This window comes from Dysgonomonas hofstadii (assembly GCF_014196915.1).
GTDB lineage: Bacteria > Bacteroidota > Bacteroidia > Bacteroidales > Dysgonomonadaceae > Dysgonomonas > Dysgonomonas hofstadii.
This window is the reverse complement of the sequence record NZ_JACIEP010000009.1, coordinates 57,672-173,014: the sequence shown is the minus strand read 5'-3', so window position 1 is coordinate 173,014 and position 115,343 is coordinate 57,672. Positions and strand designations below refer to the sequence as shown.

Annotated in this window: 87 protein-coding genes and 1 pseudogene (2 of these 88 cut by a window edge); 58 read left to right on the top strand and 30 right to left on the bottom strand. The window is 38.9% G+C overall.

Annotated elements, in window-relative coordinates; all coding sequences use genetic code 11:
* Window positions 1-343, top strand: the 3' portion of a protein-coding gene (locus GGR21_RS13460; protein ID WP_183307751.1) for a hypothetical protein. Its footprint begins 77 nt before the window's first position; only the last 343 of its 420 coding nucleotides appear in the window; its start codon lies off the left edge, out of view; it ends in the stop codon at window positions 341-343.
* Between the two features lies 1 nt (window position 344).
* A complete protein-coding gene (locus GGR21_RS13455; protein ID WP_183307750.1) occupies window positions 345-860 on the top strand; it encodes an ORF6N domain-containing protein in 516 nt (171 codons plus the stop codon).
* A 370-nt stretch (window positions 861-1,230) separates the two neighbouring features.
* On the opposite strand, the gene GGR21_RS13450 is transcribed toward GGR21_RS13455, so the two are convergent.
* From GGR21_RS13450 to GGR21_RS13435, 4 genes are all read right to left on the bottom strand, one after another.
* A complete protein-coding gene (locus GGR21_RS13450; protein WP_183307749.1) occupies window positions 1,231-2,022 on the bottom strand; it encodes a DUF2971 domain-containing protein in 792 nt (263 codons plus the stop codon).
* Between the two features lie 175 nt (window positions 2,023-2,197).
* A complete protein-coding gene (locus GGR21_RS13445) occupies window positions 2,198-2,602 on the bottom strand; it encodes an NUDIX hydrolase (RefSeq protein ID WP_183307748.1) in 405 nt (134 codons plus the stop codon).
* A 92-nt stretch (window positions 2,603-2,694) separates the two neighbouring features.
* Window positions 2,695-3,294: an HD domain-containing protein gene (locus tag GGR21_RS13440; protein WP_183307747.1), complete on the bottom strand. Its 600-nt coding sequence runs from the start codon at window positions 3,292-3,294 to the stop codon at window positions 2,695-2,697.
* 8 nt (window positions 3,295-3,302) lie between these two features.
* Entirely contained in the window at window positions 3,303-3,590 is a 288-nt protein-coding gene (locus GGR21_RS13435; protein WP_183307746.1) for a putative quinol monooxygenase, read from the bottom strand.
* 203 nt (window positions 3,591-3,793) lie between these two features.
* Here GGR21_RS13435 and GGR21_RS13430 point away from each other — a divergent pair, with 203 nt between their 5' ends.
* The 4 genes from GGR21_RS13430 to hxsC are packed head-to-tail and all read left to right on the top strand — an operon-like array spanning window position 3,794 to window position 7,125.
* A complete protein-coding gene (locus tag GGR21_RS13430; RefSeq protein WP_183307745.1) occupies window positions 3,794-4,498 on the top strand; it encodes a peptidoglycan-binding protein in 705 nt (234 codons plus the stop codon).
* Window positions 4,499-4,502: 4 nt separating this feature from the next.
* On the top strand, window positions 4,503-4,850 hold the full coding sequence (hxsD, locus tag GGR21_RS13425; protein WP_183307744.1) for a His-Xaa-Ser system protein HxsD: 348 nt from the start codon (window positions 4,503-4,505) through the stop codon (window positions 4,848-4,850).
* Window positions 4,850-6,259 carry a His-Xaa-Ser system radical SAM maturase HxsB gene (hxsB, locus tag GGR21_RS13420; RefSeq protein ID WP_183307743.1) on the top strand — a complete coding sequence of 470 codons (1,410 nt, stop codon included), beginning with the start codon at window positions 4,850-4,852 and terminating at the stop codon, window positions 6,257-6,259. The genes hxsD and hxsB overlap by 1 nt, the downstream gene beginning before the upstream one ends.
* Window positions 6,256-7,125: a His-Xaa-Ser system radical SAM maturase HxsC gene (gene hxsC, locus GGR21_RS13415; RefSeq protein ID WP_183307742.1), complete on the top strand. Its 870-nt coding sequence runs from the start codon at window positions 6,256-6,258 to the stop codon at window positions 7,123-7,125. Before hxsB ends, hxsC begins: the two co-directional genes overlap by 4 nt.
* Window positions 7,126-7,454: 329 nt before the next feature.
* Here the strand turns inward: hxsC and GGR21_RS13410 are convergent.
* The 5 genes and pseudogenes from GGR21_RS13410 to GGR21_RS13390 form a co-directional block, all read right to left on the bottom strand.
* Window positions 7,455-7,730 (bottom strand): annotated as a pseudogene (locus GGR21_RS13410) (DNA translocase FtsK); the annotation flags it as partial.
* An 84-nt stretch (window positions 7,731-7,814) separates the two neighbouring features.
* Window positions 7,815-8,585, bottom strand: coding sequence for an IS21-like element helper ATPase IstB (istB, locus tag GGR21_RS13405; protein ID WP_183307741.1), 771 nt, complete (start codon window positions 8,583-8,585; stop codon window positions 7,815-7,817).
* A gap of 16 nt (window positions 8,586-8,601) precedes the next feature.
* Window positions 8,602-10,173 (bottom strand): IS21 family transposase, encoded by a 1,572-nt coding sequence (istA, locus tag GGR21_RS13400; protein WP_246348078.1) that lies wholly within the window; start codon window positions 10,171-10,173, stop codon window positions 8,602-8,604.
* A gap of 431 nt (window positions 10,174-10,604) precedes the next feature.
* Window positions 10,605-11,300 (bottom strand): TetR/AcrR family transcriptional regulator, encoded by a 696-nt coding sequence (locus GGR21_RS13395; protein WP_246348077.1) that lies wholly within the window; start codon window positions 11,298-11,300, stop codon window positions 10,605-10,607.
* A gap of 36 nt (window positions 11,301-11,336) precedes the next feature.
* Entirely contained in the window at window positions 11,337-11,561 is a 225-nt protein-coding gene (locus tag GGR21_RS13390) for a winged helix-turn-helix domain-containing protein (RefSeq protein ID WP_183307738.1), read from the bottom strand.
* 198 nt (window positions 11,562-11,759) lie between these two features.
* Between GGR21_RS13390 and GGR21_RS13385 the strand changes: the two genes are divergently transcribed.
* From GGR21_RS13385 to GGR21_RS13365, 5 genes are all read left to right on the top strand, one after another.
* Window positions 11,760-12,665 carry a helix-turn-helix domain-containing protein gene (locus GGR21_RS13385; RefSeq protein ID WP_183307737.1) on the top strand — a complete coding sequence of 302 codons (906 nt, stop codon included), beginning with the start codon at window positions 11,760-11,762 and terminating at the stop codon, window positions 12,663-12,665.
* Between the two features lie 852 nt (window positions 12,666-13,517).
* Window positions 13,518-14,258 (top strand): hypothetical protein, encoded by a 741-nt coding sequence (locus GGR21_RS13380; protein ID WP_183307736.1) that lies wholly within the window; start codon window positions 13,518-13,520, stop codon window positions 14,256-14,258.
* A gap of 35 nt (window positions 14,259-14,293) precedes the next feature.
* Window positions 14,294-15,652: a TolC family protein gene (locus GGR21_RS13375; RefSeq protein WP_068187284.1), complete on the top strand. Its 1,359-nt coding sequence runs from the start codon at window positions 14,294-14,296 to the stop codon at window positions 15,650-15,652.
* Between the two features lie 27 nt (window positions 15,653-15,679).
* Window positions 15,680-16,759, top strand: a complete 1,080-nt coding sequence (locus GGR21_RS13370; protein ID WP_179398792.1) for an HlyD family secretion protein — start codon at window positions 15,680-15,682, stop codon at window positions 16,757-16,759.
* Window positions 16,756-18,411 carry an MFS transporter gene (locus GGR21_RS13365; RefSeq protein ID WP_179398793.1) on the top strand — a complete coding sequence of 552 codons (1,656 nt, stop codon included), beginning with the start codon at window positions 16,756-16,758 and terminating at the stop codon, window positions 18,409-18,411. The genes GGR21_RS13370 and GGR21_RS13365 overlap by 4 nt, the downstream gene beginning before the upstream one ends.
* On the opposite strand, the gene GGR21_RS13360 is transcribed toward GGR21_RS13365, so the two are convergent.
* The 6 genes from GGR21_RS13360 to GGR21_RS13335 all read right to left on the bottom strand — a co-directional run bounded on the left by GGR21_RS13360 (window position 18,404) and on the right by GGR21_RS13335 (window position 28,316).
* Entirely contained in the window at window positions 18,404-19,270 is an 867-nt protein-coding gene (locus GGR21_RS13360; RefSeq protein WP_183307735.1) for a helix-turn-helix domain-containing protein, read from the bottom strand. The two genes, GGR21_RS13365 and GGR21_RS13360, sit on opposite strands and share 8 nt — an antisense overlap.
* Before the next feature lie 203 nt (window positions 19,271-19,473).
* Window positions 19,474-21,231, bottom strand: coding sequence for a DUF7149 domain-containing protein (locus GGR21_RS13355; protein ID WP_183307734.1), 1,758 nt, complete (start codon window positions 21,229-21,231; stop codon window positions 19,474-19,476).
* Between the two features lie 998 nt (window positions 21,232-22,229).
* A complete protein-coding gene (locus GGR21_RS13350) occupies window positions 22,230-25,259 on the bottom strand; it encodes a hypothetical protein (protein WP_183307733.1) in 3,030 nt (1,009 codons plus the stop codon).
* A 12-nt stretch (window positions 25,260-25,271) separates the two neighbouring features.
* Window positions 25,272-25,775, bottom strand: a complete 504-nt coding sequence (locus tag GGR21_RS13345) for a hypothetical protein (protein ID WP_183307732.1) — start codon at window positions 25,773-25,775, stop codon at window positions 25,272-25,274.
* Between the two features lie 33 nt (window positions 25,776-25,808).
* On the bottom strand, window positions 25,809-26,492 hold the full coding sequence (locus GGR21_RS13340; RefSeq protein WP_221233001.1) for a hypothetical protein: 684 nt from the start codon (window positions 26,490-26,492) through the stop codon (window positions 25,809-25,811).
* A 618-nt stretch (window positions 26,493-27,110) separates the two neighbouring features.
* A complete protein-coding gene (locus GGR21_RS13335; RefSeq protein WP_183307731.1) occupies window positions 27,111-28,316 on the bottom strand; it encodes a tyrosine-type recombinase/integrase in 1,206 nt (401 codons plus the stop codon).
* Window positions 28,317-28,942: 626 nt separating this feature from the next.
* Here GGR21_RS13335 and GGR21_RS13330 point away from each other — a divergent pair.
* The 14 genes from GGR21_RS13330 (at window position 28,943) to GGR21_RS13265 (ending at window position 49,836) form a co-directional block, all read left to right on the top strand.
* On the top strand, window positions 28,943-30,100 hold the full coding sequence (locus GGR21_RS13330; protein WP_183307730.1) for an iron-containing alcohol dehydrogenase: 1,158 nt from the start codon (window positions 28,943-28,945) through the stop codon (window positions 30,098-30,100).
* Between the two features lie 478 nt (window positions 30,101-30,578).
* The gene (locus GGR21_RS13325) at window positions 30,579-31,343 is read left to right on the top strand and encodes a glucosamine-6-phosphate deaminase (protein ID WP_183307729.1); all 765 of its coding nucleotides are present in this window, start codon (window positions 30,579-30,581) and stop codon (window positions 31,341-31,343) included.
* Window positions 31,344-31,386: 43 nt separating this feature from the next.
* Entirely contained in the window at window positions 31,387-32,364 is a 978-nt protein-coding gene (locus tag GGR21_RS13320; protein ID WP_183307728.1) for a DUF5123 domain-containing protein, read from the top strand.
* A 17-nt stretch (window positions 32,365-32,381) separates the two neighbouring features.
* On the top strand, window positions 32,382-33,845 hold the full coding sequence (locus GGR21_RS13315; RefSeq protein WP_183307727.1) for an MFS transporter: 1,464 nt from the start codon (window positions 32,382-32,384) through the stop codon (window positions 33,843-33,845).
* A 25-nt stretch (window positions 33,846-33,870) separates the two neighbouring features.
* Window positions 33,871-35,109, top strand: a complete 1,239-nt coding sequence (nagA, locus tag GGR21_RS13310; protein ID WP_183307778.1) for an N-acetylglucosamine-6-phosphate deacetylase — start codon at window positions 33,871-33,873, stop codon at window positions 35,107-35,109.
* Between the two features lie 24 nt (window positions 35,110-35,133).
* Window positions 35,134-35,913, top strand: coding sequence for a rhamnogalacturonan acetylesterase (locus GGR21_RS13305; RefSeq protein ID WP_183307726.1), 780 nt, complete (start codon window positions 35,134-35,136; stop codon window positions 35,911-35,913).
* Window positions 35,914-35,930: 17 nt separating this feature from the next.
* On the top strand, window positions 35,931-37,400 hold the full coding sequence (locus GGR21_RS13300) for a pectate lyase (RefSeq protein WP_221233000.1): 1,470 nt from the start codon (window positions 35,931-35,933) through the stop codon (window positions 37,398-37,400).
* 146 nt (window positions 37,401-37,546) lie between these two features.
* On the top strand, window positions 37,547-39,130 hold the full coding sequence (locus tag GGR21_RS13295; protein ID WP_183307724.1) for a pectate lyase: 1,584 nt from the start codon (window positions 37,547-37,549) through the stop codon (window positions 39,128-39,130).
* Window positions 39,131-39,190: 60 nt separating this feature from the next.
* Window positions 39,191-42,385 carry a SusC/RagA family TonB-linked outer membrane protein gene (locus GGR21_RS13290; RefSeq protein ID WP_183307723.1) on the top strand — a complete coding sequence of 1,065 codons (3,195 nt, stop codon included), beginning with the start codon at window positions 39,191-39,193 and terminating at the stop codon, window positions 42,383-42,385.
* Between the two features lie 13 nt (window positions 42,386-42,398).
* The gene (locus GGR21_RS13285; protein WP_183307722.1) at window positions 42,399-44,336 is read left to right on the top strand and encodes a RagB/SusD family nutrient uptake outer membrane protein; all 1,938 of its coding nucleotides are present in this window, start codon (window positions 42,399-42,401) and stop codon (window positions 44,334-44,336) included.
* 17 nt (window positions 44,337-44,353) lie between these two features.
* Window positions 44,354-46,309, top strand: a complete 1,956-nt coding sequence (locus GGR21_RS13280) for a fibronectin type III domain-containing protein (protein ID WP_183307721.1) — start codon at window positions 44,354-44,356, stop codon at window positions 46,307-46,309.
* A 57-nt stretch (window positions 46,310-46,366) separates the two neighbouring features.
* A complete protein-coding gene (locus tag GGR21_RS13275) occupies window positions 46,367-48,127 on the top strand; it encodes a pectate lyase family protein (protein ID WP_183307720.1) in 1,761 nt (586 codons plus the stop codon).
* 107 nt (window positions 48,128-48,234) lie between these two features.
* Entirely contained in the window at window positions 48,235-49,350 is a 1,116-nt protein-coding gene (locus GGR21_RS13270; protein ID WP_183307719.1) for a LacI family DNA-binding transcriptional regulator, read from the top strand.
* A 126-nt stretch (window positions 49,351-49,476) separates the two neighbouring features.
* Window positions 49,477-49,836 (top strand): cupin domain-containing protein, encoded by a 360-nt coding sequence (locus tag GGR21_RS13265; protein ID WP_183307718.1) that lies wholly within the window; start codon window positions 49,477-49,479, stop codon window positions 49,834-49,836.
* A gap of 58 nt (window positions 49,837-49,894) precedes the next feature.
* Here GGR21_RS13265 and GGR21_RS13260 read toward each other — a convergent pair whose 3' ends face one another.
* The 4 genes from GGR21_RS13260 to GGR21_RS13245 all read right to left on the bottom strand — a co-directional run bounded on the left by GGR21_RS13260 (window position 49,895) and on the right by GGR21_RS13245 (window position 54,175).
* Window positions 49,895-50,515 carry an NAD(P)H-dependent oxidoreductase gene (locus GGR21_RS13260; RefSeq protein ID WP_183307717.1) on the bottom strand — a complete coding sequence of 207 codons (621 nt, stop codon included), beginning with the start codon at window positions 50,513-50,515 and terminating at the stop codon, window positions 49,895-49,897.
* Window positions 50,516-50,657: 142 nt separating this feature from the next.
* On the bottom strand, window positions 50,658-52,277 hold the full coding sequence (locus GGR21_RS13255; protein WP_183307716.1) for a hypothetical protein: 1,620 nt from the start codon (window positions 52,275-52,277) through the stop codon (window positions 50,658-50,660).
* Window positions 52,278-52,279: 2 nt separating this feature from the next.
* Complete coding sequence (locus GGR21_RS13250) at window positions 52,280-52,966, bottom strand: hypothetical protein (RefSeq protein WP_183307715.1); 687 nt, start codon at window positions 52,964-52,966, stop codon at window positions 52,280-52,282.
* A gap of 654 nt (window positions 52,967-53,620) precedes the next feature.
* Entirely contained in the window at window positions 53,621-54,175 is a 555-nt protein-coding gene (locus GGR21_RS13245; protein WP_183307714.1) for a bacteriophage terminase small subunit, read from the bottom strand.
* 193 nt (window positions 54,176-54,368) lie between these two features.
* Between GGR21_RS13245 and GGR21_RS13240 the strand changes: the two genes are divergently transcribed.
* The gene (locus GGR21_RS13240; RefSeq protein WP_183307713.1) at window positions 54,369-55,361 is read left to right on the top strand and encodes a helix-turn-helix domain-containing protein; all 993 of its coding nucleotides are present in this window, start codon (window positions 54,369-54,371) and stop codon (window positions 55,359-55,361) included.
* A gap of 433 nt (window positions 55,362-55,794) precedes the next feature.
* Window positions 55,795-56,775, top strand: a complete 981-nt coding sequence (locus tag GGR21_RS13235) for a hypothetical protein (RefSeq protein WP_183307712.1) — start codon at window positions 55,795-55,797, stop codon at window positions 56,773-56,775.
* 44 nt (window positions 56,776-56,819) lie between these two features.
* Here GGR21_RS13235 and GGR21_RS13230 read toward each other — a convergent pair whose 3' ends face one another.
* From GGR21_RS13230 to GGR21_RS13220, 3 genes are all read right to left on the bottom strand, one after another.
* On the bottom strand, window positions 56,820-57,062 hold the full coding sequence (locus GGR21_RS13230; protein ID WP_183307711.1) for a hypothetical protein: 243 nt from the start codon (window positions 57,060-57,062) through the stop codon (window positions 56,820-56,822).
* A 309-nt stretch (window positions 57,063-57,371) separates the two neighbouring features.
* Entirely contained in the window at window positions 57,372-59,327 is a 1,956-nt protein-coding gene (locus tag GGR21_RS13225; RefSeq protein ID WP_246348076.1) for a hypothetical protein, read from the bottom strand.
* Window positions 59,328-59,804: 477 nt separating this feature from the next.
* A complete protein-coding gene (locus tag GGR21_RS13220) occupies window positions 59,805-60,119 on the bottom strand; it encodes a hypothetical protein (RefSeq protein ID WP_183307710.1) in 315 nt (104 codons plus the stop codon).
* A gap of 373 nt (window positions 60,120-60,492) precedes the next feature.
* Here GGR21_RS13220 and GGR21_RS13215 point away from each other — a divergent pair, with 373 nt between their 5' ends.
* The 4 genes from GGR21_RS13215 to GGR21_RS13200 all read left to right on the top strand — a co-directional run bounded on the left by GGR21_RS13215 (window position 60,493) and on the right by GGR21_RS13200 (window position 63,086).
* Window positions 60,493-60,897, top strand: a complete 405-nt coding sequence (locus GGR21_RS13215; protein WP_183307709.1) for a VOC family protein — start codon at window positions 60,493-60,495, stop codon at window positions 60,895-60,897.
* A 9-nt stretch (window positions 60,898-60,906) separates the two neighbouring features.
* On the top strand, window positions 60,907-61,848 hold the full coding sequence (locus tag GGR21_RS21050) for a helix-turn-helix transcriptional regulator (protein WP_183307708.1): 942 nt from the start codon (window positions 60,907-60,909) through the stop codon (window positions 61,846-61,848).
* On the top strand, window positions 61,845-62,318 hold the full coding sequence (locus GGR21_RS13205) for an AraC family transcriptional regulator (protein WP_183307707.1): 474 nt from the start codon (window positions 61,845-61,847) through the stop codon (window positions 62,316-62,318). Before GGR21_RS21050 ends, GGR21_RS13205 begins: the two co-directional genes overlap by 4 nt.
* Window positions 62,319-62,420: 102 nt before the next feature.
* A complete protein-coding gene (locus tag GGR21_RS13200) occupies window positions 62,421-63,086 on the top strand; it encodes a 4Fe-4S binding protein (protein ID WP_246348075.1) in 666 nt (221 codons plus the stop codon).
* Window positions 63,087-63,109: 23 nt separating this feature from the next.
* Here GGR21_RS13200 and GGR21_RS13195 read toward each other — a convergent pair whose 3' ends face one another.
* Complete coding sequence (locus GGR21_RS13195) at window positions 63,110-64,630, bottom strand: hypothetical protein (RefSeq protein WP_183307706.1); 1,521 nt, start codon at window positions 64,628-64,630, stop codon at window positions 63,110-63,112.
* A 189-nt stretch (window positions 64,631-64,819) separates the two neighbouring features.
* Here GGR21_RS13195 and GGR21_RS13190 point away from each other — a divergent pair, with 189 nt between their 5' ends.
* From GGR21_RS13190 to GGR21_RS13155, 8 genes are all read left to right on the top strand, one after another.
* Window positions 64,820-66,640 carry a leucine-rich repeat domain-containing protein gene (locus GGR21_RS13190; protein WP_183307705.1) on the top strand — a complete coding sequence of 607 codons (1,821 nt, stop codon included), beginning with the start codon at window positions 64,820-64,822 and terminating at the stop codon, window positions 66,638-66,640.
* Between the two features lie 17 nt (window positions 66,641-66,657).
* Window positions 66,658-68,028, top strand: a complete 1,371-nt coding sequence (dcuC, locus tag GGR21_RS13185) for a C4-dicarboxylate transporter DcuC (protein WP_183307704.1) — start codon at window positions 66,658-66,660, stop codon at window positions 68,026-68,028.
* A 13-nt stretch (window positions 68,029-68,041) separates the two neighbouring features.
* A complete protein-coding gene (gene iadA, locus GGR21_RS13180) occupies window positions 68,042-69,187 on the top strand; it encodes a beta-aspartyl-peptidase (RefSeq protein WP_183307703.1) in 1,146 nt (381 codons plus the stop codon).
* Window positions 69,177-70,502, top strand: coding sequence for a porin (locus GGR21_RS13175; RefSeq protein ID WP_183307702.1), 1,326 nt, complete (start codon window positions 69,177-69,179; stop codon window positions 70,500-70,502). Before iadA ends, GGR21_RS13175 begins: the two co-directional genes overlap by 11 nt.
* A gap of 11 nt (window positions 70,503-70,513) precedes the next feature.
* Window positions 70,514-72,031 carry a M14 family zinc carboxypeptidase gene (locus GGR21_RS13170; protein ID WP_183307701.1) on the top strand — a complete coding sequence of 506 codons (1,518 nt, stop codon included), beginning with the start codon at window positions 70,514-70,516 and terminating at the stop codon, window positions 72,029-72,031.
* 25 nt (window positions 72,032-72,056) lie between these two features.
* On the top strand, window positions 72,057-73,280 hold the full coding sequence (locus GGR21_RS13165) for a porin family protein (protein WP_183307700.1): 1,224 nt from the start codon (window positions 72,057-72,059) through the stop codon (window positions 73,278-73,280).
* Between the two features lie 49 nt (window positions 73,281-73,329).
* Window positions 73,330-74,226 carry a hypothetical protein gene (locus tag GGR21_RS13160; RefSeq protein WP_183307699.1) on the top strand — a complete coding sequence of 299 codons (897 nt, stop codon included), beginning with the start codon at window positions 73,330-73,332 and terminating at the stop codon, window positions 74,224-74,226.
* A gap of 109 nt (window positions 74,227-74,335) precedes the next feature.
* The gene (locus tag GGR21_RS13155) at window positions 74,336-76,618 is read left to right on the top strand and encodes an NADP-dependent malic enzyme (protein WP_183307698.1); all 2,283 of its coding nucleotides are present in this window, start codon (window positions 74,336-74,338) and stop codon (window positions 76,616-76,618) included.
* An 84-nt stretch (window positions 76,619-76,702) separates the two neighbouring features.
* Here GGR21_RS13155 and GGR21_RS13150 read toward each other — a convergent pair whose 3' ends face one another.
* On the bottom strand, window positions 76,703-77,935 hold the full coding sequence (locus tag GGR21_RS13150; RefSeq protein WP_183307697.1) for a DUF438 domain-containing protein: 1,233 nt from the start codon (window positions 77,933-77,935) through the stop codon (window positions 76,703-76,705).
* A gap of 232 nt (window positions 77,936-78,167) precedes the next feature.
* On the opposite strand from GGR21_RS13150, the gene GGR21_RS13145 reads away from it, so the two are divergent.
* The 10 genes from GGR21_RS13145 to GGR21_RS13100 all read left to right on the top strand — a co-directional run bounded on the left by GGR21_RS13145 (window position 78,168) and on the right by GGR21_RS13100 (window position 93,927).
* Window positions 78,168-80,177: a glycoside hydrolase family 97 protein gene (locus GGR21_RS13145; protein ID WP_183307696.1), complete on the top strand. Its 2,010-nt coding sequence runs from the start codon at window positions 78,168-78,170 to the stop codon at window positions 80,175-80,177.
* 450 nt (window positions 80,178-80,627) lie between these two features.
* Window positions 80,628-81,215 carry an RNA polymerase sigma-70 factor gene (locus GGR21_RS13140; RefSeq protein ID WP_183307695.1) on the top strand — a complete coding sequence of 196 codons (588 nt, stop codon included), beginning with the start codon at window positions 80,628-80,630 and terminating at the stop codon, window positions 81,213-81,215.
* Between the two features lie 64 nt (window positions 81,216-81,279).
* Window positions 81,280-82,326: a FecR family protein gene (locus tag GGR21_RS13135; protein WP_183307694.1), complete on the top strand. Its 1,047-nt coding sequence runs from the start codon at window positions 81,280-81,282 to the stop codon at window positions 82,324-82,326.
* 170 nt (window positions 82,327-82,496) lie between these two features.
* The gene (locus GGR21_RS13130; RefSeq protein ID WP_183307693.1) at window positions 82,497-85,868 is read left to right on the top strand and encodes a TonB-dependent receptor; all 3,372 of its coding nucleotides are present in this window, start codon (window positions 82,497-82,499) and stop codon (window positions 85,866-85,868) included.
* 11 nt (window positions 85,869-85,879) lie between these two features.
* Entirely contained in the window at window positions 85,880-87,646 is a 1,767-nt protein-coding gene (locus GGR21_RS13125) for a RagB/SusD family nutrient uptake outer membrane protein (protein ID WP_183307692.1), read from the top strand.
* A 46-nt stretch (window positions 87,647-87,692) separates the two neighbouring features.
* On the top strand, window positions 87,693-88,454 hold the full coding sequence (locus GGR21_RS13120; protein ID WP_246348074.1) for an endonuclease/exonuclease/phosphatase family protein: 762 nt from the start codon (window positions 87,693-87,695) through the stop codon (window positions 88,452-88,454).
* A 9-nt stretch (window positions 88,455-88,463) separates the two neighbouring features.
* Window positions 88,464-89,258 carry a hypothetical protein gene (locus GGR21_RS13115; RefSeq protein WP_183307690.1) on the top strand — a complete coding sequence of 265 codons (795 nt, stop codon included), beginning with the start codon at window positions 88,464-88,466 and terminating at the stop codon, window positions 89,256-89,258.
* A 7-nt stretch (window positions 89,259-89,265) separates the two neighbouring features.
* The gene (locus tag GGR21_RS13110) at window positions 89,266-90,048 is read left to right on the top strand and encodes an endonuclease/exonuclease/phosphatase family protein (RefSeq protein WP_183307775.1); all 783 of its coding nucleotides are present in this window, start codon (window positions 89,266-89,268) and stop codon (window positions 90,046-90,048) included.
* Between the two features lie 30 nt (window positions 90,049-90,078).
* Entirely contained in the window at window positions 90,079-91,590 is a 1,512-nt protein-coding gene (locus tag GGR21_RS13105; protein WP_183307689.1) for a hypothetical protein, read from the top strand.
* A 129-nt stretch (window positions 91,591-91,719) separates the two neighbouring features.
* On the top strand, window positions 91,720-93,927 hold the full coding sequence (locus GGR21_RS13100) for an alpha-N-acetylglucosaminidase (protein WP_183307688.1): 2,208 nt from the start codon (window positions 91,720-91,722) through the stop codon (window positions 93,925-93,927).
* A gap of 119 nt (window positions 93,928-94,046) precedes the next feature.
* Here GGR21_RS13100 and GGR21_RS13095 read toward each other — a convergent pair whose 3' ends face one another.
* Window positions 94,047-95,195 carry a glycerate kinase family protein gene (locus tag GGR21_RS13095; protein ID WP_183307687.1) on the bottom strand — a complete coding sequence of 383 codons (1,149 nt, stop codon included), beginning with the start codon at window positions 95,193-95,195 and terminating at the stop codon, window positions 94,047-94,049.
* 574 nt (window positions 95,196-95,769) lie between these two features.
* Window positions 95,770-95,967 (bottom strand): hypothetical protein, encoded by a 198-nt coding sequence (locus tag GGR21_RS13090; RefSeq protein WP_183307686.1) that lies wholly within the window; start codon window positions 95,965-95,967, stop codon window positions 95,770-95,772.
* A 227-nt stretch (window positions 95,968-96,194) separates the two neighbouring features.
* On the opposite strand from GGR21_RS13090, the gene GGR21_RS13085 reads away from it, so the two are divergent.
* The 3 genes from GGR21_RS13085 to GGR21_RS13075 are packed head-to-tail and all read left to right on the top strand — an operon-like array spanning window position 96,195 to window position 98,916.
* Entirely contained in the window at window positions 96,195-97,310 is a 1,116-nt protein-coding gene (locus tag GGR21_RS13085) for an SPFH domain-containing protein (protein ID WP_183307685.1), read from the top strand.
* A gap of 3 nt (window positions 97,311-97,313) precedes the next feature.
* Window positions 97,314-98,405, top strand: coding sequence for a hypothetical protein (locus GGR21_RS13080; protein ID WP_183307684.1), 1,092 nt, complete (start codon window positions 97,314-97,316; stop codon window positions 98,403-98,405).
* 4 nt (window positions 98,406-98,409) lie between these two features.
* Entirely contained in the window at window positions 98,410-98,916 is a 507-nt protein-coding gene (locus GGR21_RS13075; RefSeq protein ID WP_183307683.1) for a DUF2867 domain-containing protein, read from the top strand.
* 59 nt (window positions 98,917-98,975) lie between these two features.
* On the opposite strand, the gene GGR21_RS13070 is transcribed toward GGR21_RS13075, so the two are convergent.
* A complete protein-coding gene (locus GGR21_RS13070; protein ID WP_183307682.1) occupies window positions 98,976-100,511 on the bottom strand; it encodes a RagB/SusD family nutrient uptake outer membrane protein in 1,536 nt (511 codons plus the stop codon).
* 20 nt (window positions 100,512-100,531) lie between these two features.
* The gene (locus GGR21_RS13065) at window positions 100,532-103,648 is read right to left on the bottom strand and encodes a SusC/RagA family TonB-linked outer membrane protein (RefSeq protein WP_183307681.1); all 3,117 of its coding nucleotides are present in this window, start codon (window positions 103,646-103,648) and stop codon (window positions 100,532-100,534) included.
* 579 nt (window positions 103,649-104,227) lie between these two features.
* On the opposite strand from GGR21_RS13065, the gene GGR21_RS13060 reads away from it, so the two are divergent.
* The 3 genes from GGR21_RS13060 (at window position 104,228) to GGR21_RS13050 (ending at window position 110,108) form a co-directional block, all read left to right on the top strand.
* Window positions 104,228-105,958, top strand: coding sequence for a phosphoenolpyruvate carboxykinase (ATP) (locus GGR21_RS13060; RefSeq protein WP_183307680.1), 1,731 nt, complete (start codon window positions 104,228-104,230; stop codon window positions 105,956-105,958).
* A 144-nt stretch (window positions 105,959-106,102) separates the two neighbouring features.
* Window positions 106,103-108,742 carry a phosphoenolpyruvate carboxylase gene (ppc, locus tag GGR21_RS13055; protein ID WP_183307679.1) on the top strand — a complete coding sequence of 880 codons (2,640 nt, stop codon included), beginning with the start codon at window positions 106,103-106,105 and terminating at the stop codon, window positions 108,740-108,742.
* Window positions 108,743-108,881: 139 nt separating this feature from the next.
* On the top strand, window positions 108,882-110,108 hold the full coding sequence (locus GGR21_RS13050; RefSeq protein WP_183307678.1) for a 3-phosphoshikimate 1-carboxyvinyltransferase: 1,227 nt from the start codon (window positions 108,882-108,884) through the stop codon (window positions 110,106-110,108).
* 2 nt (window positions 110,109-110,110) lie between these two features.
* On the opposite strand, the gene era is transcribed toward GGR21_RS13050, so the two are convergent.
* On the bottom strand, window positions 110,111-110,992 hold the full coding sequence (gene era / locus GGR21_RS13045; protein ID WP_183307677.1) for a GTPase Era: 882 nt from the start codon (window positions 110,990-110,992) through the stop codon (window positions 110,111-110,113).
* Between the two features lie 830 nt (window positions 110,993-111,822).
* Here era and GGR21_RS13040 point away from each other — a divergent pair.
* The 3 genes from GGR21_RS13040 to uxuA are packed head-to-tail and all read left to right on the top strand — an operon-like array spanning window position 111,823 to window position 114,954.
* Window positions 111,823-112,899, top strand: a complete 1,077-nt coding sequence (locus tag GGR21_RS13040) for a LacI family DNA-binding transcriptional regulator (protein ID WP_183307676.1) — start codon at window positions 111,823-111,825, stop codon at window positions 112,897-112,899.
* 15 nt (window positions 112,900-112,914) lie between these two features.
* Window positions 112,915-113,730 (top strand): SDR family oxidoreductase, encoded by an 816-nt coding sequence (locus GGR21_RS13035; RefSeq protein WP_183307675.1) that lies wholly within the window; start codon window positions 112,915-112,917, stop codon window positions 113,728-113,730.
* A 51-nt stretch (window positions 113,731-113,781) separates the two neighbouring features.
* Window positions 113,782-114,954, top strand: a complete 1,173-nt coding sequence (gene uxuA, locus GGR21_RS13030; protein ID WP_183307674.1) for a mannonate dehydratase — start codon at window positions 113,782-113,784, stop codon at window positions 114,952-114,954.
* A gap of 224 nt (window positions 114,955-115,178) precedes the next feature.
* Here the strand turns inward: uxuA and GGR21_RS13025 are convergent, their stop codons facing one another.
* Window positions 115,179-115,343, bottom strand: partial view of a DNA repair ATPase gene (locus tag GGR21_RS13025; RefSeq protein WP_183307673.1) — the final stretch only. 4,677 nt of this gene lie beyond the right edge of the window; the window shows 165 of its 4,842 coding nt (coding positions 4,678-4,842); its start codon lies beyond the right edge, outside the window; it ends in the stop codon at window positions 115,179-115,181.

The following is a 115,343-nucleotide window of genomic DNA, read 5'->3' as shown; positions in this document are numbered from 1 at the left end:
AGTCTGGATGACAGTAAATGAAATTGCTGATCTGTTGGGAGTATATGCCGCGACAGTTAACAAGCACCTCAAAGTTATATTTAAAGAAGATTTATTGAAAGAACCGAATGTAACAAAAGAATACAGGTATAGCCGAAATGAAAAAGAAGAATATATTCGCACCTATTATAATTTAGAGGTTGTCATTTTCTTGAGTTTCCGTATTCAATCTTTATACACTAAAACTTTTCGGGAATGGGTATTGAATGCTTTTCGGGAATATAGCAAAGAGAAAAAGCAACATGAAATAATCGTGGTATTTGAGACCAACACAGGAAAGACTTCACTTAAAACTTTGAATTGAGATGGAACTACAGATTATTCAGAATAAGATATTCGAAATAAGAGGCATGCGTATCATGCTTGATTTTGATCTGGCAGAACTGTATCAGGTAGAAAACAAAAATCTGAAAAGAGCGGTCAAACGGAATATTGAAAGATTCCCTGACGATTTTATGTTTGAACTGACAGCGGATGAATGGGAAATCTTGAGGTGCAATTTTGGCACCTCAAATTGGGGAGGAACACGCTATCTACCTTTTGCTTTTACAGAACAAGGTATAGCGCAATTATCCAGTGTATTGAACAGCCCTTTGGCTATTCAGGTAAATATCTCAATAATTAGAGCTTTTGTTACGTTAAGAAAGTTTGCTTTAGGCTATGCAGAACTTAATCAAAAGTTAGAAACATTTATGCTCGAAACCAATATGCAGTTTAATGAGATATATCAGGCTCTGACAGAATTAGCCACTACTAGAGAACAGGAAAGTAAACCACGAAAACGTGTCGGATATATACAAAATGAAGAAGAGGAGCAATAGCTCCTTCCTCCGTAATAAATTAAACAGTTACGAATAGTAACTGTTTTTTTATGTCTGTACTTTTGGGTGTAAAAACCATTATTATTAATAGCTAACGTTACCTTATCTACTACCCTTTTCAACTCAATATTCCAATTTGTTAATTAATAATCAATAGGTTGTGAAATATTTCACTATTGGTGTTTTTTGCCAAAAAGAGAAAGTAAATTAACAATTTTGATAAACGTATAGATATTCCACCGTGAAATTGTTATAGATTAATGCAAAAGTGGAAGTAATTCTGTGATAATGGAAGAATTGGAAAAATACGGATCTTTTCCGATGGAATTATTTCTTCTTTTGCTAAAGAATGACATTAGCTATGATTGACTCAGATCAGTTCAAAATCCAACTTGAATACATTCGGATTTATCGACATTTGATAAACCCGAATATCTGAGTTTAATTTTCTGGCTAACAAAGTTATCTCTTCTCTATCTTCTCGACTGATATTTACACCCAAATAGAGAGCAGCAAAACACTCAGTACCAATTGTCGGATAAGCGCGAACTTCTTTCCAATCAATCACTTCGTTCTCGTCTTTGGGTTCATAAGGCAGATGCATATCCATACATATCATATTAGGACCAAAAATAAACATTCTGACCTCTTGTTCGTGTGCCCATTCTTTGCCTTTCGTTAATATCTGATAAAGAAAAAAATCTTTCTTCCCTGCAAAAAAATCTGGTTTCTCGATAATATCCTTATATTCTACCTCATAAGGTGGAAAAACCATTGTTCCAAGCATATAGTTAATGTATAGTTCGATATTTTGAACATCCACTCCGATGCAAACGCCCTCATGTTTATTGTAGTAACTCCACATCAATATTGAATCAAATACTTTTGAAAGACAACAAATCCATGCTTCATCTCTATTTCTTTCGTATGGATTAATTTTTAACGAAATAGTGTTTTCTTTTCCCCAAGGATAAGCTTGTTCGGTAGTAATTTTAGAAAAATCTATAAGCGCCGGATGACAATCAAACGGATCATTAAATTTCGTAGCATTGGTAAACTGCAAATTACTGTTTAAAAGCATTGCTTTTGCACCATTTATGTCGAGATATTTATACAACAACCTCTGTTCATTTTCTTTTGAATTGGTTTTAGCATCTATCATGTGGTATCTCTTATATTATCAAAAGTAAATGGAAAATAGCAGGATTTCCCCATTGTACTCCTTCTTCTTTTATTATTTGTTAATTACGGTAGCGGCTTCGAAAACCAATTTTATCAAAATTGACATAAATGCCGATCCCCTCGAATGCTTTTTTAATTAATTAGTACATTCCATTTTATAAAATTATGTCATCTTCTTTCAATAGTGCAAAAACCTTTAATACACCGGGGACCTGAGCTGGTTCCTGCTTATACATCTCTAAGTCGAAAAATTTCACTGCTGCAATTTCATGGCTTGGCTGTATCTTCTCTGTTAAATCATATCGAAAAGTGTCCTGTTCCATTATCAATTCAGGACTTTCTCCGTATGCCGGAGCTGAAATATGTTTGTAACTTTCAATTTTGTCGGGTTGTAAATCAATGTTTAATTCCTCCCTAATTTCTCTAATAAGCGCTTCTTTAGGTGTTTCCCCTTTATCTACTTTTCCTCCAGGCAGATACCATGCATTCTTATTATTACTGTATGCTAAAAGCAATTGATTGTTCTTTGTAACAACCAGTCCTGCTGTTAATAATATCATTCTTATCCTTTTTTTATTATAGTCTAATGATTGAAAAATTGCTTTGTCTTTAAATTATATTAAGTCAAAGTAAGATGGACTTAATTACATTCTTATTGAACTTCTCTGTAAAATTCAGCGATATATTCTTCCATAAATGAATGACGCTTTGCTGCTATCAGCTTAGCCGATTCAGTATTCATCAGATCCTTTAGTTTAAACAACTTATCATAAAAGTGGTGAATACTTGAATTCTCTTTCTCTTTTTCATCAGGACTATATAGAATTCGATTCTTACTACCACCATATGCGAAACAGCGTGCAATACCAATTGCTCCGATAGCATCCAAACGATCTGCATCTTGTACAATTTCTGCTTCTATGGACGAAGGTTTATTTCCTTTACTGAAAGAAACCTGAGAAACAATCTCGACAACTCTGTCTATAATTGATTGTTCAATAGCCAAGGATTTAAGAAATATGCTGATTAACTCCTCTGACTTATCCACCCCATTATGGAGTTTATGATCGCCAAGATCATGCAACCAAGCTGCCAGTTCAACCAGAAAGCTATCTGCATGTTCTGTTTGCAAAATCTTTCGGGTATTAATAACTACACGTTCTATATGATAATAATCGTGTCCCGTTCCTTCTTTGAGAAAAATATCTTTTATATATTCCTGCGCTTTTATTAGAATATCTTTATTATCCATCCTTTTACCTATTGAAAAATATCCATAATCGTAAATTCGCACTCTTTGGATTGGTGTTTATTAATCTGGGGAACAAGCTGTCTGAAATGCTCTGTCTGACAATGTCTGTCCAATGCATCATGATCCGGCCACTCTTCAATGAAGATAAAGTGTGTTTTATCGTCCTGATCTATATAAAGGTTATAATCTATACAATCTTTTTCCAGTTTAGTCTTAGCAACTAATTCAGCATAAAGAGGTTTTACGATTTCCAGATACTCTTCTTTAATAAAATCTTCGGCTATAACTTTTATCATTGTTTGAATTATTATTTACAGATACTTATTTCTCCCTACAAATATACAGAATGAGGCAGATAAAAGAGTAAGTATATTCTCCCCTTTTCTATATAATCAAGCTGTTAGAAAAATTATATTGATTATTTTTTAGCATTTATTCACTATAATAAAAGAGTATTCTATATCTTTATACTTGGAATCAGCTAATTAAGTAATTATCTATGAAATCACGCTTTAATAAAATTCTGAAAGGCATCTTTCTGACTTCTTTAACATCTATTGTTGCTGCTACAAATACCGAAGCCTCTAACTATGATATCAGTAAACTGAGTCTGGATAATGGGAAAAAAGAACCGGAAATAAGTCCTAAAAAAGATAATTCTCAGAAATTTGTATTGAAATTTCAAGATGATAATTCTTATCTCATTGCAGGACATAGAAGCCACAGATCACATTCTTCACATAGGTCGCATTCTTCACACCGATCGAGCAGTTCTACTTATTCGGGTAGCTCCAGCAGGTCTTCTTCGTCATCATCTTCTTCCTATTACTCTTCGCCTTCTACAGGTTCGTCTACGGGAACATCCAATGCAAAACCTTCAAGTAGTAAATCTACAGGCAGCAGTAGTTCGTCTACCACAAATGGAACATCATCAACTTCAACTAAAAAGACGATCTCAACAACAGCTGTCGGTGAGAAACTCAATTTGGGCGATAGAATCTTAAAAAAAGGAATGACAGGAACGGATGTTACACAACTAAAGAATATCTTAATTGATAAAAAATACTTATCAGGATCTTTTGCAAAAGGAACTACTTTATTCGATAATGAAATAGAGAAAGCTGTTATTGCTTTTCAAAATAAGATAGGTATAGATGCAGACGGCATTGTAGATACACAAACTGTTTATTTTCTGAAAAAATAATTAGATGACTGATTTTATACAAATAACAGAGAATACAGTTCATTTTTCAGTTGATACTCTGATTTATAATGATACAGTTATATCAAAGGTACTATATTGGCTGACTGACTTATACCTGATAAATCGAAATACTTCAACCGATACAATCCAATCTATTGAGCTCAAGAAGACAGACGGTATTTTTACTCAAGAAGAGGTTGATCAGTTAGAAAGAAAAATCAATCAGGACTTTATCGATTACAAAGTTCGGGATATTGTCGGACAAGAAACAAGGAATATTCGAGATATTCTTTATGTCAAGGCCTTTGCTAATAATGATGAGTTTGAAGATTACATGCTAACCGAAGAATAATGTATTACTTATTACCTTTTCGATTTGACCGCATCGACAATAATGAGATTCTAGTTAATGAAGTTGGGGATTTTCTGATTACTCCTGTTGGCACGGCTAAAAGAATTGCACACAAAGAAATTCGAACGAACGAAGAACTGTATAAAGATATGATTTCTTCATTTTTTATCACTGAAACACCGATCCCGTATTTAATAGATAATCTTGCAGCCCGACTAAGAACAAAGAAATCCTTTTTAGATCATTTTACATCCTTACATATATTTGTGTTGACCTTGCGATGTAATCAAAATTGCATTTATTGTCACGCATCCAGTAAAGAGTGCTACGGCTCATTATATGACATGAGCAAAGGCACAATGCTAAAATCCATTGATCTGATGTTTAAATCGCCTTCGCCTTCAATAACAATGGAGTTTCAAGGCGGAGAACCTTCTTTGATGGCTGATTTATTATTTTTCGCAATATCAGCTACACAAGAAAAGAATATCATTTGCCAGAAAGAGATTACTTATGTTTTGTGTACTAACAGCGTAAATCTGACCGATGAGGTTTTATCTATCTGTGCAACATACAAAGTCCTGATATCGACATCTCTTGATGGTCCCGAGGAACTGCATAATCACAATAGAGGAAAGATTGATAGTTACTCCCGTGTCGTAAAAGGAATTGAAAAAGCCCGAAATATTTTAGGTATAGATAGAGTATCAGCTCTAATGACAGCTTCTGAAGAATCAGTTAATCATCCCGAAGAAATTATTGATGCATATATAGACAACGGTTTTCATAGTATATTCTTAAGAGCCTTAAATCCTTATGGTATGGCTTCCCAATACGCAGATTGGAATGAATATTATGATCGGTTCATTGTTTTTTACAAGAAGGCATTGGATTACATTATAGACTTAAATAAAAACGGTACTTACTTTATAGAAGAATTCACGTCCTTAATTTTGAGAAAGATATTGACTCCTTTTTCTATCGGTTTTGTAGATCTTCAATCTCCGGCAGGAATTATCAATAGCGTGATTGTATATAACTATGATGGTTATGTGTATGCTTCAGATGAATCCCGAATGCTAACCGAGCATGGAGACAATACTTTTCGTCTTGGACATGTCAATGACACCTACGAAAATATATTCTATGGAAGAAAAGCTCAGGAGATAGCATTGATCTGGGCAAACGAAGCTATTGCAGGCTGCTCGGAATGTGCTTATCAATCTTATTGCGGAGCCGATCCTGTAAGAAATCACTCTACGCAAGGGGATATGTATGGCTTTAGACCAACATCTTCCTTCTGTAAGAAACATAAACAAATAATACAACATATCTTTTCATTATTGATAAACAGAGAAGAAGAGGTATTGCCTATATTCAAACGGTGGATTAATAATAGTGTCGGATGATTAAAACTGAATTAAATATTAACTCTAATGATAACTCCCTGTTTGTTACAGCACAATGTAATAATAGGTGTCTGATGTGTTCACAGCCTCCTCTGAATAGAGATGATATAGACTTATTGTTTGAACGTAATTTAGTTATTATAGAGTCTGCTCCTTCTGAATTAACTGACATTGGAATAACAGGAGGAGAACCTACTTTATTAGGAGACAAACTCTTTTTGTTAATAGAAAAAGTGAAGGAAAAACTACCCAAAGCCCAAATACATATACTATCCAATGGACGTGCTTTTGCAAACCGTGCCTATGCAAAGAAACTTGCTAATATTCGATCTGATAGATTATTATTGGGAATTCCTCTACATTCCGACTACTCGCATGATCATGATCATATTGCACAGGCAGCAGGATCATATAATGAGACGGTAAAAGGATTATATAATCTGGCTGAATTTAATATTCGAATAGAACTCCGTATCGTTATCAATAAAATAAATTACCAGCGTCTACCGCAGTTATCGAATTTTATATACAAGAATCTACCGTTTGTCACTCACATCTCTTTTATGGGATTAGAGGATACTGGCTACAGCATAAAGAATCACGAACGAGTTTGGATAGCTCCAATTGATTTTCAAGTCCAACTAGAGAAAGCTGTAATTAACCTTGCAACATGGGGATTGGATGTCTCTGTTTTTAATCTGCCTCTTTGCTCTTTACCTTTGTCGTTGCATGAGTTTGCCCGTAAATCAATCTCGGATTGGAAAGTAAAATATCTGGAGGAATGTAGCTTTTGTTCAATGAAGGATATATGTTGCGGATTATTTGCTACATCTAAAGGGGAATACAAAATAAAACCAATTATTTAATAAAATAGGTCTCTATGGAAAAAGTGTCCTTGTATATTCAGGACACTTTTATACGTTTTTGGAATTATAACTTTTCAATTAATTACTATTTAAGTCAAAAATGTTATTTAGTTCCTTTAGGTTTTAGTTTCGGATTATTACCCGGAGTCTCCTTGTTGTCACGTCGACGTTTATCTACTTCCCCTGTTGATTTAGCGATTGGTTTTGGTCCTGGCTTTAAATTTCCCATGATAAATAATTTTTAATGAATTAACTCCTTAAATTTAATTCTTTTTTTTAGAATATCATTGTATAATGAGTGAAGATTCAGTCTGTTCTTTAATAGTTTATTATTTTAATAAACTTAATTTTCGTTCTAAATTATACTCATTAGTAATAAGGACATCACGAGCGCTTGATCCTTGAGTTGGGCCTACAATACCAGCAGCCTCCAACTGATCCATTAATCTTCCTGCCCTATTATACCCAATACTAAATTTACGCTGGATAAGCGAAGTTGAACCTTGCTGATGTATAACGATTAACCTGGCTGCTTCATCAAATAAAGGGTCTCTGTCATTTAGGTCAATATTGCCAATATTATAATCTGAGTAACCGATATATTCAGTGTATATAATAATTGAAAAAGGGTCCAGTTTCTACTTGAAAAGTATACCATTTAGGAAGGATTTTCAAAGAACGTAAAAGCGTTATTTAGTTAGCTCTTTTGATAACATTTTTTCAGTTTCTTTAACACGATAGGATTGTCCGTTCATGTTTATTAAATGTGCTTTGTGTGTCAGCCGATCTACCATTGCAGCCACCAAAACCTTGTCTTTTACGATTTCTCCCCACCTATCAAAAGCCAGATTTGTTGTGATGATTGTTGCTTTCTTTCCAGCCCTGAGTGACAAGTGGTTAAATAATAACTCCCCACCTTCTTTATCGCAACTTACATACCCAAACTCGTCACAAATCACTAAATCGTAGCGTTGAAAACGTAGTTCCAACTGCCTCAGACTCTTCTGCGAACGACATTCTCTAATCTGAGTTAGCAGGTGTGGGACAGAGGTGAAAAACACTGTACAGCCCTCCAAACAAGCTTTTATTCCTAGTCCGATGGATAAATGTGTCTTGCCAGTCCCAGGATTTCCACAAAAGACGATGTTGCGCCCTTCCTTGATAAAATCTAAGGTTTCTAGCTCAGGTAGAACAAGTTGCCCTTCTTTAGGGAGTTCTTCTCTAACCAACTCCTGAAGATATTTAAGCTCTGGAAAACCAGCTCTTCGGATGCGTTGCTTGCGCTTATTTTCAGTTCTAAGGGCAACTTCTTTGCTTAGAAGCTGGCACAGAAGCGTTCTGTAAGTCCAGTTCTGCTCTGTTCCAAGTGTAATAAAATCGTCTAATTCGTCTTTTATTACACTGATATTTAATTCTTTGGCATAGTCTTCTATGCGCTCTTTTTCTGATAATTCTTCCATGCTTTTAGTCTTTAAATTAATGTTTGTAATTGTCCATCATTCGTGATAGTGTAGATAATATTTGAAGCGAACCATCCTCTATATCAGCCGATTGTTCCTTGTTTACTTTGGGATGTAAAAGATTTAGAACCTCGTCTTTAGGCTCTTTTAGGGCGTGCATCATGGTCTTTATTTGATCGGCTGATACTTGGTTGATGCCTCTAAATTTTAAGTCCTGATAAGCTGTTACAATATCTAAATCCGTAAAGCCTTGTTCCATTGCGTATTGAAGCAATAAAACAAAGTCCTTTGGCTTGTCAACAAACTGTTTATTAAATAGTTGTTGTATCGCCTCAGGCATCTTTTGGAGAGCCAAGGAGCTATGCACAGCTCCTGGTTTACGCAACAAAGTGTTTAGATAATGTTCTAATTTTATGCTCCAACCTGCTGGATAGTAGATGCGTTCGTGAACTGCTATCTTTTGATTTTGATAGAGCATGACGAGTTTTTCGGAGTAGATTTTCACGTCCACCAACTTGCCCACCAAGGTATCTGGAACGGAGTAATGGGAAGCTTTCATACAAATAGTTGACCACTTATCTACCTTGTAAGTCTCTAACTCAAAGCACCCCATCTCATTATGGCAAGCTCTAAGCGCAGCCAACTCAGCCTCCAGTTTAGATTTTTTGCCCACAGTAGAAGAGCTACCTTCTTCTGTATTGATGCGCTCACAAGTTGTTGAGAGCTGATCTTGCGCCTCTTCCAAACTCTCGAAGCGTAGAAGAACGCTAAAAGCTTTGCGACGAACATACTCCACGCTACGTTCCACATGTCCTTTTTCCCAGCCTGCACGCGCATTACAGAAACGATAATGACATTGATAAAAGTTGCTTAAGCGAAGTAAAGCTTCGGTAGGCTTCTTTTCTGCGCCTACAAACTCCTTGATAGCCACACGCATATTGTCGTAAACCATCACGCTAGGAGCACCACCAACTTCTTTAAAAAAGTTGCGATGAGACTCCATGAAAGCCAGCGTATTTTGATGACGAAAGAGCCAAGCATAACGCCCATTGCTATGGCTGAAGGTAAAAACAGCCATATAAAACCTCTGTTGCTTGCCTCTAATGTAAAGCTTGACCTCGCCCCAATCGAACTCACAACTCTCACCAGGAGGATGGTAGCCACGAATAAAGGCTTCTTTTGAGGAAGGAAGAGTCTTGCTCTTAACCTCTTTGATATATTTACAAACTCCGGAATAACTGACCTTAAATCCTTTGGAAAGAGCTAGGTCATAAATATCTGTACCTACCATACATTGCTTCCTGAGACCATTAGCTCGTTTACGAGCATTATCCTTAAGGCAACTGTCAATCAGTTCTTGCAAGGCTCCTGTAATCACTTTACGCTTACGAGACGAACTATCATAAGCAGGTTTACGAGTCAAAAGAGTCTCCAGAGAAGCTTCTGGATCAGCTGAAGAAAGAGATGCTTCATATTCACTAATAACCTTAGCTACAGTCTTACGATTAATCTCTAAAGTTCTGCCTATAGCTCGTTTACTATAGCCCAGAGTGCGATACATGTGTATTATTTGTTGTCTATCCACCATTGTAATCATTTTATCCTTTGTGTGTTTATAATCAAAGACACAAAGGAGTTTATAATGTTAGTAATTGTTAATAAGATAGACTGGTTTTAACTTACAGTGAAAAGAAAAACAAGTCAATCTTACTCCCTTAGGTGGTATACTTTTCGAGTAGATTAGTGGGGTACTTTTGGATTATTATTTACACCGTTTACACATAGAATAAATAAAATATCCCGGGAAATTGTAATTATCTTTTTTTCTATATTTTCTTTATGATTTATATTTATAACTGCACTTTTTTTTATATTCGGAAAATCCAATATCCGAAAAATTTCGGATACAGGGTAGACACTTGCTCCTGTATTGGTTATAAACCCGGATTGAAGTTGTATTTGTGATGTTGTATTCGCCATATTCAAATAAGTTGAATTTTATTAATAGTCACACTCTGTTTAATTATTAAAAAATGATGATTTGTTTATTCCCAGCATCTTTTTTATCCAATGGCTATTCATTTCGGCGCGGCTTTCCATAAAAAGGTCGAAAACAAATATTTCTTTGATAGTTGCACTTTGCAAAGAAAGACTGCCCAATAAATAAGGGAAGACGCATAAACAAATGATATGGACAAATAAATCATAAGGAGATTGCTCGTTTCGTAGATTTCTTAATACATCGTCCTCCATCATTTTAAAATATTGATTCAGTAATGATTCTCTGGAATTCGTATATTTCTGATATTGTACAAAAAAGACAGAGGAAGGTAACTCACCTCCTAAATGCTTAAGATAAAATTGATTCACTTTTTCCGGATTATTCTCTATGTCATTAAGTATATACAGAGGTAGGTTACGGTTACCTGAGAGCATCTTATCAGAAAAAGCGCATATAAGGTCTATTTTTTGTTCGAAATTTGTATTCGGGTTATTGATTATATCCTTGACGCCTTCCAGAAGTTTTACTGTTGAATCTTTCATGACCACCTCGAAAAGAGATTCTTTACTCTCAAAATATATGTTTATTACGGATGTGTCGATATTAACGGCATCCGCAAGATCTTCAATTCTTGTCATTTTCAGTCCTTTTTGGTGAAAGACTTCACGTGCAATATCTATTATTTTATTTTTTATGCTATCGTTATATTCCATGAGCTGATTTTTTATATACATGAAATTTCCATATAATTAGTAGTACCTTTCATTGAATGAATTTACAAGTTCGACATAGGTTATGTCTTCCCGGATCAGAAACCTAATTTTATGTTCCCTTGCCAACCATCCCAATGCATAGAAAATCATTACATCTTTGTAATTTGTTAACTCACCAATCTCTCTAAGGGAAAGTTGTTCCTGCTCTGATAATATCTGCCAGATTACTCCGGCATTGATTCCAATATCATTTTTCAACATACGCTTGTAAATTTAAATGTCTCTTAAACCTGTTTGTTTTATAATTGATATCGATTATATATTTGTTGATTTCATATCTGACACAAAGGTCGGATATTTAGATAAATAACTAATATTCATTTTTTGTGTATATATGTTCAAAATCTTGTTTTATTTAATATCTTCGTATTTTTTATTAAGAAATATATTCTGATTTTGATGAATGAGAATGAAAAGAAATACGCAAAAATATCTTTGGAGGATATTGTAAGCCAGAACTCGATACCGGGTATACAGAATTTCATTATCTCGGAAGAAAAGATGTATGTAAAGAATTCCTCCGTCAATTTTCAGAATTCGTTCTTCGATCTGAAATATCCGCATGTTTGCGAAGGGATTGGTTTTGCCATTTGTACAAAAGGAAAAGCAAGGGTCAGGATTAACCTTCGCGAATACCAGTTAGAATCCAGTTCAATTATTGCATTGCTGCCAAATTACATTATCCAGATTTTAGAGCAGGATGAGAATTTGGAAATTGAGTTTCTATTTTTCTCTTTTGATTTTGTTTCCGATATCAAAATGATTACCGAAGTTGAGTTTATTGAGAAAGTGCAACGGGCTACTTATTTGAGAATTGATGAAGAAACAGCTCTGGATCTTCTGGAATTTCATGCTTTCATTGTAAGGCAGTATAAAAAAACAAATTATGATGAAGCAATTATGAAGAACCTGCTGGTTGCCTTGATGAATAAAGTTTTGCTTATTCATCATGAATCAGGAAAGGGAGAAAAAATGGAGTCTTTGACACATAAAGAGGAGATATTTCAACGCTTTTTGGGACTATTATTCAGATGTTATAAAAAAGAACGTACAATTAAATTCTATGCCGGGGAGTTATTCCTTACACCCAGTCATCTAACAAAAGTGATTAAAGAAGCGAGCCGGAAATCTGTTTCCCAGTGGATTGACGAGATGGTTATTATGTCTGCTAAAGCCATGCTCAAAAGTTCGGACATGACTGTATCGCAAATATCAGAAGATTTAAATTTTTCAAATCCCTCTTTTTTCGGTACATATTTTGAAAAGAGAACAGGATATACTCCTTTACAATATAAAGAAAGCTAATGTTATAATATTTAGTCTATACTATAAAATATATTAATGGTTGGGTGCAGAAAGACGAAGATATAGATACTGCTCTAAGGATATTGAAAGGACGAACAGGGTTAGGCAGTGTATACCTTATGCAATTTAACGGCTTCGGAAAAGGAAACCAAACTAATAAGGAAGGAAATAAAATGATACCTGAAACTTTAGGTAAACATACAGATAAAATATTTCAGCTATTTGTCACCCGTTTTATTTCTACTTTACACTTGTAAGATATAAAGATATCATTATTGAAGATCATAAAAGTGATATTTACCCCTGAGTGATTTAGATCGTATTCCAAAACTTTACACCGGCCATAATGGTATGATAGAAAAGTCGATAAGTATTATTCAATCACTTATCGACTACTAGCTATTATCTAAAAAAATTATTCTTCCCGATTTGAGAGCAATTTATGGAGGCATACTTGGAGAACCAATAAATAAAGGCAACTTTTATAAAAAAAATGCTTTCTTTCAGTCTGATAAAAAACTTGATGAATGGAAAGTTCTGAACACGTATCCAAATCCTTATTTTCAATATGGAACTTATCTATTATAAGGATAAGTAAGATTGTCAATGCTTATATCAATAAATACTTTTCTTACAATTTAAAATTTACCTTAAGTCTAGGCTATGAACACACTACAATATTAGAAGACAATAAAGACTATTCAATAAACATTAAACATTGTCGATTTTCTATTATTCTCTATGTCAATCCCTATTGTATTTTGATGAGAATTGGAATAGTTTTAAGGAAAAATAGATCAGTAGTTTAACTCTGAATCATTATTTCTTTGCATTTAGAAAAATGATTTGCAGATGTATATAAATGCTATCGGATATTACAGAAGAGAAGATTGCTTGAAAAACAATATCAAGCACGAAATGCAGACTCGGGAAGAAGACATCCGATCTTACCACAATGCGATAATCCATTCGTTGCCACACCTTCCATATGATCTGACAGCAATAGATCTGATCATATTCATGTCGGATACAGGAGCCGATGAGATCCTCTGTTTTATAAAAAAAGAGTTTAAATCATTGAATATAAATATATTAACAGCACTTTCAGACTCCACCATAATCAATTCTATTGAATTGATTAATTCATATTTTTTATCGAAGTTGTCAAACAAAGCATTACTGATTTACGTAGCAGAAGAGGTTGTCACTTGTTTCTTCTCGAATGAAAAGGTTGCAGCGAAAGAAGGTCGGGTGATCAGTATTTCTCATGCCCCTATCGAGCACAAACGATCAAGATCTTTATACATGAGTTATGCCAAGTCGATGTTGGAAATGAATGGATACTTTCTTTCCGATTTATCTTACTTAATATTTAATGATTCGACGGATAAAGTAATCAGAAATGCCATTAATTCTTTAAATATTCCGGAAGATAAGGTTTTAGTAAATACAGATAAACCAATAAGTAAACCCATTGACTCATTTTTAGCTTTAGCCCAAAACTATAAAAACTTTAAAACAAATGATCTTATTTATATCCTCGTTTTCAGGGAGCGTATCCTCATGGGTTCGTTCCTGTTGGAAATAGAATAAACATTATATTTTGAAATATGCATAGAATAAAAAATATGAAAAGATTATCACTATTTATTGTTACCACACTATTCTTCAATACATTTATTATGGCACAAGATAATATACTAACGCTGGATGAATGTATTAGGATAGGAATAGAGAATAACTTGTTGCTTAAAAGCCAATCGGAAGAAATCCGAAAAGCCGGCTACGAACACTCCGCAAGCCGGACCAAATTATTACCTGTAATCAACGGCTTTGGAAATTTTACAAATAATGTAGATGTAGGTACCAGTGTTACTGATGGATCCCGGATGGGAACCATGTTAGGGATAGATATGCCCTATATGACAACACAAGGCTTGAGATACAATACCTCGGTAGGGGCACAACTCTCAATGCCTTTATATAACCAAACCCTCTATACCAGTATCTCTATAGCTGAAAAGATGAAAGAACTGACACACTATTCATACGAAAAGGCGAAAGAAGATATTACCATCGAAATATGCAAAATATATTATTTGGCACAAACAACTGTTGAGCAAATCCGGCTGACGGATGAAAATATAGATCGCCTGAAAGCATTGGCCGATATAACCCGTGCCTTCTTTGACAACGGTATGGCGATGGATGTGGATCTGAAACGTGTTAATATCAATATAGAGAACCTAACCGTACAGCGCGAAAATGCAAAAGCAATGTACCAACAGCAACTGAATTTACTGAAATATATATTGGATCTGCCTTTAGAGTCTGATTTTGGACTCGTATATGTCAGTGCTGACGAAATGACTGTGCCTGAATTGTCCGGTTTATCGAAAGATCTGAACGAGTTTAAAATACTCTACTCACAAAAAAATATAGTCGAAAAACAAAAGAAAGCTATTAATCAGGGCTACATTCCCACATTATCATTAGTGGGGCAGTTATCCTATACGAACTATACCGATCATTTTGATAATTATTTCCATTCCAATAGCTCTAACAGCCTGAATAAATGGTACAATTCTTTTTATTGGGGCGTATCTCTCAATATCCCGATTTTTGACGGATTCAGCAAACGGATGAATCGAAAAAAAGCAAATTCGGACTATATAAAAATAAGATTTCAGATTGAAGATACGGAGAAAAAAATGCAAACACAATATGATAATACAATTAATGACTGGCTGAATAATTATAGGAATTACACCAAACAAAAAGACAATTATTCGTTGGCCGGGGATGTATATAAAGTTACAGCCGACAGATATAAAGAAGGAATAGTATCGATGACTGAACTATTGCAGGATGAGATGAGGCTGACCGATGCGCAGAATAACTTTATCAATGCACATTATAGTTGTAGGATTACCGAGTTGCAGCTGTTGAAGTTGACAGGCAAGCTGGACGAGCTTTCAATCAAATAAATTCCGTTTAATATAAAAAAAAATCATATGTCAGAATCAAGCAATCATAAAAAAGAATTGAGGAAATTAAGGATATTACGTACCACCCGTTGGTTTCTGAGTGCAATAGGATTAGTTATTATAGCCGTGGGAATCTATTTTGCAATTGATTTATTTCTCAATTTTAAAAGTAATGAGGTAACAAATGATGCTCAGGTAGAGCAATATGTTTCTCCCATCAATGTAAAAGTTCCCGGATATATCCATAAAATTTATTTTACCGAACATCAGTTTGTAAAAAAAGGAGATACGCTGCTTGTCATAGACGATCGCGAATACCAAATAAGGCTAAAAGAAGCCGAAGCATCTTTGCAAGATGCAATGGCAGGTTCACAAGTTATAGATGCCAGTGTAAATACATCGAAAAGTAATATTATTGTTTTCGATTCTAACATCGAAGAAACGGAAGCAAGGTTGAGAAAATTAGAAACCGATTATACGAGGTATCAGAATCTATTGTCTCGGAATGCAACTACACCGATACAAGTAGAACAAATAAAAACAGATTTAGATGCTACAACTGCCCGTTTGAATGCACTCAAACAACAGAAAAGGACAGCAGAATCGTCGTCCGACGAAGTGCAGAAACGCAGAGGAAACTCAGAGGCTTCCATTCTGCGCGCTTCGGCGGCATTGGACATGGCTAAGCTCAACCTGTCATATACCGTTATAACTGCTCCCTGTGACGGATTTTTAGGACGCAGGGCATTGAAGGAAGGACAATTAGTCAATGCAGGACAAAACATGACATACATCATTCCCAATACCCAAAAGTGGATAGTGGCAAACTTTAAAGAAACACAAGTTAAGAATCTGTATATAGGACAAGAGGTGATTATTATGATTGATGCATTTGACAAGAAAGAGTTCAAAGGAAAAGTTACAGAAATATCCAATGCCACCGGAGCAAAATATTCGCTGGTGCCGGCTGATAATTCAACGGGTAATTTCGTAAAAATACAACAGCGGATTCCGATACGTATCGAATTTGAGAATCTGTCGTCCGAAGATAATATGAAGTTAGCCGCCGGAATGATGGCCGTAGTAAATGCAAAAGTGAAAAAATGAAAAGATCGAATTTCCCTTTTCATAGCTGGGTTCCTAAACCGCTGGGCATATTTATTTATATTCTCATGTTTGTCCCCGCTTTATTTATCAGTGGAGCTTACACAAGTAATGTAGGCGAAATGGTAGGCAGCCTGGGCATCATGACCGAACATATACAGTATGCCAATTTTGCCACAGCCGTGGGGATGGTTGTTTTTACGCCGTTCACAATTCTGTTTCTGGAAATAAGGCGCTCCAAAATGACTTATCTGTTGGGACTGACGGTTTTGGTTATAATAAGTTATATCTGTGCCCAAACAACTTCGATACCAATGCTTATGATATGTAGTTTTTTTACAGGATTCATCCGTATAATACTTATATTCAATACATTGTTCGGTCTGCTGGGCTATATAGCGGGAAGAGACATCGTACCATTACTGAAACCTTCGACAGAGCAGAGACCTGAAGAAATGGAAGAGAAATTCGAAAAAATAAAGGCGATGGCATTGCCTTTTTTATACTTGTTCTTTTTGACGGTAGGCCAGCTCGGCTCATTTGTTACTGCATGGTTAGCCTTTAGCTTTCAGTGGCAGTATGTGTACTATTTCATGATTGCAATAGCTCTTATTTGCCTCTTACTGGTAGAAGTCACCATGGTCTATCAGAAAAGAATAAAGCCCATACGCCTGACTCTGATTAAATTTGGAGATACCGTATGTGCCTCATTGTTATTATTATCATTTAGTTTCATTTTTATATATGGTAAAACACTGGATTGGTTCGATAGCCCGCTGATAAATTACTCTTTAATTATATTGTTTATATCTACCGGTGTATTTCTCATTTTAGAAATATATAGCAAGCGACCTTATTTAGACTTAAAGATATTCTCTTTCCGGAATGTCGTCATAGCATTGTCAGTGTTTATTATGCTCATGGTATTGAATTCCAGCTCGATGCTAGTGAGCACATTTGTCGGTATATCAATGAAAATCGATAATTGGCAAAATGCAGTATTAAGCAATTACAGTTTGGTGGGGTATGTGATTGGAGCCATAATTGCTTTTTTGATGGCAAAGTGGAATATGCACTTCAAATACATCTTTAGCATAGGTTTCCTGTGTATAACAATCGCTGCGGCATACATGTATTTTCAGGTACAAAGTATGGGATTATACGAAAATATGATTTTCCCTGTTATCATTCGTTCAGCAGGTATGCTTATTCTTTATGCTATGGCGGGTATATGGGGGATGCGCAAATTAAATATGGCGTACCTCACTACCTGGATATTTGTAATGCTGGCCTTTCGTTCGGTTATAGGACCGGTCTTAGGCACATCTTTATACACAAATACACTGAATGAAAAGCAGTTGTATTATGTCAGCCGATTGTCGCAAAATGTAGATATGCTTAATCCTGAAATTGCAGGAACGTTTACGCAAACCCAAATGGGCAGTATGCAACAAGGCAAAAGTGTAGAAGATGCTCAGATAATGGCGACACAATCGGTAAAAGGGCGGATACAGATCCAAGCCACTTTGGCGGCATTGAAAGAGATATCGGGTTGGACTATTTACGGTGGAGTTGCCTGTATCGTTGTCGTTCTTCTGATACCTTATTCACATCATAGGCAGGATAAGAAAAAGAAGAAGACAGAAATTAACTGATACGGTATTCTTTAGGTGTCATACCTGTATGTTTCTTGAAATATTTGGCAAAGAAAGACGGATTGGTGAAATTAAGTGTATCTGAGATTTGTAATATCGTTAAATCCGAATTCTTCAGTTGTGCTTTCGCATCTAAGATTACCGCTTCATTTATCAGATCCAGAGCAGACTTTCCTCTAACTTCTTTTATTGCAACACTTAGGTATTTGGCTGATATACATAATTTATCGGCATAGAAGGAGATTATTCTTTCTTCTCTGTAGTTCTTCAAGAGACATTGTATAAATTGATGGTATATCGTTTCCTTTCGGTTTCGTATTCCTTTGTCGTCACCGTGTTTACTGCTTTTTTTTAGTTTGATTTCCCATATCCGTAATAGTCCGTAAATGAGAGTTGACATCAGGCCTTGGATGACTTCTGTTGCAGGATTAGATTGCTGTCTTTCATATATCCTCTGAAATATCTTACAATAATCCAAGAATAAATCTCGGTCTGCTTTCGATTCGATATTTAATACGGGATTATCCATAATAGTAGATAAATGAGGCATTATCGACTGGATCAGGCCTATATTATTCATATATCCCGGTATCATGACCAGATAGTATGCATCGAATTCATCACTATAATTATTCATCTGAATGATGCTATTCGGGAAAACGGTGACTATCGATTCTTCAGTAATTGTGTAATTCTCCAAATTAATAGACATATCACATCTTCCTTTAAGGATAATCATAAATAGTCCGGCGTTTAATCTGGCGGGGTATTTATATTTCTCTATTTGCTCTTTATTCAGATTGGAATAAAAAGAAAACTCTTTGGGTAATACCACAGAGCGTATATTCTGAATTTTCATTATTAGAAATTTGAATTAATCATCAAAGATATATTTTCTTCTCATAATAATTTACATCAATTATGTAAAGAACCTTTGCATATACAAAATATATCCAGCAAAGAATAGAAACATCTAAATCAAAAATCGGTAATTAACTGCAAAATCAATAATAAGTAAAAGACAAAATTTAATGTCGTATTTTAAAATTATAACTAACAGAGCTATATTTGGATGGACCATAAATAGTTCTGCAGACCTAATTCAGATTTAATATATATTAGCTCATTTAAGCTAGATACTAAAAAATGTCCTGAACCTACAGATGGATCACAAATTGTTATTGAATTCACAATATCGTTGGCCTCTTCGATACTATCTATTTTATTATATAATTCTATAATATTTTTACAATCCCAACCTTTCCTGTCTTTGAATTTCTGTAATACCGCTTTTGTTATTGTATCCCTACACATGTACATGGTAATAAAACTCGGAGTAAAGAAAGAACCATCTTTGTAGCCGTTTATTTTCTCAAATATCAGTCCTAAGACTGATGCAGAGATTAAGGCTCTGTTTTCTTCTTGAATATCTTCGCCCCCTTCACTACTAAAATCATAAGCATCGAGGAAATTCAAAAGATATTTTAGAGGGTATAAGGTTGTATCCTCTACATTCTTGTCTTTCTTCTTTTTTAGAATAGAGCGAGTATATAACTTTATTTTGGCTTTATCGGGTAATGCACTTATCGTAAATGTGTTCAGTTCCAGTTCTGTATACTCAAACAAGGAACTATTTAAATAAGGTACATGTGCAAATTTTTCAGTAATATAACTCTCTCTTCTATTTTCTTCTTTTATTGCCAGAATATGAAAAAATAAACTATTTAAATCATCATATCCATCTATTTTATCTAGGCTCAAAAAAGAATAGTTCTTATCATTTTTATAGTTAATGATTTGAGCTTCTAACAATTTTAAAAATAAGATTCTGTTTATCCATGTAATAGATAAATCAAGTGCAATATTAAATAACTGTTCATCTTTGTTTGTCCCGTATTGTTGAATATTGGAAACTTTGGAGATACCCCTTGATTCGAGCTCAAAGATTGTATTTTCGATTAAAGATCCATTATCCCTATTACTTTTTCGAACAATAATTTTTTGTGCACCTTTGCTTGTTTCTTCAAGACCTAAAATATGAAGCAGTTCATTATAAAAGTCTTTATCTAGCTCATTATAATCTTTAGAGAACGGTAGTTTCAATAAATGTGTCGGTGATAAAAATTTATATAGAGTAATTAATTTTTTATCATCTTTTTTATTATCGTTTCTAATATTTTTTTCATAATCCTTAATGTCAAAATAAGTATATGAAAGTTCATGTTCTACTTCTTTAATATATTGTGGAGCAATAGTATTATAAAAGAAATTAGTAGATGTTCCTGTTAGTATCTTTTCCTCAAATTTTTCAAAATCTTTTCTAAGTCTCGTATTATTATAGAATAATCTTTCAAAATCCTGAGCATCAAAAATGTACCATTCGTTTATATTCGTAATTATGAGATGACGTAGTTCATAATTTTTTTTAGTTTTTCTTTCTCTGAAATAGTAAAGAATAAGCTCCTGAAAGGATTTAACATTGAAATTTCCTTCTTTCAACATTTCATCCTTATTGGATGGCCTTTTCACTTCTATTAGAACCCCTACAGACGAACTGGATTTATCTCCATTATGGATAACGAGATCGTTATGCCCGAGAGTATTTATATAAAACTTGTTTCTATAATAGGTGGCATTAAGAAATTCAATAATCAGGTTTTTGTGAAATTCCTCCGTTTCTTTAGGATTATTCTTTATTCTGTCCAGAAGTTGTATAAATTCTTCCTTAAAAAGTTCAATTTGGCTTCTTTCAGGCCGAATTTTTAGATATGCAGGCTTTATAACCTGTTTTATTTTTTTTTGTTGGGATTTATTTTTCATAATTTAATATGCTACTTTTGGAGCAGTTTATCGTATATCAAAGATAAAATAAACTATTAGGAAAATACAATAGTTTATTATAATTTGATGTTCAAACTAATACGGAAATGTGATATTTTGTAATATATTAAAATAAATACCTAAGTGGGGTACTCGAACAAATAGTTTATATATAAAGTCTTAACTGAAAAAATAAAAAGTTCCGTCCATATTATCATGTTGTTATAAGATTTGACTAATAAAGATTAAAATAAAGGTGGATAAATAATTATTTCCCACTATCTTTGTTATTAGAGATAGGGCAGGCAATTCATAGACAATAACTGCTTAAAATGCTGTAAAAAAGCGTTGCTAATTCATAACCAGCAGCTTCTTTGAAATTATAATACACTGAATAGTACGACATAAGGAGAAAGGTTCACAAGCCTCTCTCTCCGCTGGAAGGCTAAGCCAAAAAACAGACAAGTCCTACAAATCAATGATTTGTGGGACTTTTTCTTTGTATATATGTCTGGTGTTAAAGTCAAGAAAAAGCCATTTTCGGACATAGTTGCGTAAGCAATTCGTAATCTATTCCCAAAAATCCTAAATAGGTTACGAATTGTCCTTGGCACTGTATTGTCCAGATTTGACAATCTGTATTTATCTCATTATTTGAATATTGAATGTGTTTTTAATAATTAAATCTTGAGTTGTCAGAAAGACGACATTCAGTATTCTTTTTTATTAAAAATGAATGGATTAAAAGCAAACGGTAAAGTATTAATTGTGAAAAGATATAATGATTCTTCTTTTTGGTTGATAATAAGTGATTTACTGGGGTGTTTTTGGGGGTGAATAACAGTTTAGATACAAATGAAGATAAGGTAAAGCCAACCGTAGGTTTCTTAGTATACGGTTGGCTTTTGAACAATTTTTACACTACTGATATTAACAGCCTTTTTGTAGCAAGTTTTTCCTTTTGTTCATTGGCATGAGAATGTTATATAACATTAGTCCTATTTTTTTGATTTTTTCATCGGATTCCCGGTACCCAAGTTCATCAAATCGGGATTTACTGGAATGTAGCATGGGATGACGTTCAGTTGATAGTTCTCAACAAACTCACCACAAGCAGCATCCGTTACAGTTCTTTTGATATATTGGTAACTGAAAGATGCGGTTGTGTTATTTGGTCCTGTCACACTAAATGTAGGTGTTGTAGCAGAGGATGTACTCCAGGACGTGCCATTACTACTATATTGCCATTTATATGTATAATTTCCACTACCGCCGGTTACGGTCTCTCCCAAAGTCAAACTTGCCCTTGGACATATCTGTAATGTCTGATTTGCCAGCCCCGGATCAGTTATATTAATAGGATTGTAAACCGAAATGTAAATACTGTCTTCTACCGGCGCCCCACAAAACTCAGCCTCAACGGATACTTTGTACCAACCTGATTTTGAGCTGTCAGCGCCTGTGATCACCTGGATCTGACCAGGATGAGTTGTTCCGTCAGGATATGTCCAATCATAGTCCGTTATCCCTAAAGTGAGGCATCTAAGCTTGATATCTTCACCATAGCAAACCGGGTTAGATTCGGCAAATACAAGCTTTGCAGTTTCCAGGTTGGCCACAGTCACCTGCTGAGTAAATGAATTTCCGCAATTGTCAGCTATCCGCACAGTATAAGTTGAGCCGGGATTACCATAAGTATATACCACCCGGTCGGAAGATGTCTGAGGGCCTTGCAACTGGGTTGTATTATTTTCGTCCCACAATTCGTAAGTATATGGTGCTACCCCGTTTATAGCTTGAAGCGCTATGTTGCCCACGCTACTGCCGACGCAGGCATAAGCTGACGTTCTGGTATTATCCAATTCCATTGGCGGAGCGGTATAGACGATGGTATCGCTTACTAAGGCACATCGGTTGGCATCATTGGTTGTAACTACAGATAAGATATAAGTACCCGCGGCGGAAAAAGTAAAACTACCACCACTGCTGATAACACTCCTATCGTAACCGGCTGGCCCGCTTGTTAACCGGAAGTAAGTTGTTGCTGTATTTCCATAGTAAGTCAGAGTAGCAGAAGGTGTGACTTTCATTCCCGAACAGGTGTTCTCGGTTGTATATGTAAAATCTTCCACATCATATACACCCGGAAGATAAGTTGTTGATGAGACCGTACCGCAACCATAATCCGCAGTAACGGTATAATCTCCCGGAGGAATAACAAGATTATATATATAATAATAGTAACTGGATGAAGTCACCGTATATGTTTTTGTTCCGAACGAGGCCGGCCCTGTTATAGTAAACACTGTACCAGCGGGCCATACACGGGAAGTTGTTCCTGTATATATTCGTAGCGAACCATTATTTATAATACATCCTTCATACGAAGAGGAATTATATATGGACAGAGTCAGGGCATTAGGCATTCCATTAGCCGTAGTTTTTGTATAACTGCTCGTATAAGGATTTCCATTTATTATTATATTATACGTAAAATTGAATGTATATGCCTTATCATACTCGAGAGGGGGTGAATAACTATCGGCGGATGCCGATGAATATATAGTGTCTAAAGCAACAGTAACTCCTCCGGAATCTTTTATATCGACATATACCGGATAGCAATTCAGATAGGATCTGGAATAGTAATTTTCCCATGTGTCACAATATTTGTGGTCGCTCGTTGAACTATAAGAGACATCAGGAGTGTGATTTTCGTTAACTGAAAATATTGTTTCACCATTACTGATAACAGAAACAGTATATCGGGTTTTATAAGCAAAAGCAAGGGAGTCTACTATCTGGTTGGGATTTGTAATATTTGTTTGTTCTCTTATTACTTCGTTGGTATCTGTTTTTACAACTTTAAATGTTATCGGATAGCAGAGAACTCCGTCATAATCGGTCCAAGGCCTGATCATGGCTTTGACGCTATCACAGTTATATCTATACCCGGTCGTAAAATAATAGGGTTTTCTTATATACAAATCATACTTACTTTGCACAGAGGGACAATTCTTAACCCTGAAATAAATCGACATTTTATTAGGAGAACCGTAAAAGTCGGATAGCTGATTGGAACCCAAGTCTACTGTGGGTGTTGAATTTCCATATTCCCATGTAGTCCAGCTGGTTGGAGTCTGATTTAATGCAGCTGCACCTACTTCATATAAACCGTCCCTGTAATACTGGTAGAAATCGACATTTGATGTTGTTGGCGCTGTTAAAGATAAGTTTATCAATGAACAACCTGGATTATCTCCCAAATAGGGACGGATATGGTTATAAGTCAGAGACGTATAAGAAGATGTTGAGTACGGAATAGGCATATCGGTCAATTCTTCGAGCGTGAAACTTTTAGAAGAGACGTAACAACCGTCATTAATTTCTACTGTATAATCACCAGAAGGGTATAATCCGTCGAGCGTGTATATATAACCGGCTGACAGAGATCCGCTCGAATATCTTGAAACGGATACTATTTGTGGAACAGTTACTCCCGCAGGGGCAGAAGTCATGGTAAACACAGGCGTAGCTGTTTGGTTGCCATTCTTCAACAACATCACAATTTGTCCGGTTGCACACCCCGCATACGGTTTACGAGAGGTCGGCGACACAGTGCTGGCAGTAGATGATCGTCCCGGTGCGACAAATGAAAGTTCAGGCACCTGGTAACTACCGCCTACCACTACGTTCGTCTTGGTTTTTACCACGCTGTATTGTCCCTGGGAATCGCAAAATGCACTTACCGTAACCGTATAGGTACCAGCCGGTATACCGGTCAATACGTTATTAGCTGTAGGTAGCAGGGAAAATCCTCCGCTAACGGCCGATTCCAGCGAATACTGGACATTAAAAAGTCCTGCGGCGTCGGCTCCCGTAAGCGTTACGGTTACCGTACCATTACTCTGGCAGGTAGAAGGTGTTACAACTGTGTTTACCGTAAAGTTATCACATGTTGTTTGAGCCTGCAGAACCACACCAAAAAACGATATTATAAACAATATCGGATATATTAGTTTCCTCATTTGTTTTTCTCTTTATTGTTTGACCAGTATCATTTCATATACCCCTTCCAGTGTCTGGTCAGGATAATTTGAAGAGCCGTAAATGATTTTATCAAAAGCTATCGTTATAGAATTCCCTTGTTCCAGAATAGTATACCTGGGGAAATAATAGTCGTTGGAGAATTCGTCATTTTCATCCCCGGATCTATTATCCCTCTTATCTCTCTTCTCCAGCAAATTCTCCCTGTTAATCACATAGGTATACCCATTATTTAATAAGGTAAATTCAGCGATATTCCCACTGGCTATGGTGACTTTGGAAAACACCGGTTGCAAGGGAAAATCCCAGTCTTGAGTCATTATCTGGACCGAGTCTGTGAAAACTTTTGTGAAAACCGGAGCCTTACTACGGAAGTCCTTAGCTGTTATCACCACCTGTGAAAATTTGTATTCTCCGAATATATTTTGCGAATTCTGGGAAAAAACATTGACACAAGCGATCATATATATCATGAATATGACGATTTTTTTCTTCATCTTTTGAGATATTTGATTTTAGTAGTACAACTCTTATTTTTCACAGAATAAAATATTCATAAAAGTTTTTTCGGAGATGGTATATCCCGAAGCAAGCTGATAGGTTAATACTCCTGCTATACTTATCTGTACATTTGAGAAAACTGCATTATCGAAATACGTAATATAATAATACAATTGATTAGCATCAAAGACCTTCAGAGCCGGGGCTCCGCTACTCTTCTGTGATGTAGCCGAAGAAGATAGTTCGTATTGTTCTTTATACAGGTTATATAAATTTACAGAAAAAGTTGTTCCACTATATGTATAATTACTGTTAGGCAGTGTCGAAGGATCTGTAGGCAGGATAATTGAAGGCATATAAAATTGATTTTTATCACCACTTCTTATCCATCTTGTTCCATCATTGAAATAGTAACCGGGAGTTACATCACCTGCCGTGGCAATATTGTATACTGCCATTCCGGCGATATGAGCCGATAAGGGAGAGAATGATGTTGTAGCTTCAAGTGACACACGGGGTAGTAAAAGACCTTTGGTTGATATACCTGTATTGTTCTCTTTTAAATCTAGTAACGCATCATTGTGCGGAGACTCTCCCGAACCAATAGTTACTTGGGCATGCATAGTCAGGCTTATGCCCGAAATTGCAACTAGTAACAATATTGCTTTGAATGGCATCAATATCTGTTTTCGTTTTAAGTTAGTTTTTTTCATGTAGTTTACTGTTTAGTTTATAAAATCATTCATTAATGGCTTATCCATACAATTATATTTTGTGATCACATATAAATTTCAATACCCCTTTCCCAGAGGATACTTTCTCAAGCTATGGCCGGAAATAAAGGGGGTAAGACAAACATTGAAGACAAACAAAAATTCCCCCGTTGGGGTATTGAAACTTTTGTGCGGAATATATATAGTAATTTGTGAAAATGTCCGAAATAGAAAGGAATCATTATCTTGCTGTTCCTTTTTTGTTTAAAGTTTGTTTTCATATTGATTCTTTAAATTAACCAATAAGGTATCCAATGAAAATGTAACTGTATGTATTATAGTAAAAACTATTTTAATTCTACAATGCCCAAAACATACCACTTAAAGCATATCTCCTGTTAAGAGATATGCTTTAGTGATTATAATATTGATTATTATATGTTTAATTTGTTTTGAGACCCATTTTCTCAAACAGTTTGCATACAATTCTTCCAAATATTAGTTTGATGGGCGTTTTTTTTGTGTCTTTTATGCCTTAGTTTCAATTTATTTCCTAATTTTGTGCGTCAGAGCATATCTCTTAACAGGAGATTCTTCTTTTCTAAACAATTCTACCATTTACAAACCTTTTAAAATCAGACTGTTTGCCTTATCTACGACAGCAGTGTCGAATGAAGCCAAATAAATTTGTGTTGTCATTTCCGAATCATGACCCATACCCTCGCTGATTACCGATAGGGGGATATTTTTACTTTTGGCTATACTTGCCCAGGAATGGCGCGCTACATAGGTTGTAAGCACGGTGGAGAGCCCCATCATTTTGGACAGACTTTTTAGGTTTTTGTTGACGGACAGTATGGCGTTCCGGTATTGCTTTCTCGGATTATCTCCGAACTTCTTTATAATAGGAAGTAAATAAGGAGAAGTGGATATATACGGATATTTGTCAACAATATCTTGCATACATTGTTCCCATCGAATGAACAACTGCTGTCCTGTCTTCGTCCTGCGGTAAGATAAAATACCGTTGTTTAAATTCGCTTTTTTCAAATATGCCATGTCTACAAAGGACATTCCGCGAGTATAGAAGCTCAGCATGAACATGTCCCTTGCATAGTCCAGCGCAGGGAATAACTGGAGGTTCGCATGTTTGACTTGTTTGATGGTTTTGAGTGTAACAGCCCGTTTCATAGTCTTTTCGATTCCCGTATAGACGTGTTTGAAAGGATGTCGTTGTGGGGTAATTCCTTTTTCTACTCCACGATTATACACCGCCCTGAGTATGCGCATATAGAAGGATACGGTATTCATAGATACCTCCTGTTCTTTTAACCAGGCTTCATATGCCAGCATCAAATCCGAATCTACCTCATCCAGAGATATATCCATGTCTTTTCGAAAGCGCATAAAACTATTCAGAGTACAGGTGTAGGTTTCCGATGTACGGGTTTTTCCAAGTTGTCTGATATATTCAATTGTCTGTTGCATGAAAGAAAAAAGGCATCTGGTCGTATAGGTATGATAAGCCAGCAGAATATCATTGGTTGTGTATGGCAATCCCTTGTCTTTTAAATAGTGGACGGATGAATGTATCTGGCCGGTCATTTGTATGAGGGCTACTTCTACCACTTGCAGATATTCTTTTCTTTCTCCGGATGCTTGATCAATGCGGATTCGGCAATTCTTCTCGTCCCATTCGTGGAGATGGATTCTGTAATTTGTTTTAATCTGGCGTACCTGACGTCTATAAATAACCTGTATGAATAGTGCTCCTTCATAGTCTTTGGTTGTGGAAATCCTGAATTTTACTTTTATAGATACCATATTTATTGTATTTTTAGTTGATGAATTTGTTACAAATTTTGCTGTTATATTTTTATAGTTGAACCGTTTCACAGCACTTGTCCTTTAATCGACTCTTTCGTGGATTCCACAAACAAGATGTACAGGATAGCTTACCACTAAACTGTGCATCATGGAATGGTCGATATCGATTCTTTCCATAATAAGAGCTTTACCCGACTTGTACTGACTGCTTTTTTCAGGTAGAGCACAACTTTGCTTTTTTTTGCTTTCATGCACTTATTTTTTTACTTGTAAAATTAAGTGTTATATAAGCGTTCTTTGTTGTGTGAAATATTAGGAATAAGTACAAAATAGTCCGGTTTTAAATTATTTTATCTGCCATGGGTTTGAACGCTTCCGGCAACAAATAGGATAACAGATTGGTGGCTTAAAAGATGTTAATGCGAATTCTAATTGCAAATCTTCATTTTCTCTGTATGGGGGAGTTAATTAAAAGATGATGGGTGGGGACTTTAAAAGCATTAAAGGATTATGCAGAAAATAGCTTTTCATGTTTTTCTTTTTTCTCTGGAATCATTATTACTTGCATCTAATAACAAATAGAAAAATTAACTTTGTCTCAAATCATAAAAACATACAATAGAATGAGAAATTTTAGTTTTGCCAATCCTGTAAAGATTATTTTCGGAAAAGATACTATTAAAGATATTGCGAATGAGATACCAATAGGAGCAAAAGTCCTCATGATATATGGTGGCGGCAGTATAAAGAAAAATGGGGTTTACGAACAGGTTATAAACGCACTGACCCCATTCGAATGGTTCGAATTTCCTAAAATTGAACCGAACCCTCATTACGAGACCTGTATGAAGGCTGTAGCTCTGATCAAAGAAAAGAAAGTTGATTTTGTTCTGGCCGTAGGTGGTGGCTCAGTTATAGATGCTACTAAGTTTATTGTCGCAGCAGTATGCTTCGAGGATGGCGATCCTTGGAAAATTATATCAGAAGGTATGTCAATTGAACAAGCTATGCCTTTTGGTACTATATTAACTTTGCCAGCCACAGGATCGGAAATGAATAATGGGGCTGTAATAACCCGGGCTGAAACAGAAGATAAACGGGCATTTTTCTCACCTTATACATACCCTAAATTTTCGATTCTCGATCCGACTACCACTATCACCCTTCCTTCTCGTCAGGTAGGTAATGGGGTTGTGGATACTTTTGTTCATATAGCTGAACAATACCTGGCATATAGAGAAAACAATACTTTATTGCAAGACAACTTTGCAGAGGCAATATTGAAGACCTTGATAGTTGAAGGCCCGAAAGCATTGAATATTCCAACAGACTATGGTGTGAGAGCTAACTTGATGTGGGCATCTACATGGGCTCTGAATGGCTGGGTCGGTTGTGGGATTATTCAGGACTGGGCTACACATAGGATAGGACATGAGGTTACTGCATTTTTCGGATTAGATCATGCTCAAACACTTGCCATAATTCTACCCGGAGTGTTGACTGTTTTGAAAGAGCAAAAAGCCAAAAGAATACAATTGTTAGGTAAAGAGGTATTCGGATTAAGTGCGACTTCTGATGATATATTGATAGATATGACTATACAGGCAGTAGAAGATTTTTTTGAAAAAATGGGAGTAAAAACTCACTTGTCTGATTATAATCTTGGCGATGAAGCTATTGAAAAAGTTTGTGAACGCCTGAAAGAACGCGATTGGAAACTAGGTGAGTGTCAGAACGTAGACTACAAAATGGCAAAAAGAATCTTGGAATTGAGAAAATAAAGTATATCCTTGTATGAAGAATATGCCGTTAGCTTATTGTTATCGGCATTTTTTTGATATACATCAACTACTCTTTATATCATCAGATATGTATATACCTTTGCATGCCTGTTTCAATATATTTTAATTGACAATGTTTTTTTTTTCGTTATCGAGCACGATTTGGCTAATTGTCATATTTATAGTTGTTTATGCCGGTTTTTCCAAGCAATTATCAAAGATTATGTTATCGATAATATAAAAAACGACAAATAAAAAGGTATTTTTAAGTAAAATTTCTATTGTTTTTCAAAATAAAAAAATATATTTGTAAACGATAACGAATATTATTTTATATATTTTATGTATATTTTTATTATTAAATATATTGTAATGAGTTATTTATTTAGTATTTATTGAATTTATTTTCTGTTTGAACTATATCGTGATCGATAACGATAATATGTGAATAATAATATTAAACCTAAAAAACATTACCATGACAAAAGAAATAATGAAAGGGCGTATGAAGGTTAAAGTTTCCGATAGCCGTGCGGAGTTGGGGGAATTAGCGGCTAAAGAAATAGCAGAATATATCATGAAATTACAGGAGGAGAAAGACGAAATAAATATTATATTTGCTTCTGCACCTTCACAAAATGAATTTTTAGCTAATCTGTTTAAATACGATATTAATTGGGGAAAAGTAAATGCATTTCATATGGATGAATACATCGGTATAAATCCGGAAGCACCTCAGGCATTTGGCAAGTTTCTGAAAAACAGAGTCTTTTCGAAGGTAAAATGTAAGTCAGTGCATTACATGGATCCTTTGGCTACTGATCCACAGGCTGAGTGTGACAGATATGCAGCTTTATTGAAACAAATGCCTGCTGATATGGTGTTTCTTGGTATTGGAGAGAATGGTCATTTGGCTTTTAACGATCCGCATATGGCTTTTTTCGATGATCCGCTGGCTGTAAAGATTGTAGATCTTGCTCCTGAGTGTCGCGAGCAACAGATAAATGACGGATGCTTTGAGGCACTGGATCAGGTACCTACTCAAGCAATAACTATCACTATACCAGAATTATTACATGTGGATAAATTGTATGCGATTGTTCCATCCAAAGCAAAGGCTAATGCTATAAAAGGTGCTTGTGATGGACCTATTTTGCCATCATGTCCGGCTTCTATATTAAGGACGCATAAAGATGTAACCCTGTATGTAGATGTAGATAGTGCTTCACTTGTGGATATGTAATGTAAGTGGATGAATAAATAAATAAACTTAAATTCTATATATCATGAAGTATTATAAAGTACTATTATTATTTATTACAATTTCAGCTATTTGTGATGCAAATGCAACCATAAGGAAAGTTAAGCCTGGCGATAATTTATATTCGATAATAAGAAAATCCACGGCTGCAGATACTATAATGATCGATGGCGGTGAATATGTGATTGATAAAACAATTGTACTGACGAATGACCTTGTAATTATAGGTATGCCAGGATCGAAGCCTGTTATTAATTGGGGAGTCGTAGCTATTGGTTCAAAAACAAAGAATGTAGTGTTCGATAATCTTAAGATTGTTCTGGATAGAAAATATTTTCTTCAAATAGACGGTGAAAAGGATATTGATATTGATAATATCATTTTTCGCAATTGTATAGTCGACCTGAATGCAGTAGGATCTACTCTGTTGGCAAATAATGCAACTGGTACAAAGAACAGGCTAGGCAATTATACTATTGAAAACTCTATAGTATATAATGTAACAGTTCCTTCGCATGCTATATTGAACTTTTCGGTGGAAAATCAACCTCAATTAGAGCATATATCTTTAACAAACAGTACCTTTTCGAATTTTAGCCGGGGTTTAATGATAAGTAAGCAACTGGCAGGAAAGTTGAGTATAGATGTGTCTAATTGTACTTTTTATAATATGAACACATCAAATAATAATAGTGGCATTTTCCGGTGTAGCCAGGGTGAGGTGGATATTAATATTGCAAAATCGATATTCAATTTTGCCGGAAATAGTACAAAATTTATTGTTACGAGTACAGAAAGCAGGGCTGGAGTTACAGATAGTTACAGAACTTCAGAATTGGCAACTATCATTAATTCACGTGGATTGAAGAGCGTAGGAATTACTGCCGTCGATCTGTTCGAAGCTCCGAATGATAACCCGACAGCAACAGGTTGCTCTTTTACTATAAAGGATAAGTCTCTGTCGGAAATAAGAATTGGTGACCCGCGATGGTTTAAGAAATAATCGAAAAATCAACAAATATGAAAATCAAAGGATTAAGATGGGTTGTATTAGGTCTTATTGCTCTTGTGGCGATAATCAATTATCTAGATAGGGGTACTCTCAATTATATGTGGGTAGCCAATCAGAAAATAGAGTATAATGCCGATAAGGTAGTGCACAATTTAAATGGAGATACTTATACTTTAACAGCGGAAGATGGTTCGACGGTAATTGTTGCTGCCGATAAGGTGACTAAAAATGATAATAGAACTTTTACTTATACTAATATCGGTGGGATAGCCCGTGATTTAGGTATTGTGGATGCAAGTATGTCTGATGCCGATTTTAAAGCCGAGGCAAAAAGAATACTGGCTAATATCACAATCTTCTTTATGATTGCCTATGGTATAAGTCAGTTAGTATCAGGAAAGTTGTATGACAAAATAGGTACGCGTAAGGGGTTTGTTTTCTCAGCTTTATTATGGGGAGCTGCAGATGCCTTTACTTCGCTGGCTGGTGGACTGAAATCGTTAATGGGTTTCCGGTTCGCCCTTGGGTTGGGGGAAGCCGGACCGTGGCCGGGTAATACAAAATCGAATGCGGAATGGTTCCCGACAAAAGAACGTGCTTTAGCTCAGGGTATTTTTAATGCAGCGACATCGGTTGGCTCTATTTTGGCTCCTATTGTTATATCATTCCTTTTCTTGGCTTTTGGATGGAGATTGACATTTGTTGTGGTTGGTTCGTTAGCTATTGTGTGGATAATTCCATGGTTAATAATAAATAAGAAGTCTCCCAAAGAACACCCTTGGATAACAGATAAGGAGAAAGAATATATTCTGTCTGGTCAACCAGAGAGTAAACAAGATGTAAATGTAAAACCTAAGACTTGGAAAGAATTACTAAGTAAACGTAAAAATTATGCATTAATAGTTGGCCGTTTCTTTCTCGATCCTGTTTGGTGGATTTTTGTGACTTTCATACCGATGTATCTTATCGAGGTATTTAATCTTGATATTAAGGAAGTTGCTCTTTCTGCTTGGGTGCCATATGTTGGTGCAGCTATCGGAGCATTTACAGGTGGATGGTTTTCCGGTTTGCTTATGCGAAAAGGAAAGAGCCTGAACTTTGCCCGTAAAATTGGTCTTATACTTGGAGCATGTATAGCTGTTCCTGGAATTATAGGAGCGACAATGGCATCTACGCCATATCTGGCAGTGAGTATGATGGCTGTAATACTGGCAGGTTATCAGTTTTCAGCAACTAATCTGATGACGTTAGCATCCGATTTTCATAATGGGAAAACAGTAGGTTCGCTGGCTGGAATCGGTGGTGCTTCGGCTGTGCTGGGCACTATTACAGCGATGGTAATAATACCGTTGATAACAAAAGTGGGTTGGTTGCCATTCTTTATATTCGCGGGTTTGTTATTTCCATTGGCTATAATAGCTGTTTTTGTGTTGGGAGGAAGGATTGAACCTATTAAGGATGATGAAAAATAAGATGTATATGAAAAAAATTATTATTATGACATTAATCGGTATATTCTCATTGAATGCATCTAATGCTCAGATAAACAGTGGAAAACTAAAGATATTCAATGGCAGGGTAATAACACCCTATTCGATTATAGAGAATGCTTGTGTATTGATTGACAATGGTAAGATAGTGGATGTATGTGCAGGGGATGTTGAATTTAAGGGCGCAAAAGTGATTGATGCTAACGGAAAATACATTTCTCCCGGCTTTATAGATACACATTGCCATGGCGGTGGTGGATACGATTTTATGGATGGAACCCCCGAAGCTATGATTAAAGCGGCTGAACTACATGCAAAGCATGGTACAACGCTTATCTATCCCACTTCAGCATCCTGCTCGGATAAAACACTATTCGAGATGTTCGATAATTATCGCAAAGCTGATAAAATGAATACGGCCGGAGCTGCATTCGGTGGTATTCATATCGAAGGAGGTTACCTGAATAAGACTATGAGTGGGGGGCAGGACCCTCGTTATGTAATCGACCCCAAACCGGAGCATTATAATGAAATTCTTGAAAAAGGAGACGATATAATTGTCCGCTGGAGTATGGCTCCTGAACTTCCCGGAGCATTAGATTTGGCACGTGAACTGAAAAAACGTAATATTCAGGTATCGATGGCGCATACAGCGGCTTTATATGATGAAGCGATAGACGCTTTTAATGCTGGTTTTTCGAGTATAACACATTTCTATTCACTGACATCTACTGTTACTAGGAGAGATGCTTTGCGCTATGCCGGAGTGATAGAGGCTGGTTATAATCTGGATAATCTCTATGTGGAGGCTATTGCTGATGGTGTACACCTTCCTGCGCCATTATTGAAACTTATTTATAAAGTGAAGGGGGCGGATAGAGTAGTGCTGGTTACTGATGCTATGCGTGGAGCCGGGATGCCTGATGGAAAGTCAATATTGGGAAGTCTGGAAGATGGAGTTCCCGTAATTATAGAGGATGGTGTGGCAAAACTTCCCGATAGAAGTTCGTTTGCCGGCAGTGTCGCTACAACAGACAGGCTTGTTAGGACTTATATGCAAAAGGGTGGAGTCAATCTGTTGGATGCAGTACAAATGCTAACTTTATCACCGGCCAAACTGATGAGTATAGACAAGGCAAAAGGCTCTATAACAAAAGATAAAGATGCTGATATTATTATATTTGATGAAAATATAAACGTACAGACAACTATCATTGGTGGTAAAATTGTGTATGAAGCCAAATAATAAATTAACCTTGGAAAAATTAACATGAAAAAAAATATATTACTCATACTATTTGCCCTTACAATATTAGGTTGCATAACAGTAGATAAAGCAAAAGTGACACTGTTTACTATTGGAGACTCTACTATGTCGGACAACAGGGTGATCCTTGACGATCCGGGTGATCCTGGGCGTGGCTGGGCGCAAGAATTGGGAAAATTCTTCGATCCCGATAAGCTTACTGTCAAAAATTATGCTGTGTCAGGGCGGAGTTCTAAAAGCTATATTGATGAAGGACGGTGGGATAAAGTGAAAGAGCAGATTAAACCGGGAGATTATGTCTTAATTCAATTTGGAGCTAATGATCAGAAAAAGCAAGACTCTAAGCGCTATACAGACCCGGAAACGACATTTAAAGATAACTTTCGCAAGTTCATAACTGAAACTCGCGAGAAAAAAGGAATTCCGGTTTTAGCTACTTCTGTTGTAAGAAGGCGCTGGGACAAGGATGGTGTTTTAGTTGATACATATGGACGGTATGTAGAAGCGGTAAGGGAACTGGCAAAGGAAATGAATGTACCGATTGTAGATATGCAGGTTTCAACACGCAAAGTCGTAGAACAATATGGTCCTGAAGACTCAAAAAAACTGTTTTTATGGGTAGAACCCGGTGTGGCAGAGCGTTTTCCTGATGGAAATAAGGATGATTCGCATCTGAATATACTTGGTGCAACAGAGTTCTCTCGCTTGTTTGTAAAAGAGTTGAAGGATATAAAACATCCGCTAGCTAAATATTTGCGAAGCGATATAGACACTATAAAATAATTCATAAGACAATGACTATGTCCCCATTCAAAACTTTTACTAATCTTGTTCTTTTAGCTCTGTTTTTAATAAGTGTAGAAGCTAAGTGCCAGATTTCTGTTAGTAAACCGATACCTGCTTTTCCTGGTGCCGAAGGTGGAGGTATGTATACAACTGGAGGACGGGGAGGAAAGGTTTTGTATGTAACAAAGTTGGATGATGATGGTTCGCAAGGAACATTACGCTGGGCTTTGAAGCAGAAATATCCACGTATCGTAATGTTTAAAGTTTCGGGAGTGATCGAACTCAAATCCCGCATCAATCTCACATCGGGCAATGTGACGATAGCCGGGCAAACAGCTCCGGGAGAAGGGATATGTATTCGAAACTACTCACTAATGGTTAAAGCGAGCAATGTAATTATCCGCTATATCCGTTTTAGGATGGGAGATGAAACAAAAATAAATGATGATGCTGTAGGTGGTATCAGACAGCATAACATTATAATCGACCATTGTTCCATGAGTTGGAGTACAGATGAATGTGCGTCTTTTTATGCAAACACAGATTTCACAATGCAATGGTGCTTAATCACTGAGAGTCTACGCCATTCGGTGCATGAGAAAGGATCTCATGGTTATGGTGGTATTTGGGGCGGACGAAATGCATCATTTCATCACAATTTGCTCTCATGTCACGATAGCCGTAATCCCCGGTTTGATCATCCGTTTTTGTATAACGACCAGTATCCTGAAAGTGAATATCGCGGAGTTGTAGATTTCCGGAATAACGTAGTGTATAATTGGGGTGCTAATAATTGTTACGGTGGCGAAGGTGGGCAATTCAATATGGTAAATAATTATTATAAACCCGGTCCGGCTAGCAAGGCTAAAACTAATTATTTTATAAATACTTATGGTTTATGTAAAGATCTGAAAGGTGATGGACAAATACATGATTTCGGGCATCCGGCTCTTTATATAAGTGGAAATTATTTTGAAGGCAATCCTAACAATATCAATCGGGATAATCGTAAAGGAATTTATCCAGCCAAAGGGGGTACCGCAGGAAAAGAGCTGATCAAACCATTGTTAATTAATGGAAAAGAAGCGGGACATACAACCACACATAGTGCAGAAAAAGCATTTGAGAAAGTATTGAATTATGCTGGCGCTAACTTGTTCCGTGACGATGTTGATTTTAGGGCTGTAAAAGATGCGAAAAACGGTACTGCAACAATACAGGACGGAGGGAATGGTAGCCGCAATGGTTTTCTTGATACACAAAGTGCAGTAGGTGGATGGCAGGTTTACAAAGCATTACCGGCACCTCTTGACAGCGATGGGGATGGTATTCCTGATGAATGGGAAGATATTCATAAACTGGATAAATACAATGCGGAAGATGGAACATTGGTTCCAAAGGGTGGTATTGGATATACCAATGTGGAGATATATCTTAATAGCTTAGTAGAGCATATTACGGAGAAACAAAACAAACTTAAATAGGAAGAGAGTGTAAGTCTCTTTGATAAGGTGTGTTGTAGGTGATTTGATGCAAGCATAATGAATAATTTTGACAGATATTATTTCTGGCAGATTAGGGGTGGGTTGTGTATTGCTGTTAGCTTAAATTATTGAAAATCTAAATATTGATGAAGAAACATTTACTACTGATATTACTTGCAATGTTCTCTCTCTTGTCTTTTGCACAAAAGGACAAAATGGAGCAAAACACAAAAGACGCGATGAAACGTGCTACTGTTTTCATGATGGATGAGGTTAGCCGTCAAGGTGGTTTCTTGTGGAATTATTTACCGGATTTTTCACGTGCATGGGGTGAATTGGAAGCTTATCCTACATCGGTATGGGTACAGTCACCAGGGACTCCGGCCGTCGGGAATATATTGCTCGACGCCTATCATGCGACAGGTGATGAATATTACTATCAGATGGCAGAAAAAGTTGCCAATGTTTTAGTATTTGGACAACTGGATTGCGGAGGATGGAACTATCTATTCGATCTGGCAGGCGAAGCCTCATTGAAAAAATGGTATGCTACAATAGGTAAAAATGCCTGGGGGTGTGGCGAATTTAATCATTATTACGGGAATGCTACATTTGATGATAGTGTTACTTCCGATGCAGCCAATTTCATTATGCGTATGTATATGGAAAAGCTTGACCCACGCTATAAATCATCACTTGATAAAGCTGTTGATTTCATTCTCGAAAGCCAGTTTGCAATAGGTGGATGGCCGCAACGCTATCCGTTGATGTATGATTATCCGGGTAAGAATGGTGAACCGGATTATACAAGTTGTATAACATTAAATGATGATGTAATTGACGACAATATTGAATTTTTACTACGTTGTTATCATGTATTAGGAGACGCCCGTGCATACGATGCTTTGGTAAGGGCTATGAATTGTGTGAAAAATCTTCAGCAAGGTTATCCTACCGCTGGCTGGGCAGACCAGTATACATTGGATATGAAACCCACATCGGCACGTGAATTTGAGCCTGCTGCTATAACAACATCGGGAACGGTTAGTTGTATCAGGAATTTGATACAATATTATGAAATGACAGGCGATTCTAAGTTCTTATCAGGAATACCAGATGCATTAGATTTTCTGCAATCAGTCGCTTTAAGTCAAGCAGATATAGACAAATCTGGGAAAAGAATAAGTAAAGGACAAATTCTGTGCCCTCGTTTTCTAAAACCGGGTACACATACACCTTTATATTTACATAGAAAAGGTTCTCATGTAAACAATGGTTCATATTATTTCGACCAAAGTCTGGAGAATGTGATAGAGCATTATGCATCAGTCGTAGTGATTAACATTGATAAATTGCGAAAAGAATACGAAATAATTAAATTGACTCCGGTTGAAGATATACTTAAAAAGTCATCATTTATGAATCCTCAGGATAATAAGTTGCCCATATATTATTCTGGTGATTTATCGAAAGTAGATAAACAAAAAGCAGAGGAGCTTGTAGCATCACTCAATAATACCGGATATTGGCCTGCACCTCTGACGTATATTTCCAACCCATATATAGGGGAGGGGAGAAGCGATGATACGGCACCGGCTTTGTATCGGGAAACTTTGTACGGGAAATTCAATACAGCAATTTTTCAGCCCGAAGAACCTGTTATTGGGATATCCTGTAAAGCATATATTAAAAACATGTTCGACCTTATTTGTTTTCTGAAAACGGACTAGTTGAAGAACAGACATATACACAATCTGATTAAATAAAGTAACACTTAAATCAATAAAACTATGATCAAAATTGAACGATTAATTCTATTTCTGGTCTTCTTGTTTTCTGCATCTCTGCTATCGGCGCAGGAGGTTACCGGAACAGTAACAGATACTGAAGGGGCTCCTCTTCCGGGAGTAACGGTTGTAATTCAGGGAACGCAGACTGGAACAATAACGGATGACAATGGAACATATAGTATAAAAGTATCTGATATTAAAAAGGCGGTTTTAGTCTTCTCTTTTATCGGAATGAAGACAGAAACAATCCCCCTTGATGGCAAAACACGCTTGAATTTGGCTATGCAGGATAATCATATCATGATGAATCCTACTGTCGTTATCGGTTACGGTACGGTAAAGCGCCGCGATTTGACAGGATCGGTTGCGTCTATCAACTCTGAAGCGTTAGAGAAGATTCCGGTATCGACAATCGGTGAAGCTTTAACCGGGCGGTTGGCCGGAGTGCAGGTTGTGACAACAGACGGTGCTCCTGATGCTGAAATAAAGATCAATGTGAGAGGAGGAGGTTCAATAACACAAGATAATACCCCACTATATGTAGTCGATGGTTTTCCTGTATCGTCTATCACCGATCTGACTCCATCCAATATTGCTTCTATTGATGTGTTGAAGGATGCTTCTTCTACAGCTATATATGGTTCGAGAGGTGCAAATGGAGTTGTGATGATTACAACAAAAAGTGCACAATCAGGCCGATTTAACGTATCAGTAAACAGCTATCTGGGGTATCGGAAAATGACTAATGCCCCGGATGTACTCGATCCGTATGAATATGCTCTATGGCAATATGAACAGTCGGTCTATCGTAAAAATACAGAATCGATGTATGAACCTTATTTCGGCGCATTTGAAGATATGGAACTTTACAAAGGTGCGACAGGTAATGACTGGAAAAAAATTGTACTAGGACGGACGGCCAGAATTATGAATTATAACGCAACAGTCTCAGGTAGTACCGATAGAATGCGTTATTCGGCTAATGTGGCTAATGAAACGAACAAAGGGATAATGATTGGGTCATATTTCCGTCGTACTAATCTCTCATTCAAAATGAATCATAAAGTTTCATCAAAGGTATCACTCGATTTCAATACCCGGTATTCGGATATGAAAGTAGAAGGCGCCGGGACTAATGAGCAGAGTGGCGGGCGTAGCAGTGACCCACGTATGAAATATGTAATGCAATATAGTCCGATTCCGTTGAAAAACATAGCATTGGGAGATGATATTGATGATGAGGATTTTTATAATAACAGTGGTTTATTTACCCCAACGCAATATATAGCTGATAATGATCGTATCCAATACCGCAAAACATTAAGCTTTCAGGGGGGGCTTAGTTGGGATATTATATCCAATCTAAAATTCAGGACAAATGTAGGCTTGGATTTACAGAAATATGAAGACCAGCGGTTCTTTGGTATTACAACATATTATTCGCGTAGCACTTCTTCTATATCAGGCAAGCCGGCGATAGGGATAATCAACACTGATAGGAAACAGCTAATTAATTCGAATACACTGGAATACGATTTCAAAAATATCCTGCCTAAAACCCATTCATTGAATCTTATGCTAGGTCAGGAGTTAGTAACAAGTGAGCGACGGCTGTTAACAACAAATGTTGATGGTTTCCCCGAAAGTTTTGATGCCCGTAAAGCATTTAAATTAACAACACAGGGAACAGCCATATCTACAAATAACTTTTACGAAAAACCGGATAAACTGTTTTCGTTCTTTACCCGTGCCAATTATAGCTTCGACAGCCGTTATCTGCTGTCAGCAACATTTCGGGCCGATGGATCAAACAGGTTTGAGAGGGGAAATCGATGGGGATATTTTCCTTCGGTTGCAGCAGGATGGCGTATCAATGAGGAAAGTTTCATGAGGGATACGAAATGGCTTCATAATCTAAAACTCCGTGTCAGCTATGGTTTGGCGGGGAATAACAATATTCCTCAGGATGTTGCCGATCCTCAATATTCGTCGCAGACAACAGCACTTCTGCCATTTTCAACATCAACTTCTTATTGGACGAAAGGAAACGTTATGTCCAATAAAAACTTGAAATGGGAAACTACTACTACACGTAATGTCGGACTAGACTATGGCTTTTTGAGTGGACGGATCAGTGGGACTGTCGATTTATACTTTAATACCACCGATGATCTGCTGATTAGATTTCCTGTAAGCGGATCGGGCTATAAAGACCAATATCGCAACTTAGGCAGTACCCAGAATAAAGGACTTGAATTTAGTGTGAATGTTATTGCTGTAGATAATAAGGATTTTGGACTGGATTTTTCATTTAATGTTAGTATGAATAGAAACAAGGTGACAGACTTGGGTGGATTAGATGAAATTACAGCATATTCATCATGGGCTTCTACCGAGATCGACTACGATTTCATTGTACGAAAAGGTGAACCTCTGGGGCAAATTTACGGATATGTAGCTGATGGCCGTTATGCAGCATCTGATTTTACATGGACTGGTAGTGCATGGCAACCAAATGAAGGAGTCGTGGACAACTCCTATATAGCTGGTTCCGGTTGGGGGCCAGGAGCTGTGAAATTTAAAGATCTGGATGAAAATGGAAAAATTGAAGCGGCAGAAGATCGTGAGGTATTGGGAAGTACTCTGCCCAAAGCAACAGGAGGATTCTCTATTAATGGGCGTTATAAAGGTTTTGATTTGAATGCCAATTTTAATTACTCTTATGGAAATAAAGTATTGAATGTAAATAAGGGTTTATATTCTTCCACAGGAAAATATAGGTATCTGAATATGCTTACAAATATGGACTCCAAGAATAGATGGAGAAGTATCGATGATCAGGGAAACAGGGTTACGGATACGGCTCTGCTTGATGAGATGAATGCTAATACAACCATGTGGTCGCCTGCTACCGGTTATCGTTTTGTCTCGTCGTGGATGGTAGAAGACGGCTCATTTCTCAGATTGAGTACGTTGACATTAGGCTATACATTACCCGCTAAGTTGACATCCAGATATAATATACGTAGCCTGCGTTTTTATGTGACAGGTACAAATCTATTCTGCCTGACTGATTATACCGGTTTCGATCCCGAAGTTGATACACGTCGTACAACACCATTGACTCCGGGCGTAGACTATTCTTCATATCCTAAAACCAGAGGTTTTATAATAGGGCTTAACCTAAATTTCTAAAACAGACGAAATTATGAAAAAGAAATTATTATACTTACTGATTATAAGTCTTCCATTGATCTCATTATCGTCATGTATTGATGATTTCCTTGATGCAGACGCCGAGTCGTCATTAACATCGGAAGTGATATTTGCCGATCCCACGTTAGCTGAATCTGCCGTTATGGGAATATATGAACAAATTAATTATAGCGCATTCAATGGTCGTCTATGGCCATACAAGGGATTGAATAACGATACTGAAATGCACCTTGCTTCTTATGGTGGATTAACCGAAACCGATACCCATCGTACTATTGCTGTATATAATAATAAAGGGTCGGATGATTTTATGGGAACGGCTGTGTCGGGAGCATATTCGGCTATCGAACGCGCCAACTTATGTATAGAAGGATTAGAAATGTATGGTAATCCGATGCCAGATACCAAATTAGGCTGTTTGTTGGGTGAAGCCTTATTTCTGAGAGCATGGCTCTATTTCGAACTTGTGAACTGGTATGGCAATATACCTGCCCGTTTTATCCCTCTCAATTCGGATAATCTATACATTGGCCGTACCGACAGAGATGAGATATTTAAGCAGTTGTTGAAAGATTTGGAGCGAGCAGCTGAGTTGATGCCTTGGGCTGGAACTACAGCCGAAACTATGACTATATTGAGACCAAACAAAGCTGCGGCAAAGGCCTTTAGAGCAAGGATCGCACTCTTTGCAGGAGGTTATGGCTATCATGTCTATGGAGAAATGAATACAGCTCAATTAAGTAATGATCCGGATCTTACTATCGAAAAAACATATACTATCGCTCGCGACGAGTGCTGGGATATAATACAGAATGAAGGGAAAGGATTTGTGTTGGAAAATGAATTTGAAAAGATATTTAAAGATAATTGCCAGGTGAAACTGGATGCTGGTGGTGAGTCTTTATTCAATCTGCCTTTCAATTACAATAAACGAGGCAACTGGATGGTTGCGGCTGGGGTAATACATGCCGGAGCAGGAGGAAGTGGTAGTCCCGCATCGGGTAGTGATCCCTATACTTCTGTTTATCAGGGAGGGACTCATGGTGCTGTGCCTACGTTATTCTACGATTATGAAAAGGAAGATAAACGACGCGATATATCAGTTGTTCCATTTCGTTGGGCTAACGGAAAACAGGAGCTGGCAACTGTAAGGCGTATGACCCCGGGTAAATTACGTGCAGAATGGATAGATTTGAGTAAAGGGATGTTATCTACAAACACAAATGATGGAATTACGCCTATTATAATTCGCTATGCTGATGTGTTGTTGATGTTTGCCGAAGCTGAAAATCAGCTAGATGGTCCCACAAACAGAGCAAAAGAAGCATTCAACAGGGTACGTACTAGAGGTTATGGGGGCGTGTCACAAATGGCATATGTCGAGTCTCAAAGTGCATCTAAAGGAGCATTTTTGCAGGCGATACAAAATGAACGCCGGTTGGAATTTGTAGGAGAAACTATTCGTAAATATGATCTGGTACGCTGGAATCTGTTGAAAACAAATATGGATAAGGTGATGGATGATATGCGTGCATTACGTTCATTTAGCGGAGCATACGCCGATGTTCCCGGTTATGTATTCTGGAAATATAAATCGAATGCTGCGGATGAGCGCGAAATAGTCTACTATGGTTTTAACAGAGGTGAGATAGCCCCCGGTACATCCGGCGATTTGATAATAGATCAAAATGCTCTTGATGCATGGATGGCTGCTAACGGATGGATACATTGGAACCCTAGTGGTAACGCGAAACCACTGGAGAAGGCTACTCCATGGATAAATTCCAATTCTACTAGCGGAGAGTTACGGGATGTATATATTACATGTATTTATCTGAATAATCCAGATAAGCAATTGGTTTGTCCGCTACCGCGTACTATTATAACAAATAGTCAGGGAGCTTTATCTAACAGTGATTTGGGTTATTAATCTTAAACTGATTCAACATGAAAAGAATTATAAAAAATATACTTATCGGTGGAATTGCCATTCTGACAGGAATTTTCTGTCTGCAATCATGCGCCGATGATCTGCAAAATGAACTGAATTCGATAGAACTGTCGAGGTTATTAAAGCCGCTGAAAGTGACATTTGGTGTTGTTACTATTGGCTCTGTCGAATTATCGTGGCAGGCAACAGCACCATCATTCGAGGTTGAGTACTGTCTCACAGAAGATTTCTCTCAGGGTGTAACAGTAGTCGATGGAATTACTGCAAGCAAATGTATTATAGATGGTCTGTTGGAAGATACCAAGTATTATTTCAGAGTGCGGGGGGTATCAGGTAGTGACCGCCCTGCATCCTCACTCTATTCGGATGTAGTTAGCAGCAGTACATTGTCCGAACCTGCTATCGAGAATATAAAAGCTGTTGCAGAAATGCAATATATGCTCGATCCCCTTGCTGTGACAACTATTGTAACCGTGACATGGGGCAAAGAAGGTGTAGAACCGGAGGCGATAACCTCTATAACATTTACTCATGAGGATGGTGCACCTATTACTTATCCGGTTTCGGCGGAAGAAGCTGCAGCTCAGGAAAAAGTAGTAGATACCGGACTGGAAGTAAGCACAGAATATATGATCCGTTTGTACCGTGATACCAAAGAGCGTGGTTCTTGTCCGGTTGTAACAAAAGATGGACCTATCCCAAGTGTTGAGGGAGAATCTAAATTGAATTATGCAACCAATCCAGTAACGGCCGATATGACGCTTACATGGGAGTTGTATATGGTACCGACTATAACATCTATAACATTTACCAAATCGGGAGAAGATACTCCGGTGATAACAGAGCCGGTTCTTCCAGCCGACCTGTTAGCGAAAAGCAAGGATATCACAGGATTGGATGCTGGAACGACATATATTGTTAAGTTGCTGAACGATGAAGCGCTAGTTGCTCAGGCAGAGATGACTACACCTAAAGCTCCATCGGAAAATATGAGAGTTGTAAGACCGGAAGATGGCGATCTACGCGAGATTATTGTTGATGAAAATCGTCCTGATACACTATTCCTTATTCCGGGGAATTATAATTTCACAAGTACGGCAAGTACAGGAATCGTATCAAAAAATCTTGTGCTGATGGGTGAGAATCCCAATACAACAATTGTTAAAATGGAGAAAAACTTATTGTTGCAAGGTACATATGATCGTATAGTATTTAAGAATATAACTTTCAATTGTGATGCATATTTAATGCAGGGTACAGTAACATCATCAAATGGACAATTTAATATTGGAGAAATCCGTATGGAGAACTGTGTTGTCAATCTGGCGTCGGGTTCGTCAGCTAGTTCAACAATAATGACTATACAAGCCCGGACAGCAGGATTCAATGCCCGGATAGGTAAATGTGTATTTGAAAATATAATTACCTACAGTCATAGCGGGAATACCCAATTCACATATGTTCAGGTATCAGCTTCGGAAATATATATGGTATTTGATGATATCATAGTGAAGAACTGTACATCTGCTAATACTGCCCGAGGTATAATAAGTTTGGGACAGGTGGCTGAACCTGTAAATGTGAATGTTGAAAACTGTACGCTTTACAATATCAATGTTGGTAAGAATACAGTTATATATGCGGCAAAGAGCAATAATGCAAATATAAATATAAAGAATACTATATTACATTTTGGTAGTACAGGCTATAAATTTGTAGATTATGTTGCTACAAGTGCAAAACTCAATATTGAAAACAGTTATTTCTTTAAAGGTCAAACACCTTTATTTAATAATGCACTTGCTCCTGCAAATAACAATATGATTGAATACGATGGAACGCCGGAAGACTTGTTTGTCAGCCCGAATGTGAATCCTGTGGCTTCAGGAGCATCTTTCAAAATAAAAGATGCCGAAATGACCACTAAAAATATAGGGGACTCCAGGTGGTAATTTGTTCATGGAATATTAGCCCCCTGAAATGGGGGCTTTTTCTCTAAGAATATCATTATGAAATATATCAGAACATCATTTGTGATATTTATAATTTCTTTATTTTTTAGCTGTAAGGTCGATAATAAAGAAGATAATGAGGTTGGAGAGATCATTGTAGAAAAGGTTTCAGTTTCAGCTATCGAAGCCGAGGCTGGAGCATGGGTCGATTTTACTGACTATGTTAAAGTAAGAGGTGGGTATCCACCTTACTTGTATAGCACAGCATTGAAAAACGATTTTGAAGAGCATCTGCGTACCCGCCTGCCTGATGAGTTAGGTTTGAAACAATATGCTATATATGTAAAAGATCAAAGAGATACGCAAGCTAAACCTGTGACATTGAACTTTAATATAAAGAGCTCTTCTATTAGTCCAGATGAAAAAGTGATCGCTTTTCCCGGCGCTGAAGGTGGAGGAAGGTATACAACAGGAGGGAGGGGAGGTCGTGTTATTTATGTGACCAACCTCGAAGATGATTATTATTCACCACCTCAAGGCTCCTTGCGATGGGCGTTGAATCAGGATGGTCCCCGTATCGTAATGTTCAAAGTTTCGGGTGTGATAGCACTCAAAGGGAGATTGAATCTGATGAAAGGTGATGTTACTATTGCCGGAGAATCGGCTCCGGGAGATGGAATATGTCTGAAAAATAACACCTTATGGGTGCGTTCTGATAATGTAATTATCCGTTTTATGAAATTCCGTTTTGGAGATGAGTCGGGTGAAGTGAATGATGCAATTTGGGGACGTTATTGTCGGAATATAATTATCGATCATTGTTCTATGAGCTGGAGCACCGATGAGTGCGCATCTTTTTATGCTAACGAGAACTTCACTATGCAATGGTGTATCTTGACCGAAAGTTTGCGGCAATCTGTTCACGATAAGAAAAGCGCGCACGGTTATGGCGGTATATGGGGTGGTCGAAATGCTTCGTTCCATCACAATTTGCTATCTTGCCACGATAGTCGCAACCCCCGCTTTGACCATAGTAATGTGTATACAAATGATTATCCGGAAGCATCATATAGGGGAAATGTAGATTTCAGGAACAATGTAATATATAATTGGGGTGGAAATAATAGTTATGGCGGCGAAGGTGGAAAATTTAATATGGTAAATAATTACTATAAAGAAGGTCCCGCCTCATCTAAGCGGAAAAAATTTATTCGTACCTATGGTATTATAGATAATTATGACGGGACGTTTACTAATGCAGGGCATCCGCAACTTTATATATCAGGTAATATCTACGAAGGGAACCCCAATGGGATAAATGACAATAACTGGTTGGGTGTGGATGTATACGACGATGGAGCAACCCCAATTATGCCTTTATTTGCAGAACTAACTATCAATGGCATGTCTGGTAATTTACATACGGTAACACACACTGCACAGCAGGCATTTGATATTGTTCTTCGGCAAGCAGGAGCATGGCCTCGCGATATAGTTGATAGTAGAGCTACAAGTGATGCCTATGCCGGAATAGCCACTTATATGGTAGGTGGAATACCAAATGAGACATGGCCTGTACCTAGCAAGAATGGTTTGATAGATACTCAGTCGGCTGTTGGTGGCTGGCCGGTATACATGACAAAAAATGTACCTGTCGATAGCGATAACGATGGTATTCCGGATGATTGGGAAACAGCAAACGGCTTAAATCCATCAGATGCAAACGATGGCGTTGCTAGGTCTTTAGATCCAGATGGAAAATATACGAATATTGAGATATATTTACACTCATTAGCAACAAAGATTGTCGGTAATTAACGGAGTTTTCGTAAACGAACACGTTATTTTAGGTTGTAGTTCTTTTTTTTGTTAATTTTGAAAAATGAAAAAGAGATGAGATGCTTTTAGTTTAAAATATCTGAATTATGGAGAACAATTCAAAATTTGCAACTATGGATGATGTTGCCCGTCTATCAGGGGTTTCGAAAGGAACGGTAGACAGGGTTTTACATGATAGAAGTGGTGTGTCTGAAAAAACCAAAAAGAAAGTATTAGAGGTTATAAAGGAAATTGGTTATATGCCAAATGTATATGCCTCGATACTATCGCAAAAGAGGTCGTACAGGATTATAGCTATTATGCCCTACTTTCAGAAAGGTGATTACTGGGAAATGGTGTATGATGGTATAATGGCATCTCTTGAACAGAATAAAAACATCCACATCGATATTGATATCATTTATTATAATCAATTTGACGTTGGATCATTCAGTAAGGCGTGTTCGCACACGTTAGCCTTAGATCCAAATGCAGTGCTCATAGCTCCTATTTATAAGAAAGAAGCCAGTGCTTTGGTTTCGACACTATCAGAATTATCTGTACCTGTAGTATATATTGATACCAAACTGGATAACAGTAATTATCTGGCATATTATGGGATGCCATTGTATGCAAGTGGTTATCTTGCTGCACATCTGGTCTTTGATGGAAAAGAAATTCCGGAAATCGTGAACTTTAATGTTGACAGAGGAGGTGCTGCGCCTAATGATTCGATGATAAACCGCCATAAGGGTTTTCTGGCATATATTGAGGAGCATGGTTTAAAGTGTAAAATTTACGACTTTTCGATGATGCCTTACGATTTCATGTATAATATCAAACTATTTGAATCATTTTTTAGTGAACATCCGCAGGTAAAACATATTATAACTTTGAATTCCCGGGCTTATATTATATCGGAATGGCTGGAAATGCGCGGTATAAAAGATAAAAAGCTTTTAGGATTTGATATGCTTGAGAAAAATATGGAAGGGCTAAGAAACGGATATATTTCGGTACTGATAGCCGAGCGCACAGCATTACATGTACAACAAGGTATGCAAGCATTGATTAATTTTCTTGTTTTCAAGAAAAAGCCTGTAATTAAAGATAATCTATTCTCGATGGATGTCCTTAATAAGTATAATGTTGACTATTATGTGGCGAGTAATATAAAAGAAAATGTAGAGCAGGAAAATACAACTTCGGTTTTAACAGAATAAGGTCTCCTTTTTATAGACTCATATTAGTATCGTTGAATACTCCTTGATCATCCAGATACAACACTAATCGATAGTTATGGTTTCTAAGTCCGAAATTAAATATAAAAGTTTACTTAATATTAATATATGAATAAGATACAAAGCAAAACCTTTTTTCGGGGAAAAGAAGAAACAATATACAAAGCAGGAGAGGGAATTACCCGTCAATTCTTCGCTTATGATAATAACATTATGACAGTGAGAGTCTTTTTTGAGAAAGGAGCAGTTGGGGCATTGCATACGCATCCTCATACTCAATCGACATACGTTATTTCAGGTATATTCGATGCCATTGTGGATGGGCAAACAGTTAGGGTGCAAGCTGGAGATGCATATTATGCAAAGCCCGACATTCTGCATGGATGTATCTGTATCGAAGAAGGTATATTGCTGGAAATATTTAGCCCGATAAGGGAAGATATGTATGAAACGATAATAAAGGAGTAGAAATTATAGCAGAACTGGCAGAGAGAATTCTTGTTACTTTTTTCATATATGTTGTTCTTTATAAACCCCTTGCCCCTAACGGGAAGATATTCTCAAGATGTTTGATATATTCTTGTCTGTACTCTTCTATCTTTTCCGGTGTAACCTCTTTTTCCATATCGTGGAAATGAAAACTTTCGGCTTGCGATAATCCTGCAAACTGATTCATTTTATGTACCCCGATCAATACTTCGTCGACATTGTGTTGTTCAAAGAATTCCCCTTTGACCGTGAAGGCCTCTGTCGGTGCGTTCCAGCTTGTTGTCAACATATATTTCCTTCCGTGGAGCAGTCCTCCTGTGCCATAATGCAGTTTAGGGTTATCTTTCGAACGGCTTCTCCCATCATTTTTATAAATCCCATTCTGATGTCCGGCTGTGAAAACATAATCTATGTACTCTTTCAGTTTGTGTGGTAGCTGAAACCACCATATGGGCGTATGGTAAACAATGAGGTCTGCCCATACATACTTTTTCACTTCTTCTTCGGGGGTATACGGATCATTGATATCAGTTATCAGAACTTCTGCTCCCAACTGGTTTTCGAAATAATAACGGGTCCATCCGGTCAGAGTTTTATTGAACTTTCCTCCCGAATGGGCGAAATGTTGGCCACCGTTTATTATGAGTACTTTTTTCATGAAATCTATATTATATGTTTTTATTAGAACTCAAATTTAACAGTATTTGTTCGACTATCTGCTCCATTGAGTCTATTCTTTCAAATAATATTTTCTTCATGCATTATACATCATTTATTGCACCGCTTTGGTATGGTATCGTCTATGGCATTATTACTGTTTGCAGATGCGGGTTTACGTATATTCCGCAGTTTATTGCTTCTACTTCGTGGGAATATAGATGTGTCGGATAGGAGGGGTCATCGTTACTGTATACCTCAACCGAAATGGAGTAAAATCCGGCTGCATCATATTTATGACTGGCAGAGTAGTATTGACTGCCCGATGAGACCGGGATTTGTGCAGAACGTACTCCATCGCCCCAATCCCAGATAAGGAAGTCGGCACTTGAAGCAAATCCATCCAAATCGATAGTATATGTTTGGATGGTTCCTCTACATGGTTGTTCCTCTCCTTCTATCTTCACATATAACCATGATTTTGAAAAAGTGGGTAAACCGCTAGTATAGTTAGAGGGATTTGAAAGTATATTATCGGCATAATATATCCTGAGATTATCAACTTCTTCCGGATTATCGATAATTACCATTCCGTTAGGCTGTCTGTTGCCGGTCACGGCATCTATATCGTTATAATATCCGTTCGATATAATGTAGATACGTCCGTTCATACCCATTTGGGCAGCTCCCTGAGCGGGAACATCTGTTATAATCTCTTTATAAGGAGCGACGGCATCTGGATCGGAAGCCGAAAGAAGCTCTTCAAAATCATATATTTTTATATATGTAGGGGAAGGATAATAGGTCCTGCGGGTATCACCATCATGTATCGAAGGTAAATACACATATTTGCCGGAGAGGGTAAATTCTGCTCCGTAACCCATTCCGGGAGAAAAATACTTAATAGTTCCGAATGTCCCATCTGTAGGATTGAATTCTCCGAATACTGTAATTTCTTCTATTACAGGAACCTCGAATGCTGCAAGAGGCCATACAAAATTATTACCCCGGGCATTGAAAGTCAAATAGCCATTAATGGCTATTCCCTGGGTAGAAGTAGGGCTGGTAGTAGAAGTTTCGCTGGTATCGAGGTTGAACGCAGATGCTCCGGAAAAAGATATTCCTGTCTCATCTATTTTCCATACATTCATGTAGGTAGGCAGCCCCGGAGCTGTACTTTTACCCGGAGCCACGAGCCAGAAGTCCTTGAAATTGCTATGTCTGACGGCTGATACGCTTTCGCCAAGCAGGCCCTGATGCTCCCCTTTGTCTCCGAGTGTGCCTTTTTCTGTTACTTCTCCTAGTCCTCCCTGAAGGGACATGTCTATTATTGCGTAATTCAATGTGTTTCTATACCACTGATCAACTGCGAATGCAATATACTTAGTGGAACTTCCCGGATAATTAATGACAATTCCTGATTGAGCCGAAGTATAAGAACCTCCCAGCCCTGTGCCATTCACCATTATCTGGTTGTCCTTATTCCATACGGTAGAACCATCCGAATAAAAAAGCAGGTTTCCCCATTTGTCAGACATTGTAAAGCAGCCTTCGGCAGTTGTTAGTACCGAACCTTTGATTTCTTCGGGGACTCCCTTCAACACGGCATCAGGGGTTCCGGCTACGCCTTTTACCGAAAGGCTACGTTTGGAATTCCATGTCAATGCATCATTGTTCCCAAAAAACCAGTTGCTCAATTCTTTTTGTGCCCACAATTGAGAAAAGACACAAAAAGTTATTATAGTAAGTATATATCTTTTCATCCTTACTTTTCTTTAAATACTATATTCATAAATGTCTTTTTGGTAATCGTGTAGCCTGAGACTAACTTATATGTCATCACGCCGGCATCAGTGACCTGTACATTCTCGAAAACATCATTATCGTAGTAGATCACATAATAATCTAAATCGGTACTGGATAGTACCGGAATGGATGTCGTTGCCGAAGCATTGGATACCGAACTGGTTGGATTCATCATGTCAAACTGTGTGGCATAAGCATTGTACAGATCGACTGTAAAGGTTTCGGTATTAAGATCATATTCCGGACTGTCAGGGTCTGTGGGCAGGACAATAGATGGCATATAAAAGAATTTAGATGATGCCGGGTCTTCTATAGCAAGGCGTACCCACTTGTTGCCGTCATTGTAATAGTAACCCGGAGTCACATCAGCTGTTGCAGCCACGTTGTAAATAGTCATACCTTCTACATGAGAAACCATTGGTGAAGCTAAAAGTGATGACGTTAAGGAAACGCGTGGCAACAAAAGCCCTTTGCCTGATGTTCCGCCATCAGTTTCTTTCAGATCCAGTAAAGCATCGTCATGAGGAGAAACGCTGGAACCGATTGTCACCTGAGCCTGGCCTGACACAACGAAAAAACACACGGTAATAAATAAAAATGCAATTCTGAATGTCTGCTGTTTAAGTTTAAAAATCGCTTGTTTCATGTAATTTAGTTTTAAATCCTAGTTAAGTTTTACTTTAATACTACAATTAATTGGCATGGTTAAATGCTACATAAACCAACACTCCTCTTCTATTTTATAAAAGGGAATAAATTATATTTTTTAAAAAAATAATGGTGGAAAAATGGTTGTCCATTTTTTGTGAAGATGTGAGTTTTGTATCATTTATATGTTATATAATTCTGTTTGTCAACCCTACTTTGCGAAGACGAAGTAAAAGAAAATAAAAAAGATAAGCTGATATATTTGAGACAATCCTGATCTTATTTTTATCATATTTTAAATAAGAATGGAGTCTTGTTTTTTATCAGTGACAATATTGTCCAATATTGATTATGATCGAATCAATAATGTATAATATAAGCCGGGTCCTACATTGAAATGTTGTAATAAAATCACATTTTGTCATCTTTTGAAAATGCAACTGTGTTTTATCTTTCAATCGTAATGTAGAATTGCCAATATAAAGCTGAAACCTGATGAAAAATAAAGGAACAATGTTCGACGGAGTCAATTATGAATAGAGCTTTTTTAGCATATATGCAGAAAGCTTTCCAAAAACCTGACAAACCTGACAAAATCAAGCCCCTCCTGACCTCCCCGCAGGGGAGGACCTGTTTTCCCCCGCCGGGGGAACTAAAGGGGGCTCTGATTCTCAATTCTCTTCCTCTCCTCTTCGGTTGCCATCCTGATGACCTGGCTGTCCTCCCCATTCAGGTGCTTATCCAGTTTGATAAACAAGTCGGCCTCATGCTGGTTATTTACATAAATAATTTGCTGCCGTAGTTTCGGCTTTTCTGCCGCTTCTTTCTCCTTGCGTTTTTCCTCCTGTTCCAACACATACTTGATTGCCGCTAAGTTCGGCGGATATTGTTTCTTCTTTACTACCCGTGATTTTTCTATCTGTACATGCGGATTGCTTTTGGCGGGTTCATACACCACTTTTTCTTCTTCCAGTGTATAACCTTCCAGTTTCTTGCGAAGCGAAGCACGGGCAATCGACACCAGCATCTCGTCCCGCTGGCGCATGGCTTCATCCACCGCTTTCTTAAACTCGGGTTTGGTGTCGAGCCACTGGTAGTAGGTTTCACGGGAAATACGTGCCACCATGCATAGTTCTTTTACTGTGTAAATGTCGGATTCGATCAATGAGATGATTTCCGATACTAGTTCTTCTGTGTACTTAGCCATAGTTTTTGTTTTTAGAGGCCCCTCCAACTTCCCCACAGGGGAGGCTATTCCCCCTACGGGGGTTAGGTGGCCGTTTTCCAGTATAGATAAACATCCTTGATTTTGATGAAAAGACTATATCGGACTCGTATACTTAGATTCAGTGATTGCCTACAAACAATATGGGATATCGGATGTTTATAAATAAAAAACAATGAAAGAAAAGAAAGATATAAATGCCAGGTTAATAGAAACAATCAGAAAATATGTGTCGAATGACGAGAATATTATTTCACGTCTCGAGGAAATATTGCATATTGGGCAACAGTCAATATACAGGAGATTGAGAGGAGAAATCCCGTTTACTTTTGAAGAAGTTATGAAGATTGCTTTGAACCTGAGCTTCTCTTTGGATGAAATTATAGGAAAGCATCATCATAAAGGTACATTTCTGGATATGGAGTCTTTTCTTAAAGATGAACTGGATATCATAGATTTATACAACGACTTTACGTCTAAAATGGTTGATGACATACATGAAGTAGCTAATGCTCCGGATTCACTTCTTATTTCAGCCAGAAATAAGATTCCTCTCAGCCTTTTATTAAGATATGAAAATCTGACCAGATTCAGGTATCTCAAAGTAAGGCATCTGCAAGACCCTAAATCTTTCAATCTGCAATTTTCTAAAGTCTCTTTAGATCTGAACAATAAAGTATTGATGAAAAAATATATAAATAATTACAGAAAAATCAATAATATAGAGTTAATCATTGATGATAATACGCTATTGTCGATGATCAAAGAGATAACCTATTTTTATAAAAGAAAACTCATCACAGCGTCTGATTTATCTGTACTGCAATCCGAACTATTTGAACTAATCAATTTTATAGAGAGGCATATGTCGCAAGGAGATGATCTTGGCACACAGATTACTTGCTACCTGTCTACTTTCAACATAGAAACAAATTACTCATACATGCAGTATAATGATAAACCGATAGTCAAATTCTGGGCATATGCAGAAATCCCGATGACAATAACAGATCCAAGGATATGTAATATACAAAAAGAATGGCTGGATTCATTAAAGAAGTATTCAACTCTCATTACCGGTAGTAATGAAATTCAACGTGTGCAATATCTTGACCGGCAAAAAGAATATATAGAAAATGTGGGAAAGGATATAATATTAGCACACTAAATTTGAGAAACAGGCTATAAGATAGGCCGCCGGAATCAACTTCTTACCCGTATGTTAAAGATTATTATCATAAAATGATAATCATTGTATATATTTGTATGTATTGTATTTTAGTTAGTGTAAAATGGGATTTTATGGATCATTCTTGATTGCAAATTCATACATAAAAGATAAAGATATGAAATAAAGTATTATTTTATCAATAATTGATAATTGATTTGGGTGTAATTGTCGGTAATATACATATTTATATCTATTAAAGATTATTTCTTTGTAATTGTAATAGAGTAAAGAAGACAAAAAACAATTTGAATCAAAAAATATTATCAGCTAAGTCATAATATTGTTCTACAAAGATATTTTAGCACTTATTTCCATAGCCACGGTTTGTGTTCATTTAGCTGATAAGTTTTTAATGTATTAGGATTATATAATGAAACACTCAAACGAAATACTAATATTGGCAATTCGCAATTTCATTCGCAATGAAAAAGATCTTGTCCCTCTCTTAATGTCCCTGTTGAATCTGGGGAAACAATCGGTATACAGAAGACTCAGAAACGAAATACCTTTTACTTTCGAAGAAGTTATGCTCCTATCTTCAAGTATAGGTTTCTCGGTAGATGAAATTGTGGGCCAGCTAAATCAAAACGATGAAGTTGCTGAAAAGAGGAACGATTCTCAGTTAGCATCCCAGGATCTGTATCTGGGTTCAAGATACAAAGTAAATCAATTACTGGAGAAAATGAGGAAAGATAAAGGTTCGACAATCATAGCGGCAACAAACAAATTACCGTATATATATACGGCTGCTTATGAGAATCTTACCAAGATGGAATACTATAAATGGTATCACCAGCGGCAGGAATATTTCACAGAATTGACATTCAGTGAGTTCAAAATGCCTTCATCAATTGTGTCGGAAAGTAAGAGAATTATTTATAATGGCACACTTATAAGTAAGTACACTCTGCTTTTGGACCCGAATATATTAAAACCGATCCTCAAGGAAATCAGCTATTATTACGAGAGGAATATGATTAATGATGATGAATTGAGTGTTTTGCAGGAAGAATTATTACAGATTGTGGATGAATTGGAGGTTCTGGCAACAACAGGGCATTACAAATCTGGTTCGGAAGTCAATATTTATTTATCCTCTTTGAATATCGAGTCTAATTGTATCCTTCTGGAAAATGAAAATAATACATGTTTTGTGATCTGGATAAATTCGACAGAACCAGTGACCATATTCAATCATAATATTTGCTCTGTTCAAAAGAAATGGATGCTGTCTTTAAAAAAATATTCTACACTGATTACACAATGTAATGAATTCAGCCGTTCTATTTTTTTCAAAAAACAACGGGAAACCATCATGAAACTGAAGGAAGAGCGGGTTGTGTATTTATGAATTATTATAATTATAATAAATAATTGTTCATTTCTCTTATACTACTAAAAACGCTTTGGTGGCTCATCCTCCGTGCGACCCGTTACAGGCTCACGGGCTAAATGGAAAGATTGTCCTGCGGACGCTTTCCATTTCACGCCCCTCTCGCCTGACGGGTGCCCCGCACTACGGCTTAATGCCACCGGGCGAAGCCACCTCAAGGCAGGGTAATCCCCTGTCGTGCGGCAGCTTTCCGTGCATAGGTTCCTACGACGGGCACCTGTCCGGTGAAGACGGCGTGAAACCAAATACTGTCTGAGCCGCAGGCGAGTTTATTTGGTTTAGCCGGCAAGCCGATGACAGGTCGGCGGGGAACCAGGCACTAGCCTTTTGTTTCGTTTTGGGCAATGCTAAAATGAAAAACAAACCCGGAGGGTGCGTTAGTAAAATTGAACATTTAAATCTAACTCCTGATTCACATAAATATAAAAGCCCTGTTTGATCTCACGACCTACAGGGCTTCAAACTTTACACAAACTTTACAACACTACACTAATTTGTTTTTGCAATATAGATAGTTCGATCTAGTCTAGTATTTTTTTAATAGGGTATATTTATTATTTTATTGTGTTTATTCCATTAAATTGAGCTTGTTTTATTGCCCATGCCATAACGTTACACCACATTTGGGAGTTGTAAACATCATATTTTGTCGTACCGGCTCCATAATTTGGTTTAGGAATAGGAGCCATGGTATTGGTATTCCAATAGAACGGACAAATCAGATTACTTCCTCCCGGAACACCACTGGGAGAAGAAGTAAACCCACCGTCACCCACATATATCAGATTCAGTTTCTTATGCTTAAATGCTATTACATTGCCCGGGTCCGGGGCATCTGTACCCGTTTTGCCATAATCAGTTGCATAAGTGTAAATTTCAAGGTCTCCTACAGGCAGATTAGATAATGTCATAGCCCATGAGGCATCTTCTCCCCAATATTTGCCCCTGACATCACCAAACGGGCCGTTTAATATTTCATCGTTCACATTTGAGAAAGTATAAACGGAACCGCCGGACGCGCCAATTCCTTTCGTTTGTGTGATGGTTTGGTTTCCAAATAGTTGCCTGAATAATATCTGGGCTCCGCCATTGAGGTAGGGATTGGCTTCCCACATGCATACAACGACGCCACCTTTGTTCAGGTAATCAATTATTGAAGTTGCCAAGCCATTTATCGCTGTGATATAAACATCCTGAGTGATATATAGAATATCGGGCTTATTGTTTGCCAGCTCATCTTTGATTTGCTGTACTACCGAGTTGGCAACATCACCTGTAATGTCACTGATCACGAAAGTATAGTTTTCCATATCGGTTTTCACTATACTGGATTCATTTGTCCCAAAATTTGCAGGAGCGGTCAGCACCTTTCTGGCTCCCCCTCCTGCGGCAAGATTATAACCGAAAGTAGCATCGTGCCCGATGGTATATATTCTTTTTTTAGGGATAACCATAACAACCGTGGCATGGCATGTTGCCACAGATTTGCTGCTATTGGATGTTATAGTAAATTCTTTGTTGTCTAAACTTGTGGGTATTCCGTGTCCCATCAGTTTGACCGGCTGCGATATCCCCGTTATAAGCCCCGAATCCTTGAAATATATACCATCTACAGTATTGGTTTCGATGGTATATGTAGAACCTACCGCTTCAATATCTGCATTTAATGTGATGTCGATAAAATTAGTATTATCCAGTGGAATGTCAATTTTATATACGCCTTTGACACTGACCGAACTGCAATTCATCGTATATAGAGGTTTTTTCGAAGAATCTTCTATTTTTATACGTAAGGGATCGCAGGTTTCCAGCGAGTTACCATTGAACGATATCTTTATTAAATCTCCTTCAGAATTTACTGGAGTATAATCTATCGGCATGCCGGTGCCTGGTATCGTCAGATAGTAATAACCAGCAGTTAAAAACACACCTGAAGCAGTAAAATAATAGCCATTGTCAGGACTGGGCGCTGCTGTAATCGTGTATGCTCCTGCTTTCTTTACATGCAATGGCATTGTCATGTAGTTGGCTGAAGTTAATGCTACATTGCTTTGATATTGTCCCGTAAATGTAAGCGAATCGCAGTTTCCCAAAATTGCAGTGGCATTTCCCAGTTTTGTCTGGAAGCAATTCCATTTTTCCCCATCCCATTGGTTTAGTCCTAAGCAAAGCTCTTCATCATCATTCTCCGTAAGATTATAAACAATCAGTCCGGTATGGACTAGCTTTGCATCTTGATAATCCTGATCGTTGGCATCGACTATATCCTGGGCGACAAAGGGCAATAACTGATATCTTTTTTGCAATTCGACACGAGGTAATAATATTCCTCCTTTGTCTGCTGTGGCTCCGTCTAATGATGCTGAAACTTCCCTTGCTTTATCTTTAACTTGTAATGTGGCATATTTCTCGGGAGACTCTCCTAATCCTATCGTCACTTGTGAATAAGAATTCATGCTTCCTTTTATAAGAAGGAATAGGCTAAGTAGGGCAAATATTTTTGTCTTCATAATATTAAATTGTGATTGTTTATAAAATATTCAATGTCCCGGCTTTAATAAAAACTTTCCCAAGCTATTATTAAAAAAAACAAATAAAGACAAACTACCCGTGCTCCAGGACATTGAACGATTTTATATTTCTTATCATTATAGATAATATTGAGCTTTTATTCTATTAAAATTTAGTTCTGATTACTTAATTGCGTTGTATATATGTTGTTGGCAAATGTAAATAGAAAAGAATGATAGAGTCGATATAATACTGATAATCATAAATCTGGATGTATTCATTTATTGATTAAAAAGCTGACTGGCTTAAGGGTGATTTTCAATATATGTTACATTTGTGTGATCGAAATATTAATCCGGGCATTGGGGTTGTTTTTTTGACAAAATGGTATTATTGGTTTTCATATGTTTGTATTTGATACTCACATATAAACTTTGCGAATCAGTAGTTAAATTTAATCGTTCTATTATTTTTAACTACGCGCAATCGAAGATTGCTTGTGTTCCTTTTTCCCAAAGCCGCAAAAGGAACCAAAAACGCTTTGGTGGCTCATCCTTCGTGCGACCCGTTACAGGCTCAGGAGCTAAATGGAAAGATTGTCCTGCGGACGCTTTCCATTTCACGCCCCTCTCGCCTGACGGGTGCCCCGCACTACGGATCAATGCCACCGGGCAAAGCCACCTCAAGGCAGAGTAATCCTTGCCGTCGCATTGCGACTCCGGCATCCGTTCCGCAGGCGGGGCACCCAATCCGGCAGTGGAGGCGTAGAACAAAAAGCTGTCCGAGCTCAAGTATAAGATTCGTATTTAGCTTTGCTGATGAGCGAGTTCTTTTTGTTCAGCCGCAACGCCGGTTTTGGGTCGCCGGAGGAATGAAGCCTTGAAATACACGTTTAAGTGAGAGTAAAGCCAAGCTTGCTTGAAATTTACCGAACGTAGTGTATTCAATCTTAATTAGTTTTTGTAACTTTTTTATCAAGAAAAAAGTTGAAAGAAAACAAGCAGGCTGGCGCGTTAGTAATAATCCAACGATTAAATCTAACTACTGATTCGCATAAACTAAACTTATTTAATAAAAATCTTATATACTCAAAAACTTGTTGACATACTGTTGTCAAATCGGCATAATACTTTTGCATTGTAGTTAAACTAAAAATATTAGAATATGAAAATTAAACCTTATTTAGCCTTTAACGGCAATGCGGAAGAAGCACTAAACTTCTACGCCGGAGTATTTAACGGAACTGTCGGAGAAATCTACCGCTATGGAGAATATCAGGAAATGGAATGTCCCGCAGAATACAAGGACAAAATAATCCATTCCTGCCTCACCTTTAATGGCTGCACCATTAGCGTGGCAGATACAATGCCCGGTACAAAGGCCGATTTTGGTTCTTTAGGGCATACAATCACTGTATTTTGCGATACAGATCAACAACTTAAAGACATTTATGCAAAATTATCTGCCGGCGGACAAATAAAATGCGAACTTTGTCAGCCCGACTATGCTAAACTATATGCTGAAATTATAGATAAATTTGGCGTATCTTGGGCATTGATTATAGAATAAGATAACAGAGTGGATAAAGACTTAAACCGGATTGACCGCATATCGGCACTATTGGTGCAATTACAGTCGCGACCGATTGTTAAGGCTTCTGAAATGGCAGAACGTTTCGGGGTCAGCTTGCGTACCATCTATCGTGACATGAATACCCTGTCGGAAGCAGGAGTGCCTATATGCGGTAATTCGGGAGTCGGTTATTCTTTAGTTGAAGGTTACAGGTTACCTTCATTGATGTTCACAAAGGAGGAAGCGATGGCTTTCCTTACCGCCGAAAAGATTATCGAGCAGCTTACCGATACCCAGAACAGTAACTATTTTCGTCAGGGAATGGATAAGATCCGTGCCGCTTTGCGGGCAGTAGATAAAAAATATCTCTACGATATGGACGACTCCATTGCTGTGTACAAAAGCCGTAATGCAGGTGAAAGCCTGCCCAACCTGATGCAAGTAATATTGAGTAGTATAAATGAAAAGCTGATTATCGAAATAGACTACACCAATGCCGGTGACCATAAGAGTAGAAGGCCTTTGGAAGCTGTCGGTATCAGCTATTCGCATCCCCACTGGTATCTTTCGGCCTGGTGTCACTTGCGGAAAGAATACCGGATGTTCAGGCTCAACCGTATTGGTAATATAAAAATAACGGCTAACAAACATACGAAAGTACATCCGCCTTTAGACTCGCTTCTTGAATGCGATGCTCCTCAATGTCTGATAGAAGTGGTTCTGCATACGAGTAAAGAGGTGTCTAAGCATTTTGCCGACAGGTGCCATTATATGGGATTGACTGCGGAGAAAGAACTTGCAGATGACAAAATAGAACAAACCTTCATGGCTTACTCTCTCGAAGGCCTGGCAAGGTGGGTATTGGCAAATGCCGACACAACAACGGTGGTTAAACCTGTTGAAATAAAAGATATTATAAAACAAATCATTCAAAAATTAGACTTATGAAAATTAATAGTACAGAAATAAAGAATCTTGATCCGGTAAGAACAATTGCGATCTCACACATTGGAGATTATTCAGGTATTTGTGGCGCATTTGAGAAATTGGCCGGATGGGCAGGAGCAAATAATCTTTGGGCCGCTTCTCCCAAAATGGCTGGTGTTTACCATGATGATCCGGCTAGTACTCCTGCCGGAGAGTTGCGGTCAGAAGCCTGTCTGGAAAACCTTTCAGGCATTGAACCCGGCGAAGGAATGAAAGATTATACAATAAGCGGAGGCAAGTATTTCGTGATGCAGGTAGAGGTGACAATGGCTGAGTACAATGAAGCCTGGCAGAATGTATATACTGTTTTAAGTGAAAAAGGGTATGAATGTGACACCCGCGATCACTATGAACTGTATATGAGTTGCGCCGGTGATACACAGGATGCTGATGCTCCATGGATAGTGAATCTGTGTATTCCTGTGAAGTAAAATTCATTCATTTAATTTAGTAAGATAAGTAAAAGGGCTGTGCTATAAAACAGGTACAGCCCGAATTACAATATTGAGTCATTATTTTATAAGGGAGTGGGTATGATGGACAAAAAGGCTATAAAAGAACTGGCAATGTCTTTAGGTGCTGATGTTGTCGGAGTGGCGGCAACTGACAGATTTGCGAGCTCTCCGGAAGGTCATTCACCTGTCGATAAGTTTCCTGCATGTAGGTCAGTCATTGTTTTGGGGTGTACATTTCCCCAAGAAACTCTTAATTTGGATACGGTCTCCTATACCGCAATACGCAATGGAATGGTTGAAAAACTTGATTCGCTGGCAGAGCAACTGTCTGCGGAACTGAAAACGCATAAAGTCCGGACAAAAGTTTTTCGGTCGTTAGGTGGTAAATACGAAAAGAACGGTGGTTTTTACGGCAATATTTCGATGAAACATGCTGCAGAATTGGCAGGCCTTGGAGTTATAGGGCGCAATTACCTGTTGTGCAACGATAAATATGGTAATCTGTTATGGTTTAGTACATTATTGACAGATCTGGAATTGGAGTCGGATCCCTTGGTAAATTATTCTTTTTGCGAAGGATGCACTCTTTGTGCCGATTCATGTCCTGCATCAGCACTCGATGGTAAAGGTAATCTCGACGCAAAAGCCTGCCGCAAGACATGTTATATTGTGTCAAAAGGAGTTCTCGACCTGAAATGCTGGAAATGCCGTGAGGTCTGCCCTCAAAGATTTGGATATTGTTAATCTATTTTCAATAGATGAATTGCTTATTTTAATAAGGATAGGTTTAATATCTCAGAAAAGGAAATAGGATATGGCATAGCATAAAGATTTTCATAATCTTTCGAAAACCGGTTATAACTTATATTAGCTATGGAGCGTTTCCCCATATTTACGAGTGCGATACACTTTATAGCCAATGCCTTTTCATTAAGTTCGTCCATATTGAATATGGTATCTGCAATTTGTACAAGCAGTTTATTATCCTCTTTTATATTGGGCAATTCAGAGAGATTAAGGAGATTGTCGATAAGTTTATCCGAAATTTCTGCTTTGAACGGATCGAGCCATTCATAGCTACATTCCGGAAGAAAGGCTCCCCGTCCGGCAATAGCCACAAGTTCCAGAATCTGTTCCCTGTTTAAACTCTCGTTATGAAGCAAAGAGATAATCCTTATATAATCGCAATATATATCATCTCTTATTTCGATCCTGATATTATGAGGATTTGAAACTATTTCATATCCCCCCACGGCATCCAATATGCCTTTGAGTTTGCCTATATTCACAGCCCTGTTGTTATTTGCACTTTGTAGTTCCTTGTCAAACCACAATAAATCCCTGAGTAATCCGGTGCTAATACCCTTGCTGTCTTTTTGAGAGAACAATAGTAAAATAAGGAATAACTCTTTAAGCAATGGTGTGAAACGGAAAGAAATATCATTCCTCTCTTTGTCCAGTACCTCAAACTGTTTGAATAGAAAAACTGCACTTCTATCCACTTTTATTATTTCATTAATATCAATTTCGGGATGGAATATTATATTATCGTCCTCCGGGTCTGTCCCGTCAATAACAGCTTGCTGTTCCCGTTTCAGTATCTTCTGCTTTCTCTTCTTTATTATAATGTATGCAAAGATGAGAATATCTAGAATAACGATTATAATAACCCAAAGAAGAGTGGAATTACCACTTTCATTTATCTCTTTCTCTCCTGTAAGGTCAGGATCAGAGCTAATATTGGACAATTTTATAGAAGAAAGGGTATTCTGGTTTGTATTATATCTGTTATTAACAGTGCCCAGTACAATCTTATAATCGGTATGCGATTTCAGCCCCAGACGGTTTTCTATGAGCACCGTATCTTTTATGCCGATCGTCAATTGATCCGACTTCAGGTCGATAATGAAATTAAAAGGGATTACATTATTCAGGAATTCATCTTTCGATATGCCGATTGCATGTTTGGAAAGCTTATCTTTCGATATGATCAACAACTCGCTGGGAGTATCGTTTTGCAGGCTCAATATAACGTTTATTTCCTGTTTGTTTATATCTGTAATACGAACCAAATACTCCAAATATTGCTGATAACCTTTTTGAAGGGAAGCATCGAATGATAGTTTTATGCTGTTATTGAATCTGAAAAACCTATTTTTGTTTAATTCTATACCAGATACGGTTTCCTGTTCTATTTGCGTAGCTTTATCATCGGCAGACAGACCCATACCTGTTAGTAATAAAGTAAAAAATAATAACAGGCGAAGTATCGGTTTTTTTGAAATCATTATAATTGAAACTAGACTTAATCGTATAACAATATTAATACAAAAAAATGATTGTAACGGTATTTTTAGTAATTATATACATAAAAATTAAGATAAAATGGAGCATTAATAGACTTGTTCACGATTTATTAAGAGCTCTGTTTAACTGTCGGTATATATTTGTGATAAGAAATTTAAACTATTAATACCATGAAAAGATTTTTCTTCTGCCAACTCTTACTGATGGCCTTAGTCAGCTTTCTGACAACTTCATGTTCGACCAATGATGTTGATTTTTCTGACACAAGCGAAACCGATACGAATTATGAAATAAAAAATGAAGCATTCGGCGAATATCTATATTATTTAGGAGCTGCCGGAGTGAAGAAGGTGAAAGTAGATGTAAGTGGAAATGAAGTAACCAAATACTATGTAGATACAGTTTTGGCACTGAAACAAACAGAAGCGTTAAACCTGAGTAAATCGGCAAACTCCATTAGTACATTAGAAACTGCCGGATTGGCAACTGCAGCTATAAAGATCACTGATGTAGACGGCTTACAGTATTTTGTAAATGTTACAGGGCTTACTTTTACTTCTAACGAAATAGAAAGTATAGACCTGACCCGGCTGACCAAACTGCAGACACTAAATTTGAACAACAACTTTATAGGTTCGCTGGATTTAACTAAAAACACAGCACTGACAACCCTTTCTTATACAGCAAGCAGCAAAGCGACCGACACTCAAAAGCTTTCATCGATAGACCTGTCTAAAAATGTAAACCTGACATCGGTGGATCTTTCTAATCACCCGGGAGCACCATTTCCTATACCAGAGGCTATATTCAACCAGTTAACTACAGCTAAGGGTGTGACAATAGATGACGGAAGTGGTGAAAGTCAAGGTTATAAGATAGAGGACGAGGCGTTTGGTGAATATCTGTTATTCCTGAACGTGGCAGGTGTAACAGAAATAGTAGACAATACTTCAGGAACAGCTTACTATATCGATATCGAAGCGGCAAAAGCACAAACAGGAGAACTGAGCCTGAGCAAATCGGCAAATGCCATTAATACATTAGAAACTGCCGGATTGGCAACAGCTTCAACAAAGATCACAGATGTTGACGGACTTCAATATTTTATAAATATTACAGGAATAGTATTAACCTCCAACGAAGTGGAAAGCATTGATTTAACCAAACTGACCAAGCTGGAAACCCTCAATCTGAATAATAACTTTATAGGTTCGCTGGATTTAACTAAGAACACAGCACTGACAACCCTCTCTTATACAGCAAGCAGTAAGGCAACCGATGCCCAAAAGCTAACGACGATCGACTTGTCTGAAAACGTGAACCTGACATCAGTAGACCTGTCCAGTCATCCGGGAGCGCCTTTTCCCATACCTGCTGCTATTTATAACCAGTTAACGACCGCTAAAGGAGTTACGCCAGAAGAAGTTGCAAGTAATGAATATGAAATAGCAGACGAAGCATTCGGTGAATACCTGAAATATCTGAACGTGTCCGGAGTTAGTGAAAAAGAAGAGAATTCTACTTATAAATATTATATAGATATAGAAGCTGCTAAATCTCAAACAGGAGCATTAAATATGAGCAAAGCCGCTTCATATATAACAACATTAACTACAGCCGGAGTGCGTACTGCAAGTACAAAAATAAAAAATGTGGATGGTCTTCAATATTTCATAAATATAACAGGGATAACCCTGACATCTAATGAAGTAGAAAGTATAGACCTCACTGAACTCACAAAACTGGAAACATTGAATCTAAATAACAATTTCATCGGTTCTTTAGATTTGACTAAAAATACGGAGCTTAAGACATTGTCCTATACTGCCAGTTCGAAAGCAACCGACGCCCAAAAGCTAACGACGATCGATTTGTCTAAAAACGTGAACCTGACATCAGTAGATCTGTCCAGTCATTCGGGAGCCCCGTTTTCCATTCCGGCGGCTATATTCAATAATCTAACAACAGCAAAAGGTGTAGTATCCGAATAAATAAAATCTGATTAGTTATGACAATTATAGGAATAATATTATCCTTGCAGTTTATAATAATAGCAGCATACCTGTTATTTAAGAAATACCATCCGCAAGCTGTTCTTATGATTTGCGGGCTGATGATGGTCGGTATAGGTATGCTCATGAATTTTTCTGTTCCCGAACTCAACGAAAGCACGGGGTCAGCTTTTTTCGACCTTTTTCGCCGCATTCAGGAATCGATGATCGGCCGTTTGTCGGGCGTAGGGCTAATGATTATGGCGATAGGTGGATTTGTCGCTTATATGAAACATATAGGAGCCAGTGAAGCTTTAGTGTATATTTCCATGCAGCCTTTATCGGTAATGAAAAAGTATCCATATCTGGCTTCTATTCTCGTAATACCTATCGGACAGCTTCTTTTCATCTGTACACCGTCGGCAACAGGATTGGGTTTGCTTTTAGTCGCATCCATCTATCCCGTTCTGGTCGGACTGGGCGTAAGCCGTTTGACTGCCGTTTCGGTTATATCAGCATGCACGGTATTCGATATGGGGCCGGCTTCAGCTAACACTGCCCGTGCGGCAGAGCTTATAGGGAAGAGTAATGTAGCCTATTTCATCGAGGATCAGCTTCCTGTTACCATTCCGGCAACTATTGTACTGATGATAATATATTATTTCAGCAACAAGTATTTCGATAAGAAAGAAAAGACCGAGAAAGAAACCGTGAAAAAAGAGGACTTTAAACTTAATGCACCTCTTATTTATGCTATTCTACCGATATTGCCATTGATCCTGTTGATCATATTCTCCCGTTTTATAGAGCTCTTCCCCGATAATCCGATCATACTGGATACAACAACTGCTATATTTATCTCTGTGACCATCGCTTTCGTATTCGAACTGATACGTAAACGCAAGGCAAAAGAAGTATTTTCTTCACTCAAAATCTTCTGGGAAGGAATGGGGAAAGTCTTTGCAACCGTGATAACACTGATAGTTGCTGCCGAAATATTTTCAACTGGACTGATAAGCCTCGGATTTATCGACGGGCTGGTAGATATATCTACTCATCTTGGTTTAGGAGCAGTCGGTATAGGGATCCTTATCGCCGTTATTATTTTCCTTGCGTCCATGCTTATGGGAAGTGGTAATGCCTCGTTCTTCTCATTCGGGCCGCTCGTACCGGATATAGCTACAAAACTTGGGGTTAAAGCCGCGGATATGATCTTACCTATGCAGCTTGCATCGAGCATGGGACGGGCTACCTCCCCTATTGCAGGCATTATAGTCGCCATATCAGAAATTGCGGGAGTATCGGCTTTCGACCTCGCAAAGAGAAATCTGATACCATTGGTTACAGGATTGATCTTTATCCTTGTATATCATTCCATTTCAATATAAAAAGCTGAAAAACATGATGAAAATAATAAAGAACGCTAATGTATATACACCTTACTATATAGGACATAAAGATATATTGACAGGTGCAGGAAAAATATTACAGATAGATGATAAAATCGACATTAATCTTTCTGATGTGGAGATTATCGATGCTCAGGGCAAAATGGTATTCCCTGGTTTTATAGACCAGCACATTCATGTTACAGGTGCAGGCGGTCAAACAGGATATGCTTCTATGACTCCACCTATCGAAATGGGCGAACTCATTGCATGCGGGACAACTACAGTAATGGGATTACTGGGAACAGACGGGACAACAAAAAGCCTGCAAAACCTGTATGCAAAAATACAGGGACTGGAGCAGGAAGGTATTTCTACCTATATGTTGACCAGTTATTTTGCGTATCCGCCAATAACCATTACTGGTGATGTACGGCAGGATATAATGTTTGTAGATAAGATTATAGGCTGTAAGATCGCTATCAGCGATGAGCGATCTTCTTATCCAGATGCTAAAGAGCTGTTACGATTGTTAGGTGATATCCAAGTCGCCGGTCTCTTATCTCAGAAGAAAGCAATACTTCATGTACATCTGGGAGGACAAAAATCGGGTATGGCTCTCTTATTAGAGCTCGTTGAAAAATACCAGGCGCCTATCCGTCGCATATCTCCTACTCATGTAGGGCGTACCCGTCCACTGTTCGATGAAGCGATCCGTTTTGCCCGGTTAGGTGGTATGATTGATATCTCGACAGGAGGCACGAAATTCGATGAACCTTACAAGCAGGTGTTATTAGCTTTGGATCAGGGTGTATCTATGGATAACATAACCTTCAGTAGTGATGGGAATGCCGGCGTAATGATAAAGAATGAAGAAGGGGAAATTACAGGGTACAGGAAAGCTCCTATCGATCTTAATTTCAAACAGGTTGTCAAACTAATAAACGAAGGCGGCGTAAATACATCCGAAGCATTTAAACTGATAACAAGCAGTCCTGCTAAGAACCTGTCTTTGCCATACAAAGGCACAATAGCTGTAGGTAACGATGCCGACTTTTGTTTCCTCGAAGATGATTACACACTATGTGATGTTATTGCAAAAGGGGAAACGATGATGAAAGACAAGGTAATCCTTAAAAAAGGTACTTATGAAAAATAAAAAATCTAAATATATGAGAAACGTAACAAAATTAGTTAGCCTGTTACTGTTGCTTCTCCCTGCCCATCTGTTTTCTCAGGATGGCATCACTTTCGACAAATATACACTAGGCGAGGGTGTTACGATGAAGTCCAACAGCGAAAGTTATAGCATAAACCTGCGCGGATTTGTCCAGACTCAATCCGATTCGCGTTTTTACGAAGGAGGCGAAGATGATTCCCACCACCGCTTCCGCATACGCAGAGCCCGTCTTCGTCTATCCGGTGATGCATTCAGTAAAAAGATATCTTATGTTTTATCCGCTGATTTTTCAGAATCGCTGGCGGGCGAAGAAGAAGCCAACAGCATTCTTAAAGATGCCTACATAAGATACAATCCTGGATCGAACTGGAATATAAGTATAGGGCAGAGATCATTGGGTACAGACAGTCGTGAGATGACAATAGGCTCAAACACCCTTGCTTTTGTAGATAGAAGTAAATTGTCTTCGGCGTTCAGTACAATTCGTGAAGTAGGAGTTTTTGTTGAAGGAACTGTAAGGGTTGGTAACAATTCCTATCTGCGTCCTTCACTTATTATAACCGACGGTGACGGAAGTTTTTCGAAAGGAAAGCGTACCGGAGGCCTTAAATATGGCGGACGCCTCAACTATCTGCCACTCGGGCGTTTTCGTGAATTCGGAGAATTCCGCGGCGCTGATCTGGTTAGGGAATTAACTCCAAAACTGTCTGTCGGAGCAGCTTTTAGCTACAACAATGCAACTAGCGACCGCCGTGGGGGACGTACCACAGGGTCGATCATGTACCTCGATGAAAATGAGGAACCTTCTTTACCGTCTTACAGTAAACTGGTAGCTGATTTCATTTTCAAGTATAAAGGGTTTTCCATACTCGGCGAATATGCAAAAACATGGGCTGGCGTTCCTGATGATATAATGTATCGTGTACGCAACGACGGCACATTGGCTACAACATTCGAAGGAGGAGTAGAAGAATATGTAAAAGGGCGCATGATGCTCGGTTCGGGATTTAATATAGAAGCTTCTTACCTTTTCCCGCAGTTATTTCTGGTAGGTGCAAGATATACACACCTGAAACCGGATAAGGATTCGTATATGCATAATACGTTATACAACAACCGCCGTAATTTTTATGAAATATCGGCAGCTAAATATCTTACCCGTTCACATGCGGTGAAAGTACAGGCATCTTTTATTTATGCAGATGCAAGGGATGGCAGCCGTAATCTGCTCGGCAACGATATGGAAAATAAGAATGAGATGATATTTCAGACGCTTTTACAGGTTTCATTTTAAATACAAATACTATGATGAGACTAAAAATATTTTTTACGCTGTTTTGCATGGTTTCAGTAGCTATGGCACAGCAACCCGGAAAAATGATTAAGAAGTTCTTCCCTGCTCCTGATGTGGAGATAAATACGCCCTCTTTTCAGCAGAAAGGGTATATACATTACGAAGAACTGATAAAATATGTGGAAAAGACAATTGCAGGTAAAGATTATATTTCACTGCAATATATTGGAGTAAGCCAGAAAGGCAAGAAAATTCCCGCTATTGTATTCAGAAAAAATAAAAACGCAAAAGCAAAGGTTATGTTTACAGGCCGTGTGCATGGCGATGAACCCGGAAGTACGGAAGCTTTGTTATTCCTGCTGGACAGGTTGATAAATGATCCGGATGTATCCGGATACGCTGATAAACTCGATATCGCCATTCTGCCAATGATAAATATAGACGGGGGAGATAAGCTGAGGCGACAGACAGCAGGCGGGCTCGACCTGAACAGAGATATGAGTAAACTGGCAACACCCGAAAATCAGGCTTTACGCGGGTTTTTCAATGACTTTGCACCAGATGTGGAATTAGATCTTCACGAATATAATCCTTTTCGGGTTGACTATCTTAAATATGGTAAATTCGGGGTGTCGGGTTATGCAGACGTTATGTTTTTATATTGTGAAAATCCCAATTATCAAAAACCTCTGAAGAATTTTGTCAGCAAAACGTATCTTCCATTGTTGGAAAATGCATTGGATGAAAATAACCTTACTCATTGTAAATATTTCACCTCCAGTGAGCAAAACGGTGAAGTCCATTTGAACATGGGTGGAGGCAGTCCCCGCTCTTCTGCGACGGCATTTGGTTTGGCCAATACAGTATCGTTACTGATAGAAGTCAGGGGAACTAATATAGGTAAGGCTAATTTCAAGCGTAGGGTATATACAGCCTACCTGATAGCCCTTAATACATTGAAAACGGCCGATGAAAAAGCAGCGGAAATCAGATCTGCAATAAAGAAGTCTACAGAAGCAAACACAGACATTATCGTTACCCAGCGCCGGACAGAAGAACTACGCACAATACCATTCATTGATATTCATGAAAATAAATTGATCGATGTGGAAATCCCGGTACGGGATGTTGCAAAACGCAAAAAAGGGATTGTAAGGAAAAGACCATATGCATACGCACTGATGCCAAACCAGACCATTTTAGCCGATAAGCTGAGGGATCTGGGAATATCGGTAGAAACGTTAGATGATGCCAAAAGTATAGATGCAGAAGCATATATTATAAAGGATTACAGGGAAAGTGAAGAAAAATTTGAAGGTTTTTACGAACAAATTGTAAAAACAGATATTATACAGAAGAAGTTTTATTTACCCAAAGGTTCATTCATTGTAAAGATGAACCAGCGCAACAGCAATCTGGCGGCAATGGTTCTTGAACCCGAAGCCGAAAACGGATTTGTACGCTACCATCTTCTACCGGTAAAACAAGATGAAGAACTACCTGTATACCGGATTATGAATAACTATTAAATCGAAAAAACAAAACACTATAATTATGAAAAAAATATTTATTATATGTATTTCAGTTCTGATATCAGGAGGTATTTTCGCACAGGGGAAATCTCACGGAAAAGCAGACTTCAGGCTGGGAAATGGTCTGGACATACAATTAAATGATGGCGATTACACATTCAACCTCGGCGGATTTATACAAGCTGGAGCGCAATACCTGAAAGATGAAGGCTCTAAGGCCGAAAACCGGTTCGATATAAAATACGGTTATCTTTCGCTGGCTGGAAATGCCAAAAAGGAGAAGGTAAGCTTCCTCTTACAACTCGATTTTGCAGATAGTAAGCCTTTGCTGGATGCTTGGATCGCTTATAAGCCGATTAAATTCCTGACGATCAGTGCAGGGCAAAAGCAGACCTTTACCAATAACAGGGAAATGACATTCCTCGAAAACAGGCTGTCGATGGTTGATCGCAGCATTATGAGCCGCAATCTGGCTAGTACAGGCCGCGAACTGGGATTGTTTCTGGAAAGTGAGTTCATGTTGGGAAACGTTGGTATATTACCTCAATTTGCTGTAACAACTGGTGACGGGCGTAATTCTTTTGGATCTAGCTCTACCGATGTCGATAAAGGTGGTTTGAAATATGGCGGACGTTTCGATATAGCTCCTTTGGGAATGTTTACCCCGGGAAACGATAAGATAGGTGCCGATCTGGCTCACGAAAAGAGTCCTAAGGTCAAAGTCGGTGTGGCTGGAAGTTATAATTCGGGTGTAAGCAACGCTTTTGGAGAAGGGCACGGTGATTTCGCCCTGTACACTGCCGAAGGAAAAGAAAAATTACCGGATTACCGTAAATTATATGCTGATATCATGTTCAAATTCCAGGGATTCTCTTTATTAGGCGAATATGGTAATACGTCTGCTACCCGCATTAAAGGGCTTCATACAGCAACTAACGGAACAGGGGAATTACTTCCCGGTGACATTAGTTCTTTCCTTTACCTGGGCGATAGCTATAATATACAAATGGGTTATGCCCTGCGTAACGGATTTGCTTTAGACCTCCGTTATACCAAGATCAAGCCCGAATATGAAGACTCAGAATCAGTACTGAAAGATGTGAGCGCTTACGATGTTACCCTTACAAAATATTTTGTCGATAACAGGTTGAAAATACAAGGTGGTTTTTCGTACCTCGATTATAAAAAAGAAAACAATATAAGAAACCATATACAGGCAGAGCTTTTGTTACAGGTAATATTTTAAATAATAATAAATCGATAATAACCATCATTAAATACTTAATTGATAAGTAATGAAATATATATTTCACGTCATATTATTCTCTGTCTTAATGCTATTCTCGTGTAGTAACGACGATGATGGAATAGATAATAATCCCGGAGGTGTAATAACAAATGGTAACGGTAGATTCGAATACAGTTCATACACTCCTTTGAAAGACAAACCTGTGAATATCTATTATTCGATAAGCGATGGCGATATGTCTACAATGCCGGTTATCTTTGTTTTCCCGGGAACCAACAGGGATGCGGATAATTACATCCTTCCCTGGACAGAGATATCAAAGGACCACCAATGCATGGTGTTTTCAATCGAGTTTCCCGAGAAATATTATACCAGCGACGAGTATATCACAGGAAATGTTATTGACAAATCGGGGGCATTTGTCGATAAGGAGAAATGGACTTTTTCACTGATCGAACCTCTTTTTGAATATATCAAATCGGAGACCGGAAATAAAAATGCTAAGTATAACCTGTTTGGACACTCGGCCGGCTCGCAGTTTGTACACCGGTATGTATTATTCAATCCGAATGCAAAAATAGATAAGGCTGTTGCTGCGAATGCTGGCTGGTATACAATGCCGTTGTTCAATGTCGAATTTCCTTACGGATTGAAGAACACACAGCTCTCGAGAACAGATGTAATTTCAGCATTAAAAACAGACATGACTGTTCATCTGGGGGAAAAGGATAATGACCCCAACGACTCATCGCTACGTACAACATCTGAGGCAATGGTGCAGGGAGACCACCGTTATGCCAGAGGACAATATTTTTATGAAAACAGCGAAGCAATGGCAGAGGTGAGTGGGTATCAATTCAACTGGAAATTACGGAAAGTTCCCAATGTAGCCCACGAGCAGGCGGCAATGGCAAAAGATGCGGCGAGCATTTTCTTCGATTAATTAATAATAAATACTAGTCAGTTTCAACATACATTTCCCCTGTCCGGATATTAATAAACCGGACAGGGTATAGAAATTATATATTTATTTCGAACAAAAACCTTATATTATGTCTAAAGTAACAAGAGATGCAGCGCTTAAATACCATGCATCAGGAAAACCCGGGAAAATAGAAGTAATACCGACAAAACCACATAGTACGCAGACCGATCTCTCCCTGGCTTATTCACCGGGAGTCGCAGAACCATGTCTGGAAATAGAAAAAGACCCTCAGACCGCTTATGACTATACAGCAAAAGGAAATCTTGTCGCTGTAATATCGAACGGAACAGCAGTATTAGGGCTGGGGAATATCGGCGCATTGGCCGGTAAACCTGTAATGGAAGGTAAGGGCTTGTTATTTAAAATATTTGCGGGCATCGATGTTTTCGACATAGAAGTGGACGAAACCGATCCTGAAAAATTTATTCAGACAGTAAAAGCCATCTCTCCAACTTTCGGCGGTATCAATCTTGAAGATATAAAATCTCCCGAGTGCTTCGAAATAGAAAGACGGCTCAAAGAGGAATTGAATATTCCTGTGATGCACGATGACCAGCATGGAACTGCCATCATATCGGCGGCGGCGCTCCTGAATGCTCTTGATCTTGCAAACAAAGACATCTCGAAAGTCCGTATTGTGGTTAACGGAGCAGGAGCTTCGGCTATAGCTTGTACCAGGTTATATATGAAATTCGGGTTACGCAAAGAAAATATCATTATGTGTGACCGCAACGGAGTACTGAATACGAGACGTGGCGACTTGGATGAATCGAAAATATATTTTGCGGCAGACACCCCATTCGATACATTAGAAGATGCTATCAAGGGTGCTGATGTCTTCATTGGGTTATCAGTAGGGAACGTGCTTAAGAAAGAAATGGTACAGACCATGAATGATAACCCAATAGTTTTTGCTCTGGCAAATCCTGATCCCGAAATTTCTTACGAAGATGCCATGGCTTCGCGCAATGATATTATTTTCGCCACAGGACGATCCGATTATCCTAATCAGGTAAACAATGTACTGGGCTTTCCATACATTTTCAGGGGGGCACTCGATGTGCGTGCTACGACAATAAACCTGGAAATGGAACTGGCTGCTGCAAGAGCTATTGCTCAACTTGCAAAAGAGCCTGTGCCCGACGTCATAAATACGGCTTACGAGCTCAAGCGTGTCAGTTTCGGTAAAGAATACATCATACCAAAACCAATGGATCCTAGACTTTTGACAGTTGTATCTTCTGCTGTGGCCAAAGCGGCAATAGCTACAGAAGTCGCCCAGCGAAAGATTACAGATTGGGAGGCTTACGAAAACAGCTTGTCTGATATGTTAGGCTATAGTAATAAGCTGATACACAGGTTAACCAATCTGGCAAAAAGTTCACCTAAGCGTGTTGTATATTGTGAGGGCAATCATATCAATATGATGAAAGCCGCTGTGTTTGCATTAAAAAGCCAGATATGCCAACCTGTTTTATTGGGAAGCATAGACAGGATAAATAATCTGGCTAAAGAAAACGGATTGGATCTGACCGGCATAGAGATCATCGATCACCGTTGTATCAGAGAAGATACACGCCGGTCACATTATGCCAGGATATTAAGTGAAAGAAAATCACGTGAAGGTATTTTTTATCAGGAAGCATTCGAAAAGATGAATGATCGCAATTATTTTGGTATGATGATGGTCGAGACCGGAGATGCAGATGCTGTGATAACAGGTATATATAGCCAGTACAGGGATTTTGCACGGACTGCCCTCGAGGTTATCGGTCTTAAACCCGGATACAATCATTTTGCAGCAATGCATATAGTACAAACAAGGCGCGGACCTTACTTTTTAGCTGATACATTGATCAATCGCTGGCCAAATGAAGAAGTACTAAGAGATATAGTCAGGCTAACGCACGAGTCTGTCAAATATTTTGCAACAGACCCTGTTATGGCAATGCTTTCTTTCTCCAATTTCGGAACAGAGGACGATGGCACACCTAAAATAGTTTCTGATGTAATAAAATATTTCCACGAAAATTATCCTGAGTATAATATTGATGGTGAAATGCAGCTGAATTTTGCAATGAACAAGGAACTGAGGGATGAAAAGTTTCCATTTAATACGATAAAGGGAAAAGAGGTGAATACACTGATCTTTCCCAATCTTAGCTCTTCTAATATAGCAAGTAAATTACTTATAGAATTGGGGATAGGTGGAGAAAGCATTGGCCCTATCCAGATGGGATTGCGCAAATCCGTACATTTTATGGATGTGGAAAGCCCTGTGAGGGATATTATCAATATCACTACGGTCGCAGTGGTCGAAGCTATAGTAAGTAATAAGGAGAAAATTTAATAGTTAAACAAAGATATAAGGATTATAATTGAGTAATCTTTATATCTTTCATATAACTATCCTTTTCTGTATAAAATAGTATTTCTATTTGGAGTAAGATAGTAACCGTTGTTCTCCCTCCAGCTGGCGGTATTTTGTCAGGTCCTGAGTACATTCTATAACTCCAAGATATTCTCCTTTTCCGTTTCGTAGAGCAATATACTCTATATAGACAAACATACCCTTGAAATTGATCCAGAAAGCTGCTTTCGACTCTTTACCACTTTTAAAGTCAGATAAAATCTGTTCCACAATATGAACGCTTCCCGGCGGATGGCAGAGCTGGACATCGCGCCCGATAATTGCTCTGTTTCGGTCGAATATACGATGTTCGCCCAGCGAGAAAAAACGTACTTTATCATCCTTATCTACAAAAGTTATATCCATAGGCAGGTATTTAAAGAATGTACTCAGTTCCTCGATACTGAAACTGCCGGTAGGCAGGACTATGCGGCCGGTTCCATTCATGTATTCCACATCGCTTACAGTTGTATCATCGATATGCCATTCGTTTTTAGGATCATAAATGCAGAACCCAATTTCGGGACTTTGTTTATATATCTGCAACCATTCATCTTCGGTCAATGTGTCCATTGTCATCGGCAGCAGTATTTCTTCCTCTTTCATTATCATGCCTTCTACTGCCGACAATGCAGGTTGTATGGCATAAGCTATTGCTGTACGCAATTCATCTGCGGTTACTTCATTATTTACATTAATGGCCTCATGTGCAGCTTTCAATAATTCGCGGGTTTCGTCATGTTTTCCCCACATCACCTTAGGAGGACCCGTTATTCCATGTTTCTCAAGAAACGGGAATAGCAGATATTCTTTGCGTCTGTAATGCTTATCTACATCCGAAAGCTGGTTAAGTAGACCTTTCAGGTTTATCAGATATTTTTTCACTCCTTGGCTTTCAATATCTTTTAGTTGCGAGAACATCTCCCTTATCTGGGCTATTACTTTAGTTAGTTCAATGTTCTCTTTTTTTAATGTATCTACAGGGTGTCCGGCAGGTACGCCTTTTTGTGCAGAGGTATCTATACTGCCATCGAGAACTGCGGTATGTATATCACAAAATCTGAGGACCTCCTCTTCGGGTAATCCTTCTGCGATTAGTTCCTGTTCGACAATTACCACCTCATTGTAGGGAATGGTGCGCAACAGTTCTACTAATCTGCTTTTCACTACATCGGGGGCTTCACCTTTGTGTAACTGCAAGATAAGGTGTTTTAGAAGGTCTCTCCTGTGTTGGGAATTATTGATTATTTCGCTCATAATAGTATCTTATAATTATAATTTTATGACAATAGCAGAAATAATATGTTGATAATTATCATCTGCTTCTAGTTTAATACAAAAATACATGTTCTGTCATTAAAGAAAACGTCACAAATGTTACGCTTTGTATGGTTTCTCGTAAAAAAAATGATTTCACATTTACCCTTTGCTCTTTTTTAATTGTCTTCTATTATAGAAGCATAACCATAATTTAATAAATGAATAATACATGAAAAAGTACAGATTGATTTCTCTTTTACTTTTAATTTCAGGTTTCTCTTCCGCCGTAATTGCCCAAAAACAATATAATCTAAAGGCGCCGGCAGGAATACTGCAGATAGATATAAGCATCGGACAATCAGATATAGTTTATTCTGTCAGTCACGGGAAAGACCTGATGATTGATAAATCTCCTGTATCTATGACATTGGGTGATGGAACTACTTGGGGAGTTAACCCGAAAGTATCTAAGGTTACAGAGCGGCAGGTCGACGAAGACATAAATTCACCTATCTACAAAAAGGCAACAGTCCGGAATCAATTTAATGAATTGACCATCCGTTTCAAAGGCGATTACAGCATCATATTCAGAGCCTATAACGATGGAGTCGCTTATCGTTTTGTGTCGGATAGTAACTATCCTTTTATTGTACAAAACGAACAGGCCACATTTAATTTCCCTTCCGATACAAAAGCATATATTCCTTATGCCCGTGGGCGTAAGACTGAAAAGTTTGAAGACCAGTTTTTCGGAAATTTTCAAAATACATATAACAATATCAAACTATCGGAATGGGATACACAGAAAATTGCATTCTTGCCGTTGATCGTAGAAGGTGCGAATGGTAAAAAAATATGTATTACAGAGTCGGATCTGTTAAATTATCCGGGAATGTTTCTTCACAATTCCGATAAAACTACCTCCTTGAAAGGAGTATTTGCTCCTTATCCTAAAGAAGTCGTACAGGGGGGACATAATAAACTCCAGGGGATCATAAATTCCCGCGAAGAGTATATAGCAAAAGTTGAAGGTAAGACGAATTTTCCCTGGCGGGCAATTATAATTTCTGAAAATGATGCGGAATTACTCAATAACGATATGGTGTATAAGCTGGCGACCCCTTCTCAGATACCGGATGCATCATGGATCAAGCCCGGAAAGGTAGCCTGGGACTGGTGGAACGCCTGGGGGCTGTATAATGTTGATTTTCGTGCGGGAGTCAATAACGATACCTATAAGTATTATATTGATTTTGCATCCCAACATGGTATCGGGTATGTTATCTTAGACGAAGGATGGTCGGTCAATGGAGAGGCGGATCTTTATCAGGTAGTACCCGAAATCGATCTGGAAGAACTCATTGCATATGCGGCAAAACGTAATGTAGATATCATTCTTTGGGCCGGTTATTATGCATTCGATAAAGATATTGAAGGTCTTTGTAAGCATTACGCCGCAATGGGAGTCAAAGGGTTTAAGGTCGATTTTATGGACAGGGACGATCAATCCATGGTTGATTTTCACCATCGTGCTGCCCGCATAGGGGCAAAGTATAAAATGCTGATGGACTTTCACGGGTCATACAAACCGACAGGATTGCAGCGGACATACCCTAATGTAATAAATTTTGAAGGAGTATTTGGCCTCGAAGAAATGAAATGGTCTGATACGTCTGTCGATCAGGTGGAGTATGACGTAACCGTACCGTTCATCCGTATGGTGGCAGGCCCTATGGATTATACTCAGGGAGCTATGCGAAACGGGATAAAGAAAAACTATTATCCGATCTATTCCGAACCGATAAGCCAGGGGACACGTTGCCGGCAATTGGCTCAGTATGTTATTTTCGAATCTCCCTTAAATATGATGTGTGATAGTCCGTCCAACTATATGAAAGAAGAGGAATGCACCCGTTTTATAGCTTCCATACCTACTGTATGGGACGAAACTAAAGCCATAAACGGAGAAATAAGCCGATATGTGACTATTGCACGCCGGAAAGGAAATACATGGTATCTGGGTTCGCTCACAAATTGGGATAACCGGGAAATAGTGATCGACCTCTCCTTCCTGGATAAAGGAGAATATGAAGCAGAAATCTTTCGGGATGGGATAAATGCAGACCGTATAGCCAGCGATTATAAAAGAGAAATCATAAAAGTATCATCAGATCAGACTATAAAGATAAACATGGCTCCGGGAGGCGGTTATATTGCAAAAATATCAAAGGTCAAATAGGGATTGTAGTTGATCTTGATAAAAATCTTATTAGCATTCCATCCAAAAATGGTGTGTCACAAGTAATTTTTACAATCTTTCAGGTCGTATATTTTACTTGTGGCACATTACACATTCCTTTGGATATTTTAGATTTAGTTCTACTGTTTTCTAAAATGAATATCTTCCGCTTCATTTCGTGCAGACCTCATCAATACTATCTTCGTAGTCTAAGCTAATTTATATCACTCAACGACTAATAAAACATTAGCTATATAAGACCTACTAAAGAACGAACATCTGGAAGTGCAGTGAACTAAACAAAACTGTAATATATAAATAACAGGCTTTTAACTTTTATGTTTAGACAACGAATTTATATTTCTATATATTTGTAACTTATGTCCGGTTAATGAATAATTGTAATTAATAAGCATAAAGACTGTGTGTTACAGCTTTCAAACTATATAGATGTGTACTGAAAACGAGATTATAAAAGGGCTCAAATCGGGGGATGAGGATGCATATAAGTATTTGTATGATTCTCATTATGGCGCGTTATGCCTGTATGCAGCTCAATATGTAAAGGATTCGTTTATCGCTGAAACAATTGTTGGTGATGTTATATTTAATATCTGGCAGAAGCGGGAGGAACTAAATATTAATTACTCGCTCCGAAGCTATCTGGCTAAGTCTGTAAAAAACCAGTGTTTAAACTATTTTGTCAGGCAAAACCGTCTGGAAGAAATAAAGTCGGAACTGAAAACCGAAATGAAGCTCAATGAGGCATATTATGAAGGCGAATATACATATCCCTTATCAAGAATAATAGAGGAAGAGCTCGACCTGAAATTACAGGATAGCCTGAATAAACTACCTGAGCTGACACGGAAAATATTTGAACTTAGTCGTTTTTCCGATATGAAGTATCAGGAAATAGCTAAAATTACCGGATTATCAGTTGATAGTATAAAATATCATATAAAATCAGCTTTGGCAAAGCTACGGGATGACCTGAAAAATTGCTTTATAACCCTGTTTTTATTATTTTTTCTATAAAAATTACACTTCTCATTTACCCTTCTCCCTTTTCTGATTGTCTTATAATTGTAACAGAATGACAATGAATAATAAAATTAACGAAGAATACTGGTTAGGACTAATTGTCGATTATCTGTCAGGGACGATCTCTGAAGAGGATAAACTCTTATTAGATAATTGGATGGACGTTTCACAGGAAAATAAGGATTTTTTCGAACAGGTAAAAATGATTTATTATTCGGTCGAGGTGGTCAAGAATAAATCGGAATTCGATAAAGATAAAGCATATAATATATTTCTCCACCGTATAAGGACTGAGGAAAACCGGGCTGTAAACGATAATGAAACAGATATTCATTACAATCAGGAAAAACAATACACACGGAAGACACTGATTTGGATCGCCGGCATAGCAGCCTCTTTAGCCTTACTGATCGGATTGTCTTTCTCCTTTATCAGCATGCCTGGGAAACTGGCAGCACCCGGTAAAGTATTGGTGGAATCACCTCCGGGGCAAAAGACCAAGGTTTATTTACCCGATGGAACCCTGGTGTGGTTAAATTCCGGTTCGAATCTGACTTATTACACCGACTTTAATGTAAAAAACCGGAATGTGCAATTACAGGGAGAAGCCTTTTTTGATGTCTCGAAGAATCCACAATTGGCCTTCGATATACTTGCCGACGGGGTGAAGGTTGAAGTTTTGGGAACCTCATTTAATGTAAACGCTTATGGAACCGAAGATTATGTGGCTGTTTCCTTGCTCGAAGGCAAGGTTGCTGTAATGGATGCAAATAATAATGAGTTATTGTCCGGGCTATCGCCTCAACAAAAACTGGTAATAGATAAGCAAACAAAGAAATATGAGCTATTAAGCTGTGATGCCGATATGGACGGTATATGGCGCTATGGACAATTGAAGATCAATAACGATCCGATGTCTCAGGTTATTGCAAAAATGGAAAGGTGGTATGGTGTAAATATTCAGTTGGAAGGAGAACAACGTAGCGAGCGGTATTGGTTAACAATCAAAACGGAGTCGCTGACCGAGATACTGGAACTTATAAATAAGATTACACCTATAAGATATCAGATAAAAGGAGAGGAGGTGACAATCAGATACAAATAAGCCACAAAAAATACCGGATTAAGAAACTGCCATTTCTTAACCCGGAGAAACTCTTTCAATTATAGAAAACCGTGCACAAACATTTATGTTTTATTAAAACATAAGTTTCGCGTATTCACATAATTGTAAGGACAAAGATAATAGTTTATTTAACTTTAAGTACATTAACTATGACTAAATCAACACAATTCATAATAACATTATTGTCCGTAATGTTTATGCTGTCGACGGTATCACTCAAGGGAGAGGCCTTGCAGGCCAACCCGAAAGTAACGATTACCGGAGATATGTCCCTTAAAAGCCTGGTTGAGCAAATAGAGCAGAAAACCAGTTACACATTCGTTTTTAATACTTCTGTTGATCTGAACCAACTGGTCTCGGCCAACTTCCGGAATGAGAATGTTATAGATATATTGAAGAAGGCATTTGAAGGAAAAGGTATAAGCTACGAATTTATCGGCACACAGATTATACTTAAAAATGCTGCAGTTTCCCCAACGCAGATTACCCAGGGCAGGCTGATAAAAGGTACAGTAAGAGATGATGCGGGAGAACCATTGATTGGTGCAACGGTGAAAATTCTAGGCACAACCACGGCCACCCTTACCGATGTCGACGGGGCTTTTACCATAAATGTGCCATTGGGATCTACTCTTGAGTTCTCGTATGTGAGTTACAATACAGTTGAAAGCAAAGTAACAAATAATGCCCCCATAGATATAATATTATCCTCAAAATCACAGGCTTTGGATGAGGTAGTTATTGTAGGATATGGCACGCAGAAAAAGATAAACCTGACAGGTGCGGTAGGTGTGGTAACAGCCGAGGATATACAAAAACGCCCGATAACAAACGTATCTTCCGGACTACAGGGTCTTGTTCCCGGACTTACCATTCAGGGTAGTGCCAACGGCGGATTACCAGGACAATCGAATGCGACTATACGGGTACGTGGTATAGGTACTATTGCAAATACAAACCCTTTGGTGCTCATCGATGGTGTCGAAGGAGACATGAATATAATTAATCCGAATGATATAGAGAATATTTCCGTTCTGAAAGACGCAGCTTCCGCTTCTATATACGGAAACCGCGCTGCGAATGGGGTTATTCTCATTACCACCAAGAGTGTAAAAGGAAATGAAGCCAAACCGCAGATCAATTTTAATGGATATATAGGATTCCAGCAACCGACGAAACTGCCGGAAATGGCCGATTCGCCTACATATATGCGATGGGATATAGAAGCCAACAGGAATGTGGGTACTTCTCCGAACTTCTCTGAAGATGATATACAGAAAGTGCTGACTGGCTCTGATCCGAACTATTATGCCAACACCGACTGGGTGGATGCTCTATTCCGGTCGAGCGCTCCTCAGCAAAATTATAACATAAGTATCAATGGAAAAGGGAATAATATGGGATATCTGATTTCCTATGGATATCTTGATCAGGAAGGATTGCTTACAGGCAATGCCGCTACAACTACCCGCCATAATATCCGTTTGAAATTGAATACGAAAGTTGCAGACCTGATCGATCTGGATGCTAATATAGCGTACGTCGATCGTAAATATTCGGCTCCTACAGGTACTCTGGGAATCGCAGAGGGTGCTATCTATAATGCGATGCGGACATCTCCGCTTACTCCTGTCAGATTTACCGATGGAAGATGGGGATATGGCGGAGGCCAGTCTAATCAGGTTGCGGTGCTTAACGATGGTGGATCTCAGGTTTTTGCATCACAGGAGTTTACAGGTAATTTTTCGGCTAAGGTAGATATAATTAAAGGTTGGACTGCTTCTGCAAACTATACGATGCGAAAATCAAATTCGTTACGTGAAATATTATGGAAGACGATAAAATACTATTATCCCGAAACAGAAGATTTCTGGTATGCCACTACACCGACCAATGCTTACGAGAACAGGGATTATACGAACCTGCAGCAGACACTGTTTGCCCAAACGGATTACGATCTTAAAATAGGAAAGCATACATTGCATGTAATGGCCGGATTCCAACAAGAGTGGAACAGAAATACATCATTTACAGCCCGCCGCGATAGTTTGATAACAGAAATGGACCCTGTGTTAAGTCTGGGTTCGAATAACTATCAGTCGAATAGCGGAGGTGGAGATCAGTGGGCTATGCGTTCAGGATTCGGGCGTATAAATTATAATTTCAACGATAAATATTTACTGGAAGCTAACCTGCGCTACGACCTTACTTCCCGTTTTGTCAAAAGCAACCGGGGTGGTTGGTTCCCTTCGTTTTCGGGTGCCTGGCGTATTTCGGAAGAAGCTTTTATGGAAAAAAGCCGAAGCTGGCTCGATCAACTGAAAGTCAGAGCTTCATGGGGTATCCTGGGTAATCAGTTTTCAACAAGCAGCAACGACTATCCATATATATCGACCATCGGTGAGCTGACCGGAGCTACCGACCGGGTTACTATTGGTGGTCAGGCTAATGATGTGTATACAGAGATCTATATAGGGAATCCAAACCTCATCTGGGAAAAGTCGTACAGTACGAATATCGGTGTCGATGTTTCGGTGTTGAACAGCAGGTTAAGCCTCACAGCCGACTACTACGTACGAACAACAAAAGGGATGGTTATAGACAAATACTACCCTAATCAGATCGGCTTCTCCAGTTTGCAGGAGAATGCGGGACATGTACAGAATAAAGGCTGGGATATTCAGATCGACTGGAATGACAGGATAGGTAAGGATCTCCGTTATGGAGCAACATTTACTTTATCCGATGTTAAGAATAAGATAACCCGGTTTGGTGATCCTCAGTATGGTACTTATAATATTAAGCGTGAAGGTGATCCTATCAATGCCCTGTACGGCCTTGTTGCCGATGGATTGGCAATGCCTTCCGATTTTGAATATTACGATCCCACTTCAGGAAAATATAAGAATCCGTTATTCCCGGTAATGTCAGGCGACAAAGACCTTGTGCAGCCCGGAGATATTAAATATAAAGACCTGGATAACAGTGGTGATATAGATCTGGATAATGACCGTAAAATAGTAGGTAATCCTTTCCCTCGTTATACATTCTCTTTCAGGGGGTATCTGAATTATAAAGGTATAGATTTCAGTTTCTTATTACAGGGAGTAGGGAAAGCCGACGGATATATCTACGGGCCGGCACGCCATGCTTTTATCGACCAGTCCACTTATCCTCAGAAATTTCATGAAGGACGTTATCAGGCTTCTAATCCGAACCCGGATGCTGTTTATCCGCGTTTTACATATAACTCGAACCTGAATTCTAAAAACTTCTCGACATTCTGGATGGAAGACGCATCTTACCTCCGATTGAAAAATATTCAGATAGGATACAGCCTGCCTGCGAAAATCATCAATCCGTTAAGATTGTCGAATTGCCGTTTCTATGTTTCTGCTGACAACCTGTTTACGGTTTCCGACTACTTCTCAACCTGCGATCCGGAATCAGCGGTACAGGGAGGAGGAAATTATCCTCAGGTTAAGACATTTGTTTTTGGTATTAATTTCACATTAAAATAAGGCGAATAACTATGAAAACGAAAAAATATATCCTTTTGGGTGTCATAGCCTGTTTATTTAGTTTGTCCTCCTGTAACGATTCTTTTCTGGAGAGACCTCCTGTATCTGAACTGACCGATGAAAATTTCTGGCAGACAGAACAGCATGTGAAAAGTGCAGCTAATGCATGTTATGCTTCACTTATCGGAAAAGATGTTGTTAACTATGGAGAATTGCTCGGCGATAATACAATGTGGTATCAGTTGAATGCATGGCGTCAGATTGGTAGCGGGCTCTACGGTTCCGATTTCGGAACATTGAATACCAACTGGATTGCCTTCTATGCAAAAATAAGGAGGTGTAATTATTTCCTGGAAAATTACCAGAGAGCTACCGAAGTGAGTTCATCTACCCTGGAGAAATATGCAGGAGAAGTAAAATTCCTGCGTGCGTTCAACTACTTCTATCTTACTTCATTCTGGGGCGATGTGCCGATGGTAATGAGAACCATCAAGACTGATGAGCCCGAAGTCTATGATTCACGTGCACCACGTTCGGAAATTATAGATTATATATTGAAAGACCTTGACGATGCTGCTGAAGTATTACCAGGATACATCGCACCTGCAACAAGCAACTTTGGCCGTATATCAGCCACTGCTGCTATCGCCCTGAAGGCACGTATTGCTTTGCAGAATGAACGCTGGGATGTTGCCGAACAGGCTTGCCTGAGACTGATGCCGGGGGGAGATCTGGCATATCATGAACTGTATTCGACAGGTAATCCCGCCAAAGATTATTTTGACCTGTTTACATTTGCAGGCCGTGCATCACGTATGCCGCATAATAAGGAAACGATCCTTGCTTATGTGTATAACTATGACCTGGCTGCTACGGCACGTACATATCATAACCTGAGTCGCGAACTTATGGTGCCTGACCAGATTATACGTTTCAATCCTACTCAGGCACATATCGATTCCTACTTGTGTGATGACGGATTGCCTATCGAAAAATCGCCTAAATATAAAGGAAACGGGACATATACTCCGGCATATAGTGCCTATGACAGTATATTTGTCAGCCGTGATCCACGTATGAAACAATCTATCCTATATCCGGGATACGATAAATGGGAAGGAAAAGAAGACGGGCGTGGAACAGCAGCCATCAATTCTAAAATATTTATGTCTCCTAAATTCAATAACGATAAAAAAGGAGCGACTACTCTGACCGGTTATTATGTACTCAAATATTGTGAACCAACTAAAGTGCCTACTTACAACCGTGACGATAATGATATTGTTATATTGCGTTATGGGGATGTTTTACTGATGTATGCCGAAGCCATGTTCAAGCAGGGTAAGCTTACACAAAGTGTAGTAGACCAAAGTATAAATCTACTGAGAGACAGGGTAGGGATGAAGAGAATGGTGCTGACAGAACTTACTGCAAACGGAATGGATCTGGAATATGAACTACATCGCGAACGCAGAGTGGAAATGTTTATGGAGGGTATGCGCTGGTTCGATCTCGTCCGCTGGAAAGAAGGTTACCGTTTAGGCGTAGACCCATCGGAGTCAGCCGAAAAACAAGCTATGGGTATAATGAGGGGATTGCGCAAGGATAATGCTTATAACCAGTCGCAGATATCCGATCAGCGTTTCGATGATAAGGGATATATGATATTCGACGATGCACGTATTTTCTCCAATCCTAAAAATTATCTGTTCTCTTTACCATACAGGCAGATGGAACTAAATCCTAATCTGAAACCGAACAATCAGGGATGGGATTAAATACCCGGATACCGGATTATTACTAAAAATAAACAAAATGGATAATATGATGAAAAAACTGATATGTGTACTGGTACTTGCCGTTGTTGTGATGGCGGCAGGTGCGCAGACAAAGCTTAAAATATTCAACTATAATGTGCGGATGTCCGGACAGATGGTTAATTATTCAGCGAAACCATTCGCCGAGCTTATCAAACAGCAGAATCCTGATTTTGTAATGTTGCAGGAAGTTGATTTCAATACTACCCGCAACGGGAATAAGGACTTCCTTACCGAACTGGCTGCCGAATTAGGCATGTTTTCGGCTTTTGGTAAAGCTATCGATTATCAGAATGGTGAGTATGGAGTTGGTATTTTATCAAAGTATCCGATCGAAAAAATATCCAATAATCAGTTGACAAGCAGCCGCTCTGATATAAAAGAAAAGCGTACGGTTTTGTATATCGATGTAACTGTTGACGGACAAAAGCTGCGGGTAGCGTCTACGCACCTCGATAATTCGACAGCCGATGTAAGAACTGATATGGTGAATCAGATGAATTCTTATCTCAGCAATGGAGGAGTACCTGTTATTCTGGCTGGTGATTTTAATGCTTATCCGACTGAGCAAACGATTACCAACGGTATGAACTCGTGGCAAAAGATCTGTGACAATCTGCCTACTATCTCGGCTTCGAATCCGACCAGTAAGATCGATTATATATTTGCCAAACCTCTTAACGGGTGGAATGTTGTAAGTTATCAGCGGGTAATCAGGACCGATTTGTCCGATCATATTGCTTTGGTAGCCGAAGTGGAACTTAAATAAGAAATGGATATGAAAAGTTTATTGAAAATATCATCATTATTATTATCATTTTGCTTTTTAGTAATGTCATGTTCGGGCAGTGACGATGACGATACGGGTAATGGTAACGGCAATGGGCAGGAAAAGCCCTGGGATAAATCCAGAACAGCCAAAGTGCTGGTTATTTCCACTTTGTCGGAAGGAAACTTGTTTTCCGGAACGGATTATACTACTGTAGTCAACACTGTTAAGAATACGGAGCATGCGGTCGTACTTCTCGACCGGAGCAATGTTTCTTTTACAGGGGCAATAATGGCCAATCCGGGTGTAAATGTAGCATCTCTTTCAAAACATATCCCTGTCTTTGTCCCTGTTGATAAGGGTAATAATACTTATACAGGAAACACTGTTCTGTTCGATCAACCGATACAATCTTTGGAACAACGGAAAGTAACCGATTATTGCTGGTTGATGAAGCAGGATGTGAATTTTACATCAAGCCTGGTTATGAATTTTTCGACAGTATCCTTCAATGCCGAAAGCCAGCTCGATGCAGGTGTTAGTTTGATTAAGAGTTCGGTGGGAAATTCTACTCTGATAATCGGAGTTGTGAAAAGGAATCTCTCATCAGCGTTTGAGTCTAAAATATCCGAATCATTCGGTAAGGGAAACTATACACTGGAACTTATGAAAAATTCAGATGCTAACAGTGTTTACAGTATCTATGTACTGGGTTCTCCAAAATGGAAGTTCAGGGAATTGACCGAGGCAACAGTGTCGGGTAATATTAAGAGCTTCCTTGTACAAGTAGAATATTTAAAATAAAGCGATGATGTATAAGAAATATAACCTCTGGATTGGATTCCTCATACTTTTCTTTATTTCTACGGGCTATGCCACAGCACAGGAAAAGACAACATTGAAAATAATGTGCTATAATCTCCGTTTTGGCGAACTGGCATCCCTTGAAGAACTGGCTGAGTTTATAAAGAAGGAGAATCCTGATATAGTTGCTTTACAGGAGGTCGATGTGAATACAATGCGCACAAGAGCTCCGCACCAGAACGGGAAGAATTTTATTTCCGAACTGGCTTTTCGTACAGGTATGTTGTCATTATATGGGAAGACTATCCCGTATGCAGGAGGATATTATGGTATTGGGATTCTTTCCAAATATCCGTTTGCTTCCTCGAAACGCATATTATTGCCGATGCCGGAAGGGGCGAAGGAGCAAAGGGCTGTTTTAATCAGCGAGGTAGAACTACCTGAAAAGCAAACTATAACGTTCGCCTGTACTCATCTCGATTACACGACCTCGGAAGTTAGGCAGGCGCAGGTGAAATTTATTAATAATATCCTGCTGCAAAGTGAGAGCCCGGCTATCTTGTGTGGCGATTTCAATGCAAAGCCCGATTCGAAAGAAATCAATATCGATATGAATGACTGGCTGCAGGCTGCCAGTTCAGACTATACGATTCCGGCCAAAGCACCGAAATCAAAAATCGATTATATTTTTTGTTATCCTAAGAATATATGGACGATTGAAGATGCTTATACCCCGAAAGTACAATTATCGGATCATCTGCCAGTCATATCCATTTTGACCTTAAACTGATTGATTATAAATAAAAAAAGTAAATAAGTTATGAAAAATAGATATATACGATATGCGCTTTTTTGTATTCCGTTGATCATTGCGACACTGTTTACCGGTTGCAGTGATGATAAAGAGATCAACTATCTTGATGATAATGCATATCCGCCGCCGTCGGTCAGTATCACATCGTCTGCATCATTAGATGAGGTGGTATATGCAAATGAAGAAACTGTGACGGGTGTAGTCGAATCCCCGAATGGATTACGCGATGTATACGGAACCGTTTTACGGAAAGTGGGCGATAGTTATGAAGAGATAGATAAGGATAAGCGTATTCCTTTTAAACTGGATGAATTCCCCAAGAAATTGGAATTTTCGATCAATATACCGGTGAATTATGAAGATGTTGCCGCCTTTAAGATCGTGGCCACGGATATCCTTACCAAAGAAAGTGAGCAGATAATCCCGATAAGCCATATCTCGGGCATCCCTCCTAAAGTAACGACAGATCCAACTGAAATAGCTACAGTGGAACTTAATGCTGATGTGACGGTAAAAGCAAAAATAACAACTACCGAGGGATTGAAAACACTGACATACACACTTGTGCAGAAATCACCGTATAAGGAATTACATCCTCTTACAAGCATTTCAGTGTCGGGTGAAATGGAGAAGGATATCCAGTTTACAGTAAATGTAGATGATGAAAACGCAGAAGCTGTCGCTATTATTGTTACCGACAATAAAGGTATAGTAACAACCGCTTTCGTAGATATAAAGAGGATTACGGGAATACCATCGGGAAGAGCGTCTATATTTGACAATGTTGAGATGGCTCCGGAATGGGAGAATCCGTCTAATCCTGACCAACCGTATGTATTCTCTGTGGATGGTATAACTGTGGGAGGAACAGTCAAAAATGTACTGTCTCTACGCGAAATATCCGGCTCTTCAGGAGGAAGCGTTGATTTCATGTTTGCAAATCTATGGCGAAATCAAACGACTTTTGGTAGAGTTGCTAACAGGGGTTTTGCTTTTGTGGGAGCCGAACGTATACTTGGAGGACCGGTAGGCCGCCAAAAAGATGAAAGCTGGTTAGCTCCGGTGACTAAAAATATGGCATTCTTCAAAGTCATAACTGATGATCTGGTTGCATCTATGAATTTGGATGATTTCTTTGAAAATACCACAGGTAACTGGCAAACATACGAAACACTCGATCTGCTGGCTAGCTATGTTCCTGAAACTGCTAACGACAAATTGCTCGTACAACGTATTAATGCGGGATCAAGCGGGACATGCAGCCTTCAAATTCAGGATGGCACGTATATTGCGTTTAAACGTCAAACCGGAGGTAATTATAAATATGGTATTATAAAAGTTATTACAGCGGCAGACGATTCGGGTGCATCATCCGATGGATGTAAGATTGACGATGTAACAACCGGTGGCGGAGCAAATGATTATTATACAGGCTCCGGACTATCTGGATTTAATTATACAGGTGTAGCCTCTTTATATGGCAAAAAGTGTAAACTGAAAATAATCGTTCAGAAATAAATCATAAAAGGATGTGCAGAACTTAACGTTCTGCACTTCTTTTCTAATCAGATTTTTTAAGAGAACTGAATTGGTAACGGCAATACCATTGTCGATAAGTTTGCTGTTGCCTGATTAAATATATCTTATATGAAGTATTTGAATATATCTATTGTTATCTTTCTATTGTCTCTGATGTTGTTCCATGTTTCCTGTACGGACAATAAGGATAATGAAGTGATGCGCTCTATGGTGATCCGTCTGATCCCGGCTCATGCTGACAAATTTCTGTTCGAAGTTTTACAGGAAGATACTATCGATGTATTCGAAGTTGAGTCTTCCAACAGAAATATTGTGATCCGGGGAAATAATGAGAATTCAATGGCCGTAGGATTGAATCACTATCTTAAATACTATTGTCTTACAACAGTCTCGTGGCATTCATACGATTCCATCCGTATGCCGGATAAGCTACCGCCTGTTCCGGCAAAAGTGCGGATAGAAGCCAGAACGGCCAACCGCTTTTTTCTCAATTATTGTACTTTCGGATACTCTATGCCGTGGTGGAAGTGGGAACAGTGGGAACGTTTCATCGACTGGATGGCGCTTAATGGAGTAAATATGCCGTTAGCTACAACCGGGCAGGAATCAGTATGGCATAGGGTATGGTTCAGATTGGGACTGACCGATGACGAGATAAGGAATTATTTTACCGGTCCGGCTTATTTGCCGTGGCACCGTATGGCTAATATCGATTCATGGCAAGGCCCTTTGCCCGAGGAATGGATGGATGATCAGGAAGAACTACAAAAGAAAATTGTAGCCCGGGAACGGCAATTCAATATGAAGCCCGTACTGCCGGCTTTTGCAGGTCACATACCCCCTGCTCTCAAACGTATTTACCCCGACCTGAAGATGACCCAGGTAAAATATTGGGCTCGTTTTGGAGATCAGTACAGATGTCACTTCCTCGATCCTCTTGATCCGTTGTTTGCTACTATCCAGAAGGATTATCTTCAAGAGCAGACCCGTTTGTTCGGCACAGATCATATTTATGGCATCGATCCGTTCAATGAAATCGATCCGCCCAGTTGGAGACTCGATTCATTGGCTTCATATTCCGGAAATATGTATAAGTCGATAGAAGCGGTGGATAAGGATGCAGTCTGGCTGCAAATGACCTGGCTGTTCTACTTCGCCCAGAAGAAATGGACAGACGACCGTATAGAATCATATATAACCGCTCCACCATCTGACAAAATGTTGCTGCTCGATTATTATTGCGATAATACTGAAGTCTGGAAGCGTACGGACAGTTATCACGGCAGGCCGTTTATCTGGTGCTATCTCGGCAATTTCGGAGAAAATACCACACTGATCGGCAATCTGAAAGAAACAGGCGAAAAGATCAGGAATGTTTATAAATCTGGTGGAGATAACTTTGCCGGCCTAGGATGTACTCTCGAAGGCTTGGATATCAATCCGTTCATGTATGAATATGTTTTGGAGAAAGCATGGAACTACAATGTTTCGGATGAATTGTGGATTCAGAAGCTGGCTGACAGGCGCATAGGAAAACAAAGTGAACCTGTGCGCAAGGCATGGCGCGATATGTACAATAAAATATATATCCAGGGAGTACATACACGGTATGGAACAGCAGCTATACGCCCCACATTTGCTGGTGAGGGATTCGATAATTCGCATGTGAAAATAGGTTACGATAACAAAGCGTTGTTACTGGTCTGGCAAAACTTGCTGAGAGATAAATCTATTGACCGGGAATCTTACATATTCGACGTGATTAATGTGGGAAGGCAAGTGCTTGACAATTATTCAGTAGAAATAAGGAAAGAGTTTACTCAGGCATATCTTAAAAAGGAAGTTCCGTTAATGGAGCAGAAGGCAACAGAATTACAGGCATTGCTTTACGACATGGATATGATGTTGTCATACCATCCTTCATTCTCTCTGGAGAAATGGATCGGTGATGCCCGTGCGATGGGTAAAGATGATATTTCGAAGAATTTCTATGAAGGAAATGCCCGTACACTTCTTTCTGTATGGGGCGATACCGACCGTTTGGTCGATTATGCCCGCCGGTCATGGGCGGGATTGACGTCTACCTATTATGCGCCACGTTGGAAGATGTTTACAGATAAGGTAATCAGCAATGTAAAAGCCGGGCGTAAATTTGATGAAAAAGCTTTTGTGAAAGAACTGGATATATATGAAAGACAATGGGCTAAATCGACAAAGCCTATGCCTGTCTACGATCATTCCATCCCGGCAGTAGATGTTGTCTGTGAGCTAATGAATAAGTATGCCGACAGAATAAATAAAACCGAAAACGAATAGAGTTTAGTTTGTTAAGCATTGTTGATTTTAGCAGAATTTTTATTTTGATATATACAGTGGAAAGAGACTTCTTTTCACTGTATATATTATAGGGCGATCAGGCAAGTGTATATTTACACTCAATCTGCATTGTTCAGTTTCAATATTCTTACTATATTCTCAATTGTCCTCTCCACATTATCAGACGCAGACTCAATGGCCTCTTCCATTGTCATCACTCCCGGCATAATACCTAAGATAGCGTCAAACCCGAAAGAGTATAGTTGTTCAACTCCTTTTCCTATATATCCGGCTATGGCTATTACACTTTTACCCTCTTCTTTGGCTACTTTTGCCACGCCATAAGGCGTTTTTCCGTATTGGGTCTGGAAATCGATACCTCCTTCACCAGTGAATACAATATTGGCTTTCTTTACTATTTCCCGCAGGTTTGTATAGCTGATAATAATCTCTACTCCTTTTTCAAGACGGGCATTGGCAAAAGTCAGCAATCCGGCGCCTAAGCCTCCGGCAGCTCCAGCCCCGGGAACATTTTTTACGTCTTTTAATAGTTGCATCTTTATCATTTCGGCATAATGCTCCAAAGCATTGTCAAGTTCAATGACCATATCGGGTGTCGCACCTTTTTGTGGGCTGAACACATAAGACGCACCCGTCTCTCCGCAAAGAGGATTGGTTACATCACAGGCTACTTCGATATCCACGTCCCGAAGGCGGGAGTCAATAGCTGAAATATCTATTACGGATAAATTCTTTAATGCTGCGCCTCCCGAAGGTAACTCTTTTCCCTGATTATCTAAAAACCTTACACCCAAAGCTTGTGCGAAACCTGCTCCTCCGTCATTTGTCGCACTACCTCCGATTCCCAGTATGATTTTCTTGATACCCTTATCCAGACATGCCTTTACTAATTCACCTGTTCCGTAAGTCGTAGTGATAAGTGGGTTTCGTGTATCCTTATTTACAAAATGAATACCGCTGGCCGAAGCCATTTCGATAGCAGCGGTTTTTCCGTCTCCCATTATTCCATATTTAGCCATCACTGGTGTGCCTAAAGGCCCGGTAACTTCCAGCTCATATATCTTACCCCCGGTTGCGTCGACAAGTGATTGTACGGTGCCTTCTCCTCCATCGGCCATGGGAACTTTAATACATTCTGCGTCGGGCATCACTTTTTTTATTCCTCGTTCCATTGCCAGGCAAACCTGTCCGGCGGTTAACGAACCTTTAAACGAATCGGGTGCTAATACAAATACCGGTTTTTTCATAATATACTGTCTTTTAATATTCTATTTTTATTTTTATAGAAGTCTTATATTTTAGTGTCTTTTCTGTTTATGTTTTTCTGAATCGGATTACAAGATGTTATCTGAAATCCTGATAAAAAATCACTGAAAATTTTGATATGATCCAGCCTTGAACTGATCTCTGCAAAAGCAATTAAAAATAAGAAAAAACTCTTTATCCGGATTGGTTTTTTCAAACAAAAATCTGAAATTGTGTTAATTGGAGAATTCTATAATACTAAGATATTTGAAAATATAAGAATCCGGTTGTTAATGCGAATCAGTAGTTAAATTTAATTGTTCTATTTTACTAACGCGCCTGTCGGCTTGTTTTCTCAACTTTTGTCTTGATACAAAAGTTACAAAAAATCAAGGCTTCATTCCTCCGGCGACCCAAAACCGGCGTTGCGGCTGAACAAAAAGAACTCGCTCATCAGCAGGGCTAAATACGAATCTTACGTGTAAGCTCGAACAGCTTTTTGTTCTACGCCTTCACTGCCGGATTGGGTGCCCCGCCTGCGGAACGTATGCCGGAGTCGCAATGCGGCGACAAAGGTTACCACACCCTTGTCAGGCGTCCGCCCGGTGGCATTAGTCCGAAGTGCGGGGCACCCGTCAGGCGAAAGGGGCGTGAAATGGGAAGCGTCCGCAGGACAATCTTTCCATTTAGCCCGTGAGCCTGTAACGGGTCGCACGGAGGATGAGCCACCAAAGCGTTTTTGGTTCCTTTTGCGGCTTTGGGCAAAAGGAACACAAGCAATCTTTGATTGCGCGTAGTAAAAAATAATAGAACAATTAAATTTAACTACTGATCCGCGTTATTAATTATTCTTCTTCGGCGTGAAATGGAAAAAACTTATGACTATAAGCCGGTGGTTAGTTGCCTAAAACCGATAAGATTTGCATGTTTTTTGTTAACCGATAACTGAAAATGACTTATATTTGAAAGATTATTACTAACAAATAAAATATAATAGAGTTATGAGCTTTTGGAATAAACTGAAAGGCGAACTGATAGATATTATCGAATTTCTTGATAATACGCAGGATACGATAGTATACCGGTTCGAACGCCACAATAATGAGATAAAGAACAATGCCAAACTGATCGTGCGTGAAGGCCAGATGGCTGTTTTTGTGAATGAAGGCCAGATAGCCGATACTTTCTCTCCGGGAACATATAACCTGAATACACAGAACCTTCCTATCCTTAGTACATTACAAGGATGGAAATATGGTTTTAACAGCCCGTTCAAGGCAGAGGTCTACTTTGTAAGTACGAAGAATTTTATCGATCAGAAATGGGGAACTAAAAATGCCCTGATACTCAATGATAGCCGTTTCGGCATGGTAGAGATCAGAGCATTCGGTATTTACTCATTCAAAATAACTGACGCTCCGGTGTTTATCCGTGAAATCGTAGGTACTAACCAGACTTTCACGACCGAACATATCCAGGAGCAGCTGAAAAGTATCATAGTAACCCGTTTCAGCGATTCTGTCGGAGAAACTAACTTGCCAATAGAATCGTATGCGGCCAACCTCAACGAGCTTTCAGCAGCCATTTTTGGTTATATGAAAGATGATTTTGCGGCTTATGGTATGGACGTTACCAAATTCCTGATCGAGAACGTATCGATGCCGGAAGAAGTTAAGAAAGAGATATTCGAACTTAGCCGCCTGGATAAGATCGATCTGGATAAGCTGATGAAACTGAAAGCAGCCAAATCGCTGGAGGCCGCTGCGGAAAACCCATCGGGAACAGCCGGAATGGGTATCGGTCTGGGGGCAGGTATGGCAATGGCCAATCAGATGACTCAGGCTATGGCCGGACAGGCGCAGAATAATCAAACCAATCAGAATGCACAGACACCTCCTCCAATACCGGGTACGGTAGCATATTATGTTGTAATAGACGGAAAACAGGCCGGGCCATTTGATAAGAACAGTATGAAAGATCTTGCTGCCAGAAGTGTGCTTACAAGGGAAACATTGGTGTGGAAACAAGGAATGTCTGATTGGGTATTGGCCGGAGGCCAAACCGATTTGCAGGATTTGTGGACAATGACACCTCCTCCGATTCCAAAACAAGATTGATAAATGTCCGGACTAACAGAAAATATACCTCTGGGGAGTGATTCATACCAGTGCTCGAATTGTGGTGCTCCTCTGAAATATAAGCCGGGAACAAACTTTCTTCATTGCGATTACTGTGGGGTTGATACACCTATTGATGCCAAAGTTGTGGATGAAGTTGAAGAGCTTGATTTTGAGCAATATGCTCAAAATGTAGAGAAGCTGGTTTCTTCCACGACTAAAGTTATTTCGTGTAGTAAATGCGGTGCGGAATCTAATTTTGAAGAGAATCTGAAATCGGCGGCATGTCCTTATTGCAATACCCCTTTTGTAGAATCGAATGTGCACGAAGAGCGGCTTATTCAGCCGTCTTATCTGTTGCCGTTCAAGCTTGCTGATAACGAGATGCAGCTTCATATGAACTCATGGATCAAATCTTTATGGTTTGCACCTAATAAATTGAAAAAAATGGCCTTGCTTTCTGCTAAAAAACAAGGTGTATATATTCCATGCTGGACATATGATGCCCAGACCGAAACAGATTATACCGGGCAAAGGGGCGACACTTATACCACTACCGTTGGTTCCGGTAAAAACAGGCGTACTGTCACACGCACGCGCTGGTCGTATCGTAGTGGCCACATATCCCTGTTTTTCGATGATATACTCGTGACAGCTTCACGGATGATCCCCATGGCAATAATGAATAAGATCCATAACTGGGACACGATGAATATGGTGGAAGCCGATAACCGTTTCCTCAGCGGCTTCATCACAGAAAAGTATGTGATGAATATGACAGATGGCTACGAATATGCCAAGCAGATGATGGAATCGGAAATAGATTACGCTATCAGAAGGGATATCGGCGGGGACAGGCAACAGATCGATTCGAAACGGACAAGGATAAGTGATATAAAATTCAAACTGATATTATTGCCTGTGTATATGTCGTCCTATACCTATAAGAATAAGCTATACCACTTTTTTGTAAATGGACGTACAGGCCGTACTACGGGCGACCGTCCATATAGTGCGGTGAAAATAACTTTTGCTGTAATTGCCGGACTGATAGCATTGGCAGCTTTTATATGGTTTATAAATACTCAAAGTTGAAAGTATGAAAGTTTGTAAAGGGAATATACCGTCAGGGTCTTTGACAGAAGGTTATCTGCCGGTTGATTATTCGGATGTATATGTTTGTCAGGTGGATGATTTGAAAGATATAACCCCCGATGATATTATGGTTTCTTTTTGGACTGCAATGCCTAAATGGGTAGACAATTTATTCAAACTACGAAACCTGTTGGTTAAACCTTTAGGCCTGAAAACAGAAGAAGAATCTAAATTTGCCGATTTGGAAAGATGTATAAGGACAGGAGGTGAAGCCGGAATGGTATCCGTACCCGGAAAGTCGCATGATGAAACAATCCTTAAGTTGACGGATAAACATCTTACGGCTTATATCTCTGTCTATATAGAAGGCCGTAGAAACGTATATGCCACGACTTTAGTAAGTTTTCATAAAAAGATAGGGTATATGTATTTTTACACCATATACCCGTTCCATCATATTGTTGTAAGGAGGTTGCTGAAAAGCACGATGGAAAGGCTGACAGGTAAATGAACTCTATCTTTTTCCATTATCGGTTTTCAGAACCTCCAGACAAATAGTAACTACATGCATTAATTGTATATACTCAACTTAGGATGTACACTGTATATATTGGTATTGGCCAGTTCCTCAGAGTCTGGTATACGGTATAAATAATACTTGCTGTTTACGACAAACTCACTCTTATCAGGGAAGTTAAAGATACGGTGTCCCTGTGGAGTTATAGCGACAGTTTGTTCTGCCCCATTTCCGTCTTTGTAAGTATAGTCTATCTTGGGCGTTTGAGGATAATTTTCCCTTACCACATTTTGTTGGTTGCGGATGATATCTATCAGTCCAAAACCTTCTCCGAAAAGTTCCTTGCGGCGTTCCAGCCAGATCGCATCTAACAAGTCCTGTCCGGTCAATCCCGATACGGTTGTGGCACCTCTGGCCGATTTCAGATCATTGAGTATGGTTATTGCTCCGGCATCATTCAGTCTGGCTTTTGCCTCTGCGTTGATCAGGTAAATCTCGGATGTTCGCATCAGTACAATATCTCCGGTGAAATCTTCCCTGAACTTGAACTTAGCATAGCGCATCCACACAAAAGCTTCGCTGGCAGGGTCTTTTCCCGGATCGGTAGCCCAAAAGATCAGGTCTTTCCTGTAATCGCCATCGTTGAAGTAATCGCGGAAATAAGGATCGGCATTGAAACTGAAGTAATAACTTCCGTTTGTGGTTACGTCCAGATAATGGAACTGGTAGCTGGCATCGCTTTGATCTGCTGTTTGAGGGTGTCCCCATATCCATTCTTTGTTATCTACGCTGTTGAAGCCCGATTTATACTCACTTTCTCCCATCAGATAATCATTCAGAGCCAATAGTTGATCCGAATAGTCTTCGGCCTTTTCCCAATCACGGGAATAGAGTGCAGCCCGGGACAACAATCCAAGAACCACCTGTGTATCTACTTTATACTTTGATGTACGGGAATAGTTTGCAGGTATAAGTTTTAGAGCTTCTTCGAGATCGCTGATAGATTGAGCATATACTTCGCTTACACTGGCTGCAGGTTTGCCTTCTGTACTCGCATCCGAAGGTTCTGTATAGATCGGGGCGCACACGGCGTCGGGATCTTTGTCAATAGCAAAAGAATAACTTGATGCCAGATGCAGGTACATGAATCCACGCAAGGCATAAGCCTGTCCTTTGATTCTGTTCTTTTCTTCCTGACTGCCTGTGGATCCGTCAATGTATTTAATAACGCCGTTGACGTTGTTTATTATGCGGTATGCCAGCAGCCAGCTCAATGTATTAGTTCCGCCCTTGCCATATATAGCAGTAAAGGTGTAGTGATCTCTGAAACCATAGCGTGTATTCACTACAACATCAGAACTCATGGCATCGTTGGCTCTCAACATAGCTCCGTATCCGGGGTTTGCATAAGAGTTGAATGTTTCCATCAGGTACGACCATGCTCCGATTATTACTTTTTCGGCATCGTTGGTCGTATTGAACACAGCTCCTGAGTTGACTGATGTAGTCGGGTTTGTATCCAGATCGCAGGCTGTGAACGACGATATAGAGAGTATTCCGGCAAATATATATTTGATAATCTGTTTCATTGCTTATTCTTCTTTAATAGTTATAGTTTTACGTTCAGGCCGAAAGAGATCGTTCTCATTGTCGGATATCTGTAATAAGTTGTTCCGTCGAATGTCTGTTCGGGATCTAATCCTTGCTCTTTTGTTATTGTAAACAGGTTCTCAGCTTGTACAAATATATTCGCATTTTTCACTCCAACCGGAATCAACCAACTTTTAGGGAATGTATATGAGAGTGTTACAGTCTTTAGGCGCAGGTATGAGCGATCTACAAGAAAGCGGGTAGATTGATTAGTCCAGGAGCTTTTAGGTTCTGTTGTCAGGCGAGGGATATCTGTGTCCCTGTTCTCCGGAGTCCACCTGTCGAGCATATCCACACTCCATGTCCTGCCTGCCGATCCCTGATGTTGTAGCGATAGTTTATCTCCATTGTATATCTTACCGCCTATTGTATATGCGAACAAGGCAGACAACTCGAAGCCTTTAAACGATAGGTCGGACTGGAATCCTCCCGATAAGTCGGGTAAGGAAGAACCACTCTTTACCCTGTCCTTAGTAGCTGTGGAAGAATAATCTTCAGTAATTATTTTTTCGCCTGCGTCATTGTATTTGTACCATTGAGGCTCGCCGTTCTCCGGATTTACTCCTGCCCATTCGACCAGATAGAAATCGTAAAGAGAGCCGTCTTTTACCCATTTTTTTGTTCCACTCCACATTTCTGCCGATGGCAGGGAGGTTATTTTATTTTTGTATGTAGTAGCATTTGCCGACAGTTTCCATTTCCAGTCTTTGGTAGATACCGGATAGCCTTCGAGAGTGAACTCCCAACCGTAGTTTTTCACGGCGCCTATATTCTGGCTTGTAGATGAAAATCCGGAAGATGGAACTAAGTTTTTGCTGAACAGCAAGTCTTTTGATTTGCGCTCAAAGAATTCAACCGAGCCACTCAGACGGTTATTGAAGAAACCGAAGTCGAGACCGATATTCAGGTTCAGGTTGGTTTCCCAACTCAGATCCGGTGTTGCCAGACGTGATGCGATCAGACCTGATTCACCCAGATTGTTTTGTATAGAATAGAGTGCCTGATAGGCGTAATAGCCGATATTATCGTTTCCTTGCGCACCATAGCTGGTTCTTAGCATCAGGTTAGATAACCATGTATTTTTGGCATTCACCAGGAATGACTCTTCAATCAATCTCCATGAACCGCCAACCGACCAGAATGTTCCCCAGCGTTTATCAGGATGGAAGCGTGACGATCCGTCGGAGCGTACCGAGGCAGAAAGGAAATACCTGTTATCGAAAGAATATTCACCGCTTCCGAAGAAGCTCAGCAATTTGTATTGGTCACTGTTGCCATAGAAACTACTAAGCAAAGAGGCGGCGTCCGGTTCATAGAATCCATCCATAATTACTTTCTGACGTGATCCGCCAAAGTTGGAAGTATTGAACTCGTAATATTCATGTCCGGCAAGCAGATGTATCTTATGCACACTGTTTATATCTTTTGAATAATTGATTACATTGTTGATAGTTGTCCCTGTCGTACGTGTATTCGATTTGCTTACACTACCTCCCGATACGGCGCTGGGGCCATATGTAGGGTTTGTATAATAATGATCGAAACGGCTATTGTAGTCAATATTGACCGAAGATCGCAGTGTAAGGTCTTTTACCGGCTCTATTTGGATATATCCTCTGATAGATGCGGCATCTCGTTTGATACGGTTAAGATCATGCGGCATGGAACCAAGTAGATTGTAGCGTGCATAGGAGGTTGCCCGGTATGCCCCGTAGTCAAATATACGCTCCCCTGTTTCAGGATCGGTTAAGTATGCTCCTGTTGCCAGATCGCGCTCATATACCGGATAGAACGATGGTACAGCCCGTCCGAACAAGATTACATTAGAGATAGCCGAGTCGTCTTGTTTCGGATAGTCCTGAACGGAATGCGTGCCTGATACATTTACTCCTATTTGCAACCACTTCTTTATATCCGAAGATATATTGGCTCTGAGTGTATAGCGTTTAAATCCGGATTCTATCACTGCTCCCTGGTCGTCAAGGTAGCCTGCCGATACGTAATATTTGGAATTACTGCTTCCCCCGCTAACTTTTACATTGATATCTGTATAGTGCGCATTTTGAGAGAGTGCGTCATTCCAATCGTCATTCCACAAGGGGTTAAGCCCTGCCTTTAGTTTTCCGTCGAGGCCTACCGGTTCGGGATTACCTGTTCCATAAGGGTTTATACCAATCATCCCAGCTATATTTGATGATGCGTATGCGGCGGCATCAGCGGCGTTTAAGCCATTGTCGAGCCTGTTATTTCGCAATGCCTCCCAGAATAGTTCAAAATATTGGTTTGTTGTTAGTTGGTCATAATCGCGGCGGGCTCTGTCCGAGAAACCAAATTTGGACGTAAGCTCCACAGTGGGAGCTTCTCCTTTTTGTCCTTGTTTGGTTGTGATCATGATAACCCCATTGGCAGCCCTTGATCCGTACAATGTGGCTGAAGCAGCGTCTTTCAATACAGATATAGACTCTATATCTGATGAGGCGATAGAAGACAAACTTCCGTCGTAAGGGACTCCGTCTACTACATAGAGAGGAGAACTGGACGCATTGACAGAGCCAATACCTCTGATTCGTATGGTAGCGTCCGAACCAGGCTGCCCAGTGGATGAAAATGATTGCAAACCGGCAACTGTCCCTTGCAAAGCTTTCGATACATTACTTACCTGCGATTTTTCTATTATATTGCCACTTATAACTCCCGCAGAACCTGTGAAAGTCGATTTCCGGGCCGTACCGTAAGGAACTGTTATTATAACTTCGTCCAGTTCGGTTTCGTTTTCTTTCAATGTAACGTTGATAGGATTACCCGATAATACTTGTACCTCATATTGTTCGAACCCGACAAAGGTGTAAACCAGATAGTCATTTCTCTTTGCAGGAATACTGTAATTACCGTCTATATCGGTTATGGTTCCTGTACGTATATCACTTTTCAGATAGATAGTTACACCCGGTAGTCCTGTTCCGGATGCGTCTGTTACTTGTCCTTTTATTATATAGGTGCCGCTTCCTTGCGCAAACCCGGCCAACAAAAAGACATTAAATAATAAGAGTAGTTTGATTCTTTTCAATTTCCACATAGTAATTCATTAATTTTATACCAACAATCGTTTACTTAATACTGATCCTGTTAAAAACCGATAATATTTGCTACAAAATTATAATGACCGGATAGGGTGTGAAATCCCTTTTATATGGTATTTATATACCGTGAATATGGTATGGGAAAGTCAGAATGATCATCTTTGGCTGACGAAAATGATAAATACTAAAGCTTTGCCGTATTTATCTGGTTATTAAAGTTTGTTGGCAACTTAACTACTTTTGAGTTTTAGGGATGTTAATTGCCTTATCAACCGTTAATTCGTATTATGCTCAAATTGTATAAAAATAAAAGTAAGATAAGCCTCTACAAAACAACAAAATAGTAAAATCTTATTTTTAATTTACAAAATATTATAAAATATGTAGCTTAATCATTCAAATGTATAAGCAAGATTGTGTAAATTTGAAGCTAGAAAGTATCTGTAGTCTGAAGCGAGTTCGGACATAAAGATAAAGCACTTTGGTTGTTTTTAATGCTACAGTGTTAGTTAAGGAAATAATAGTAGTAGAAAAAAGAATTATTAAGTAAACAATAATATAATAAAAGAATCGACATGCTACAAGAATTTACGCTAAGCGAAGGGAAAGCAATAATCAACTACACTCTTAAATTTTGCGATACACGTCAGAAGATACTAGACAGTTACGGATTCCGTAGGGTAATCGAGGTTTTTGTTCAGAAATTGAAGAAAAACGAGATCATCATTTACGAATATTACATGAAAGAATTTAAAACCGATGAAGAGTTTGAAAAAACGCTTATTGAAGCATTCAAACTACTTACAGTTTTGAATCCCAACGAAATAAAAAATGTACATAATAAATATGCCATATTCTTCAATGACAAAGATATGTTCATCGAACTGATCGAACTTCTTTACACATTCTGGAGAAGTCTTGAAAGATATGCTATTGTACATAACAGCGAGATAGGAAACGGTTTGCAGAATGTGCGTTTCATGCAGGCTAACGAACTTTTCAACGAACTGGTTCTGTCTATCTACCGCCGTGTCGAAGAAACAGTTATGGGCTATCAGCACAGGGTATACCGTCAGCTTACAGCCGGAGCAAATGCAGCGCTTACACTTAGCGATATCAACTGGAACTGCCCTGTTGAATACAACGGTCTGTCAGCTATACCGTTTATTACAGCTGCCATGTTTAAGCCGCCTTTTATTTCTTACACAAAAAGGAATACCCGCGACGGCATATTCCAGGAGCATCAAACAAATCCGATAGAAAACATTGTCTTGAACGAAGATGACTGGTTCCTTTATCCTGCTAAAGTAGGTAATATGCTTACTTTTGTTTATTTCCATAAAGACTTTATGGTACACGGATTTGCCCTGTCCAACCTGTTCGAACTGGCAAAGGAAAGCGAATATATCGGTAAAAAACCGGATATCATTTATGTATTCGGTTATCCTGACGGACATGAAGAAAAACGTACATTCTACTACAAAGATAAAGTTAACAACATACTGATCGGTTATGCCAATCATTGTGACGACATAGACTATTTCGGTTACATGAAAAAGATGTTGCTGACCCTCCACAATGTGAAGCAAATGGAGTACGGATGTCTTCCTATCCACGGAGCGATGGTAAATATCCTCCTCAAAAACGGTAAGGAAGCCAATATCATTATCATGGGAGACAGCGGTGCCGGAAAATCGGAAAGCCTCGAAGCCTTCCGTACACTGAACGAAAAATATATCCGTCATATGCGTATTGTATTCGATGATATGGGATACCTAAAGAAAGAAGAAGACGGCACCATTAAGGGCTATGGTACAGAGATCGGTGCATTTGTCCGTATCGATGACCTCGATCCAATGTATGCGTTCCAGCAATTGGAAAGAGGTATCTATACCAATCCTGACAAAGTAAATGCCCGTATCACCATACCAGCTGCGACCTACGACGTGATAATGAAAGGATATAAAGTGGATTACTTCCTTTATGCCAATAATTATACCGAGACAGAGCAGAAGATTAAATTCTTCGACAATCTGGATGAGGCGATCACCGTTTTCGAAGCCGGTGCGCGCAAAGCCAAAGGTACAACAACCGAAAAAGGACTTGTGACATCATACTTCGCCAATCCGTTTGGCCCTGTACAGGAAAAAGAGCCGGCAGGAAAACTGATAAAGCAATACTTCACTGATATGAATAAAAATGGAGTGAAAATAGGCGAAATACATACTTCCCTGGCTATAGAAGGACATAGTAAAGATGGCCCTCAAATGGCTGCAGAAGAATTGTTTACTTTGATAAATGAATAATCATTATTACAGAAAATAAAGGCACTATGACGATCTTTCTTATCATCCCGGTAAGGAAGATTGTCTTGAAATAATGAACATTCGACTGTTTTTAACGTTTTATATTGTGTACTTATCTGATAAAACAATAATTAACGATATAATATGAATAATTTGCAACAATCGTTGATGCATAACAACATCAAGCTTTTGGGCGATCTGCTGGGTAAAACCATAGGCGATGCCAAAGGGCAGGATGTGGTAGACCTTGTCGAAACCGTACGACGACTATCCAAAGCATCACATTCAGGAGACATCGAAGCCCATAAATCATTGGTTAAGACATTGCAAAATCTTAATGACGGGCAATTTCTTCCGGTGGCCAGGGCATTCAACCAGTTCCTGAATCTGACAAATACAGCAGAACAATACAATAGTGTATCGCCGCATGCTCAGGGATCGGAAAATCCTGTTGATTTCCCTAAAATATATGCAAAACTGAAAGATGCCGGATTAAGTGATGGTGATATCATAAAGGAGATAGAAAACATATCTATCGATCTTGTATTGACAGCCCATCCCACCGAGATCAACAGACGTTCGCTGATCAACAACCTCAATCAGGTAGATCATTGCCTGGGGATGCTCGATCATGATGACCTGGCCGACCATCAGAAAACGCAAATACTAAGGAGGCTTAAACAACTCGTGGCCCAGTATTGGTACACTGACGAAATAAGACAGAACCGTCCTACGCCGAATGAAGAAGCCAAATGGGGGTACGATGCTATAGAGAATAGCCTTTGGGTGGCTGTACCTGCATTTATACGTGAACTTGACGAACAGATAAGGAATACAATTCCTTATAAGTTGCCGATCGATGCCCGTCCGATACATTTCTCATCATGGATGGGGGGAGACCGTGACGGAAATCCTAATGTAACGGCAAAAGTAACGCATGATATATTGTTCGATAGCCGTAAAAGAGCTGCCAAGCTATTTCTTGAAGACATTGAAATACTGGTGAAGGAACTTTCTATGGCAGCATGTACCAAAGAACTTCGCGATTACATCAACGACTATGAGGTACAGGAGCCATACAGGGAACTAATGAAAAGGCTGCGCTCTAAGCTGAAAAAAACAATCACCTATCTGGATGGAAAGATTGAAGGTAAAAATCCTGAGTTGACAGAAGATATACTTATTCATAACGAACAGATATGGGAACCTTTACATGAGTGCTACAAATCGCTTGTAGAGTGCAAAATGGAGATAATTGCTGAAGATAAGTTGCTGGATACCATGCGCCGTGTACGTTGTTTCGGACTGACACTGGTGCAGGTAGATATCCGTCAGGAAAGCACGGTTCATACGGAAGCCTTATCAGAGATAACCCGCTACCTGGGTCTAGGTGATTATGAAACATGGAACGAAGACGAAAAACAAGCTTTCCTTATCAAAGAGCTTAACTCGAAGCGTCCGCTTATACCTCATAACTGGCAACCTAGTCCGCAAACAAAAGAAGTGCTGGACACCTGCCAGGTCATTGCAGAAACACCAAAAGGAGTTATTCCCACTTACGTGATATCGATGACACGCACGCCGTCTGATATCATGGCTGTGTACCTGCTTCTTAAGGAAGCGGAATGCCCTTATACTTTGCCTGTAACACCATTGTTCGAGACTTTGAATGACTTGAACAATGCCAACGATATCATGCGCCAACTATTCAATATCAGCTGGTATAGAGGAGTTATCGAAGGTAAGCAAATGATAATGATAGGCTACTCCGATTCGGCTAAAGATGCCGGATCGCTTGCCGCAGGATGGGCACAATACAGGGCACAGGAAGCTCTGATAAAAACTTGTGGAGAGGCCGGGATTGCCCTTACGCTTTTCCATGGACGGGGAGGAACTGTTGGCCGTGGTGGCGGTCCCGCCAAAGTGGCATTGTTCTCACAACCTCCGGGATCATTGAAAGGTGGGCTCCGTGTTACTGAACAAGGAGAAATGATCCGTTTCAAACTGGGACTACCCGATCTGGCGATCAAAACATTATCATTATATACCGACGCTATACTCGAAGCTAACCTACTTCCACCTCCTGCGCCAAAACAGGAATGGAGAGAGCTGATGGACGAGTTGTCTGGCATTTCATGTAAGATATATCAGGGCATAGTGCGGGGCGATGAAGATTTTATCCCGTATTTCTATCAGGCGACACCCGAAGCCGAACTGGCACGTCTGCCGCTTGGTTCGCGCCCGGCGAAACGCCGTCCGAACGGAGGAGTAGAAAGCCTTCGTGCAATTCCTTGGATATTCGGCTGGACACAAAACCGTCTTATGCTTCCGGCGTGGCTGGGTGCAGGGCAGGCTCTGCAGGAAACCATCGATAATGGGAAAATGGAAACCCTGAAAACGATGTACAAAGACTGGCCTTTCTTTGGCACACGCATCAGTATGCTTGAAATGGTCTTTGCAAAAGCCGACTTGCGGATGGCAGAATATTATGATGAACGTTTGGTAGACAACAGCCTGCTTCATCTGGGTAAGAAGTTGAGAAGCCAGCTGGAAAGCGATATCAAAACGATCTTACGCATTTCCGAAGATGAATTCCTGATGGAAGCCTTGCCTGATGTAGCAGAAAATATAGCGATGCGTAATATCTATACGAATCCGTTGAATCTGTTGCAGGTAGAATTATTGCACAGGACAAGAAAAGAAGAAGAACATTCTTCAGAACTTGAACTGGCACTAATGATTACCATATCGGGTATTGCTGCAGGAATGCGTAATACAGGATGATGTAAAAGAATTATAAGTTATAAATTATGAGTTATGAATTGGCTAACGCCGAACGTTGTTTCGAAGAATCGGCAGAACCTATGATGAGAGGAAAAAAATTATTCTTCATTTTTAATTCTTAATTCTTCATTTTAAGTTTATGCAATATAAAATAACAGCGCCTGAAAATATAAATTCGTCTATACTATTACCTGCCTCGAAGAGTATCAGTAACAGAGCCCTTATACTTAATGCTTTAAGTATGGCGCCGTTCGGTATAGATAATCTTTCCGATTGCGATGATACGAATGTTATGGTCGATGCTTTCAAATCGGGGAGCAATCTTATAGACGTAAAAGCCGCGGGAACATCGATGCGTTTCCTTACGGCATTCTTGGCTATTACACCGGGAGAATGGATAATTACAGGTACCGAGCGGATGAAAGAACGACCTATCTATATACTGGTAGACGCTTTGATTTCCCTTGGTGCGCGGATCGAATATCTGGGTAAGATAGGTTATCCTCCACTCAAGATAAAGGGTACGGCCCTCAATGGGGGGGACATCTATCTATCGGGAGACGTCAGTTCTCAGTTTATATCGGCTTTACTGATGATAGCTCCTACCATGAGCAAAGGGTTGACTATTCATTTGGAAGGTAACGTTATATCGGTTCCTTACATTAAGCTCACTTTAGGTATGATGGCTCAGTATGGTGTGAAAACACACTGGGACGGAAATATTATAAAAATTCATCCTGAAGAATACAGGCCGACAACTAATTACCTGGTAGAATCGGATTGGTCGGCAGCATCATATTGGTACGAAATGGTTGCGCTTGCAGAAGAGGCGAGAGTTGAACTGAAAGGCCTCTTCAGGAATAGTATGCAGGGTGATTCTAAAGTGTCTGAACTGTTTCTTGACCTTGGTGTGGTCACAGAGTTTACAAATGAGGGAGTTGTACTGACAAAGAAAAATAGTAAGACCAAAAAGATGTTCCACAATTTTGTGAACGAACCTGACTTGGCTCAAACCTTTGTCGTAGCTTGTTGTCTGATGGATGTTCATTTTATGTTCACCGGGCTGCAGAGTCTGAAAATTAAGGAAACTGACCGCATAGAGGCTCTGAAAACCGAAATGAAAAAATTGGGCTACCTGATAAAAGACAGTGAAAACAGCATATTGGAATGGGATGGCGAACGATGCGAAACCACGGAAAATGATCCTGTGATAAAGACATATGAAGATCACCGTATGGCTATGGCATTTGCTCCTGCCGCAATAATGCTAGGCAATATAATTATAGCCCATCCGAATGTTGTGACTAAATCATATCCGGCATTCTGGAACGATCTTAAGAAAGTAGGTTTTGATGTAACTGAATAAAATCAGTCTAAACGATATCCGAACTGGCGGAGCAGGTTATCCCTGCTTCGCCAGTCTTTTTCTACTTTGACGAATATTTCCAGGAATATCTTTTTATCGAAGAAACGTTCAATGTCTTTGCGGGCAGCAGTCGCAACCTTTTTCAGGGCTGCTCCTTTGTGGCCTATGATTATTCCTTTTTGTGTATCCCTCTCCACGACAATCAGTGCTCGTATGTTGATTATATCTTTTTCTTCCTTAAACTCTTCAACAATTACCTCAACAGCATAAGGCACCTCTTTCTGATAATAAAGCAGGATTTTTTCCCGTATAATTTCTGTCACAAAGAAACGGGCCGGGCGATCGGTCAATGCATCTTTTTCGAAATACGGCGGCGACTCAGGAATTAAATCCTGAATCCGTCTTTTAATAATATCTATATTGAACTTGTTCAATGCCGATATAGGATATATTTCGGCTTTTGGCAATAACTCTTTCCACTGGGCAACAAGTTCTTCCAGTTCCTTTTGGTTTGTCTGGTCTATTTTGTTTATCAATAGTAATACAGGGGCATCCACCTTTTGCACTTTCTGCAAAAATTCTTCGTTTTTGGAAGTCTTCTCTATCACATCGGTCACATAAAGAAGCACATCGGCATCGCTTAGCGCCGATTCGGAAAAGCCCAGCATCGACTCCTGCAATTTATAATTGGGACGCAGCACACCGGGAGTGTCGGAATACACGATCTGGTATTCTTCTGTATTTACAATGCCCAATATACGATGACGTGTGGTCTGAGCCTTCGATGTTATGATAGAAACTTTCTCTCCAACAAGGAGATTCATTAAAGTTGACTTCCCTACGTTGGGATTACCTACAATATTAACAAACCCTGATTTATGCATTAAAAATATTTTTTCTGTATTGATTGACAAAAGTACAAAAGATTCTGTAAAGAAAGGTTTTTTTAGTTCATGTTGCCGGTAATAATATTTATATCTATATGAACCGGTGTTGGTAGTTAGCAAATAGTAGTTTTTATTATACTGAAGAACGAGGCATCATCTACCAATAACTTTAATTCTCTTCCTTTAAGCATGACCAATTTGTTAAAACCTGACATTCCTTACACTTGATTCAGTTAACAAAAAAGTTACAAAAGTTACACTTTTGCAGCTTTTTCAATCAAAACCTGACACTTTCCAGTCAACAGTTAGCAGTTAACAAAAAATACTTATAACTTCTCATCCCATCGGATTACAACCAACGGTCAACGGAGAGAAATATAGTTAAGTCCCAAAAAACGAAAAACTTGTTTACTTGTCAACTTTATCCATTTCAAAGATCGCTTTCTATCCTCTACCAATTATCCTCTGATTATTAATGCAAATCAGTAGTTGGAATTATTAAATTATAGATAAAGTTTCCGGAGAAAAATGCAAGTTCCAATTATTGATTTTGTATTTTATTATAGTTATTTTTAAGGAAGATTATTTGTTTATATTAAGCAGATCACAAAAAACATACCTGTAGTGAAAGTGATTTTCGTGAATATGTTTAATAACATTTTTCTAAAATATGTATTTTGGTAACTGGTTGATGTATAATTTTTTAATTGTATGATCTGTTATTTTGTGTGCGCACACATGTTGTGTATTTAATTAATAGTTATACATTTGTAATATGAATTTGTGTGTGCGCACACACTAGCGCGAAGGTAAAGAATTTGTTTTATATGAAAGAGAATGAAAATATACGCATAATAGATATAGCGAAACTTGCGGAAGTATCGCCAGGCACTGTCGACCGTGTTTTACATAACAGAGGTAAAGTATCACCGGAGAAAAGGGCTAAGGTGGAAAAAGTACTGAAAGAGATCAATTATGAGCCAAATATGGTGGCTCGTGTCCTTGCTTCCAAAAAAGTATACCGTTTTGCCGTGCTCGCACCTACATTTTCGCCCGGAGGGTATTGGCAGTTGGTTTGTGATGGTATAGACAGGGCTACTTCCGAACTTAAAAAATTTAATGTCAATACCGAATATTTTCAGTATAATCAGTATGACCGCAGATCTTTCGATAAGGCTGTAAAGGCATTTAAAGAAAAAGAATTTGATGGTGTTCTGATCGCTACTCAATTTGGAGAGCAGGTTATTAAACTATCGAAAGAACTGGATGAAAAGGAAATACCATACATCTATATAGATTCCGGCATAAAAGATCAAAACGACCTTTCATATTTCGGAGGAGATTCGTTTGCCAGCGGCATTATTTCGGCTAAATTGTTATTGAGGGAAGTCGGATTGGATGCTAATATATTCTTTGCTCATATACGATTCAAATACAATGAAATATCGGTTCAGATGAAGACCCGTGAGCTTGGGTTTATGGATTATCTGAACAAACAGGATTTCAAAGGAAAAATATATCAGGTCGAAGTCAATCCTGACGATCATACACAAAGTCTTGCCCAGTTAAATGAGATTGTAAGCAATAGTAACGGTCTTATCGGGGGTGTTGTGCTGAACTCCCGCATATATGAACTGATCAGCCTTCTGGATAAGATGGACAAGGATTTGAGTTCCCGTATACGTCTTATCGGGCACGACGCCATTGAGAGAAATATAGATGCCCTGGAGAAAGATAAAATATCATTTATCTTGTCGCAGCGTCCCGAAGTGCAGGGCTATGATGCAATAAAAGCTTTAGGCAACTATTTGCTGTTCAAACAAGCTCCCGATAAGGTAAATTATATGCCTATCGATATATTGATCAAGGAAAACATAAAATTCTATAACAATTATAAACTCTAAAAGACAATCTGATTTATGAACAACAATTTATTCTGTGTAAAAGATAAGGTAGTACTTATTACCGGAGGATGTGGAATACTGGGCTCTGATATGGCTCAATATCTTGCCGGACAGGGTTGTAAAGTAGTTATACTCGACAGGGTAGAAGACAAAGGAAAAGAGTTGGTCGATAAGATCAAGTCGGAAGGTGGCGAAGCTATGTTTCTTGTTACCGATGTGCTTAATAAAGAAACTCTGGAGAAGAACAGGGAAGATATAGTGAAGGCATATGGTAAGATAGATGTATTGGTGAATGCCGCCGGAGGAAATATGGCTGGCGCGACAATTCCACCGGATAAGAATATCTTCGACCTTGAAATTGATGCCTTCAAAAAAGTTGTGGATCTTAATCTCTTTGGAACAGTAATCCCCACTATGGTTTTTGCAAAATCGATGGTAGATAACGGTGCCGGAAACATTATCAATATCGCTTCCGAATCGGCATTGCGCCCGCTTACCCGTGTGGCAGGTTATGGTGCGGCAAAAGCTGCTGTTGCCAACTTTACAAAATATATGGCTGGTGAATTGGCTCTTAAATTCGGAGAGAATTTTCGTGTGAATGCTTTGGCTCCCGGCTTCTTTATTACGGCTCAGAACAAAGACCTGCTTCTTAATCCTGACGGATCATATACTGATCGTTCCAAAACTATTCTGGCACATACTCCATACGGACGTTTTGGTGAAGCTGACGAACTGTTAGGGTCACTTCATTATCTGATTGCCGATGCATCTAAATTCGTGTCGGGTACAGTTCTGGTTATCGATGGCGGCTTCGATGCTTTCTCGATCTAAGTTTTTCATTCATAATTTATAACTCATAATTTATAACTCATAATTTATATCATGATATTAAGTGAACAAACATGGCGCTGGTACGGACCGAATGATCCGGTATCTTTGGCCGATATAAAGCAGGCCGGAGCGACCGGCATTGTTACAGCTCTTCATCATATCAAGAATGGTGAAGTATGGACTGTAGAGGAAATACAGAAGCGGGTGGACATGATCGAAAAAATGGGACTTACATGGTCTGTTGTGGAAAGTATTCCCGTGCACGAGCATATTAAGACTCAGGAAGGCGATTATAAGAAATATATAGAAAATTATAAGGAAAGTATCCGTAATCTGGCGAAATGCGGGGTAATGATCGTTACTTACAATTTTATGCCGGTGCTCGACTGGACACGTACTGATCTGGCTTATACTATGCCTGACGGTTCAAAAGCTCTTCGTTTCGAACGTGCGGCTTTTATGGCTTTCGAACTTTTCATACTGAAGCGTCCGGGGGCAGAAGCGACTTATTCACAGGAGGATATTGCCAAGGCTATAGCCCGATACAGGGAAATGACACAGGAAGACAAAGACTTGCTCGTTCGTAATATGATCGCAGGACTTCCGGGAGCAGAAGAAAGCTTTACGCTTGAAGAATTTCAGGCGCAGCTTGACCGCTACAAAGGTATCGATGAAGAGACATTGAGAAAAAACCTGATCGAATTTGTACGTGAAATAGCTCCTGTTGCCGATGAGGTAGGGGTGAAGTTGGCAATCCATCCGGACGATCCTCCGTATGCTATCCTTGGATTACCTCGTATTCTGAGTACTGAGGCCGATTTCAATAAACTGGTGGAAGCCGTGCCTAACGAATCGAATGGGCTTTGTTTCTGTACAGGTTCATTCGGGGTAAGAGCCGATAACGACCTGCCGAATATGATAAAGCGTCTGGGCGACAGGGTGAATTTTGTACACCTTCGTTCCACACAACGCGATGTGGAAGGTAACTTCTACGAAGCAAATCATCTGGAAGGAGATGTTGATATGTACAATGTAATGAAAGGCTTTTTGGAAATCCAGCAAAAGCGCAACATCTCTATTCCTTTCCGCCCCGATCACGGGCATCAGATGCTCGACGACCTGAATAAGAAAACCAATCCGGGTTATTCCGGTATTGGTCGTTTGAGAGGCTTGGCTGAACTTCGCGGACTGGAAAAAGGGATAGCTCTTTCCCTGTATAAATAGAAGTACATTGTTTTTATAGGTTATATAGAATTAGAAGTGAGAAGGGTGGATATTTTATAAAATCCACCCTTTTTATATACAGTATAGTTAATGCTAATCAGTAAAAAGCTCTCGCAAAGGCGCTAAGACGCAAAGATAATTTCTGAGTAAAGGAAAAAGTGGAATTATTCCTTTCTTTATTCTTTGCGTCTTAGCGCCTTTACGAGAATATTTTAAATAAGCGATTATTTTTTGGTTATCGCTTTCTTTATGCCCTCCAGATTATCATTAAACTCGGCAAGCTGGGCAATAACCATTCCCGCCTGATTATTCTGGTCGATCCCCGAGAGCTTATTATTCTTATTGAATACCCCTTTGATATGTTCCCAGCGTTCACGGTCGGTATCATT

What these genes read in the sequence shown, in the direction of transcription:
- GGR21_RS13455 (WP_183307750.1), top strand. Translation starts at nt 345, where the DNA reads ATGGAACTACAGATTATTCAGAATAAGATATTCGAAATAAGAGGCATG.
- GGR21_RS13450 (WP_183307749.1), bottom strand. Translation starts at nt 2,022, where the DNA reads ATGATAGATGCTAAAACCAATTCAAAAGAAAATGAACAGAGGTTGTTG.
- GGR21_RS13445 (WP_183307748.1), bottom strand. Translation starts at nt 2,602, where the DNA reads ATGATATTATTAACAGCAGGACTGGTTGTTACAAAGAACAATCAATTG.
- GGR21_RS13440 (WP_183307747.1), bottom strand. Translation starts at nt 3,294, where the DNA reads ATGGATAATAAAGATATTCTAATAAAAGCGCAGGAATATATAAAAGAT.
- GGR21_RS13435 (WP_183307746.1), bottom strand. Translation starts at nt 3,590, where the DNA reads ATGATAAAAGTTATAGCCGAAGATTTTATTAAAGAAGAGTATCTGGAA.
- GGR21_RS13430 (WP_183307745.1), top strand. Translation starts at nt 3,794, where the DNA reads ATGAAATCACGCTTTAATAAAATTCTGAAAGGCATCTTTCTGACTTCT.
- hxsD (WP_183307744.1), top strand. Translation starts at nt 4,503, where the DNA reads ATGACTGATTTTATACAAATAACAGAGAATACAGTTCATTTTTCAGTT.
- hxsB (WP_183307743.1), top strand. Translation starts at nt 4,850, where the DNA reads ATGTATTACTTATTACCTTTTCGATTTGACCGCATCGACAATAATGAG.
- hxsC (WP_183307742.1), top strand. Translation starts at nt 6,256, where the DNA reads ATGATTAAAACTGAATTAAATATTAACTCTAATGATAACTCCCTGTTT.
- istB (WP_183307741.1), bottom strand. Translation starts at nt 8,585, where the DNA reads ATGGAAGAATTATCAGAAAAAGAGCGCATAGAAGACTATGCCAAAGAA.
- istA (WP_246348078.1), bottom strand. Translation starts at nt 10,173, where the DNA reads ATGGTGGATAGACAACAAATAATACACATGTATCGCACTCTGGGCTAT.
- GGR21_RS13395 (WP_246348077.1), bottom strand. Translation starts at nt 11,300, where the DNA reads ATGGAATATAACGATAGCATAAAAAATAAAATAATAGATATTGCACGT.
- GGR21_RS13390 (WP_183307738.1), bottom strand. Translation starts at nt 11,561, where the DNA reads ATGTTGAAAAATGATATTGGAATCAATGCCGGAGTAATCTGGCAGATA.
- GGR21_RS13385 (WP_183307737.1), top strand. Translation starts at nt 11,760, where the DNA reads ATGAATGAGAATGAAAAGAAATACGCAAAAATATCTTTGGAGGATATT.
- GGR21_RS13380 (WP_183307736.1), top strand. Translation starts at nt 13,518, where the DNA reads ATGTATATAAATGCTATCGGATATTACAGAAGAGAAGATTGCTTGAAA.
- GGR21_RS13375 (WP_068187284.1), top strand. Translation starts at nt 14,294, where the DNA reads ATGAAAAGATTATCACTATTTATTGTTACCACACTATTCTTCAATACA.
- GGR21_RS13370 (WP_179398792.1), top strand. Translation starts at nt 15,680, where the DNA reads ATGTCAGAATCAAGCAATCATAAAAAAGAATTGAGGAAATTAAGGATA.
- GGR21_RS13365 (WP_179398793.1), top strand. Translation starts at nt 16,756, where the DNA reads ATGAAAAGATCGAATTTCCCTTTTCATAGCTGGGTTCCTAAACCGCTG.
- GGR21_RS13360 (WP_183307735.1), bottom strand. Translation starts at nt 19,270, where the DNA reads ATGAAAATTCAGAATATACGCTCTGTGGTATTACCCAAAGAGTTTTCT.
- GGR21_RS13355 (WP_183307734.1), bottom strand. Translation starts at nt 21,231, where the DNA reads ATGAAAAATAAATCCCAACAAAAAAAAATAAAACAGGTTATAAAGCCT.
- GGR21_RS13350 (WP_183307733.1), bottom strand. Translation starts at nt 25,259, where the DNA reads ATGAGGAAACTAATATATCCGATATTGTTTATAATATCGTTTTTTGGT.
- GGR21_RS13345 (WP_183307732.1), bottom strand. Translation starts at nt 25,775, where the DNA reads ATGAAGAAAAAAATCGTCATATTCATGATATATATGATCGCTTGTGTC.
- GGR21_RS13340 (WP_221233001.1), bottom strand. Translation starts at nt 26,492, where the DNA reads ATGAAAAAAACTAACTTAAAACGAAAACAGATATTGATGCCATTCAAA.
- GGR21_RS13335 (WP_183307731.1), bottom strand. Translation starts at nt 28,316, where the DNA reads ATGGTATCTATAAAAGTAAAATTCAGGATTTCCACAACCAAAGACTAT.
- GGR21_RS13330 (WP_183307730.1), top strand. Translation starts at nt 28,943, where the DNA reads ATGAGAAATTTTAGTTTTGCCAATCCTGTAAAGATTATTTTCGGAAAA.
- GGR21_RS13325 (WP_183307729.1), top strand. Translation starts at nt 30,579, where the DNA reads ATGACAAAAGAAATAATGAAAGGGCGTATGAAGGTTAAAGTTTCCGAT.
- GGR21_RS13320 (WP_183307728.1), top strand. Translation starts at nt 31,387, where the DNA reads ATGAAGTATTATAAAGTACTATTATTATTTATTACAATTTCAGCTATT.
- GGR21_RS13315 (WP_183307727.1), top strand. Translation starts at nt 32,382, where the DNA reads ATGAAAATCAAAGGATTAAGATGGGTTGTATTAGGTCTTATTGCTCTT.
- nagA (WP_183307778.1), top strand. Translation starts at nt 33,871, where the DNA reads ATGACATTAATCGGTATATTCTCATTGAATGCATCTAATGCTCAGATA.
- GGR21_RS13305 (WP_183307726.1), top strand. Translation starts at nt 35,134, where the DNA reads ATGAAAAAAAATATATTACTCATACTATTTGCCCTTACAATATTAGGT.
- GGR21_RS13300 (WP_221233000.1), top strand. Translation starts at nt 35,931, where the DNA reads ATGTCCCCATTCAAAACTTTTACTAATCTTGTTCTTTTAGCTCTGTTT.
- GGR21_RS13295 (WP_183307724.1), top strand. Translation starts at nt 37,547, where the DNA reads ATGAAGAAACATTTACTACTGATATTACTTGCAATGTTCTCTCTCTTG.
- GGR21_RS13290 (WP_183307723.1), top strand. Translation starts at nt 39,191, where the DNA reads ATGATCAAAATTGAACGATTAATTCTATTTCTGGTCTTCTTGTTTTCT.
- GGR21_RS13285 (WP_183307722.1), top strand. Translation starts at nt 42,399, where the DNA reads ATGAAAAAGAAATTATTATACTTACTGATTATAAGTCTTCCATTGATC.
- GGR21_RS13280 (WP_183307721.1), top strand. Translation starts at nt 44,354, where the DNA reads ATGAAAAGAATTATAAAAAATATACTTATCGGTGGAATTGCCATTCTG.
- GGR21_RS13275 (WP_183307720.1), top strand. Translation starts at nt 46,367, where the DNA reads ATGAAATATATCAGAACATCATTTGTGATATTTATAATTTCTTTATTT.
- GGR21_RS13270 (WP_183307719.1), top strand. Translation starts at nt 48,235, where the DNA reads ATGGAGAACAATTCAAAATTTGCAACTATGGATGATGTTGCCCGTCTA.
- GGR21_RS13265 (WP_183307718.1), top strand. Translation starts at nt 49,477, where the DNA reads ATGAATAAGATACAAAGCAAAACCTTTTTTCGGGGAAAAGAAGAAACA.
- GGR21_RS13260 (WP_183307717.1), bottom strand. Translation starts at nt 50,515, where the DNA reads ATGAAAAAAGTACTCATAATAAACGGTGGCCAACATTTCGCCCATTCG.
- GGR21_RS13255 (WP_183307716.1), bottom strand. Translation starts at nt 52,277, where the DNA reads ATGAAAAGATATATACTTACTATAATAACTTTTTGTGTCTTTTCTCAA.
- GGR21_RS13250 (WP_183307715.1), bottom strand. Translation starts at nt 52,966, where the DNA reads ATGAAACAAGCGATTTTTAAACTTAAACAGCAGACATTCAGAATTGCA.
- GGR21_RS13245 (WP_183307714.1), bottom strand. Translation starts at nt 54,175, where the DNA reads ATGGCTAAGTACACAGAAGAACTAGTATCGGAAATCATCTCATTGATC.
- GGR21_RS13240 (WP_183307713.1), top strand. Translation starts at nt 54,369, where the DNA reads ATGAAAGAAAAGAAAGATATAAATGCCAGGTTAATAGAAACAATCAGA.
- GGR21_RS13235 (WP_183307712.1), top strand. Translation starts at nt 55,795, where the DNA reads ATGAAACACTCAAACGAAATACTAATATTGGCAATTCGCAATTTCATT.
- GGR21_RS13225 (WP_246348076.1), bottom strand. Translation starts at nt 59,327, where the DNA reads ATGAAGACAAAAATATTTGCCCTACTTAGCCTATTCCTTCTTATAAAA.
- GGR21_RS13215 (WP_183307709.1), top strand. Translation starts at nt 60,493, where the DNA reads ATGAAAATTAAACCTTATTTAGCCTTTAACGGCAATGCGGAAGAAGCA.
- GGR21_RS13205 (WP_183307707.1), top strand. Translation starts at nt 61,845, where the DNA reads ATGAAAATTAATAGTACAGAAATAAAGAATCTTGATCCGGTAAGAACA.
- GGR21_RS13200 (WP_246348075.1), top strand. Translation starts at nt 62,421, where the DNA reads ATGATGGACAAAAAGGCTATAAAAGAACTGGCAATGTCTTTAGGTGCT.
- GGR21_RS13195 (WP_183307706.1), bottom strand. Translation starts at nt 64,630, where the DNA reads ATGATTTCAAAAAAACCGATACTTCGCCTGTTATTATTTTTTACTTTA.
- GGR21_RS13190 (WP_183307705.1), top strand. Translation starts at nt 64,820, where the DNA reads ATGAAAAGATTTTTCTTCTGCCAACTCTTACTGATGGCCTTAGTCAGC.
- dcuC (WP_183307704.1), top strand. Translation starts at nt 66,658, where the DNA reads ATGACAATTATAGGAATAATATTATCCTTGCAGTTTATAATAATAGCA.
- iadA (WP_183307703.1), top strand. Translation starts at nt 68,042, where the DNA reads ATGATGAAAATAATAAAGAACGCTAATGTATATACACCTTACTATATA.
- GGR21_RS13175 (WP_183307702.1), top strand. Translation starts at nt 69,177, where the DNA reads ATGAAAAATAAAAAATCTAAATATATGAGAAACGTAACAAAATTAGTT.
- GGR21_RS13170 (WP_183307701.1), top strand. Translation starts at nt 70,514, where the DNA reads ATGATGAGACTAAAAATATTTTTTACGCTGTTTTGCATGGTTTCAGTA.
- GGR21_RS13165 (WP_183307700.1), top strand. Translation starts at nt 72,057, where the DNA reads ATGAAAAAAATATTTATTATATGTATTTCAGTTCTGATATCAGGAGGT.
- GGR21_RS13160 (WP_183307699.1), top strand. Translation starts at nt 73,330, where the DNA reads ATGAAATATATATTTCACGTCATATTATTCTCTGTCTTAATGCTATTC.
- GGR21_RS13155 (WP_183307698.1), top strand. Translation starts at nt 74,336, where the DNA reads ATGTCTAAAGTAACAAGAGATGCAGCGCTTAAATACCATGCATCAGGA.
- GGR21_RS13150 (WP_183307697.1), bottom strand. Translation starts at nt 77,935, where the DNA reads ATGAGCGAAATAATCAATAATTCCCAACACAGGAGAGACCTTCTAAAA.
- GGR21_RS13145 (WP_183307696.1), top strand. Translation starts at nt 78,168, where the DNA reads ATGAAAAAGTACAGATTGATTTCTCTTTTACTTTTAATTTCAGGTTTC.
- GGR21_RS13140 (WP_183307695.1), top strand. Translation starts at nt 80,628, where the DNA reads ATGTGTACTGAAAACGAGATTATAAAAGGGCTCAAATCGGGGGATGAG.
- GGR21_RS13135 (WP_183307694.1), top strand. Translation starts at nt 81,280, where the DNA reads ATGAATAATAAAATTAACGAAGAATACTGGTTAGGACTAATTGTCGAT.
- GGR21_RS13130 (WP_183307693.1), top strand. Translation starts at nt 82,497, where the DNA reads ATGACTAAATCAACACAATTCATAATAACATTATTGTCCGTAATGTTT.
- GGR21_RS13125 (WP_183307692.1), top strand. Translation starts at nt 85,880, where the DNA reads ATGAAAACGAAAAAATATATCCTTTTGGGTGTCATAGCCTGTTTATTT.
- GGR21_RS13120 (WP_246348074.1), top strand. Translation starts at nt 87,693, where the DNA reads ATGATGAAAAAACTGATATGTGTACTGGTACTTGCCGTTGTTGTGATG.
- GGR21_RS13115 (WP_183307690.1), top strand. Translation starts at nt 88,464, where the DNA reads ATGAAAAGTTTATTGAAAATATCATCATTATTATTATCATTTTGCTTT.
- GGR21_RS13110 (WP_183307775.1), top strand. Translation starts at nt 89,266, where the DNA reads ATGTATAAGAAATATAACCTCTGGATTGGATTCCTCATACTTTTCTTT.
- GGR21_RS13105 (WP_183307689.1), top strand. Translation starts at nt 90,079, where the DNA reads ATGAAAAATAGATATATACGATATGCGCTTTTTTGTATTCCGTTGATC.
- GGR21_RS13100 (WP_183307688.1), top strand. Translation starts at nt 91,720, where the DNA reads ATGAAGTATTTGAATATATCTATTGTTATCTTTCTATTGTCTCTGATG.
- GGR21_RS13095 (WP_183307687.1), bottom strand. Translation starts at nt 95,195, where the DNA reads ATGAAAAAACCGGTATTTGTATTAGCACCCGATTCGTTTAAAGGTTCG.
- GGR21_RS13085 (WP_183307685.1), top strand. Translation starts at nt 96,195, where the DNA reads ATGAGCTTTTGGAATAAACTGAAAGGCGAACTGATAGATATTATCGAA.
- GGR21_RS13080 (WP_183307684.1), top strand. Translation starts at nt 97,314, where the DNA reads ATGTCCGGACTAACAGAAAATATACCTCTGGGGAGTGATTCATACCAG.
- GGR21_RS13075 (WP_183307683.1), top strand. Translation starts at nt 98,410, where the DNA reads ATGAAAGTTTGTAAAGGGAATATACCGTCAGGGTCTTTGACAGAAGGT.
- GGR21_RS13070 (WP_183307682.1), bottom strand. Translation starts at nt 100,511, where the DNA reads ATGAAACAGATTATCAAATATATATTTGCCGGAATACTCTCTATATCG.
- GGR21_RS13065 (WP_183307681.1), bottom strand. Translation starts at nt 103,648, where the DNA reads ATGTGGAAATTGAAAAGAATCAAACTACTCTTATTATTTAATGTCTTT.
- GGR21_RS13060 (WP_183307680.1), top strand. Translation starts at nt 104,228, where the DNA reads ATGCTACAAGAATTTACGCTAAGCGAAGGGAAAGCAATAATCAACTAC.
- ppc (WP_183307679.1), top strand. Translation starts at nt 106,103, where the DNA reads ATGAATAATTTGCAACAATCGTTGATGCATAACAACATCAAGCTTTTG.
- GGR21_RS13050 (WP_183307678.1), top strand. Translation starts at nt 108,882, where the DNA reads ATGCAATATAAAATAACAGCGCCTGAAAATATAAATTCGTCTATACTA.
- era (WP_183307677.1), bottom strand. Translation starts at nt 110,992, where the DNA reads ATGCATAAATCAGGGTTTGTTAATATTGTAGGTAATCCCAACGTAGGG.
- GGR21_RS13040 (WP_183307676.1), top strand. Translation starts at nt 111,823, where the DNA reads ATGAAAGAGAATGAAAATATACGCATAATAGATATAGCGAAACTTGCG.
- GGR21_RS13035 (WP_183307675.1), top strand. Translation starts at nt 112,915, where the DNA reads ATGAACAACAATTTATTCTGTGTAAAAGATAAGGTAGTACTTATTACC.
- uxuA (WP_183307674.1), top strand. Translation starts at nt 113,782, where the DNA reads ATGATATTAAGTGAACAAACATGGCGCTGGTACGGACCGAATGATCCG.